101 protein-coding genes, 3 pseudogenes and 1 riboswitch (1 of these 105 cut by a window edge) are annotated in these 112,915 nt (G+C 54.7%); of the genes and pseudogenes, 50 read left to right on the top strand and 54 right to left on the bottom strand.

Going from position 1 to position 112,915, the window contains the following annotated elements; all coding sequences use genetic code 11:
* Together fumA and PAG01S_RS14455 are read right to left on the bottom strand one after the other, a co-directional pair.
* Positions 1-536, bottom strand: partial view of a class I fumarate hydratase FumA gene (gene fumA / locus PAG01S_RS14450; protein ID WP_062759229.1) — the 5' end (the start) only. Its footprint begins 1,111 nt before the window's first position; the window shows 536 of its 1,647 coding nt (coding positions 1-536); its start codon is at positions 534-536; the stop codon falls past the left edge of the window.
* A 156-nt stretch (positions 537-692) separates the two neighbouring features.
* On the bottom strand, positions 693-2,201 hold the full coding sequence (locus tag PAG01S_RS14455) for an anion permease (RefSeq protein ID WP_010247273.1): 1,509 nt from the start codon (positions 2,199-2,201) through the stop codon (positions 693-695).
* A gap of 588 nt (positions 2,202-2,789) precedes the next feature.
* Between PAG01S_RS14455 and PAG01S_RS14460 the strand changes: the two genes are divergently transcribed.
* The gene (locus PAG01S_RS14460; protein ID WP_062759327.1) at positions 2,790-5,570 is read left to right on the top strand and encodes a flavocytochrome c; all 2,781 of its coding nucleotides are present in this window, start codon (positions 2,790-2,792) and stop codon (positions 5,568-5,570) included.
* Between the two features lie 63 nt (positions 5,571-5,633).
* Positions 5,634-6,596, top strand: a complete 963-nt coding sequence (locus PAG01S_RS14465; protein WP_033786960.1) for an FAD:protein FMN transferase — start codon at positions 5,634-5,636, stop codon at positions 6,594-6,596.
* Here the strand turns inward: PAG01S_RS14465 and dcuR are convergent.
* Complete coding sequence (dcuR, locus tag PAG01S_RS14470; RefSeq protein ID WP_009093030.1) at positions 6,590-7,309, bottom strand: two-component system response regulator DcuR; 720 nt, start codon at positions 7,307-7,309, stop codon at positions 6,590-6,592. The two genes, PAG01S_RS14465 and dcuR, sit on opposite strands and share 7 nt — an antisense overlap.
* A complete protein-coding gene (locus PAG01S_RS14475; RefSeq protein WP_073970680.1) occupies positions 7,306-8,940 on the bottom strand; it encodes a sensor histidine kinase in 1,635 nt (544 codons plus the stop codon). Before PAG01S_RS14475 ends, dcuR begins: the two co-directional genes overlap by 4 nt.
* Positions 8,941-9,246: 306 nt before the next feature.
* On the opposite strand from PAG01S_RS14475, the gene mqo reads away from it, so the two are divergent.
* A complete protein-coding gene (gene mqo / locus PAG01S_RS14480; RefSeq protein WP_033760335.1) occupies positions 9,247-10,896 on the top strand; it encodes a malate dehydrogenase (quinone) in 1,650 nt (549 codons plus the stop codon).
* 73 nt (positions 10,897-10,969) lie between these two features.
* On the opposite strand, the gene PAG01S_RS14485 is transcribed toward mqo, so the two are convergent.
* Positions 10,970-11,281 (bottom strand): VF530 family protein, encoded by a 312-nt coding sequence (locus tag PAG01S_RS14485; protein ID WP_033761066.1) that lies wholly within the window; start codon positions 11,279-11,281, stop codon positions 10,970-10,972.
* Between the two features lie 207 nt (positions 11,282-11,488).
* Between PAG01S_RS14485 and PAG01S_RS14490 the strand changes: the two genes are divergently transcribed.
* On the top strand, positions 11,489-12,802 hold the full coding sequence (locus tag PAG01S_RS14490; protein WP_062759231.1) for an MFS transporter: 1,314 nt from the start codon (positions 11,489-11,491) through the stop codon (positions 12,800-12,802).
* A gap of 276 nt (positions 12,803-13,078) precedes the next feature.
* Here PAG01S_RS14490 and PAG01S_RS22660 read toward each other — a convergent pair whose 3' ends face one another.
* Together PAG01S_RS22660 and PAG01S_RS14495 are read right to left on the bottom strand one after the other, a co-directional pair.
* Positions 13,079-13,213, bottom strand: a complete 135-nt coding sequence (locus PAG01S_RS22660; RefSeq protein WP_254920067.1) for a hypothetical protein — start codon at positions 13,211-13,213, stop codon at positions 13,079-13,081.
* 386 nt (positions 13,214-13,599) lie between these two features.
* Positions 13,600-14,604: an NAD(P)H-dependent flavin oxidoreductase gene (locus tag PAG01S_RS14495; RefSeq protein ID WP_062759233.1), complete on the bottom strand. Its 1,005-nt coding sequence runs from the start codon at positions 14,602-14,604 to the stop codon at positions 13,600-13,602.
* Between the two features lie 168 nt (positions 14,605-14,772).
* Here PAG01S_RS14495 and PAG01S_RS14500 point away from each other — a divergent pair, with 168 nt between their 5' ends.
* Positions 14,773-15,648 carry a LysR family transcriptional regulator gene (locus PAG01S_RS14500; protein WP_062759235.1) on the top strand — a complete coding sequence of 292 codons (876 nt, stop codon included), beginning with the start codon at positions 14,773-14,775 and terminating at the stop codon, positions 15,646-15,648.
* A 143-nt stretch (positions 15,649-15,791) separates the two neighbouring features.
* Here the strand turns inward: PAG01S_RS14500 and PAG01S_RS14505 are convergent, their stop codons facing one another.
* The 3 genes from PAG01S_RS14505 to PAG01S_RS14515 all read right to left on the bottom strand — a co-directional run bounded on the left by PAG01S_RS14505 (position 15,792) and on the right by PAG01S_RS14515 (position 19,706).
* Positions 15,792-17,258: a pyridoxal phosphate-dependent decarboxylase family protein gene (locus PAG01S_RS14505; RefSeq protein WP_010247242.1), complete on the bottom strand. Its 1,467-nt coding sequence runs from the start codon at positions 17,256-17,258 to the stop codon at positions 15,792-15,794.
* Between the two features lie 14 nt (positions 17,259-17,272).
* Positions 17,273-18,658, bottom strand: a complete 1,386-nt coding sequence (locus PAG01S_RS14510) for a diaminobutyrate--2-oxoglutarate transaminase (protein WP_022624771.1) — start codon at positions 18,656-18,658, stop codon at positions 17,273-17,275.
* 472 nt (positions 18,659-19,130) lie between these two features.
* Entirely contained in the window at positions 19,131-19,706 is a 576-nt protein-coding gene (locus tag PAG01S_RS14515) for a TetR/AcrR family transcriptional regulator (protein WP_062759236.1), read from the bottom strand.
* A gap of 104 nt (positions 19,707-19,810) precedes the next feature.
* Between PAG01S_RS14515 and PAG01S_RS14520 the strand changes: the two genes are divergently transcribed.
* The gene (locus PAG01S_RS14520) at positions 19,811-20,704 is read left to right on the top strand and encodes an ABC transporter six-transmembrane domain-containing protein (RefSeq protein ID WP_062759238.1); all 894 of its coding nucleotides are present in this window, start codon (positions 19,811-19,813) and stop codon (positions 20,702-20,704) included.
* Between the two features lie 141 nt (positions 20,705-20,845).
* On the opposite strand, the gene PAG01S_RS14525 is transcribed toward PAG01S_RS14520, so the two are convergent.
* Positions 20,846-21,595, bottom strand: a complete 750-nt coding sequence (locus PAG01S_RS14525) for an NAD-dependent epimerase/dehydratase family protein (protein WP_062759240.1) — start codon at positions 21,593-21,595, stop codon at positions 20,846-20,848.
* A 294-nt stretch (positions 21,596-21,889) separates the two neighbouring features.
* Here PAG01S_RS14525 and PAG01S_RS14530 point away from each other — a divergent pair, with 294 nt between their 5' ends.
* Both PAG01S_RS14530 and cspE read left to right on the top strand, forming a co-directional pair.
* On the top strand, positions 21,890-23,086 hold the full coding sequence (locus tag PAG01S_RS14530) for an MFS transporter (protein WP_062759242.1): 1,197 nt from the start codon (positions 21,890-21,892) through the stop codon (positions 23,084-23,086).
* Between the two features lie 424 nt (positions 23,087-23,510).
* Entirely contained in the window at positions 23,511-23,723 is a 213-nt protein-coding gene (gene cspE, locus PAG01S_RS14535; protein WP_062759244.1) for a transcription antiterminator/RNA stability regulator CspE, read from the top strand.
* A 179-nt stretch (positions 23,724-23,902) separates the two neighbouring features.
* Here cspE and lplA read toward each other — a convergent pair whose 3' ends face one another.
* On the bottom strand, positions 23,903-24,919 hold the full coding sequence (gene lplA, locus PAG01S_RS14540) for a lipoate--protein ligase (RefSeq protein ID WP_010247208.1): 1,017 nt from the start codon (positions 24,917-24,919) through the stop codon (positions 23,903-23,905).
* Positions 24,920-25,150: 231 nt separating this feature from the next.
* On the opposite strand from lplA, the gene PAG01S_RS14545 reads away from it, so the two are divergent.
* From PAG01S_RS14545 to PAG01S_RS14565, 5 genes are all read left to right on the top strand, one after another.
* Complete coding sequence (locus PAG01S_RS14545; protein WP_050679372.1) at positions 25,151-26,062, top strand: DMT family transporter; 912 nt, start codon at positions 25,151-25,153, stop codon at positions 26,060-26,062.
* Positions 26,063-26,206: 144 nt separating this feature from the next.
* Complete coding sequence (locus PAG01S_RS14550; protein WP_062759246.1) at positions 26,207-27,436, top strand: MFS transporter; 1,230 nt, start codon at positions 26,207-26,209, stop codon at positions 27,434-27,436.
* Between the two features lie 26 nt (positions 27,437-27,462).
* On the top strand, positions 27,463-28,524 hold the full coding sequence (locus PAG01S_RS14555; protein ID WP_062759248.1) for a sugar phosphate isomerase/epimerase family protein: 1,062 nt from the start codon (positions 27,463-27,465) through the stop codon (positions 28,522-28,524).
* 55 nt (positions 28,525-28,579) lie between these two features.
* Entirely contained in the window at positions 28,580-29,560 is a 981-nt protein-coding gene (locus PAG01S_RS14560; RefSeq protein WP_010247197.1) for a LacI family DNA-binding transcriptional regulator, read from the top strand.
* Between the two features lie 164 nt (positions 29,561-29,724).
* A complete protein-coding gene (locus PAG01S_RS14565) occupies positions 29,725-30,450 on the top strand; it encodes a pirin family protein (protein ID WP_050679368.1) in 726 nt (241 codons plus the stop codon).
* Between the two features lie 40 nt (positions 30,451-30,490).
* Here the strand turns inward: PAG01S_RS14565 and PAG01S_RS14570 are convergent, their stop codons facing one another.
* The 4 genes from PAG01S_RS14570 to PAG01S_RS14585 are packed head-to-tail and all read right to left on the bottom strand — an operon-like array spanning position 30,491 to position 35,277.
* Positions 30,491-31,312, bottom strand: coding sequence for an alpha/beta fold hydrolase (locus tag PAG01S_RS14570; protein WP_010247190.1), 822 nt, complete (start codon positions 31,310-31,312; stop codon positions 30,491-30,493).
* 47 nt (positions 31,313-31,359) lie between these two features.
* A complete protein-coding gene (locus PAG01S_RS14575; RefSeq protein WP_033780208.1) occupies positions 31,360-32,988 on the bottom strand; it encodes an MFS transporter in 1,629 nt (542 codons plus the stop codon).
* Positions 32,975-33,397: a DoxX family protein gene (locus PAG01S_RS14580; protein ID WP_010247185.1), complete on the bottom strand. Its 423-nt coding sequence runs from the start codon at positions 33,395-33,397 to the stop codon at positions 32,975-32,977. The genes PAG01S_RS14575 and PAG01S_RS14580 overlap by 14 nt, the downstream gene beginning before the upstream one ends.
* 2 nt (positions 33,398-33,399) lie before the next feature.
* On the bottom strand, positions 33,400-35,277 hold the full coding sequence (locus tag PAG01S_RS14585) for an amidohydrolase (protein WP_062759250.1): 1,878 nt from the start codon (positions 35,275-35,277) through the stop codon (positions 33,400-33,402).
* 287 nt (positions 35,278-35,564) lie between these two features.
* Between PAG01S_RS14585 and PAG01S_RS14590 the strand changes: the two genes are divergently transcribed.
* Genes PAG01S_RS14590 through PAG01S_RS14610 form a run of 5 tightly spaced genes read left to right on the top strand, consistent with a single transcriptional unit; the run spans position 35,565 to position 42,762 of the window.
* Positions 35,565-36,257, top strand: coding sequence for a hydrolase (locus tag PAG01S_RS14590; RefSeq protein WP_010247179.1), 693 nt, complete (start codon positions 35,565-35,567; stop codon positions 36,255-36,257).
* 59 nt (positions 36,258-36,316) lie between these two features.
* Complete coding sequence (locus tag PAG01S_RS14595) at positions 36,317-36,538, top strand: XapX domain-containing protein (protein ID WP_010247175.1); 222 nt, start codon at positions 36,317-36,319, stop codon at positions 36,536-36,538.
* 2 nt (positions 36,539-36,540) lie between these two features.
* The gene (locus PAG01S_RS14600; RefSeq protein ID WP_010247172.1) at positions 36,541-36,795 is read left to right on the top strand and encodes a XapX domain-containing protein; all 255 of its coding nucleotides are present in this window, start codon (positions 36,541-36,543) and stop codon (positions 36,793-36,795) included.
* Positions 36,796-36,838: 43 nt separating this feature from the next.
* Positions 36,839-37,222, top strand: coding sequence for a response regulator transcription factor (locus PAG01S_RS14605; RefSeq protein WP_010670332.1), 384 nt, complete (start codon positions 36,839-36,841; stop codon positions 37,220-37,222).
* A complete protein-coding gene (locus tag PAG01S_RS14610; RefSeq protein WP_062759252.1) occupies positions 37,222-42,762 on the top strand; it encodes an AAA family ATPase in 5,541 nt (1,846 codons plus the stop codon). Before PAG01S_RS14605 ends, PAG01S_RS14610 begins: the two co-directional genes overlap by 1 nt.
* Before the next feature lie 29 nt (positions 42,763-42,791).
* Here the strand turns inward: PAG01S_RS14610 and PAG01S_RS14615 are convergent, their stop codons facing one another.
* Positions 42,792-43,412 carry a response regulator transcription factor gene (locus PAG01S_RS14615; protein ID WP_033760375.1) on the bottom strand — a complete coding sequence of 207 codons (621 nt, stop codon included), beginning with the start codon at positions 43,410-43,412 and terminating at the stop codon, positions 42,792-42,794.
* Between the two features lie 821 nt (positions 43,413-44,233).
* On the opposite strand from PAG01S_RS14615, the gene fdhF reads away from it, so the two are divergent.
* Together fdhF and PAG01S_RS14625 are read left to right on the top strand one after the other, a co-directional pair.
* Complete coding sequence (gene fdhF / locus PAG01S_RS14620; protein ID WP_062759253.1) at positions 44,234-47,206, top strand: formate dehydrogenase subunit alpha; 2,973 nt, start codon at positions 44,234-44,236, stop codon at positions 47,204-47,206.
* Positions 47,206-47,691 (top strand): helical membrane plugin domain-containing protein, encoded by a 486-nt coding sequence (locus tag PAG01S_RS14625; protein ID WP_022624305.1) that lies wholly within the window; start codon positions 47,206-47,208, stop codon positions 47,689-47,691. The genes fdhF and PAG01S_RS14625 overlap by 1 nt, the downstream gene beginning before the upstream one ends.
* Before the next feature lie 16 nt (positions 47,692-47,707).
* On the opposite strand, the gene PAG01S_RS14630 is transcribed toward PAG01S_RS14625, so the two are convergent.
* Both PAG01S_RS14630 and PAG01S_RS14635 read right to left on the bottom strand, forming a co-directional pair.
* Positions 47,708-48,118, bottom strand: a complete 411-nt coding sequence (locus PAG01S_RS14630; protein WP_033769017.1) for a GFA family protein — start codon at positions 48,116-48,118, stop codon at positions 47,708-47,710.
* A gap of 156 nt (positions 48,119-48,274) precedes the next feature.
* Entirely contained in the window at positions 48,275-49,045 is a 771-nt protein-coding gene (locus PAG01S_RS14635; protein ID WP_062759255.1) for a DeoR/GlpR family DNA-binding transcription regulator, read from the bottom strand.
* Positions 49,046-49,165: 120 nt separating this feature from the next.
* On the opposite strand from PAG01S_RS14635, the gene PAG01S_RS14640 reads away from it, so the two are divergent.
* Entirely contained in the window at positions 49,166-50,317 is a 1,152-nt protein-coding gene (locus PAG01S_RS14640) for an MFS transporter (protein ID WP_022624308.1), read from the top strand.
* An 82-nt stretch (positions 50,318-50,399) separates the two neighbouring features.
* On the opposite strand, the gene PAG01S_RS14645 is transcribed toward PAG01S_RS14640, so the two are convergent.
* The 4 genes from PAG01S_RS14645 to PAG01S_RS14660 all read right to left on the bottom strand — a co-directional run bounded on the left by PAG01S_RS14645 (position 50,400) and on the right by PAG01S_RS14660 (position 53,477).
* Positions 50,400-51,041, bottom strand: coding sequence for an NrsF family protein (locus PAG01S_RS14645; RefSeq protein WP_010247152.1), 642 nt, complete (start codon positions 51,039-51,041; stop codon positions 50,400-50,402).
* The gene (locus PAG01S_RS14650) at positions 51,028-51,582 is read right to left on the bottom strand and encodes a sigma-70 family RNA polymerase sigma factor (RefSeq protein WP_022624309.1); all 555 of its coding nucleotides are present in this window, start codon (positions 51,580-51,582) and stop codon (positions 51,028-51,030) included. The genes PAG01S_RS14645 and PAG01S_RS14650 overlap by 14 nt, the downstream gene beginning before the upstream one ends.
* 71 nt (positions 51,583-51,653) lie before the next feature.
* On the bottom strand, positions 51,654-52,895 hold the full coding sequence (locus PAG01S_RS14655) for a protein-disulfide reductase DsbD family protein (protein WP_010247150.1): 1,242 nt from the start codon (positions 52,893-52,895) through the stop codon (positions 51,654-51,656).
* Positions 52,896-52,919: 24 nt separating this feature from the next.
* A complete protein-coding gene (locus PAG01S_RS14660; RefSeq protein WP_010670341.1) occupies positions 52,920-53,477 on the bottom strand; it encodes a peroxiredoxin in 558 nt (185 codons plus the stop codon).
* Between the two features lie 366 nt (positions 53,478-53,843).
* Here PAG01S_RS14660 and PAG01S_RS14665 point away from each other — a divergent pair, with 366 nt between their 5' ends.
* The 3 genes and pseudogenes from PAG01S_RS14665 to PAG01S_RS21810 all read left to right on the top strand — a co-directional run.
* Entirely contained in the window at positions 53,844-55,052 is a 1,209-nt protein-coding gene (locus PAG01S_RS14665) for an aldose 1-epimerase family protein (RefSeq protein ID WP_062759257.1), read from the top strand.
* Positions 55,053-55,369: 317 nt separating this feature from the next.
* Complete coding sequence (locus PAG01S_RS14670) at positions 55,370-55,630, top strand: type II toxin-antitoxin system ParD family antitoxin (RefSeq protein WP_010670343.1); 261 nt, start codon at positions 55,370-55,372, stop codon at positions 55,628-55,630.
* A pseudogene (locus PAG01S_RS21810) lies at positions 55,630-55,824 on the top strand (type II toxin-antitoxin system RelE/ParE family toxin); the annotation flags it as partial. The gene PAG01S_RS14670 and the pseudogene PAG01S_RS21810, both read left to right, overlap by 1 nt.
* 29 nt (positions 55,825-55,853) lie before the next feature.
* Here PAG01S_RS21810 and PAG01S_RS21815 read toward each other — a convergent pair.
* Positions 55,854-55,991 (bottom strand): annotated as a pseudogene (locus PAG01S_RS21815) (DUF4158 domain-containing protein); the annotation flags it as partial.
* On the opposite strand from PAG01S_RS21815, the pseudogene PAG01S_RS14680 reads away from it, so the two are divergent.
* The 4 genes and pseudogenes from PAG01S_RS14680 to PAG01S_RS14690 all read left to right on the top strand — a co-directional run.
* Positions 55,984-56,191, top strand: a pseudogene (locus tag PAG01S_RS14680) (recombinase family protein); the annotation flags it as partial. The pseudogenes PAG01S_RS21815 and PAG01S_RS14680 overlap by 8 nt on opposite strands.
* A 197-nt stretch (positions 56,192-56,388) precedes the next feature.
* On the top strand, positions 56,389-56,877 hold the full coding sequence (tssD, locus tag PAG01S_RS14685; protein ID WP_062759261.1) for a type VI secretion system tube protein TssD: 489 nt from the start codon (positions 56,389-56,391) through the stop codon (positions 56,875-56,877).
* A gap of 16 nt (positions 56,878-56,893) precedes the next feature.
* Complete coding sequence (locus tag PAG01S_RS21820) at positions 56,894-57,253, top strand: tlde1 domain-containing protein (protein WP_072014617.1); 360 nt, start codon at positions 56,894-56,896, stop codon at positions 57,251-57,253.
* The gene (locus tag PAG01S_RS14690; RefSeq protein WP_062759263.1) at positions 57,250-57,759 is read left to right on the top strand and encodes a hypothetical protein; all 510 of its coding nucleotides are present in this window, start codon (positions 57,250-57,252) and stop codon (positions 57,757-57,759) included. The genes PAG01S_RS21820 and PAG01S_RS14690 overlap by 4 nt, the downstream gene beginning before the upstream one ends.
* Before the next feature lie 780 nt (positions 57,760-58,539).
* Here PAG01S_RS14690 and PAG01S_RS14695 read toward each other — a convergent pair.
* A complete protein-coding gene (locus tag PAG01S_RS14695) occupies positions 58,540-58,935 on the bottom strand; it encodes a hypothetical protein (RefSeq protein WP_062759265.1) in 396 nt (131 codons plus the stop codon).
* Positions 58,932-60,311, bottom strand: coding sequence for an MFS transporter (locus tag PAG01S_RS14700; RefSeq protein WP_062759267.1), 1,380 nt, complete (start codon positions 60,309-60,311; stop codon positions 58,932-58,934). The genes PAG01S_RS14695 and PAG01S_RS14700 overlap by 4 nt, the downstream gene beginning before the upstream one ends.
* 126 nt (positions 60,312-60,437) lie before the next feature.
* Between PAG01S_RS14700 and PAG01S_RS14705 the strand changes: the two genes are divergently transcribed.
* The 3 genes from PAG01S_RS14705 to PAG01S_RS14715 all read left to right on the top strand — a co-directional run bounded on the left by PAG01S_RS14705 (position 60,438) and on the right by PAG01S_RS14715 (position 63,683).
* Positions 60,438-61,349: a LysR family transcriptional regulator gene (locus PAG01S_RS14705; protein ID WP_062759269.1), complete on the top strand. Its 912-nt coding sequence runs from the start codon at positions 60,438-60,440 to the stop codon at positions 61,347-61,349.
* Positions 61,350-61,801: 452 nt separating this feature from the next.
* Positions 61,802-62,572: an ABC transporter substrate-binding protein gene (locus tag PAG01S_RS14710; protein ID WP_022624317.1), complete on the top strand. Its 771-nt coding sequence runs from the start codon at positions 61,802-61,804 to the stop codon at positions 62,570-62,572.
* Between the two features lie 37 nt (positions 62,573-62,609).
* The gene (locus PAG01S_RS14715) at positions 62,610-63,683 is read left to right on the top strand and encodes a DUF2817 domain-containing protein (protein WP_062759271.1); all 1,074 of its coding nucleotides are present in this window, start codon (positions 62,610-62,612) and stop codon (positions 63,681-63,683) included.
* Positions 63,684-63,685: 2 nt separating this feature from the next.
* On the opposite strand, the gene PAG01S_RS14720 is transcribed toward PAG01S_RS14715, so the two are convergent.
* On the bottom strand, positions 63,686-64,459 hold the full coding sequence (locus tag PAG01S_RS14720) for a HalD/BesD family halogenase (protein ID WP_052271561.1): 774 nt from the start codon (positions 64,457-64,459) through the stop codon (positions 63,686-63,688).
* 99 nt (positions 64,460-64,558) lie between these two features.
* Between PAG01S_RS14720 and PAG01S_RS14725 the strand changes: the two genes are divergently transcribed.
* Positions 64,559-65,467, top strand: coding sequence for a LysR substrate-binding domain-containing protein (locus PAG01S_RS14725; RefSeq protein WP_010670351.1), 909 nt, complete (start codon positions 64,559-64,561; stop codon positions 65,465-65,467).
* A 98-nt stretch (positions 65,468-65,565) separates the two neighbouring features.
* Here the strand turns inward: PAG01S_RS14725 and uca are convergent, their stop codons facing one another.
* The 6 genes from uca to PAG01S_RS14755 all read right to left on the bottom strand — a co-directional run bounded on the left by uca (position 65,566) and on the right by PAG01S_RS14755 (position 73,390).
* The gene (gene uca, locus PAG01S_RS14730) at positions 65,566-69,177 is read right to left on the bottom strand and encodes an urea carboxylase (protein WP_062759273.1); all 3,612 of its coding nucleotides are present in this window, start codon (positions 69,175-69,177) and stop codon (positions 65,566-65,568) included.
* Between the two features lie 164 nt (positions 69,178-69,341).
* On the bottom strand, positions 69,342-69,977 hold the full coding sequence (locus tag PAG01S_RS14735; protein ID WP_010670353.1) for an urea amidolyase associated protein UAAP2: 636 nt from the start codon (positions 69,975-69,977) through the stop codon (positions 69,342-69,344).
* A gap of 10 nt (positions 69,978-69,987) precedes the next feature.
* On the bottom strand, positions 69,988-70,716 hold the full coding sequence (locus tag PAG01S_RS14740; protein WP_062759275.1) for an urea amidolyase associated protein UAAP1: 729 nt from the start codon (positions 70,714-70,716) through the stop codon (positions 69,988-69,990).
* A complete protein-coding gene (locus PAG01S_RS14745) occupies positions 70,713-71,498 on the bottom strand; it encodes an ABC transporter ATP-binding protein (protein WP_062759278.1) in 786 nt (261 codons plus the stop codon). The genes PAG01S_RS14740 and PAG01S_RS14745 overlap by 4 nt, the downstream gene beginning before the upstream one ends.
* Positions 71,495-72,310 carry an ABC transporter permease gene (locus PAG01S_RS14750; protein WP_010247123.1) on the bottom strand — a complete coding sequence of 272 codons (816 nt, stop codon included), beginning with the start codon at positions 72,308-72,310 and terminating at the stop codon, positions 71,495-71,497. Before PAG01S_RS14750 ends, PAG01S_RS14745 begins: the two co-directional genes overlap by 4 nt.
* 24 nt (positions 72,311-72,334) lie before the next feature.
* The gene (locus tag PAG01S_RS14755) at positions 72,335-73,390 is read right to left on the bottom strand and encodes a putative urea ABC transporter substrate-binding protein (RefSeq protein ID WP_062759280.1); all 1,056 of its coding nucleotides are present in this window, start codon (positions 73,388-73,390) and stop codon (positions 72,335-72,337) included.
* A gap of 60 nt (positions 73,391-73,450) precedes the next feature.
* Positions 73,451-73,549: riboswitch (guanidine-I (ykkC/yxkD leader) on the bottom strand.
* Positions 73,550-73,837: 288 nt separating this feature from the next.
* Here PAG01S_RS14755 and PAG01S_RS14760 point away from each other — a divergent pair.
* Both PAG01S_RS14760 and PAG01S_RS14765 read left to right on the top strand, forming a co-directional pair.
* Positions 73,838-74,887: an ABC transporter substrate-binding protein gene (locus PAG01S_RS14760; RefSeq protein ID WP_062759282.1), complete on the top strand. Its 1,050-nt coding sequence runs from the start codon at positions 73,838-73,840 to the stop codon at positions 74,885-74,887.
* Positions 74,887-75,573, top strand: a complete 687-nt coding sequence (locus PAG01S_RS14765; protein ID WP_062759286.1) for a molybdate ABC transporter substrate-binding protein — start codon at positions 74,887-74,889, stop codon at positions 75,571-75,573. Before PAG01S_RS14760 ends, PAG01S_RS14765 begins: the two co-directional genes overlap by 1 nt.
* A gap of 70 nt (positions 75,574-75,643) precedes the next feature.
* Here PAG01S_RS14765 and PAG01S_RS14770 read toward each other — a convergent pair whose 3' ends face one another.
* Both PAG01S_RS14770 and PAG01S_RS14775 read right to left on the bottom strand, forming a co-directional pair.
* Positions 75,644-76,225 carry a DJ-1/PfpI family protein gene (locus PAG01S_RS14770; protein WP_062759288.1) on the bottom strand — a complete coding sequence of 194 codons (582 nt, stop codon included), beginning with the start codon at positions 76,223-76,225 and terminating at the stop codon, positions 75,644-75,646.
* A 151-nt stretch (positions 76,226-76,376) separates the two neighbouring features.
* Positions 76,377-76,760: a cupin domain-containing protein gene (locus PAG01S_RS14775; protein ID WP_010670360.1), complete on the bottom strand. Its 384-nt coding sequence runs from the start codon at positions 76,758-76,760 to the stop codon at positions 76,377-76,379.
* Between the two features lie 284 nt (positions 76,761-77,044).
* Between PAG01S_RS14775 and PAG01S_RS14780 the strand changes: the two genes are divergently transcribed.
* The gene (locus PAG01S_RS14780; RefSeq protein ID WP_062759290.1) at positions 77,045-77,842 is read left to right on the top strand and encodes a MetQ/NlpA family ABC transporter substrate-binding protein; all 798 of its coding nucleotides are present in this window, start codon (positions 77,045-77,047) and stop codon (positions 77,840-77,842) included.
* 133 nt (positions 77,843-77,975) lie between these two features.
* Here the strand turns inward: PAG01S_RS14780 and PAG01S_RS14785 are convergent, their stop codons facing one another.
* Complete coding sequence (locus tag PAG01S_RS14785; protein WP_010247108.1) at positions 77,976-78,683, bottom strand: phage antirepressor KilAC domain-containing protein; 708 nt, start codon at positions 78,681-78,683, stop codon at positions 77,976-77,978.
* Between the two features lie 389 nt (positions 78,684-79,072).
* Between PAG01S_RS14785 and PAG01S_RS14790 the strand changes: the two genes are divergently transcribed.
* Together PAG01S_RS14790 and PAG01S_RS14795 are read left to right on the top strand one after the other, a co-directional pair.
* Positions 79,073-79,507: a 6,7-dimethyl-8-ribityllumazine synthase gene (locus PAG01S_RS14790; protein ID WP_010247107.1), complete on the top strand. Its 435-nt coding sequence runs from the start codon at positions 79,073-79,075 to the stop codon at positions 79,505-79,507.
* 55 nt (positions 79,508-79,562) lie between these two features.
* Positions 79,563-80,036: a nuclear transport factor 2 family protein gene (locus PAG01S_RS14795; protein ID WP_010247104.1), complete on the top strand. Its 474-nt coding sequence runs from the start codon at positions 79,563-79,565 to the stop codon at positions 80,034-80,036.
* A 45-nt stretch (positions 80,037-80,081) separates the two neighbouring features.
* On the opposite strand, the gene PAG01S_RS14800 is transcribed toward PAG01S_RS14795, so the two are convergent.
* Positions 80,082-80,477, bottom strand: a complete 396-nt coding sequence (locus PAG01S_RS14800; protein WP_033760447.1) for a hypothetical protein — start codon at positions 80,475-80,477, stop codon at positions 80,082-80,084.
* A 361-nt stretch (positions 80,478-80,838) separates the two neighbouring features.
* On the opposite strand from PAG01S_RS14800, the gene PAG01S_RS14805 reads away from it, so the two are divergent.
* The 3 genes from PAG01S_RS14805 (at position 80,839) to PAG01S_RS14815 (ending at position 83,861) form a co-directional block, all read left to right on the top strand.
* Positions 80,839-81,609: a MerR family transcriptional regulator gene (locus PAG01S_RS14805; RefSeq protein ID WP_073970681.1), complete on the top strand. Its 771-nt coding sequence runs from the start codon at positions 80,839-80,841 to the stop codon at positions 81,607-81,609.
* 122 nt (positions 81,610-81,731) lie between these two features.
* The gene (locus PAG01S_RS14810) at positions 81,732-82,121 is read left to right on the top strand and encodes a DUF1090 domain-containing protein (protein ID WP_010247098.1); all 390 of its coding nucleotides are present in this window, start codon (positions 81,732-81,734) and stop codon (positions 82,119-82,121) included.
* A gap of 465 nt (positions 82,122-82,586) precedes the next feature.
* Entirely contained in the window at positions 82,587-83,861 is a 1,275-nt protein-coding gene (locus PAG01S_RS14815; protein ID WP_010247095.1) for a Glu/Leu/Phe/Val family dehydrogenase, read from the top strand.
* 42 nt (positions 83,862-83,903) lie between these two features.
* Here PAG01S_RS14815 and PAG01S_RS14820 read toward each other — a convergent pair whose 3' ends face one another.
* Positions 83,904-85,073 carry an ROK family transcriptional regulator gene (locus tag PAG01S_RS14820; protein WP_033787030.1) on the bottom strand — a complete coding sequence of 390 codons (1,170 nt, stop codon included), beginning with the start codon at positions 85,071-85,073 and terminating at the stop codon, positions 83,904-83,906.
* A gap of 297 nt (positions 85,074-85,370) precedes the next feature.
* Between PAG01S_RS14820 and PAG01S_RS14825 the strand changes: the two genes are divergently transcribed.
* From PAG01S_RS14825 to PAG01S_RS14845, 5 genes are read left to right on the top strand one after another with little or no spacing between them, the layout of a single operon-like run.
* Positions 85,371-86,618, top strand: a complete 1,248-nt coding sequence (locus PAG01S_RS14825) for an extracellular solute-binding protein (RefSeq protein WP_062759293.1) — start codon at positions 85,371-85,373, stop codon at positions 86,616-86,618.
* A 9-nt stretch (positions 86,619-86,627) separates the two neighbouring features.
* Positions 86,628-87,536 carry a carbohydrate ABC transporter permease gene (locus PAG01S_RS14830; protein WP_022624334.1) on the top strand — a complete coding sequence of 303 codons (909 nt, stop codon included), beginning with the start codon at positions 86,628-86,630 and terminating at the stop codon, positions 87,534-87,536.
* Entirely contained in the window at positions 87,526-88,365 is an 840-nt protein-coding gene (locus tag PAG01S_RS14835; protein ID WP_062759295.1) for a carbohydrate ABC transporter permease, read from the top strand. The genes PAG01S_RS14830 and PAG01S_RS14835 overlap by 11 nt, the downstream gene beginning before the upstream one ends.
* A gap of 2 nt (positions 88,366-88,367) precedes the next feature.
* Positions 88,368-89,315, top strand: a complete 948-nt coding sequence (locus PAG01S_RS14840) for a carbohydrate kinase family protein (RefSeq protein WP_033760463.1) — start codon at positions 88,368-88,370, stop codon at positions 89,313-89,315.
* 2 nt (positions 89,316-89,317) lie between these two features.
* Positions 89,318-90,400 (top strand): ABC transporter ATP-binding protein, encoded by a 1,083-nt coding sequence (locus PAG01S_RS14845; protein ID WP_062759296.1) that lies wholly within the window; start codon positions 89,318-89,320, stop codon positions 90,398-90,400.
* A 644-nt stretch (positions 90,401-91,044) separates the two neighbouring features.
* Here the strand turns inward: PAG01S_RS14845 and PAG01S_RS14850 are convergent.
* Positions 91,045-92,985 (bottom strand): methyl-accepting chemotaxis protein, encoded by a 1,941-nt coding sequence (locus tag PAG01S_RS14850; protein ID WP_062759301.1) that lies wholly within the window; start codon positions 92,983-92,985, stop codon positions 91,045-91,047.
* Positions 92,986-93,507: 522 nt separating this feature from the next.
* Here PAG01S_RS14850 and PAG01S_RS14855 point away from each other — a divergent pair.
* On the top strand, positions 93,508-94,635 hold the full coding sequence (locus PAG01S_RS14855) for a Fic family protein (protein WP_062759303.1): 1,128 nt from the start codon (positions 93,508-93,510) through the stop codon (positions 94,633-94,635).
* Between the two features lie 68 nt (positions 94,636-94,703).
* On the opposite strand, the gene PAG01S_RS14860 is transcribed toward PAG01S_RS14855, so the two are convergent.
* The 15 genes from PAG01S_RS14860 to PAG01S_RS14930 form a co-directional block, all read right to left on the bottom strand.
* Positions 94,704-96,098 carry a glycoside hydrolase family 1 protein gene (locus PAG01S_RS14860; RefSeq protein ID WP_033760481.1) on the bottom strand — a complete coding sequence of 465 codons (1,395 nt, stop codon included), beginning with the start codon at positions 96,096-96,098 and terminating at the stop codon, positions 94,704-94,706.
* Positions 96,099-96,110: 12 nt separating this feature from the next.
* Entirely contained in the window at positions 96,111-97,973 is a 1,863-nt protein-coding gene (gene bglF / locus PAG01S_RS14865) for a PTS beta-glucoside transporter subunit IIABC (protein WP_062759305.1), read from the bottom strand.
* Positions 97,974-98,111: 138 nt separating this feature from the next.
* Positions 98,112-98,945: a BglG family transcription antiterminator LicT gene (gene licT / locus PAG01S_RS14870; protein WP_062759307.1), complete on the bottom strand. Its 834-nt coding sequence runs from the start codon at positions 98,943-98,945 to the stop codon at positions 98,112-98,114.
* Positions 98,946-99,560: 615 nt separating this feature from the next.
* Complete coding sequence (locus PAG01S_RS14875) at positions 99,561-99,905, bottom strand: YebG family protein (protein ID WP_033768961.1); 345 nt, start codon at positions 99,903-99,905, stop codon at positions 99,561-99,563.
* Between the two features lie 158 nt (positions 99,906-100,063).
* Entirely contained in the window at positions 100,064-100,858 is a 795-nt protein-coding gene (locus tag PAG01S_RS14880) for an SIR2 family protein (RefSeq protein ID WP_010247078.1), read from the bottom strand.
* Positions 100,855-101,415, bottom strand: coding sequence for a non-canonical purine NTP pyrophosphatase (locus tag PAG01S_RS14885; RefSeq protein ID WP_010247077.1), 561 nt, complete (start codon positions 101,413-101,415; stop codon positions 100,855-100,857). The genes PAG01S_RS14880 and PAG01S_RS14885 overlap by 4 nt, the downstream gene beginning before the upstream one ends.
* A 156-nt stretch (positions 101,416-101,571) precedes the next feature.
* On the bottom strand, positions 101,572-102,471 hold the full coding sequence (locus tag PAG01S_RS14890) for an ABC transporter substrate-binding protein (RefSeq protein ID WP_050679335.1): 900 nt from the start codon (positions 102,469-102,471) through the stop codon (positions 101,572-101,574).
* A complete protein-coding gene (locus PAG01S_RS14895) occupies positions 102,468-103,262 on the bottom strand; it encodes an amino acid ABC transporter ATP-binding protein (protein ID WP_062759309.1) in 795 nt (264 codons plus the stop codon). Before PAG01S_RS14895 ends, PAG01S_RS14890 begins: the two co-directional genes overlap by 4 nt.
* Positions 103,246-104,172 (bottom strand): amino acid ABC transporter permease, encoded by a 927-nt coding sequence (locus PAG01S_RS14900; RefSeq protein ID WP_010247074.1) that lies wholly within the window; start codon positions 104,170-104,172, stop codon positions 103,246-103,248. Before PAG01S_RS14900 ends, PAG01S_RS14895 begins: the two co-directional genes overlap by 17 nt.
* Before the next feature lie 9 nt (positions 104,173-104,181).
* Entirely contained in the window at positions 104,182-104,700 is a 519-nt protein-coding gene (locus tag PAG01S_RS14905; RefSeq protein WP_010247073.1) for a GNAT family N-acetyltransferase, read from the bottom strand.
* A gap of 10 nt (positions 104,701-104,710) precedes the next feature.
* Positions 104,711-105,652, bottom strand: coding sequence for an ABC transporter substrate-binding protein (locus PAG01S_RS14910; RefSeq protein WP_062759311.1), 942 nt, complete (start codon positions 105,650-105,652; stop codon positions 104,711-104,713).
* An 11-nt stretch (positions 105,653-105,663) separates the two neighbouring features.
* Entirely contained in the window at positions 105,664-106,977 is a 1,314-nt protein-coding gene (locus PAG01S_RS14915; protein WP_062759313.1) for an LLM class flavin-dependent oxidoreductase, read from the bottom strand.
* Positions 106,978-107,057: 80 nt separating this feature from the next.
* Positions 107,058-108,209 carry an amidohydrolase gene (locus tag PAG01S_RS14920; protein WP_061902168.1) on the bottom strand — a complete coding sequence of 384 codons (1,152 nt, stop codon included), beginning with the start codon at positions 108,207-108,209 and terminating at the stop codon, positions 107,058-107,060.
* A 23-nt stretch (positions 108,210-108,232) separates the two neighbouring features.
* Complete coding sequence (locus PAG01S_RS14925) at positions 108,233-109,231, bottom strand: MsnO8 family LLM class oxidoreductase (protein ID WP_033780263.1); 999 nt, start codon at positions 109,229-109,231, stop codon at positions 108,233-108,235.
* A 549-nt stretch (positions 109,232-109,780) separates the two neighbouring features.
* Complete coding sequence (locus PAG01S_RS14930; RefSeq protein ID WP_010247068.1) at positions 109,781-110,515, bottom strand: GntR family transcriptional regulator; 735 nt, start codon at positions 110,513-110,515, stop codon at positions 109,781-109,783.
* Positions 110,516-110,815: 300 nt separating this feature from the next.
* Here PAG01S_RS14930 and PAG01S_RS22270 point away from each other — a divergent pair, with 300 nt between their 5' ends.
* The 4 genes from PAG01S_RS22270 to ulaA all read left to right on the top strand — a co-directional run.
* Positions 110,816-111,055, top strand: a complete 240-nt coding sequence (locus tag PAG01S_RS22270) for a hypothetical protein (protein WP_140417618.1) — start codon at positions 110,816-110,818, stop codon at positions 111,053-111,055.
* A 35-nt stretch (positions 111,056-111,090) separates the two neighbouring features.
* Positions 111,091-111,540, top strand: a complete 450-nt coding sequence (locus PAG01S_RS14935) for a PTS sugar transporter subunit IIA (protein WP_033760508.1) — start codon at positions 111,091-111,093, stop codon at positions 111,538-111,540.
* A 48-nt stretch (positions 111,541-111,588) separates the two neighbouring features.
* Positions 111,589-111,861, top strand: coding sequence for a PTS sugar transporter subunit IIB (locus PAG01S_RS14940; protein WP_010247066.1), 273 nt, complete (start codon positions 111,589-111,591; stop codon positions 111,859-111,861).
* A 39-nt stretch (positions 111,862-111,900) separates the two neighbouring features.
* Positions 111,901-112,915, top strand: a 1,015-nt coding sequence (gene ulaA, locus PAG01S_RS14945; RefSeq protein WP_062759314.1) for a PTS ascorbate transporter subunit IIC, incomplete at its 3' end; no start/stop codon positions are given.

Raw genomic sequence — 112,915 nt, forward strand, 5'->3', positions numbered from 1 at the left:
TTGTACTCATCGCCATCCACGCTGTAGAGGTCGATCTGCGCTGGCAGGTTAGTGCCGGTATTCACCTCTTTATACATATCCAGGGCGGCATTCTGCGAATAGCGCAGGTTATCTTCGATATAGGTGTTGTAGATACCCTGTGACAGCGCAGCTTCATCACCGCCGCCGGTCCAGACGCGCTGGCCCTTTTTGCCCATGATGATTGCGGTGCCGGTATCCTGACAGGTTGGCAGCACGCCTTTGGCGGCAATTTCAGAGTTCCTTAAAAACTGCAGGGCGACATATTTATCATTGTCGCTGGCTTCCGGGTCATCAAGGATGGAGGCGACCTGCTGCTGGTGGGCCGAACGCAGCATAAAAGAGGCGTCGTGGAACGCCTGCTGGCTCAGTAACGTCAGTGCCTGCGGATCGACCTTAAGGATCTCCTGACCCTCAAACTCGGAGACGGAGACATGCTCACGACTCAGCAGATAGTATTCGGTATCTTCGTGGGACAGCGGGAAAGGGTTCTGATAGACAAAAGGCTTGTTCGACATTTTTTCTCACTTAATGACCGGCTGAACCTCCGCGGACAGGCTGCGGGGCGCAACATCATAGGCGAATTAATTGTTTATTATGCTTCCCCACCGCGGGTGCGGTGGGGAAGTGCAGGAATGGTATCTTATAACGCGTTGATCTGCATGTTGTATCCGTCAGAACAACCACACCATCCACGGATAGGCAATCAGCATCATGGAGCCTAAGAAGATGGCACCGAAGATGGTTCCCAGACGCCAGTAGTCTTTGGTAGGCAGATAACCGCTGCCGTAGTAAATCGGGCTTGGACCAGTACCGTATGGCGTGATGATGCCCATCACACCCAGAGAGGTACATAACATCAGGCAGAAGACCGGCATATTGATGCCCGGAATGGAGGCTGCAATGGTCAGCATGGCCGGTAACAGCGCGGTGGTGTGTGCGGTTGTACTGGCAAACAGGTAATGCAGCAGGAAGAAGGCGATTAACAGCACCACGGCCGAAACCTGTGGGTCATAACCCTGCAGCAGCATGCCACCCTCTTTACCTAACCAGGTAATAAAGCCAACGCGGGCCAGACCATCGGCCAGTGCCACCAGGGTGGCGAACCAGGCAAAGGTGTTCCAGGCCGGTTTATTACTGGTGATGTCATTCCAGGTCAGTACGCCGGTCCACAACATCAGAACGACCACCAACAGCGCCGCCATGGCAGGTTCGATCCACGAGGTGGCGAAAATCCACATCAGCAGTGCACAGACTACAAACACCAGCAGCAGGATTTCATTGCGGGTCAGTCTGCCCAGTTTTTCCAGTTCAGCGATGGCCCATTTCGGCACTTCATCATTGATTTTAACTTCAGGTGGATAGAACCAATAAGCCAGCAGCGGCATGGTCAGAATCAGCAGCACACCCAGCGGCAGGAAGGCCAGGAACCACATGCCCCATGAGATATCAAAACCGACGATGCTTTTTACCAGTGCCAGTGCCAGCAGGTTGGGTGCCAGCGCAGAGAGGAACATGGAGCTGGTAATACAGGCCGCGGTAATCGCTACCCACATCAGATAGGAACCGATTTTACGGGCACTCGGGTCGTTAGGTTTAGAGCCGTAAAGCGGCGGCAGGTTGGCGATAATCGGGTAGATGGTACCGCCACTGCGCGCGGTGTTTGACGGCGTGAAGGGCGCAAGAAGCAGGTCAGCAAAGGTAATGGCATAACCCAGCGTCAGACTGCGGCGACCCAGATACTTCACCAGAATCAGGGCCAGGCGGCGACCAAACTGCGTTTTGTCATAACCTGCGGCGAACATAAAGGCACCGAAGATCAGCCAGACCGTGGAGTTGCCGAACCCACTTACCGCCCATTTGAACGACTCACTGGCGACTTTGAATTTCGGGTTAGCCAGTTCAGCCGGGCTGAAGAGCAGAAACTGGCTGAACAGCGCGATGACTACCACGCCGGTCAGGCCGATCACCGCGCCTGGCAGGGGTTCAAAGATCAATCCGACAATCACGCCGACGAAGATGGCGAAGAAGTGCCAGGCGTAGGGTTCGAGTCCGGCTGGTGTGGGCACCAGCAACAGCAACACGGCAACGAGCACCGGCAGAGCAAGCATGATAGCTTTCTTTTTACCCGGCGCCGCAGGTGCGACTTTTGGGGGTTCAGTTACAGCTGAGAGTGGTTTCATAGTATTTTATCTGCAAGTTAAGAAGAATGCGATTTGCGCCCCGGACCTTCACTGATGACTTTCTTTCTTATTCTTAATAGTGTGAATAAACCGCGATGCACTGATTTTTTAATCGACTGCTTAGCTATTGAGCTGCATTTTTAAATCCATGTAAATATGATGCGATTTTTGCAAATATAGATTTTGATCCAGATCAAAGAAATTAATTCATTATTCCCCATTTTTAACATTTATTTTTTATTTATATTTACGGCATCGACATTTTGACAGTTCTGTGAAGCTGGTCGACAAATCACCAGCTCACGCAAACTGAATGCCCTGCTTTAACTTCTTGATGATAAACGATTTATTTTTTAGGTAAACGAATGGTTGATTTTTGGTTACCCATGGTTAACAATTAATATAACTTCACTTTATGCATTCGGCAAATAAAAACTCTAAATCATTTAAAAGTTAAAAAAGTAAATTTATCGCTTATGAAAGCAAAGAAAAGGGTATATTAGTCTCATGACATCGGACCACTTAATTAAGCGATAATTTGCGTCCGCTAAAAAATTTCCAGACTTTTAAATCTTGGAGTTTATCGCAATGAAATCTCTCACCCCTATCCTTAATCCACTGACCCTGCCTAATGGCGCTGTGTTGAAAAACCGACTGGTAATGGCACCGATGACCACCTGTACCGGCTTTTATGACGGTACGGTCACCAGTGAGCTGGTCGAGTACTATCGCGCACGTGCAGGCAGCATCGGAACCGTGATCGTTGAATGCTGCTTCATTGACAACCGTGGCCCGGCATTTCCGGGTGCCATTGCTATCGACAGCGACAACAAAATCCCTGGTCTGAAACGCATTGCGGACGCGATTAAATCTGAAGGCTCTACGGCCATTTTGCAGATTTATCACGGCGGCCGTATGGTGGAACCGGAGCTGATTGGTGGCAAAACGCCGGTTGCGCCAAGCGCCATCGCGGCGCCGCGTGAAGGGGCAACCAAACCCCTGGCGCTGAGCGCCGAAGAAGTCGAAACCATGATCACCAAATTTGGTGATGCGGTGAACCGCGCTATCAAGGCCGGTTTCGATGGCGTCGAAATTCATGGTGCTAACACCTACCTGATTCAGCAGTTCTATTCGCCGAACTCTAACCAGCGCGATGACAAGTGGGGCGGCAGCCGCGATAACCGCGCACGCTTCCCGCTGGAAGTGCTGGAAATCACCCACAAGATGGCTGAGCGCTTCGCCCATAACTCTTTCATCATCGGCTATCGCTTCTCGCCGGAAGAGATCGAAGTGCCCGGCATTCGCTTTGACGACACGCTCTATCTGCTGGAAAAACTGGCCGCGCGCGGACTCGATTACGTCCACTTTTCGGTAGGTCAGCTGCTGCGTCCGTCAATTGTTGATACCCAGGATCCGACGCCGCTGATTGAGAAGTTCGTCGCGATGCGTTCGCCTGTGCTGGCAAAAGTGCCGGTGATTGGTGTTGGCGGCGTCGTCAATAAAGCCGATGCCGAACTGGCGCTGGAGAAAGGCTACGATCTGGTGGCGATTGGTAAAGCCTGTATCGCTTATCCGAACTGGGCTGACCGAATCATCAATAACGAACACCTCGAACTCTACATCGACAGCAACAAACGTGAAGAGCTGCAGATCCCGGAACCGCTGTGGCGCTTCTCCCTGGTCGATGCGATGATCCGCGACATGAGTGAATCGGGCCGTAAATACAAAGCGGGCGTCTATCAGGAAAAAGTCGAAGCCGAAGCGCTGAAACTGAAAATCAACGTTACGCTGGATACTGACCGTATCACTGACATCTCGCTGGTGCCGGATGACACCCTGGATGTGGACTTCACCACCACCTTTGAAAGCCTGCGTAGCCGCATCCTGGTGGCCAACAGCCCACACGTCGATGCGATTACCGGGGCGACTACCCAGAGTGAGGCGCTGAAAAAAGCGGTTTCACGCGCGCTGACCACCTCCAGCAAAGAGCATGTTATTGAAGAGGGCGGCAACCCTAACGCACCGCAGAATTACGATGTGGTGATTGTGGGCAGCGGCGGCGCCGGTCTTGCGGCGGCGATTCAGGCGCACGATGAAGGTGCGCGCGTGGTCATCATCGAGAAGATGCCGACCATTGGCGGTAACACTATTAAAGCCTCAGTGGGCATGAACGCCGCGGAAACCCGTTTCCAGAAATTTAAAGGCATCGAAGACAGCAAAGAGCTGTTCTACGAGGAGACGCTGAAAGGCGGTCAGTTTAAAAATAATCCGGTGCTGCTGCGTGAGTTTGTAGAGCTGGCGCCGGAGGCTATCGAGTGGCTGGCGAATCACGGCATTGAGCTTAACGACATCACCATTACCGGCGGGATGAGCATCGATCGTACCCACCGTCCGGCGGATCGTTCAGCGGTGGGTGGCTTCCTGATCAGCGGTCTGGTTAAAAACATCAACAGCCGCAACATCGAAGTCCTGCTGGAAACCTCAGTCTCAGAAATCCTTTATGAGAACGGCGCGGTAGCGGGTGTGAGAGTGGTCGATGAGTACAACGACAGCCGTATCCTGAACGCGAAAAGCGTGATTGTGGCGACCGGCGGATTCAGTGCGAACCGTGAACTGGTAGTGAAATATCGCCCTGAACTTGATGGCTTTGTCACCACCAACCACAAAGGTGCCACCGGCAGCGGTATTGCCATGCTGGAAAAAATTGGTGCCGGTACCGTGGATATGGGCGAAATCCAGATTCACCCAACGGTTGAACAGACCACCTCTTATCTGGTCTCCGAATCCATTCGTGGCGGCGGTGCTATCCTGGTCAGTCAGGCGGGTGAGCGCTTCTACAACGAAATGGAAACCCGCGATAAAGTCTCGGCGCAGATTATCGCCTTGCCAGAGAAGAGTGCCTGGATTGTGTTTGACGAGCAGGTGCGGATGAATAACAAAGCGGCTGACGAATATATTGCCAAAGGCTTTGTGGTCAGCGCGCCAACCGTGGCGGAACTGGCGGTGAAGCTCAACATGAGTGAGCATCATACGCTGGAAGCCACGCTGGCCCGTTACAACAACTTCGTTATCATGCAGAAAGATGAAGACTTCGGTCGCCAGACCGCGCTGCGTCATCCTCTGAGTGAAGCGCCGTTCTACGCGATTCGTGTTGCACCGGGCGTACACCACACCATGGGCGGCGTCACCATTGACACCACCACCGCGGTGCTGGACAGCCAGAAACAGGTGATTAACGGCGCCTGGGCCTGTGGCGAAGTGGTTGGCGGCATTCACGGCGCGAACCGCATCGGCGGTAACGCAGTCGCCGATATCATTATCTTCGGCATTCTGGCCGGTGGTAACGCCGCCGCTTACGCCCGACGTTAAGGGTCGTCTCCGGCATCCGCGCTCTGCGGATGCCGTTCTTTTCTCTTTAAAGCAGAGTCGCCTATGTTAACTGATGCGCGTGTCTATGCTTACTCCGCTGTCTTAATGGGTTCACCCATCCTGCTCAAACTCTTCGACGATAATCAGACCCTGGCCGGACAGGTCTTCCGCCTGATTAAACAGCAGGAGAATCTCTTCACGGTTAACCGCGCGGCGTCGGAAGTGATGGCGATTAATCACGCGGCAGGGCAGCATCCGGTGGTCGTGAGTCAGCCGGTGTTTGACCTGATCGCCTGCGCGCATGCGGTGAGCCTGCTGCCCGACAGCCTGTTTAATCTGGCTATCGGCCCGCTGGTGAAGTGCTGGAAAATCGGCTTTCAGGGCCACCGTGTTCCATCAGAGACAGAACTTCAGGCGCGTATGGCGCTGACGAATCCGCATGACGTTATTCTTGATGACGCAAGCCGCAGTGTCATGCTGGCCCGGCCGGGGATGGAGATCGACCTGGGCGCCATCGCCAAGGGCTATATCGCCGATGTTGTGCAGGCTTTTTTGCGCCAGCAGCAGGTCAGCAGTGCGCTGATTAATCTGGGCGGAAATGTGCAGACGGTGGGTGCGCCGCCAGAAGAGGCGGGCTGGGCAATCGGCCTGAAAAAACCATTTGGTGAGGCCGATGAGCTGATCGGGGTGATCGGGGTGAATAATCGCTCGGTGGTGACATCCGGTATCTATGAGCGTTATTTCGAGCTGGATGGCGTCTGTTATCACCACATCCTCGACCCGCGTAGCGGTTATCCGCTGGATAACGACCTGCTGAGCGTCACCGTGATCTCTGACCGTTCACTGGATGGCGACATCTACACCACACTGCTTTACGGCCTCGGCGTTGAACAGGGCATTGCCTGCCTGGCGGAGCAACCGGGCATTGAAGCGATATTTGTGACCCGTGACAGGCAGGTGATCTGCTCGTCACAACGTCACTTTTCTTTTCAGTTACTGGACACCGATTACCGGCTGGTTCACTGACAATATTGTTTGAGTAAAGTGTGATACTCCGGCTGCAGGCGATAGCGATAAACCGGACGGCCCGTGACCCCATAATGAATGCTGGTGAACAGAATATTAATCTGCGCCAGCCAGATCAGATACTTGCGGCAGGAGACGCGAGAGATATTCACCTCGGTTGCCAGTTCGTCGGTGGAGAATTCGGTACCCGGATGGGCGTCGATCCACAGACACAGCGTGCGCAGCGTCTGCGGTGTTAATCCTTTCGGCAGTCGCTTCTGCTCGCTGGCCCCCGGCGGATTGCCATGCAACAACTGATCAACGTCCGACTGCTGATAGAACTGATGATTATCCATCAGCGATTTTTTCTGTCGCCAGCCAGTCAGCGCCTCTTCAAAGCGGGCAAACTGGAAAGGCTTGATCAGATAATCCACCACACCGTAGTTGAGTGAGGTTTTGATGGTGGCGGCATCTGCTGCTGACGAGATAATAATCACGTCAACCGGACGTCCTGCGCTGCGCAGTTCCGGCAACAGGTCGAGACCGTTCTCCTGCTGCATATAGATATCCAGCAGGATCAGATCAACCTGAGGTTCGGCCTGCGCCAGCCGCTCTTTGGCCTGCTGTAAGGTTGAGGCGGTGCCGCAGCAGGTAAAGCCTGGGATCTGCCCGATATAACAGCGATTCAGCTCGGCTACCATGGCGTCATCATCGACAACTAACACATTGATCATTGGGTAATCATTCCTCTCTCCCACGGAAGTTGTACTAAGAATTGGGTGAATACACCCGGTTCCGACTCGACACTGACACTGCCGCCCAGGCTTTCGGTCTGCTGCTTAACCAGAAACAATCCGACACCGCGATCTTCGCCTTTTGACGAGACGCCACGCTCAAAAATGGCACTGAGCTGCGTACCGTCGATTCCGGGTCCGTCATCACTCACTTCACAGGCTAACCAGCCATTCTGATAATGCAGCATGAGGTGGATTTCCCCTTCGGTTTCCGGATCCAGCGCCTCAAGCGCATTTTCAATTAAATTGCCCAGCACCGTAATCAGTACCGCGCTCTGCTCCTCGCTGCCGCAGTCGGGCAGAAAACTCGCCTCATCGATAATCAGCTGATGGCCTTCATCGGTCACCCGGTTGATTTTGCTGAGCAGGAAACCCGCAATGATGGGCGATTTGATCTTTTGCAGCAGCGAACCAATCTCCGTCTGATAGGCGTTGGCGGTTTTCAGGATGTACTCTTCCATCTGCGCATAGTTTTTCATATGCAGCAGGCCCAGAATGACATGCAGCTTGTTCATGAACTCATGGGAACGTTCACGTAACGCATCTACATAGTTTACCATGCCGTCCAGACGCTGCATCAGCTGGCTGATCTCGGTCTTGTCCCTGAAGGTGGTTACCGCGCCGATAATGCGGTCACGACTGCGAACCGGCACGGTATTGCTGATCAGGATGCGATTACCCAGCGTCAGCTCCTGATCGTGCCAGGCTTTGCCCGCATGCAGCGCATCCTGCTGATGGCGGTGCATTACGCTCTCTTCAGCAATCAGATCGCCGCTTAATGGCATCTTGCGGGTGGTCTCATGCAGTAGCTGCTGTGCCGCGTGGTTAATCAGGCTGACGCGTGACTCATCATCTACCGCAATCACACCCTCTTTAATAGAATTGAGGATCGCCTGACGCTGCTCGAACAGGCTGGAAATTTCGTGCGGCTCCAGCCCGAGCAATATGCTCTTCAGGCGCCTGACCAGAATAAGAATCCCCAGCAGACCCACCAGGCCGCCAAATAAGACAGTCCAGACAATGTTCCAGCGGCTTTTGGCAATCTGCGCCGCCACATCATTCAGCGCAATGCCGATCGCCACCACACCAATCTGCTGATGATCTGCGTTATAAACCGGGGTAAATACCCGCAGTGCCTCTACCAGCACGCCGTGATTTACCGCCACATTTTCCCGCCCGCTGAGGGCCGGATAGATATCGTTGCCGACAAAATGTTTGCCAATCACCGCCGCGTTTGGGTGTGAAAAGCGAATGCCACGCATATCCGTCACCACCACAAACAGCAGGCCGTTGCGTTTGCGCGCGGCTTCAGCCAGTGGCTGAATCTGGCTGCTGCCGTCCGGTAACAGCAACCCACGCTGGACTTCAGGGCTGTCTGCCAGAGTGCGTGCCACCGCCATCGCCTTATCTTTAAGATGCGACTGAGCAAAGTTATCGATCTGCACAAAATAGAGCAGATGGACAGCAAGCAGCACGGTGACGATAACTGCAGTCATCATCAGGGTGGTCAGGGTACTGAGTTTCATGGGTCGTTTAGTCACGGCATATCGGTTCTGTGGTTGGCTTGTCATTGGCGTTCAGCACGGGTGGAAGATCGCCCGGAAACATACGCTAACTGACCGCATCAGTACAGTTTTAGCGGTCTGCGCGCGGGCAATCGCCGGAGAACAATATTTGTGTTAGGGGATTGTATAATTCAAAGGACACCCTTAATGTGTGGTTAAAATATGTGAGCAATTCGGTAAGCCTTTTGTAATTAAATTAAGGCTAAATTGCTATTTTTAATTTTATAACTATTTTCACATTAACTCACAAATAACATTATTTTAAACTTTAAGGACTTTTTTTAACCAATACCGTCTGAGCTGTAGATTAAAATGATGAATTCAAAGAAAGTTATCCCCACTCTTTCCCTCGCGGCCTTGTTAGTTTCTTCAGCACTGCATGCTGAAACTTCACCAGAAAAAACCGACGTCCTGTTAATTGGTGGCGGCATCATGAGCGCCTCAATGGGCACCATGCTGGAAGAGCTGCAGCCTGGCTGGAAACAGATCATGGTTGAGAAGCTGGATGGTGTGGCACTGGAATCCTCTAACGGCTGGAACAACGCCGGTACCGGTCACTCTGCCAATATGGAGCTGAACTATACGCCTGAGCGTAAAGACGGCTCGATCGACGTGACGAAAGCGCTGGAAATCAACGAAGCTTTCATGGTTTCACGTCAGTTCTGGAGTTCGCAGGTCAAAGAGGGCGTGATGCACGATCCGCGCTCTTTCATCAACTCAACGCCACACATGAGCTTCGTCTGGGGCGACAACGTCGACTTCCTTACTAAACGCTATGCGGCGTTACAGAAAACCGCGCTGTTCCAGGGCATGAAGTTCTCTACCGATCACAAGCAGATCGAGCAGTGGGCACCGCTGGTGATGGAAGGTCGTGATCCACAGCAGAAAGTGGCCGCAACCTGGACGCCAGTTGGCACCGACGTAAACTACGGTGAAATTACCCGTCAGCTAATCGGCAGCCTGAAGAAGAATGACAACTTCCGTCTGGAAACCTCGTCTGAAGTCACCGATTTCAAACGTAACGGTGATAACTCATGGCACGTCACCATTAAAGATGCCAAAAACGGCAACGAGCGTGCAGTTGACGCGAAATATGTCTTTATTGGTGCTGGCGGCGGCGCGCTGAAATTACTGCAGAAAACCGGCATTCCGGAAGCGGAAAACTATGCAGGCTTCCCGGTCGGCGGTTCATTCCTGGTAACCGAAAACAAGGCGATTGCCGATCGTCACCTGGCGAAAGTCTACGGTCAGGCGTCTACCGGTGCACCACCGATGTCCGTTCCGCATCTGGATACCCGTTATCTGGATGGCAAACGCGTCGTGCTGTTTGGACCGTTCGCGACCTTCTCAACCAAGTTCCTGAAAAATGGTTCACTGTTTGACCTGCTGAGCACCACCACTACTCATAACATCGTGCCAATGACCGACGTGGGTATGGATAACTTCGACCTGGTGAAATACCTGGTTGGCCAGGTGATGCTGACAGAAGAAGATCGCTTCGAAGCGCTGAAAGAGTACTACCCGGACGCGAAGAAAGAGGACTGGAAACTGATTCAGGCCGGTCAGCGCGTACAGATCATCAAGAAAGATGCTGACAAAGGTGGCGTGCTGAAACTGGGTACAGAAATTGTGACCGATCAGCAGAAAACCGTGGCGGCACTGCTGGGTGCTTCTCCTGGTGCATCGACCGCTGCGCCTATCGCGTTAAGCGTGATGCAGAAACTGTTCCCGGAAGAGTTTAAGTCAGCGGAATGGCAGGCAAAAATCCACAAGATGATCCCAGGCTACGGTCAGAAACTGAATGACAACGTGCCGATGCTCCAGCAGGTATGGAATGACACCGCTGCGACTCTGCAGCTGACCACACCGCCGGTTATCAACATGGATGGCAAAGCAGCCGAGGCGCCAGCAGCACAGCCTGAGCAGGCAGCGCCTTCAGCGAAGCACGACATGGCGCTGTAACAGCGACCTGACGTAAAAAAAGCCCGCACAGGTTATCCTGCGCGGGCTTTTTTATTGCCGCGTTGTCTGCCCGTTACTCCGGCTGGTTACCGCGCCAGTTGCCCCAGGGATCTTCTGCGGGTGCTTGATCCGCCTCTTCAGACGGTGCTTCGCGGGAGGCCGGTTTCTCTTTTAACGAGGCGAGATAAAGCGCTTCGACTTCAGCCCGCGCCCAGGGCGTGCGCCGCAAAAACTTCAGGCTTGATTTAACACTCGGATCGCTTTTAAAGCAGTTAATGTTGATCCGTTTTCCCAGCTCCGCCCAGCCATACTGCGCGACTAAACTGTTTATCTGCATCTCCAGCGTTACGCCATGCAGAGGATCTTTTGAGGTTTGTGCGTTCATCATCTATCCGCCTGATTCATTCAATGCCGCACATCCTGACAATCGTAAAGCCGTTGTGCAAGGCGTGAAGGTGAAAAAGGGCGTGCCGTGGCGCGTTAAGCGCAGATTTCTGTGTCTGAGTTAACGTGACAGGCAGAAGAGTGCGCAGGCGTGCGGCGATTGTGCTAATCATAAGCGACTGATGATGCTCAAAAAGGATCCCCTGCCATGTCTGTGCCCGTCGATAATCTGCTCAGCTCCGCCAGCCGTAAACGTGCTCTGATTGCCGGTTCGGTAGGTAATTTCATTGAATGGTATGAGTTTGCGGTCTATGGCTTTCTTGCCACCGTGATAGCGCAGAACTTTTTCCGGCTGGAAGGGGAGTCAGCGCTGACCGGTCTTCTGCTGACCTATGCGTCATTCGCCATCGCCTTTTTCTTTCGTCCACTCGGAGCAATCATTTTCGGCCGGATGGGTGATCGCATCGGGCGCAAACCCACGCTGATTTTTGTGTTAATCATGATGACGCTGGCGACGGCGGCTATCGGCCTGGTGCCCACCTATGCCCATCTGGGCATCCTGGCGCCGCTGATCGTGACCGGTCTGCGTATTCTGCAGGGCCTGTTCGCGGGGGGTGAGTATGGCGGGGCGGTATCGCTGATGACCGAGTTTGCACCGCGCGGTAAGCGGGGCCTTTATGGGGCGTGGCAATCTTTTACTGTGGCGCTGGGATTACTGGCTGGCGCGGGCATCGTAGCGCTGCTCTCACTGCTGCTGTCACCGGAGCAGATGCTGAGCTGGGGCTGGCGCATTCCGTTCTTCATTGCTCTGCCGCTGGGTGTCATCGCGCTCTGGCTGCGGGTTCAGATGGAGGAGACCCCGGCGTTTATTCAGCAGCAGGCAAAACCCGTTGCAAAAGTTGACGCCAGCCTTGGCGATACGCTGAAAACGATCCTGCTCGGTATCTGTCGGCTGATGGTCTGGTCGGCGGCCGGTTACACCTGGCTGGTGATTATGCCGACGTACCTGCAGGCATCGCTGCACACCGGTTTTAACCAGGCGTTGCTGATTGCGGTGATATCGAACCTGGGCTTTGCTGCCACCATCATCCCGGCCGGCATGCTGAGTGACAGGATTGGCCGCCGTGCGGTGATGGTGACGGCGGCGGTATTGCTGCTGGTGCTCTCTCTGCCGCTGCTTAACATACTTCAGGCAGAGAGCACCGGGCTGCTGCTGAAAGCGCTGGTGGTGTTTATCGCGGGCGGAGTGGTCGGGTTGCTGGCCGGACCGGGACCTGCGATGCTGTCAGAGATGTTCCCGACGCGGGTGCGTTATACCGGACTGGGTCTGGCCTATTCGCTTTCTAACGCGGTGTTTTCAGGCTGTGCCGGATTGATCATCACCGGGTTGATTAAACAGACCGGTAATCCCGATATCCCCGCCTGGTATGTGATGGCGACTGCGCTGGTCAGTATTGTTGCGCTGATGACCCTGAACAAAGATGACCATCTGCGTCTGCTGGATGAGCCACCGTCGCGCTAAGTGTCGGTAAGCGAGCTGAGCGGGAAATTCAGGCTGCTGAAGTGCCATGCAGCCTTCTTTGGCAGGTCTGCCGGCAAGGGCAACAAACAAGCCTGCTTATCAGAAATGCAGCTGTAATATCACCGGCGTAACGTGCCGCTCTGTGCAGGCCGATGTAACAGGGTTTTATCCCGTAAGCGATTCAGCCGGATCAAAGTTTCTGGTCTTCACGCTTCATCAACACCGTCAACAGGTCTGAAGTCAAAGAGGATGCTGGAGAGAAGGATTCGGACAAGGTCATTCACTTTGCGATGATGGCAAACTGAAAACCTGATCGCGGCAATTAACTTTATGAGCATGGTTGTCGGCAATAATGATGACAGCAGCCATAATCATACCGAGAAGAATGATAACTATTTTACGCAGGAGCATAAGCGTTAATTCCTGTGAAATTAAACTATTCTTATCTGTAATATGTTATTCACTGTTATCAGTGACTTAACGTAAGTGTTGATTGATTATGGCTGAAGTAAAATCTTTATTTATTGATCGCGATGCGGTTTTCCAGACTCTGCTGAAATAAAGCCGTCATGCAAATTATAAAATAAACGAAATCTAAATAAGGGAATAAAAGCTGTTAATTTATCTTGTGTCTGTTTGACTGAAAAGGGTTGAACCTGTATGGCTTCAGGCTGCGAAGATAAAAAGCTGAATAAAGGCCCACAGTTGAACACTGCGGGCAGCACGCTGGACCCGGTCGGGACTCATCCGACAACCGGATCCCGCTGGTGGCGGTCACATCACTAACTTTAAACAGATTACAGACTGAGAACGGTGTCGTCAGATTTCTGTTTCTCCGGCTGAGTGATGAAATCTTGTGCCAGATCGGCGACGATGGCTGCAACGGTTCGCACCGATTTGATCATCGAGATGCCGGTGCCTGTCGAAACGACGCCTTTGTCAAAATTGCCCAGTCGCATCGCCTGCCATAAAGAGTGGTAGCCATTCATTGCAGTGAACAGGGTTTCACGGTCAGCGCCGTGCGCATCAAGTTCTGCCAGCCTGGGGCTGAGCGGCGTGGGCAATGTACGGTAATAAGCGGGCAGGGTGCGAAAAAGTAGCAGATCTTCTGCGCTCGATGAAACAATCAGCTGCTTGACCTTCTCATCCGCCGGGTTCTCCTGCGCGGTTAAAAACAGGCTGCCTATCCAGACGCCTTCTGCACCTAACGCCATGGCTGCACGCACGCCCCGCACATCCCCAATGCCGCCTGCCGCCAGCACCGGAATTTTCACACTGTCAGCGATTATAGGCACGATGCTGAACGTTCCGATAATGCGTGATGGCACGGTGCCGCCTTCATCAAATCCCGTGGCGACAATGATATCGGCGCCAAGCTTTTCAGCCTGCTGAGAATTCGCTACGTCAGGCGTCAGCGCACGATAAAGGATTTTGATGCGATGTTGTTTCAGAAAATCGAATATTTCGGCATCAAGCACTTCATTAACTAAAACGACCTCTACCTTCTCTTCAACAAACATTTCAGCTGTTGGACGCCAGAAACTCATATCGGGCCCATTGATCAGGGTTGCCCCAAAAGGTTTATCCGTCAGCTGTTTGGTTTTTCTGATTTGCTCACGCATGCGCTCCAGCGCCATGAAACGAGAGTCCGGCAATGTATCCTGCCCGGCGTTGGGGCCAATTATGCCTAATCCGCCTGCGTTTGATACTGCGGCAACAAACGTTGCATTGGTCAGAAAGTACATGGGTGCCTGAATAATGGGATAGCGAATATTCAGAATTTCTGTCACACGGTTTTTCATGGTTTTTCCTTATCCGGATACTGTGTAGCCAGACTTATTCGTTAGAAATAAGAATTTTTTACGGGCCGTTTTATTTTTATTCTCTTAGCCAAAACAGGGAGTTTAATAGTTGAAAATAAGAAGTAAATGGTCAGAATTGGGTACATGTTTGCCAGATATGGAAAGATAATGGATCTCAACGCGACAAAACTCTTTATTGCAGTCGTTCAGGCAGGCAGCTTTTCAGCGGCAAGCGAGAGAACGGCTATCCCCATCTCTACGCTGGTGCGGAAAGTGAACGAGCTGGAGCAGGCACTGGGTGTGCAGTTACTTGAGCGATCAAAGAAAGGGGTCAGGCCGACCTACAAAGGACAACAGTTCTTTGAGCAATCGCGACCTGGCCTGGAATTGCTGGAAGAGGCCACCAAAACGGTCAGGTCTGCGCACAAACTGGCGGGCAAACTGCGAATATCGGTGCCGCCTGACTTCACTATCTGGTGGGAGTTACTGCATGCGTTTCAGCAACGCTATCCTGATATCAAAGTGTTTTGCCACTCAGGCGAAAGAGTGGTGGATCTGTTTGAAGATGGCATTGACGTGGCACTCAGGCTGGGCGAGTTGCATACCGAGGATGTAATTGCGAAACCGGTTATGAATGTCGAGGCATGGTTTGTTGCCACGCCTGAACTGGCTGAACGCTTTGGACATCCGCAGACGCTGGCGGCGCTGGCGACGTATCCGATAGCCAGCTGGGAAGGGCTTAACAGTGGTTCCTTTGAGTGGGTATCCGGAGACGAGAAGGTAAAGTTTGAGCCGTTTTTTTCCTCCAACAACACGCAGGGCCTGCGCCACTATGCACTGAGCAGTGCCGGGGTATCGCTGTTGTTTGATTTTTTAGTTAAACCTGATGTGGAGAGCGGAAAGCTGGTGCGACTGCTGCCTGATTATCCGACTCACTCGATGCCCTTACATCTGGTCTATGTCCGGCACAAACATCCTTCAGCCATCACACTCGCGTATCTGGAGTTTTGTGCTGAATGGGTGAGTCAATACAAGATCGGCTAGGGGCTACACAAAAGGGGCAGAGGCGGAGGTGTCCGGCAAACCAGCGGACAGGCGCTGTGGCCTCACCGATGAATGAAAGGGATAAACACAGAAAAAGAAAAGGCGCCCTGAGGCGCCTCTGATAGTGACCCTGACGCCACTATTTACACCAGCTGCTGTGCCGTGGTTTCCACCAATGTCAGCAACACTTTGATATCTTCCAGCGTCACTGTCGGATTCAGCAGGGTCATCTTCAGGCAGGTCACGCCATCGAACTCGGTCACACCAACGTTGGCGCGGCCCGATTCAAGCAGGGCATCACCGATACGCTGATTCAGCAGCGCAATATCCGCACTGCTAAAGTGCGCCAGATGCGCCGGACGATAGCGGAACAGCACGCTGGCCAATTGCGGTTTCATCACCAGCTCCAGCGCAGGCTGCTCATCAACGTACTGTGCAACCTGCTGCGCCAGTGTCACACCGTGATCGATGATTTCGGCATACTGTTTCTGACCCAGTGCTTCCAGACCCATCCACAGTTTCAGTGCATCAAAACGGCGGGTGGTCTGAAGCGATTTGGACACCAGATTCGGCACACCCTGCGCTTCATCAAACTCAGAGTTCAGATAGGCCGCCTGGTAGCGCATCAGCTCATAGTGGCGTGCTTCCTTCAGCAGGAAAGCACCACAGCTGATGGTCTGGAAGAACTGCTTGTGGAAGTCCAGGGTAATGGAATCGACCAGCTCAATGCCATCCAGATAGTCACGATACTTTTCTGAGAGCAACAGCGCGCCGCCCCAGGCCGCATCGACGTGCACCCAGATGTTCTCTTCGGCCGCCAGCGCCGCGATTTCACGCAGGGGATCGATCGCACCAGCATCGGTAGTACCCGCCGTGGCAACAATCGCCAGAATGTTTTCGCCGTTGGCTTTGGAGGCTGCCAGCTTGTGGCGCAGGTCATCCATATCCATGCGTGCAAAGCGATCGCATTTAACCTGCGTCACGGATTGATAGCCCAGACCCAGCAGCGCCATGTTCTTCTGAACCGAGAAGTGCGCATTCTCTGAACAGAAGACTTTAATCTTCTTCAGATCGCCGGTTAAACCATCCTGCTGAACAGAATGACCCTGGCGGGCAAACCAGGCATCACGCGCCAGCATCAGACCCATCAGGTTGCTCTGGGTGCCGCCGCTGGTGAAGACACCCGCGTCGCCGGACTGATAACCCACCTGGGAACGCAGCCACTCAATCAGCTTCATCTCAATCAGAGTGGCTGAAGGTGCCTGGTCCCACGAATCCATACTCTGGTTGGTGGCGTTAATCAGCACTTCCGCCGCCTGGCTGATAACCAGGCTCGGGCAGTGCAGATGCGCCACACACTGCGGGTGATGAACCGACAGGCTGTCTTTGAGGAAGTACTCAATGGCGCGTTCAATCGCGGCCTGGTTGCCCAGGCCCTGAGGATTGAAGTCCAGCTTAATGCGCTCGCGCAGCTCTGCGACGGTTTTTCCCTGATACATCTCAGGTTGTTCCAGCCACTTCACGACGGCCGCGCTACTCTGGGCAATCGCCTGCTGGTAGGCCTCGGTACTCTGTGCTGAGGCCGCCAGAATCGGGTTTAACCGGGACATTGCATTCACTCCACTCAAACTGGTTTCACGCCAGCTGACAGCAGGGCGTTTTCAAATTTATCCATAAACACGTCCAGTTCTGCATCTGTGATCAGCAGGGAAGGCAGCAGACGTAATACGCTGCCGTGACGTCCGCCACGCTCCAGAATCAGGCCGTTCTCAAAACATTTTTTCTGTACCAGCGCGGAGAGCTCGCCGTCTGCCGGGAAGCTGCCCATGTGATCAGCGGCTTCGTCAGGTTTCACCAGCTCAATGCCGATCATCAGACCCAGACCACGCACGTTGCCGATCACCGGGTAGCGCTGCTGCAGCTCGCCCAGTTTGCCTTTCAGCCATTCGCCCTGTGCAGCAACTTTGTCAGCGATGTTGTTATCTTTCAGCAGTTTCAGCGTAGTCAGGCCGGTCGCCATTGCGAGCTGGTTGCCACGGAAGGTGCCGGTGTGGTGGCCAGGAGACCAGGCGTCGAACTCTTTCTTAATGCCCAGTACCGCCAGTGGCAGACCGCCGCCGACCGCTTTTGACATCACGATGATGTCCGGCTCAATACCTGCGTGCTCAAAGGCGAAGAATTTACCGGTACGGGCAATGCCCGCCTGCACTTCGTCGATGATCAGCAGAATGCCATGCTCTTTGGTCACTTTACGGATGCGCTGCAGCCACTCAGCCGGAGCCGGGTTAACACCGCCTTCGCCCTGAACTGCTTCCAGAATGACGGCTGCCGGTTTACGAACGCCGCTCTCAACGTCGTTGATCAGGTTTTCGAAGTAGTAGGTCAGCGCTTTCACGCCCGCTTCACCGCCAATGCCCAGCGGGCAGCGGTAGAGGTGCGGATAAGGCATGAACTGCACTTCCGGCATCAAGCCGTCGACCGCTTCTTTCGGTGACAGGTTGCCGGTGACCGACAGCGCGCCGTGGGTCATGCCGTGATACGCACCAGAGAAGCTGATGATGCCGGAACGACCGGTGTGTTTTTTCGCCAGTTTCAGCGCCGCTTCAACGGCATCCGCGCCCGACGGGCCGGTAAACTGCAGGCAGTACTCTTTGCCCTGACCCGGTAATAACGAGAGCAGATACTCAGAGAACGCATCTTTTAACGGCGTGGTTAAATCAAGAGTATGTAACGGCAAGCCGCTGGTAATGACATTTTGAATGCTCTGCAGAACGTCTGGATGGTTATGACCCAATGCCAGCGTTCCGGCACCTGCAAGACAGTCGAGATACTGATTATTCTCGACGTCTGTGATCCAGACACCCTGTGCTTTCGCAATCGCGAACGGCAATTTGCGAGGATAACTTCGAACGTTTGATTCAAATTCAGCCTGACGGGCTAAATAGGTTTCATTGGTTGCGTTTAAGTTCTGTGCATTCAAACTATCAATACGGACTTTATCCGTCATCATATCTCTCCTACAACCGGGACGGGCGTAGCGTCGCAGTTGAATAAATGTATTTAAATGGGGGTATGTGTTTTAAGCGCGGCCAATATAGGTGTTTTTAAGGTCCGACTCAACGTTTAATTTTATCGGCAGATAACAGATTCTTTGCTATAGGAATCAATCATTTGGTGAGTTTGTGAACGTATACATTATTGCCGCTTCGCTAGTCCGTTGTTAATAAGTGGCGTAAAAACACCAGCTTACCCGGCGCGGGGCGTGCTAAGTCAATGATAATAATCTGTGTAAATAGCTGTTTCCGGGGCAAAACGCTATCAAAAAGGGGCCTTTTCAGATGGAAAAAGCATAAGTCAGTTTGACTGAAGAAGCTGCATTTATAGCGGGTTAAAAGCGCAGACCAATTAAAATAATAAACCTTTTATTAACATTTAATTAAAATCTGGCGTTGTTAAAGCCTTTATAACGCGTCAGATCCACGTTACGACAGGAGATGATCAATAAACTGCGTTAAGTCAGCCATCCCTTCGCTTGCCTTTTTCTCCGACGGATTGATGGTCAGCAAATCGGCATAGCCGTTAAGCATCGCACTGATTTGCCGGGCGGTGCGCGGTATATCGGCACAACGCAGCGTTCCATCTGTGACGCCGTCACGAATTATCTCCTCCACCAGCGCCTGCCACGCTGCCGTCATTTGTTCTGCCAGCGCGGCATAGGCTTCGTGATGCGCAGCCATCTGCCAGAATGAAGCATAAAGTTGCCAGGTTGCATCCGGTGCGCTCGGCAGATGACTTTCGAACAGCGTCAGCAACCTCTGGCGGGGTGTGAGTAGATTCAGGGAGTCAGCAAAATTTTCTAAATCCACGTGCATAAAGCGTTCAAGCGCTGCCAGGCAGAGCGTCTGCCAGTTGCTGAAATAGTGATAAATATGACTGCGTGAAATGCCCACCGACTCAGTGAGTTCCCGAGTGGTCACTTTTTCGATCCCTTTCTCGATAAATAACACTATCGCGGCATCCAGGATTTTGGTTCTCAGTGCTTCAGCTGACTCTTTCATCTTTCTCTCAATGAGTGTCACGTTGACTTTGAGCAACTGCTCAAATAGACTGCTTTTCGTTCTTGAGCAACCGCTCAAGACTCATGATATCAGAAACAGAAACTATGCATTCCTCAAAAACGATCCTGCCGGTAGCAAAACCCCGCAGCGCTATTCTGACATTAAAAATGCTCGGCCGTCGCCATAGCCGCAAGCTGTTCCTCACGCTGCTGCTGGTGGTGGCGGAAAATGTCATGTATCTCCTCTATCCGCTGCTGGCGGGCTTCGCTATTAATGCGATTCTCTCCGGCAGGACCTGGCATGCGGTGCTCTATGCGGTGATGGTGTTTACCATGTGGGCCATCGGAGCGGCACGACGCAGCGTCGATACCCGCACCTTTGCCCGTATTTACGCCGGGCTGGCCGTGCCGGTGATTGTGGCACAGCGTAACGAAAACCAGAGCGCTTCCACCATTGCCGCGCGGGTGGCCTTGTCACGCGAGTTTGTCGACTTTTTTGAGAAACATCTGCCGGTGCTGATTACCTCGCTGGCCTCTATGACCGGCGCCGCGGTGATGCTGCTGGCTATCGAGTTCTGGACCGGCGCGGGCTGTCTGGCGACCCTGCTGTTCTTCGCCTGTTTCCTGCCGGGATTTACCCGCAAAAACGATATGCTGTTTGGTCGTCTGAATAACCGGCTGGAGAAAGAGGTGAGCTTTGTCAGCAACGCTAACGCTGCGTCACTGGACCGTCATTATGGCGTGCTGGCCAGCCTGCGGATCCGTCTCTCCGATCGGGAAGCCTGGGGTTATCTGGCCATCGGTAGCGTGGCAGCGCTGCTATTTGCTGTCACCATTGCGGTAATGTCGAACCGTGGCGGGACCAATGCGGGTCATATCTATTCAGTGATGACCTATATGTGGATGTTTGCCATGAGCCTGGATGATGGCCCACAGCTGCTGGAAAAATATTCCCAGCTGAAAGACATAGGTCGCCGGGTAAATACCGGCACGCACTGATTTGGCCGATTCATGCGCTGCCTTCTTTTGGGCGTTGTCTCAGTTGAGGGCTCAAGCAGCCGCCGGAGGGACCGGCGGCAACGGAGGTGAAGAATAACGAGCCGACTCGGGACCGAAAGCGATCACGGCTCAGGGGAGGGGCTAATAATCCAGCTCACCTGGCGCAAATGCTCTGAATGCGTTATCAGATGGCGTATAGCCCAGCACTTCTCGCGTCTGTGTCAGATCAAAGCGCTTAAAGCGGTTATCGGAAATGCCGTAGCCAATAAAGAAGGTGATCTTCTCTGCCTCGACAGCGCCAGTCAGTAATCTGACGGCATCTTCCGGACTCAGCCATGCGCTGTAATCCCTCGCATTATGCAGGCTGTTATCCAGTGCAGGTTCAAACGCCCCGATTCTTAATGCCACACAGCTCAAGCCGTGCTGGCTGGCATAGAAGGCGCAAAGTGCTTCACCATAACATTTGGTGACGCCATACAGATTCGCGGGAGAGACAGCCATGCCAGGATGTATCTGCACATCCGCCGGGTAGCCCTCAATGGTCTGCGCACTGCTGGCAAAGACCAGACGACGACAGCGGTGCTCAGCTGCTGCCCTGAGTATCCAGGTCGTAGAGAGAATATTGGCGGGCAGCAGATCGTCGAAACTGGCCTGCGCATCCGGGATACCGGCGAGGTGGATGACGGTATCGACAGGCTCTTCAGCCAGTAATTTCTCCGCCGCACCAGGTTGTGACAGATCCGCCACAATAAAACGATGGGGTGCGGGTATCGTGTAATCCGGCTCACATAAATCGGTCAGGATAAAACGGTAGTTGTTCTGGCTGGCCGCAAAGAAAGTGCGCCCGATTCGCCCGCTGGCACCGGTAAGAAGGATAACTCTGGTCGTCATCTGCTGATTCCTGTTATGCAAAAGAAGCGCTGAGAGGTCAGTTAAACAGAGATTCCCGACTCGGGCCTGCGTAGCTTTCCGGATTGTGATCTTAAACAGGTCGCTATGCGCCAGAGTGGCACGGATAAAGACCTACGTTACCGCAGCCTTCACTGTGCGCCAGATCACATAAATGGGTTGCTAAGCGCAGCCTGACTTTTTATAGTCTGCCCGCTTCACCCGGACGGGAACACGCTCTGCTTTCTCTCTCCGGCTCACTTCAGTTTTTTCAGTTCTGGCCATTGGGAATCAATTTTGTTAAGAAAAAATCATAAAACCGACGATGCCGGTTTTGTCCGCTGGGCATTACTGGCCCTCGCGCTGGGCGGCTTTGGCATCGGTACCGGTGAGTTCATCATGATGGGCCTGCTGCCAGATGTTTCACGCTCCCTGGCAATTACCGAGCCGCAGGCGGGCAACGCCATCGCCAGTTACGCGCTGGGCGTGGTGGTCGGTGCGCCGTTTATTGCGGTGCTGGCGGCGCGAATGGCGCGTAAATCGCTGCTGCTGATCCTGATGGCGCTGTTCAGTATCGGTAATGTTGCCAGCGCGATGGCTGACAGCTATCACGGCCTGCTCGTGGCGCGTTTTCTGACCGGGCTGCCTCACGGCGCCTACTTTGGTGTGGCGTCGCTGGTAGCCGCCTCGCTGGTGCCGATTGAACGTCGTGGCCGCGCGCTGGCGTCACTGATGCTGGGACTGACGGTGGCGACCCTGATTGGTGTGCCGCTGGGCTCCTGGATAGGGCAGTTATTTAGCTGGCACGTGGTGTTCACCTTTGTGGGCGCAATTGGACTGCTGACCTGCCTGCTGATTGGCCGCTATGTTCCTTACACGCCTGGCGATGTGGATGCGCATCCGCTGCGGGAACTGGGCGCGCTGAAAAACGCGCAGGTGCTACTGACCCTGCTGGTAGGGGCGGTAGGATTTGGCGGGATGTTCGCTATCTTCAGTTATATCGCGCCGACGCTGATTAACATTGCTGGCATCGCCCCCTCGCTGATCCCCTGGGCGATGGTGGCGTTTGGGCTGGGAATGATCATCGGTAATCTGGTGGGTGGCCGTCTGGCTGATGGCCCGGTGCTGAATATTATTGGCTGGACGCTGTTATGGAACGTGCTGGTGATGCTGGCCTTCCCGATGCTGGTTCAGCATGTGGCAACCGGCCTGCTGGCCACGTTCCTGATCGGCACCTGCTCAGTGCTGCTGCCGTCATTGCAGATTCGCCTGATGGATGTCGCCAATGAGTCGCAAACCCTGGCGGCTGCGATGAATCACTCGGCGTTGAACATTGCCAATGCGATGGGCGCGTATCTTGGGGGCCTGACGGTGTCGCTGGGCTATGGCTGGATCTCCACCGCGTGGGTGGGTGTTGCGCTGGGCGTGGCCGGTCTGATGGTCTTTGTGCTCACGGCGCGTCATGCTGCCCGTCAGCAGACTCAACTGGCCTGATATGAGTAAAGCAGGGCGCAGCGATACTGTTTATCGCTGCGCTTTATTAGTACAGGGCCGCCGTATTATTTTTCAGCAATGATTAACCGCATCATTATTGACTCTCTGACCGTTCAGCGAAAATTATCATTCTGTCAGCCCTGATATTTCAAAATGCTCGGAAAATCAACAAGGGCGCTCCGGACGTCTGGATGTTAAAAGTAAATTAAAATAATGTTTGCTAATGTCGGTGAGGCGTGGCTTAATAGCGTCATCGGTTTGGAACACAGACCTTATCAAAGCAGTTTTAGTAAAGCAGTCCTCAGTGCAAGCGATATCACAAGATACCCTTATTCATGAGTCTCCTCCTAAAAGCCTGGTAAGTTACCTTCTGAAAGACAGGCCATCTTCGCCACTTTGTGGCTCATAAATTAAGGAATTATCGATGTCTAATAAAATGACTGGTTTAGTAAAATGGTTTGACGCTGGTAAAGGTTTCGGTTTTATCTCTCCTCAGGATGGCAGCAAAGATGTATTCGTACATTTCTCTGCAATTCAGAGCAGCGATTATAAAACTCTGGACGAAGGTCAGCAGGTCGAATTCACTATTGAAAACGGCGCTAAAGGTCCTTCAGCGGCAAACGTTGTCCCTATGTAAGCCTTAATTATCAATGGTGCTTATCAACGCGTGATGGCAATAGCCTGAGCAGATAAGCCTGATATTGATAATTAATTAAAACCCGCCTTGTGCGGGTTTTTTGCGTTTATGGTTTGCCAGATGCTTACGCGATGTTTTTTGCCCGCGCCAGATATCCGCGCGGGCCAGTAAAAAAATGTTCAGCGCACGCTGGCGACCAGCCACTGCTGCAATTCTGTCAGCTCCGCGCGTTGCTCAGGGAAATCCGCAATAAGCTGATTCAGCACCGGTTCAAGGGCATCGGGCCGATAGGTCACACCCTGCAACCGCTGCGCCAGCGCTTCCAGCGGCGCAGGGTTGAGGCTGTCGCTGAAAATCTGACAGCGGCTGATCACGCCGCGTTCTACATCGAAATGAATCTCCACACCACCCCAGACAAAACGCTGGTCCAGCAGATGCGAGAAATCGGGTGCCTGACCGAAATTCCACTCCCAGCTACTCTGCTTTGCGAACTGCTCTCTGAAACCCGGCAGATCGGGCAGGGCGTCGGGAGAGATCCTCTCTGGCTCACAGCGCTCACCGTAATAGTTGAAAAATGCGTCCGTCACCGCGGAGCAGATCGCCTGATAGCTGATACCCGGCGTTAACTCCGCCAGATTGGTCACTCTGGCGCGCACTGAGGTAATCCCCTTCGCCTGCAATTTCTTCACATCCGGATTAAGGTAATCCGCCAGGCGGGAGAGGTCGGCATCCATCAGAATAGTGCCGTGATGGAAACCGCGATCCGGCGTTTCACGGTAGGCTGAACCGGATATTTTGCGCAGCCCGTCAGCGGTGTTCACCACTAAGTCATTACGGCCAGAGGCCTCCGCGGGTACGCCAAGCGAAGTCAGTGCGCGCAGGATGATCTCAGTCGAGACGCTTTTATCATACTCCGGCTTGCCGGCCATAAAGGTAAAACAGCAATTGCCGAGATCGTGAAACACCGCGCCACCGCCGCTGCTGCGACGTGCCAGCCGGATGCCATCTTCCGCCATGCGTCGGGTATTGCACTCTTTCCACGGATTCTGTGCCCGCCCGATCACCACCGTTTCCGCATTACGCCACAAAAACAGCACCCGCTGGGTGGCCGGCATCTGGCGGAAAATGCACTCTTCTACCGCCAGGTTAAACCAGGGATCGTTGGATTCAGATAACAGTAAACGCAGCGTGGACATCGGTGACTCCCGTTCCTTAAGAGAAGAGGCCCATAAAGCAGGGCAGAAGGCAGAGTGTACCAGCAGGGAAACGGGACTACATGCCTCTTCATGCCGTGATGCTGCGGCAAAAAAAGATAAAATGCCGTCTGCAGAGTAATCGCGGCAGATTGGTGTACGACATTATGACAATATGGATAAGGAGTGTGCTGATTCCCCTGCTTATTTTCCCTTTGAGAGAACAAAAATCGTATGAACGCTTCCGCTGGCATAGCGATGAAGATCACCGCTGCATTAAGTAGCACGCTGATGCTGGCCTGTGTAAAAGAACTCGATGGGGCGATACCGGTCGGCGAAGTAATATTTTTTCGCTCGCTGCTGGCACTGGTGCCGCTGTTAATCTGGCTGCGCTTGCAGGGCAGCGTGCTGGACGGCATTCGCACCCGCAATATCCGGGGGCATTTTGTGCGTGGGCTGGCCGGAACCGGTGGACTCTATTTCAGTTATCTGTCGCTGCTCTACATTTCTCTGACCGACGCCACGGCTATCAACTATGCCGCGCCGCTGTTTACCGTGCTGCTGGCGGCGCTATTTCTGCGCGAAAAAGTGCGTCACTATCGCTGGGTCGCGGTCTTTACCGGTTTCAGTGGCATTCTGGTGATGTTCTCCGGGCATCTCACACTGACGCGCCAGGCAACATTTTCCCTTTCTGCATCGGCGGGTATTCTGCTGGCGTTGATGGCGGCCTTCTGTACCGCCTGTGCGCTGGTGCAGATCCGCTTTCTTAACGGCAAAGAGAAGCCGGGCGCCATCGCTTTCTGGTTCGCTATCACCACGGCCTTAACGTCGCTGGTCACGCTGCCAGGCGGCTGGAAAGTGCCGCATGGCAATCAGCTGGCATTACTGGTGGGATGTGGGCTGCTGGGCGGTATTACTCAGATTCTGATGACTCTGAGCCTGCGCTATGCTGAAGCGTCGTTACTGGCCCCGTTCGACTACACCACGTTAATCTGGTCAGTGGCGGTGGGTTATCTGCTGCTCGGCAATCTGCCAACCTCCACCACGGTGATGGGTGCGATTCTGGTGGTGGCAGGCGGCCTTTACTCGGTGCTGTATGAGCGTTACCGCTTCCGTAAAGCGCGGATAGTTAATGCCAGTCGCTGATCGGCCCGCCCGGCATCGCCTTGTTATTTACCGAGTGATAACGCAGAGTTAATAATTTGTGATCGCGGCGAAGGAACAGTCGGCTGCATTCGTTTACGTTGTGAGCAATCAGAATGTAATCGATTACTTTTTCGTGAGGTTCCCATGATTGCAACAGTGCAGGAGAGAGCAGGCCAGCAGGTGCAGCATAAGCTGCTGGTGCCGCGCCTCTCTCTGATGATGTTTATGCAGTTCTTTATCTGGGGCAGCTGGTCGGTGACGCTGGGGCTGGTAATGACTCGTCACAACATGCCGTTGCTGATTGGGGATGCGTTTTCGGCCGGGCCCATCGCCTCGATTCTCTCGCCGTTTGTGCTCGGCATGCTGGTGGATCGCTTTTTTCCCTCGCAGAAAGTCATGGCGGTGATGAACCTGGCGGGCGCAGCGATTCTCTGGTTCGTGCCCCAGGCGCTAATCGCGGAGAACGGGGCGCAGCTGATCGCACTGTTATTTGGCTATACGCTCTGCTTTATGCCGACGCTGGCGCTTTCAAATAACATCGCCTTTCACAGCCTCGCCAGCAGCGAGAAAAGCTTTCCCATTGTCAGAGTCTTCGGCACCATCGGCTGGATCGTGGCGGGGATCTTTATCGGCGTAACCGGCATTGCTGACAGCGTGGCAGTGTTCCAGCTGGCGGCGCTCTGTTCGGTACTGCTGGCGATCTACAGCCTGACGCTGCCACATACGCCGGCACCAGCCAAAGGATTGCCGTTAAAAGTCCGCGATCTCTTCTGCGCCGATGCCTTCGCACTGCTGCGATTGCGTCATTTCCTGGTCTTTGCTGTATGTGCCACCCTGATCTCTATTCCGCTCGGCACCTACTACGCCTTTACCGCCTCCTGGCTGGCGGATGCCGGCATTCGGGAAGTCAGCACCCTGATGTCACTGGGTCAGATGTCTGAAATTGTTTTCATGCTGATCATTCCACTGCTGTTCCGCCGTCTTGGCGTGAAAGTCATGCTGCTGATTGGCATGACAGCGTGGTTTGTCCGCTATGCACTGTTTGCGCTGGGCATGAGTGATGAGACGCGCACGCTGATTTATCTGGGCATTCTGCTGCATGGCGTCTGCTATGACTTCTTCTTTGTGGTGGGATTCATCTACACCGATCGGATCGCCGGTGAAAAGGTCAAGGGGCAGGCGCAGAGCATGGTGGTGATGTTCACCTACGGTATCGGCATGCTGCTGGGATCGCAAATCTCCGGTGCGCTCTACAATCAGCTGGTGGCGGGTAACGCCAGCCCAGAGAGCTGGGCGATATTCTGGTGGATCCCTGCCGTGGCGGCTGCGGTGATTGCGATTATTTTCTTCTTCTCATTCAAATACCGTGATTAAGCGGTAACTGAACTCAGGAGTCACAGATGAAAACAGTTAAGGGACCCGGCATCTTCCTGTCTCAGTTCATTGCCACCCAGCCGCCTTTTAACTCACTGGCGGGGCTGGCGGAGTGGGCCGCCGGGCTGGGATACCGGGCACTGCAGATCCCCTGCCACCAGCCCGCTATTTTCGACCTTGAGCAGGCAGCGGTCAGCCAGACTTACTGCGACGAGGTGCGGGGAACACTGGCCGGTTTCGGACTGGAGATCAGTGAGCTTTCAACGCATCTGGAAGGGCAACTGGTTGCCGTGAACCCCGCCTACGATCTCGCTTTTGATAATTTTTCGCCTGCCGCGCTGCGAGGCGATCCCGCCCGGCGTACCGACTGGGCCATCGCTACGTTAAAGCGTGCGGCTGCTGCTTCTGAAAAACTCGGCCTGCGCGCACATGCCACCTTTTCCGGCTCGCTCGCCTGGCCCTGGTTCTATCCCTGGCCGCCACACCACGAAGCCCTGTTTGATGAGGCGTTTGCTGAGCTGGCGCGCCGCTGGCTGCCGGTGCTGGATAGTTTTGACCATCACGGTGTGGACCTCTGCTATGAGATACATCCCGGCGAAGACCTGCATGACGGTGTCACGTTTGAGCGCTTTTTGTCAGAGGTGAATCACCACCCGCGCTGCAATATCCTGTTCGATCCCAGCCATCTTCTTCTGCAACACATCGACTATCTGCAGTTCATCGACCTCTATCATCCGCGTATCAAAGCCTTTCACGTTAAGGATGCGGAGTACCAGTTAAATGGACGCAGCGGAGTATATGGCGGTTATCAGCCGTGGCTGGCGCGCGCCGGACGCTTCCGCTCGCCGGGCGATGGCCAGATCGACTTCAGCCGCATTTTCAGCAAACTTGCCCAGTACGACTATGACGGCTGGGCGGTGCTGGAGTGGGAGTGCTGTCTGAAGGATGGCGAAACCGGGGCGCGTGAAGGGGCAGAATTCATCCGCCGGCATATCATCCCGGTGGCTGACCGCGCTTTTGATGATTTTGCTTTATCAGAGAACGCCCCTTCGGTGCGCCATCAGCTGGGTCTGGATCGCGACGTCTGAGGCGGCATGGATTCAAAGGTTTTCTGTGGGTGAGTTTTAAAACAGAGGGATCGCTATGTCTATTCAGAAAATCGCCCGGATGGCGGGTGTTTCGGTTGCCACCGTTTCCCGGGTGTTGAATAACAGCGACAGCGTAAAACCGGCTAACCGGCAGAAAGTCCTTGAGGCGATCGAAGAGAGCAACTATCAGCCTAACCTGCTGGCGCGCCAGCTGCGCACGGCGCGCAGCTCGATGATTCTGGTTCTGGTTTCCGATATCTCTAACCCGTTCTGCGCGGAGGTGGTCAAAGGCATTGAGGAGCAGGCGGAGAAAAATGGCTATCGCATCCTGTTGTGTAACTCGGGCGCGGATATTGCCCGTTCGCGATCCAGCCTGCAACTGCTCTCCGGCAAGATGGTGGATGGCATTATCACCATGGATGCTTTCAGCAAGCTGCCGGAGCTTAGCCAGCTGATAGGCAAGGCTCCCTGGGTTCAGTGCGCCGAACATGATGATAATGGCCAGATCTCCTGCGTCGGGATTGATGATGACGTCGCTGCGCAGTCAGTGGTGCACTATCTGGCCGGACAGGGACGTCAGCGCATTGCGCTGATCAATCACGACCTCCGCTACCGATATGCCCGCCTGCGTCAGCAGGGCTACGCATATCAACTCAAAGAGCAACAACTCGCATGGCAGGCCATCGCTTACGCCAGTGAGTTAAGCTTCAGCGCCGGTAAAGCCGCGATGAATCAGCTGCTGGCGGGCGAGACACGACCGGACGCCGTGTTTGCGGTTTCCGATACGCTGGCAGCGGGTGCCATGGCGGCGATACAGCAGGCGGGTCTGCGGATACCTCAGGACATTGCCGTGGTGGGTTTTGACGGCAGTGAACTGGCCGACATGGTATCGCCGCCGCTGACGACTCTGGCTCAGCCCTCCAGGGAGATTGGCCGTCGTGCCTGTGAGCTGGTGCTGCAAAAAATCATCCGGCCCGACTCTCCGCCACAATGTGTGATCATGCAGGGTGAGCTGGTGGTACGAGCCAGTAGCTGAAGGATTAATCCGCAAAACCTGGCCCCGCCATAACCTCGTCTTTATTGTCTACTAAAACGCGACAGTCATTGCCAGTTCACGCCATTGTGTGACTACCTGGTTTACTTATATGCTGTTTCCATCGAAGGGCATTCGCACTTCCCGAATCAACGAAGGGGCAGAATATGATTGAGCAAAGATTGTCAGAGCAACGCGGCGTGGGCGATCACGGCTGGCTGAATTCACGTCACACCTTCTCTTTTGCAAACTACTGGGATCCAAAGCAGGCGGGCTTTTCAGATCTGCTGGTGATCAATGATGATCGGGTAGCCAAAGGTCGCGGTTTTGGCGCCCATCCTCACAGCAACATGGAGATTATCTCCTATGTCCTGGAGGGCGCGCTGGAGCATAAAGACTCCATGGGCACCGGCTCTGTGATTGTTCCCGGGGATGTGCAGCTGATGAGTGCCGGTAGCGGTGTAACTCACAGTGAGTTCAACCACTCGGGCACCGAGGGTGTTCACTTTCTGCAAATCTGGGTGGTGCCGGCAGAGAAAAATAGTCCGCCAGGCTACCAGCAGGTCTCCGTCAGCGAAGCGGATAAACGCGGTAATCTGCGACTGATTATTTCGCCTGAAGGTGAAAACGGGGCATTGCGGGTGCGCCAGGATATTCGCATCTATGCGGGACTGTTCCAGGGGGATGAGCAGCAGACAATCACTCTGCCGGACGACCGCTATGCGTATATTCATGTGGCGCGCGGCAGTGTCAGGGTAAATGGCCTGCAATTTAATGCCGGAGACGGTGCGCGGGTTCGCGATGAGAAAACGCTGTCGTTCAGTCACGGTGAAGGAGCGGAGGTGTTGTTATTCGATCTGCGTCCCAACGAAGTGAATCATCCAACCCGTTAAAGTGAAAACTGCGCGGCTGTCACCGCGCAGTTTTTTTGCATCACTGCGCGTTAAGAAACGCCAGCAGATCCTGATTCAGTTGATCCTGATGCGTCACCGCAAAACCGTGCGGCGCATTGTCATAAACCTTGAGTTCAGCACCTTCAATCATCTCCGCCGCCACTTTGCCGGTGGATTCAAACGGAACGATCTGGTCGTTGCTGCCATGAATCACCAGCGTCGGCACATTCACTTTCGCTACGTCAGCACGGAAATCGGTCTCAGCAAAAGCGGTGACGCAATCAACGGTGCTCTTCAGCGAAGCGAGCAGCGCGATGTTCAGCGTCTGCGTCATGACGCCATCAGAAACGGTCTGTCCGGCATTGGTACCATAAAACGGCGTAGCGAACTCTTTGATAAACTGCGCGCGATCCTTAAGCAGGCCATCACGAATTCCTTCAAACACCGACATATCGACACCCTGCGGGTAGTCTGCCGTTTTGCCAAAGATTGGCGTGACGGCACCCAGCAGCACCAGTGCCGCGACGCGATCGCTGCCATAGCTGCCGATATAGCGCGTGACGTCGCCGCCACCCATTGAGAAACCCACCAGCGTCACATTCTGCAGGTCAAGATGGGTGATCAAATCGTTGATGTCAGAAGCAAAGGTATCGTAGTTATTACCGGTCCAGGGCTGATCAGAACGACCAAATCCACGACGGTCAAAGGCGATAACCCGATAACCGTGCTCCGCCAGGAAGTTCATCTGGCTGTCCCACATATCGGCATCCAGCGGCCAGCCGTGGCTGAACAGAACCGGCTTACCGGTGCCCCAGTCTTTAAAGTAGATCTGTGTGCCGTCGGTCGTTTTAAAGGTGCTCATGGTATTGCCCTCTGTATGACGTGATGTATGAAAAGATGGTGTGCCAGTCACGCTGGCGCCACCAGATAGCGAACCTCGGGTGAATGTTCACCCTGATGAAAAGCGAAAACCCGTCGCTCTATCTTTTTGTCGTTGATGGTGTAGCGCTCTTTCTGACGCAGATGCTCGACCCAGGAGCCGACGACAAACGTCTCAACGAAAATGCCGGGCTGCAGAATATCTTCATACAGTGACCAGTTGATGGCGCCACCGCGACGCCTGACCCGCCGCATATCCTGCATGCAGACGGTAAAGGCATGTGCATCATCAATAGTAATCCGGTATTCGTAATTCACCATCACCGGGCCGCGTTCGTGACGAATATCCAGTGCGGGCGCGTTGACGCCATCACCAATCATATCGAGATTGAGGTCGGGATCCTGGTCGAGCCGCCAGCGCCAGACGGTGCTGCTGGCCAGCACCATGCCCAGTGCGGCGATGCAGAGCGACAGCGGAATGCTGAAGTGCGAGGCGAGCTGTCCCCAGAGTGCGCTGCCAGCGGTCATGGAGCCGAAGAACACCGTCAGATAGACCGCCAGCGCGCGAGCTTTTACCCATTTCGCGGCGCTGCGCTGTGCGCCGAGATTCAGCGTCGAGAGCACGGCAATCCAGGCAAATCCGGTAAAAAATTCAAACGCATTCAGTAGCCAGAAGTGGCGTACAAAAGCCAGAGCCAGCATGGTCAGGGCGAAAACAAGACTGGCGAGTACCATCAGGCGATCGGAGCTCAGGTGACGACGCAGGCGCGGCAGCAGCACCGCGCCGGTAATCGCGCCAACACCGATACAGGCCAGCATGATGCCGTAGCCGCCAGGGCCAAGGCCGAGTTCACGACGCGCCACCAGCGGCAGTAATGCCCAGCCCGCGCTGCCAAACAGGAAGAAGGCAAAGGTTCGCACCAGCACATTACGCAACACCGGTGCCGCGTGAACGTAGCGCAGTCCGGCACGCACCGCCGGAAAGAAGTGCTCAGGCGGGAGGCGCTGCACGCTCGGCTCCGCCTTCCAGCGCCAGAGCACCCAGGTGACGCCCAGCACTGATAGCGCATTCAGCAGGAAGACCATCCAGGGACCGGTGAACGAGAGGATCAGGCCACCCAGCGCCGGGCCGATGGCACGACTGATATTAATACCGAGTGAGTTAAGGGCAATGGCCGCGCCCAGCTCCGGTTTCGACACCAGATCCGGCACTACCGCCTGAAAGGGCGGTGAACTCATGGCGGCACCGGCGCTCAGCAAGAAGGCTGCCACCAGCAGCACCTCGGGAGTGACATGGCCGGTCCAGGCGAGCACCGTCAGTCCACAGGCGGCGATAAAGGTCCATAGCTGGGAAAACAGCAGATATTTGCGGCGGTCAACGATATCCGCCATCACGCCTGATGGCAGCGCGAACAGGAACATCGGCAGGCTGCTGGCCGCCTGCACCAGCGCCACGGCCAGCGGATCGGCACTCAGCGTCAGCATGCTCCAGTTCACACCCACATCGTTCATCCATGAACCGATGTTGGAGACGACGGTGGCGATCCACAGCATGCGGAACACCGGCCTGCGTAGCGGCTGTAACGGCGAAATCTCGCCAGCGGCCTGGACCTCAGGCTGCTCCTGCTCCAGCTGGTGGATATCATTAACCTGTGCCATGACGAACCCCCTGATGTTTCACCGCGCCGATTCGCCAGCCGCCAGGCCCGGTCAGCGCCAGCGTGGTAAAGATAATCAGCAGCAGCCAGCCGAACTGGCCTTCCGCCAGTGACCAGCCAGGGTGTACCACCAGCATCGCGACCAGCAGCACCGCGATGATCGGCAGGCAGGCAATCCGGCTACCCCAGCCGAGAATAATAAAGATCGGGCAGATGACTTCTGCCACTATCGCTGGCAGCAGGCTCATCATCGGTCCCAGACCAAACGGGTCTTCTATACGCGTCAGTTCTTCGCTGAAATGCAGAATTTTCGGCAGTCCATGCACCTGTAACAGCAGCAGGCTGCCGGTCAGGCGCAGGAAGAACAGCCCCGCGTTGATGCGGGGCGATTGAGTGATAGCGTTATTCATGATTAAAACGCGAAGCAGCTGCAGCCGAGCGCGCCCCAGAAGGCGTTATCTTCGGCAACCGGAACGCTGGAACCACGGGCGATCTCATGGGAGTGGCGATGAACACCGCAGGGGCCGCTGCAGTGGTGCACAGCGGGCATCATACCCGCACGGCTCTGCGCAACCGGCGGAGCGCTGCGATAGTGACCTGGCACATTCACCACCGGTGACCACTCAGGCAGAACCGGAATAGCGGGCGGCGCATCCGCGCTGAACGATCCGGCGGCATAGACAATATTGCCATCCACCACTGTCAGCACTGACTCAATGCCTTTAATTTCCTCTTCCGGCACGCTGAAGAAATCTTTGCTCAGCACGGCCAGATCCGCCAGAAGACCTACCTGAATCCGACCTTTTTTATTTTGTTCGCTGGAGAACCAGGCGCTGCCCTGTGTCCAGAGCATCAGCGCCGTTTCACGGTCAAGGCGGGCATTGACGTCATACATCTGCATGCCGCCTACGGTGCGACCGGAAACCAGCCAGTAGAGCGCGGTCCAGGGGTTATAACTGGCGACGCGGGTTGCATCGGTGCCGAGTCCGACCGGGACGCCGGTTTCCAGCATTTTCTGAACCGGTGGGGTATGGCGGGTGGCTTCAATGCCGTAGCGTTCAGCAAAGTATTCGCCCTGGAATGCCATGCGATGCTGCACCGCAATGCCACCGCCCAGCTCTTTGATACGATCGATATTGCGCTGAGTGACGGTTTCCGCGTGGTCAAAGAACCAGTGCAGACCATTAAACGGGATATCGCGGTTGACCTTCTCAAAGACATCCAGCATCCGGCTGATCGACTCGTCATAGGTTGCATGCAGACGGAAAGGCCAGCGATGTTCCACCAGATGACGCACCACGCGCTCCAGCTCATCCTCCATGCCAGGCGCTAAGTCCGGACGTGGCTCCAGAAAATCTTCGAAGTCGGCGGCCGAGAACACCAGCATTTCGCCTGCGCCGTTGTGACGGAAATAGTCGCTGCCCTGGCCTGGCGTCAGCATATCCGTCCACTTCTCAAAATCTTCCAGTTCATGCCCCGGACGCTGAGTGAAGAGGTTGTAGGCGATACGCAGCGTCATCTGCTTTTTCTGATGCAGTTCAGCGATCACTTCGTAATCTCCGGGATAGTTCTGGAAGCCACCGCCCGCATCAATGGCGCTGGTCAGACCCAGTCGATTCAGCTCGCGCATAAACTGACGGGTCGAGTTGATCTGCTGTTCCAGCGGCAGTTTCGGTCCTTTGGCCAGGGTGGCGTAGAGGATCATCGCATTGGGACGGGCGATCAGCAGACCGGTGGGATTGCCGTTGCTGTCGCGCTGGATTTCGCCACCCGGCGGGTTCGGTGTCTCTTTGGTGTAGCCGACGACTTTCAGCGCTGCGCGGTTGAGCAGGGCGCGGTCATAAAGATGCAGCACGAAGACCGGCGTGTCGGGGGCCGCCTCGTTGATCTCATCCAGCGTCGGCATCCGGCGCTCGGCAAACTGGAACTCGGTCCAGCCGCCTACCACACGCACCCACTGCGGTGACGGCGTGCGCAGCGCCTGCTCTTTCAGCATTCGTAGCGCATCGGCAACCGACGGCACCCCTTCCCAGCGCAGCTCAAGGTTGTAGTTCAGACCACCACGTATCAGGTGCAGGTGGGAATCGTTCAGGCCCGGTACGGCGGTGTGACCTTTAAGATCGATCACTTTGGTGCCGTCGCAGTGATACTCCATCGCCTCTGCCAGTGTGCCTACCGCAACGAATTTGCCATCACGAATCGCAACGGCTTCTGCCACCGGATTGCTGCGGTCAACAGTATGAAATTTGCCATGGGTCAGTATCAGTTCTGCTTTACCCAGCGTAACCATAGATCCTCCTCAACGGGGTTGTCCGACGTAGTGCGGGACAGGAAGTGCCGCAGATAACAGGGCACGAATAAGCCGGATTATGGTGAGCGGGTTAATGCGTCGTCTAGTTATACAGAGGGATACCTATACCTTCGTATAGTTATACGCAGAGATAATAGTTTGCCTTCGCCCGTCGCCCTACACTGCGACCAGACAGCCAGCAGCAGGACGTTAAACCTGCACTGATCGTCCTTTTGCTCCGCGCCAATTGGCGAAAATTCCGTTACATAACCTCTATGGGTGAACGCATGTCCAACGCTAAGCTTGAAGTCCTCACGCCACATAACAGCCAGATTATTTTCATCGACCAGCAGCCGCAGATGGCCTTTGGCGTGCAGTCGATTGACCGCCAGGTGCTGAAAAACAACACCGTTGCGCTGGCGAAGGCGGCGAAAGTCTTCAATATCCCTGCCATCATTACCACCGTCGAAACCGAAAGCTTCTCGGGCCACACCTATCCTGAACTGCTGGATGTGTTTCCGGGTCAGGACATTCTGGAACGCAGCTCAATGAACTCCTGGGATGACCAGAAAGTGCGTGATGCGCTGGCCGCGAACGGCAAGAAAAAAGTGGTGGTGTCCGGTCTCTGGACGGAAGTGTGTAACAACAGCTTTGCGCTGTGCGCAATGCTGGAAGGGGATTACGAGATCTATATGGTGGCGGATGCGTCAGGCGGCACCACCAAAGAAGCCCACGACTACGCGATGCAGCGCATGATTCAGGCGGGTGTGGTGCCGGTCACCTGGCAGCAGGTCATGCTGGAGTGGCAGCGTGACTGGGCCAACCGTGACACTTACGATGCGGTGATGAACATCGCCAAAGAGCATTCAGGTGCCTATGGCATTGGTGTGGATTATGCCTACACCATGGTACACAAAGCGCCGTCACGTCAGAAAAGTGAACACCGTACCCTGGCACCGGTTCACGCACCGGTCCGCTAAGGGACGTCCTGCTGATCGGCTTTCGTCTGCCGGTCAGCAGGCATAACAGGAGTCCGGTTATGAATCCTTTACTGCTTTCTCTGGCTGCAGGGGTATTGATTGGCCTGCTTTACGGCCTGCTAAAGGTGCGTTCACCGGCTCCGCCCGCGATTGCGCTGGTGGGGCTGCTGGGGATGTTGCTGGGTGGGGCGCTGGTTCATGCAGTTTTGCCCGCAGAGCATGCGACCACCCTGCAGCGATCCGATGCGCCGTTTGTTACACCTGTTTCGCGGGTAAGCTGAACATGTTGAAATCCTACATTATTTCTCTCACGGTGGGGCTGCTTGCCGGGGTAATCTATGCCCTGATCAACGTGAACTCTCCGGCACCGCCGGTTATTGCTTTAGTGGGGCTGTTTGGCATGCTGGTGGGCGAGCAGTTGATTCCGCTGGGTACGCGTCTGTTCCGCCGGCAGCCGGTGACGCTGAAGTGGTTTCGCCATGAGTGTGTGCCAAAAATCAGTGGGACACCGCCACCCGATGGCGATGACCACCCTTAAGTCCTCGCGTGCCGTACGATGAGGCGTTTCAGAGGATAACTGCATGGCGCTGTCACAGCGTATTGTCATTGTGGACGATGAACGCGCGGTCCGCAGTGGACTCAGCAATCTGTTGCATTCAGACGGCTATTCGACCCGACTATTTGAGTCAGGTGAGGCGCTGCTGAGCGATGACGATGCGCTTTCAGAGGTAGGCATGCTGATCATTGATGTCGGACTCAAGGGCATGTCCGGCTTTGAGCTATTCACTATTTTGAAACAGCGGGCAGGTCTGCCACCGGTGATTTTTATCTCGGCAGATCTGGAAGAGACCACCCTGTGGTATGCCATTGCCTTGGGTGCCGTGACTTTTTTGCGAAAGCCGATTGATGTTGATACGCTGCTGACACTGATCCGTTGCGAGTTATCTCAGGGAAAGGTGCGCTGATGAGCATGCTTTCGGTTAATTTTCAGGAGAGTGATGACGCAGGGATCGCGATTGAAGATTTCGACACGCTGACGCCGCTTGCGCAGGATGGCTGCCTGCTCTGGATGCTGGCGCGCCGTCACTCAGGTGAGTCGCTGATAATCGCCACCGGACAGAGTGACGACGTCACGTTTCAGGCGACGCAGCGGCTGAAAAATGAACGAGCGCTGGCTGCTTATCTTTCGCCCCGCTGGGCCATCACCGCGACGGGCACCACCCGTTACCTCAACCGCTATGCGCTGATCTACCCCACGTTTCCGTTTCGCAGCCTGGCGAATAACCTCGCGACCCCTCCCGATGAAATCGCTGACTTCCTGCAGGTTGCATTGCAGCTTTGCTACACGCTCGGTCAGGCGCATCATCAGGGCATCGTGCATGGGGATATCAAGCCGGGCCATTTTTTTATCAGTGACGAGGGCCGGTTCCGGCTGGGCGGGTTTGGTCTCGCCTCGCTGGCAGCGCAATCGGCGGAAAAAAACAGCCTGCGCGTCTCTGGCGGTACGCTGGCCTATATGTCACCTGAACATACCGGCCGCACGCCGCATCCGGTCAGTAGCCTCAGCGATCTCTACAGTCTGGGTGTCGTGCTGTATGAATATCTCACCGGTAAGTTGCCGTTTGGCTCACCGGATGCGGGGGAGGCGGAGTGGATTCATCATCACATCGCCAGTGCACCCCGGCCAGCCGGACAGGTCAGAGAGGATGTGCCGCCGATGCTCTCTGTGATTCTGCTGCGTCTGCTGGCAAAGTCACCTGCTGACGGGTATCAGACCGTGCAGGGGCTGATGGCTGATTTACGCCGCTGTCAGGCGACGCTGACCGCAGAAAACACCATTGCGCCGTTCACGCCCGGTCTGCAGGAGCGGTTCAGCACCAGTTTCCGGCCCGAGACACTCTTCACGCAACATCCGCAGGCTCGCGTGCTGCTGACGACGCTGGATGCGGTCAACCGTACCGGCACGCAGAGCCTGGTGATGCTGAGCGGTTCCCCCGGCTCGGGTAAGTCCGCCATTATCGCTTCCGCACTGAAAACCCTGCAGCACCGACAGATTCTGCTGGCCGCCAGCAAGGCCGATCAACATTCGCCTGCAGCACCTTATGCCGCAGTCGCCTCAGCGTTTCGCACGGTCACGCTTTATCTGCTGGGATTGTCAGCCCTGGAGCTAAGCAAATGGCGGGTTCGCCTGTTGCGCTTGCTGGGTGGCTATACCGATTTAGCCATTGAGCTGGTGCCTGAACTAAAACAGCTGCTGAATATCCGGACGGTGCAGCCGGTGGTGCGCCATGCCCCGGACGCCCGCGAGCAGTTTAATCAGATGGCGTCTGCACTTATCCAGGCCTTTGCCACGCCGGGCCGTCCGCTGGTGATGCTGATTGATGATGTTCACTGGGCAGACAATGCCACGCTGCAACTGCTGGAAAATCTGATTACCCGTAATGAGCATCTGCCTTTTATGCTGGTGCTCGCCTTCCGGGAGGGTGAGTCGATGCCCTGTCCGATGATTGCAGGGTTTCTGCTGCGCCTCAGAGCATCAGCGGCACGTGTCGTGGCGCTGACGCCGCAGCCGCTCAGCGTTAAAAGCATCACCCGCTGGCTGGCGGGAATGCTGCACACCCGTCCCGGCGGCAATCGTGAGCTGGCACAGATTATCTTTGAGAAAACCGGCGGTAATCCGCTCTCGATGCAGGAGTTCTTCCGTCAGGCGGTGGATGATGGGGTGATTGTCTATCGTCAGAACCCGCTGAAGTGGCATTACGACAGCCAGGCGCTGATTGCGCGTCAGTACACCGACAATGTGGCGACGCTGGTATTAAATCAGCTGGCGCGGATGCCGGAGACAACACGTCAGCTGCTGGGTTCGCTGGCCTGCCTGGGGGCCAGCGGCGAGCTGTCTTTATTAAGTCATATCAACGCGACGTCCGTATCGCGGATTCAGCAGCAGCTTGAGCCTGCCGTCAGCGGCCGTTTTATAACCCTGACTGGCGGGAACTACGCCTTTACCCACGACCGCGTGCATAACGCGGCGTTTTTACTGCTCGAACTTCGGCAGCAACACTCTCTTCATCATCAGGCGGCGGCATGGCTGTCGGCCGCGGTGGCGAATGCCGATCACAGTGAGACGCTGTTCCGCGCGGCTTATCACATCGGCATGATTGCTGAACTGCCGCTTAGTGTCGCAGATCGTGAACGCTATTATCCCCTCTGTTTACATGCTGCGCAGGGAGCAAAACGTGCCGGGGATTATCTCTCGGCGCTGCGCTATCTGCGCAGCGCCCAGCAACTCAGCCAGCGGATGGTGACCGGCAATGACTTTATGCTGGGCATCGATGAGGCGGAGTGCGAATTTCTGCACGGTAATCTCACGACCGCCCAAAAGCTTTGTACCCGACTGCTGAGTGAGCCAGGCACGCTCAGTGAAAAATCGATGGCAGCCTGTCTCTCTGCTGAAATTCATATGCGTCAGTCCGACAACCATCTGGCGCTGGAAACTGCGCTCGCCTGGCTGGCTGTCTTTGGTGTGCATCTCAGGCGTGATCCGGACGACGCGGAGATTGACGCCGCCTGGCAGGCGATCAGGGCGCGGATCGGCGATTCCCCGCAAGCGGCTTTTTCCCGACTGCCACGCAACACCGATCAGGAAACTGAGTCGGTGCTGAACCTGATGGCCAGCACCATTTTTGTCTCCGCCTACGACTGCCCGCAGCTGCATCTGTTGCTGGTCTGCCGGATGCTGGAGATGACGCTGGATCACGGCGTGACCGGTGCTTCTGCGTTTGGTCTCGCCTGGTTCAGCGTGCTGATCAGCGAACGCTATCAGGCCTGGCATTTTGGCTATGCCTGCGGTCGGGTGGCCCGTGAGCTGGTGGAGCAGCATGACTTTACCCGCTACAAAGCCCGCACGCTGCTGCCTCTGGATCAGCTGGGGATCTGGACGCAGCCGCTGGATGTGGCCGTAGAGAGTGCCCGTGATAGTTTTCGCGTCGCGGTGATGCACGGTGACCGTTCCTTTGCCTGCCTCTCGTTGCGTCATCAGATCATGAACACGCTGACACGCGGCGATCACCTGGAGTCGGTCATGACCTCCATTGAGCGCGGACTCGCTTTTACCCGCAAAACCTTTTATCCCGATGTTGAGAACGTGCTGGTCATGCAGAAGCAGCTGGTGATGCAACTGCGGAACAGCAACGGGTTCAGGGCAGGCGATCGCGATGGGGCTTTGCCGATGGTGGCGGGCAGCGAGCCGGGCGTGATCTCTGGCCCAAAAGCGATGGTGCTGTTCTGGGCGGGGTTGTATCGGGGAATGGCACATTTCTTTGCGGCAGAATACCGGGAGGCGCTGCGCTGTTTTGCAGAAATTCGTCCGCTGACCAGCGCAGTGCCCGCTTACATCTACCTGATGGATATGCATTTTTACAGCGCACTATCGCTAAGCCTGCAGCCCGGTGCGGCTGACAGCAACACGCTGCGCTGCGATCTGGACAAATTTGCGGGCTGGGCCGACCTCAATCCCGGACTCTTTGCTGATAAATATGCCCTGCTCAGGGCAGAATGTGCCCGTCTTGCGGGCAACACGGGTGAGGCGCTGAAGCAGTATGAAAATGCGATCTGTCTCTCCCGCCAGGGGGGATATCTGCACATTCATGCGCTGGCGAATCAGCTGGCTGGCCGCTACTGCAAAGCATTACAGCTAGATACCGCCGCCGATGCCTACGTTAAAGCGTCGATGAGAAGCTGGGAGAGCTGGGGCGCGCTGGCGATGGTACGCCAGCTTGAGCAGCACTATCCGCATCTGACCACGCCGATGCAAAACAGTGCGGTGGCGACCATTCCCTTTACGCAGGATGCCTCGTTCTACGACCTTGAGAGTGTGCTGACCGCCGTGCGCGCCCTGACGGAGGAGATCAACCTTGATCGGTTGATTCATACCCTGATGCGCATCCTGCTGGAGCGGGCCGGTGCCCAGCGCTGTCGGCTTATCCGGATTCTGGATGGTACGCTTCCGGAAACGCAGGCCTGGGCAGAAAGCACGGCTGATGGCGTGCGGGTGCAGATTGTCAAAGAGCGCCCCGTCGCAACTGACCTGCCGCTATCGGTACTGGCCGCGGTGATCCGTACCGGTCAGGAGATACGTACTGGCAAGCCGGAAGAGTTCAGTCCGTTCAGTCAGGATCCTTACCTGGTGGCCTCGGGCGCTGCGGTGTTATGTGTTCCGATGTTCAGGCAGGCCAATATGGTTGGGGTGCTCTATCTGGAGAATCGCCTGATGCCCGATGCGTTCACGGCTGAGCACTCCCACATCGTGAAAACGTTGAGCGCTCAGGCGGCGGTTTCGCTGGAGACGGCGCGGCTCTACGCTGAGCTGCTGGAGGAGAACAACCATCGGCGACGGGTTGAGAAGCAGTTACGCGCCAGCAAAACCTCGCTGATGCTCGGCGAGAAGATCAGTCATACCGGCACCTGGCGCTGGGAAGTGGCAGAGGACATGATGATGGTGTCTGAAGAGTATGGCCGTATTCTGGGCCTGCCAGCCCATCAAAAAGGGTTGTCGATGGCAGATTTTCTGACCCGCGTTCATCCCGATGATTATGAATGCATCAGCGAACTGGTGACGCACAGCGTCAGTCAGGGACGTAGTATGCAGGCTGAGTTCCGTGTGCTCAGGCCGGATGGTGAATGCCGTTACATCAAAGGTATCGGAGAGCCGGTAGAAAACTTCCCCGAGGTGAAAGAGTACTTCGGCACCATTTCCGATATCACCTCGCAGCGCCAGGCAGAAGATGCCGCGCGCATGGCACAGGCGGATCTGGCCCGTGTAACCCGCGCCACCACAGTCGGGCAGTTGACTGCTTCAATCGCGCACGAAATTAACCAGCCACTGATGTCGATCGTGGCCAATGCCGGTGCCAGCCTGCGCTGGTTAAAGCGTGAACCGGTGATGCTGGAGAATGCCAGCAGTAGTCTGGATGAAATTATCAAAGAGGGAAAACGTGCCGGAGAGATAATTCGTGGCCTGCAAGCGCTGACCCGCAATCATGAATCGAGCTTTGCCTCGGAAAACCTCCATCTGATCGCCCGCGATATCCTGGCGCTCTCCAGAGTGGAGCTGGAGCGACGCGGAATTTCGCTGGAGCTGAAACTGAGGGCCGGAAAGGCGGATATCTATTGCGACCGCGTTCAGATTCAGCAGGTGCTGCTGAATCTGGTAATCAATGGCATCGATGCCATGTCCGACGATTTACCGCGCGCGGCGCTTTTGCGGCTGACGTCAGAGAACCCGACGCCGGACACGCTGCGTTTTGAGGTGCTGGACAGCGGTTGCGGCTTACCTGATGGCGTGCGTGAACGGATTTTTGAGTCGTTCTACACCACGAAGAAAAGTGGCATGGGCATGGGATTAACCATCAGCAAAGGGATTATCAAAAAGCATTGTGGTGAGTTAGGCGCAGAGAACAGGGCGGAAGGCGGCAGCCGTTTCTGGTTCACTCTGCCACTGGGATAATCCTATTGAGGCCAGGTGTCTGCCTGGCCTTAGCGGCGTCGGGTATGATCAATATTGAGCCGCTCTGCCGCCCGCACCAGATCGGTGAGCGACCGTGCCTTCATCTTCTCCATCACCCGCCGCTTGTGGACTTTTGCCGTGATCTCACTGACGCCCATTTCGGCGGCAATCTGCTTATTCAGCAGGCCGCTAATCGCCAGCAGCATGACCTCGCTTTCACGCGGTGTCAGGGTCTGATGTCGCTCCAGTATCTCCCTTCGCTCCTCGGAAGAGGCCATATTCTGCCCGGCGATCTGTAAGGCTTCTGCAACCGCCTGCAAAATACGATCGGGATCGACAGGTTTAGTCAGAAACTCATAAGCACCGGTTTTCATCGCCCGCACTGTGACCGGAATAGTCCCGAAGCCGGTTAAGAAGATAGTGGGAATGGCGTAGCCACGATCGATCAATGCCTGTGCGACATCAAATCCATCTGCACCAGGCAGATTAATATCCAGAATCAGGCAACAGGGAAGGGGAGTAAAAGCGTGAGCCAGGAAATCATCAGCCGAAGAAAAAGAGATAACCGTGTAATCGTCGGCAGTGAGCAGATTACGCAGTGCAGCAGTCACAGCAGCGTCGTCGTCAACGATATAAACGATGGGATTCATAGGGACCTCATTTCAGCCAGGTATTTACTGATAATTTAATTAAGCATGACGCGTAAAGAGGCCCTGATGAGAAAGTGTCGGGCAGGGTTAACAGGATATTACCATAACAGTTATCATTATCATCTTATAATTATCAGCTTGTTAAAATTAAGATAAATGGCTGATAGATATGACTAAAATTCGAGCGTCAACTCTGGGGTGGAGCGCCACTGTTCTGGGCGTAAATGCTGATAACTGTCATTTGATCGACATAGCTATGCCATAAATTGTTCGCTCACTCACGGGCAGGAGAATAGTCCCGTTTAATAGCTAAAATAATCCATAAACCCGTTATCCAGATTAAATCGTTTCAGCCTGATATGTACTGGAATAAGTTAGTGGCGGTACGTAATTAATTCACAAGTAGTCTGTTAACTCGCGGCGGTCCTGATAATTAATTTGCCTGAGGGCAAAACGACGGATTGATAAGCGTACCGATCTTTACCCTGCGTCTTATAGCGAAATAAGCTAGTTGATTATATAGTTACAACATACATTATGTTTGATTATTAACCCTAAACTTCACCATTGTGCGGCAAATGCTTATCAACGCGAAGCCTCTGTGCCAGTTTCTCACTATCAGCCGGGTAAAAGCTGACCCGTTTTTATCCGGTAAAAAGTCATTACATTTAAAAAAGCCTTGTCTGTCAGCAAGTAACCTTGATAAGCGTAGCGGTATTCATGGCGTGGCTGCTAATCCTCACTAAGCTTGTGAAGCAACCCTTTAAATAGAGGGAGATTTTACATTCGGTAGCTCGTCGCAATGTCGTCATGAGGCTTATATGAGTCAAAATTACTGCACCATTATCTACAATGGTGAACGGTTAAAAGGGTTAGCTGATCAACCTCTAATCGATTTTCTGGATGCTCAAGGGAAAAAACTACCTCATGTCTGTTACCACCCGGCGTTGCCGCCACTGCAAAGTTGTGATGTCTGCTGGGTAGATGCCAACGGCGAGCGGGTTCGCGGCTGCACGCTCCGCACTGAAGAGGGGCTGGAGGTGCAGAGTGAAGGCAGTGCGCTTAAGGCCGCGCAGCAGGAGGGAATGGATCGGCTGCTCAACCGTCATGAGCTTTACTGTACCGTCTGTGAACACAATACCGGTGACTGCACGCTGCATAATGCCGTGGCTGATATGCACATTCCGATTCAGTACTATCCTCATGAGCCCAAGCCCTACGCAAAAGATCATTCCAATCCGTTTTACACCTACGATCCTGACCAGTGCATCTTATGCGGTCGCTGTGTCGAGGCGTGTCAGAATGTCGAGGTCAATGAGACGCTGTCGATTGACTACACCCAGGCGCATCCTCGCGTGCTCTGGGATGGCGGAACGGAAATCGCCGGTTCCAGCTGCGTCAGTTGCGGACATTGCGTCACAGTTTGCCCGTGCAATGCGCTGCTCGAAAAAACCATGCAGCCCGATGCGGGTCCGTTCACTGCGATGGATGAAGGGCTGAAGCGTCCGCTGATCGACTTTGTTAAAACGCTTGAAAACAGCATCGGCATGGAGCCGATTACCGGCGTTTCGAAAATCGATGTGGCGCTGCGCCAGTCTGAGATCAAACGCACCAAAACCGTCTGCACCTATTGCGGTGTAGGCTGCAGCTTTGAGATCTGGACCCGCGACCGCCATATCCTGAAAGTTCAGCCGGTCGCCGAAGCCCCAGCCAACGGCATCTCGACCTGCGTTAAAGGTAAGTTCGGCTGGGACTTCGTCAACAGCCCGGAGCGCCTGACTACGCCGTTGATCCGCGAGAATGGTCGTTTCCGGCCCGCCAGCTGGGATGAAGCTTTGCAGCGGGTAGCCGAAGGTTTACAGGGTATCGCTCAGAATTATGGAGGCGATGCGATTGGCTTTATCGGCTCCAGCAAGGCCAGCAATGAAGAAGCCTATCTGACCCAAAAAATCGCCCGTTTAATTTTTGGCACCAACAACGTTGATAACTCCTCGCGCTATTGTCAGAACCCGGCCACAGAAGGGCTGTTCCGCACGGTGGGCTACGGCGGAGATGCCGGGACGATTGAGGATCTGCAACAGACCGATTTGATCGTGCTGGTCGGCAGCAACCTGGCCGAGAACCATCCGGTCATTGCTTCTCACATCAAACAGAGCCACAAACATCGCGGTCAGAAACTGCTGGTCGTTGATCCGCGCCGTCATGAAATGGCGGAACGTGCTGACTGCTATCTGCGTATCCGACCGGGTACTGACCTGGTCTGGGCCTCGGCGATGGCAAAATATATGTTCGATCACGGTTATGCGGATGAGGCTTTTCTGGCCCAGCGGGTCAACCAGGTTGATGAGTACCGCGCCTCACTCGCTCCCTTTACGCTGGCCTTTGCCAGTGAGACATGTGGACTGAGTGAATCAGAACTGATTGAAGCAGCGGAAATGATCGGCCAGGCGGGCAGCGCCTGTGTGTTGTGGGCGATGGGAATTACCCAGCACAGCCACGGGGCAGACACCAGTACGGCGCTGTCGAACCTGCTGCTGGTCACCGGCAACTATGGCCGACCTGGCACCGGCGGTTATCCGATGCGCGGACACAACAACGTACAGGGCGCCAGCGACTTTGGCTGCCTCAGTAATCTCTATCCAGGCTATGAAAAAGTCACTGACCCAGCGGTGCGCGAAAAATGGGCGCGCGCCTGGGGCGTCTCACCTGAAGCGCTTTCCGATCAGCCTGGTGCTGATAATTTCAAAATGGTGCAGCAGGCCGGTGAAGGCAAAATTCGCGCGATGTATATCACCGGTGAAGAGACGGCGTTTGCGGATGCCGATGCCACTTCGGTGCATGCCGCCTTCAGCAAGCTGGAATTTATGGTGGTACAGGACATTTTCATGTCACGCACTGCCGAATTTGCCGATGTGGTGCTGCCCGGTGCGCCCAGCGTGGAGAAGGAGGGCACCTTTGTGAACACCGAGCGGCGGATCCAGCACTTTTCACCCGCCATGAAGCCGCTGGGTGATTGTCGGCCCGACTGGGAGATCTTTACCGATCTCGCCGCCCGTCTCGGTCATCCGTGGCATTACCCGAACCCAGGCGCGATTATGGCGGAAGCGGCAGGCATCGCAGAGATTTTCGCGGGTGTCAGCTATGAGCAACTGGTCGGCTGGCAGTCCCAGCTCTGGCCCGTCAGCGCTGCAGGCGAAAGCACGCCGCGACTCTACACGGAACGGTTTAATTTCCCGGATGGCAAAGCTCGACTCTATCCGCTGAGCTGGCAGCCGCCCGCGGAGCAGGAGGATTCACAGTATAATCTGCTGCTGAATAATGGCCGGATGCTGGAGCATTTCCAGTCGATGAATCAGACCGGGCAGGGTGGCCGCATGATGTCGCTGTCGCCAAATGCCTTTGTTGAGATCTCACGGGAGCTGGCCGCCGAGCGCGCGCTGAACGAAGGAGAGTGGGTACGCATTACCTCGCGGCGCGGATCGCTGGATGTGCCTGTTGTGATCACTGAGCGTGTGGCAGGCAACGTGCTGTTTATGCCAATTCATCATGGCAAAGATGGCGTCAACGCCCTGACCGGCGAACATCACGATCCCGACGTCAACACACCGGCTTATAAAGAGATTGCCGTAAATATGAAGCGCGTTGATCGCCGGTCGCAGCCTAATCCGGTGCCACTACACAACTTCCGTCACGGCAGTCGTACGCCGCTGGATCACCTGCCGATAGAGCAAAAATGGCAGCAGGCTGGCTATCGGGAACCGCCTGAACATGTCGAAAAACCGGAGAAATTCTAATGGCAGAACGGATGAAATATCAGGTCCCGCCAACACCTACCGAGCCGACCGCCCGGGAGGCGATGGATGAGCTAATCGAAAATCTTCACCAGCACGGTTTTCTGCGGCTGGCGAACGACCTGGTTAAATCAAATAGCGAGGTGGGGAAAATCCTGGTTTCGGGCCTTAATCAGCCGGGTACGCAGAACGCGCTGCAGAATCTCTCGCTACTGATGATGACGCTGGGCAGCGTGCCGCCAGAACGGTTTAATCATCTGCTGTTGGCCGTTCGCGATGCCGCGATGGCCGTTAAACCAGCGCGCGATGAGGCCCGTCAGGATAAAGCCGCGCCGGGCATCCGCGGCATTATCCGGTTACTCAATGATGAGGATCTGTGGCGCGGACTGCGCCCCATCTTCGCGGCGCTTGAAGTCTTCTCACAACAGATCGACCGTGAAGAGCAGAAGCCGATTACCCGCTTCAGTGGCAAGCCCACACGGGAGTAGTTCAGCCTGCGATCGTTCAGGATTGCGTGGGGGTGTAGATCAGATGACCGGCTACACCGCCCGCGCCGCCATCTTTTGGATGATTGATACCATCGGAGACCGGGACATCGGTGAAATCAAACGGCGAAACCCCCTCAAGGCAGGCGACATTCACCCCGAACTGATCGGGCTGTGAGCGGCTCTGATGAAAGGTGTAAATGCCGCAAACGGAACAGAAGTAGTGGCCCACCTCTTTGCTGTTGAAACGATACTCTGTGAGCTGCGCTTCACCGCGGGTCAGCTCCACTTTTGTCGCAAATACCACCACCGCGCCGCGCATCCGGCAAAACGAGCAGTTGCAGCGGCGCACCGTATTAAATCCATCCTTCAGCGTCACCCGGTACGCCACCGCGCCACAGTGGCATTGTGCTGTCATTTCATTTTGCATCGTGATCTCCTGTGTAGTGAAACCAGCCAGCTTTCAGCCTACGCCAAAGCCTGGGATTTGGCAGCATCGGGTGCGGATTTGTCGACCATTAGCACAGCCAGGGCAGGGTGCGTTCATCGGGTTCGTCTGCGACACGATTTATTTAATCACCCCGTATCAGACAGTAATAAGCGTCATCTCTTCCGCTTCAAACGCCTCAAGCAGTTCTTTATCGAGCTTCTCTTCCACGACGAGCGTTGAAATTTCATGGCATTTCGCCACGCTGAATCGCGCTACGGCAGGGATTTTATCCGCTGTCAGCCCGACAATGACCTGATTGCTTTGCGCCATGGCAACTTTCTTGAATTCGCAATCCGCATAGTTAAAACCGGTCAGACCGGCCTCCGGACTCATGGCACAGCCGCCAATAAACGCCTGATCAAACAGAATCCCCTGGATCTGGTTGATCGCGGTTTGCCCGACCGCGCCGCCGGTGCTCTTCTGTATCTGCCCGCCCAGCATAATCACCTCCGCAGCAGGATGGTTGATCAGTAGCACAGCAATATCGGGTGCATTGGTGACGACGGTGATATTCAAATCTGGTGATAGCGCCTGTGCCAGCGCCAGATTGGTTGTACCGGCATCAATAAAGATGCAGCTATTGGCTTTCACCAGGCTGGCACAGCGCTGCGCGATCAGGGCTTTTGCTGCGTGATCGTGAGCTTTCCGGCTGACAAAGCTGCCCGCCTCCTGAAGCTGTAACACCGCACCGCCATAGACCTTTTTACATAAACCCTCTTTACTGAGTTCATGGAGATCGCGGCGGATAGTGTGCTCTGATACAGCCAATTGCCGTGCCAGGTCAGCGCAGACCACCCGTCCTTTGTCCTGCAATATCTCACGAATCAGCGCTTGTCGCTGCTGCGGGAAAGCTGCATAATCGAGCATATAAACCTCAAAATATTCACAATCGAGCTATAGTGAGCATAATCGTTCACTGCCGGGCAGGGAGTCAATAGCGATCTCTCGGTCCTGTCAGCTCTCCCCGACATCCCACAAAGGAATGCAATGGCTAATAACGTCTCTTCCACGCTGGCAACACGCATCATCTTTTTTATAGCCGGATTTATAACCGCGACCTGGGCGGTGATTGTGCCTTTCGCCCGCGGCAATACCGGCGTTAATGAGGCGCAACTCGGCACCTTGCTGCTTTGTCTTGGCGTCGGCGCGCTGATTGCGATGCCGGTGACGGGCTGGCTGACCAGCCGCTTTGGCTGCCGCCGGGTGATTCTGGTCGCTGTCGCGCTGGTCATCATCAGTACGCCATGGCTGTCGGTGCTCAGCGACCCGCTGTTGCTGGCGCTGGCGTTGCTGGTTTTTGGCGTCGGCATCGGTGTGACCGACTGCGCCATGAACATCCAGGCGATTCTGGTGGAGAAGCAGGCGGAAAAGCCAGTCATGTCAGGCTTTCACGGCATGTACAGCGTGGGCGGCATTGCCGGGGCGGGCTTTATGACGCTGCTGCTGGCGATGGGTTTTAGCGTGCTGACCGGCTGTTTGCTGGCGGTCGCGGCGGTGATTATCATGACGCTGGTCAGCGCACCGGGCTTACTGACCTACGCGAACCCCGCTGAAGGCCCGGTATTTGCTGTTCCGCGCGGCAGCGTACTGATTATCGGCATCATCTGCTTTGCCGTCTTCCTGACCGAAGGCACCGTGCTGGACTGGAGTGCTGTCTATCTGACCGACGTCCGGGCCATTCCGGCATCACTGGGCGGACTGGGCTATACCTGCTTTGCCATTGCGATGACCGTGGCGCGTCTGACCGGGGATCGGATTATCTCATCGCTGGGACGTTTACCGGTTGTGCTGGGCGGCGCACTGATTGCCGCCGCTGGCATGGCGATGGTGACCTTTATCGCCTCCTGGCCGATGGCGTTGCTGGGCTACACCCTGGTCGGCGCAGGCTGCGCCAATATCGTGCCGGTAATGTTCTCCGCCGCCGGACGTCAGACGGTGATGCCGCAGGCGGTCGCCGTGCCTGCCATTACTACTCTGGGCTATCTGGGGGTCCTGAGCGGGCCAGCCGTGATTGGCTACGTGGCGCATTACACACATCTCGCTTTCTCGTTTTCACTGATTATGGCGCTGATGCTGGTTGTCGGTGCGGTCTCTCTGACCCTGGATCTGGGCCGTAGCCGCGCGGGGGAGAATGCATAAAATTACCCAATCCGCGCTCCTGACAGAATTTCATTGAACGGGGCGCGGAGTCATCTTCAGGAGGAACGGAAGCGGCGTGCCATTACTCTCCCAGCCTGACCCAGCGGCGGCCTGCCAGCACCGTCAGCGCCACGATGGTGATGCCCGCAGCCAGATGCATAGAAAAATCGATGGCGTGCAGATGGGTATCGTGGCACAACGACAGCAGCATCGATGAGGTAAACGCACTGCCGCAGCCGCTCAGCGCCAGACTGCGCGCCGGATAGAGGGATCGGGTGCGCTGCAGGGCGAACACGGACATCAGCATCATCGGGACACTGGCCGACAGCATAAACAGATAGCAGTGCATCCCTTCACCCAACCGGTTCGCGCCCGATGGCGGTGCTGAAGATGACATATTGATCAGATTCAGAACCAGCCACATCATCGCCATCAGCAGCGGCCAGCGCAGGCTGATCGGTTTTCTGCCTGCAATACTCAGCGTAAAGGCTGCCGCCAGCGTGCTGCCCGCGATGATGAGTGACAGCAGCAGGGCAACCAGCGCGAAAAACGCGCCAGGCTGCGACCAGTCAGTGAAACGGCTGTGAAATGCCCAGCTGGTCAGCGCGCCACAGGGCAGGGCAAGGGCAATCCAGCCCGCAACGCGCCAGGCGGTGGGCCAGACGCGCTGCACCGGCTGGGCAGACGCGCTGAGCTGATTAATTAACTGGTCATGATTTCTCATGATGACCCCGTCCATATTTACGAAGGTTGACCATTGCGCGATGCAACAGAGATTTAACCGCAGAGAGCGACTGATTGGTTTCAGCTGCTGCCTGCGCCAGGCTCTGCTCGCGCAGATGCACGGATTCGACGATCTCCCGCTGGCGCTGCGGAAGGTTATCCAGATACCCGGAGAGGATATCTGTATCGGCTGAGGACTCTGCACTTGCAGCGGGTTGCCGTTGCAGCTCTTCCTCATCCTGTACTTCCTGGCGACGGCCGCGATGGCGCAGCGCATCTATGGCCCGGGCAGAGGCGATGGCAGCAACCCAGGGGAGTATCGGACGCTGCGGATCGTAAGTATGCCGCACCCGATGAATCGCCAGCAGCGTCTCCTGAATGACATCCTCAACCAGTCCCTCATCACGGATTTTTTTGCATACCAGTGCCCGGATGGCCGGAACCATCGCTTTCAGTAACTGGTTATAGGCAGCTCTGTCACCCGCCTGCGCCCGGGCCATTAATGCTGGCCACTGCTGTGCGCGTTGATCAGTTTCTGGCATCGATCATCAGCAGTTCAGCACGCTGTCGCCGCGCCCTGGCCACGCGCCAGGCAATCGTTTCATCAGTAATCTCAGGATTTATTTCCTTTTTCTGTTGCCTGATTCAGCGCTGAAATCACAATGCCAGGCGTCAGCACCTGGGGCAGCACCTCAGGTTTACCGCCGTCAGCCGGATAGACCACGTAGAGCGGTAATCCACCGCGTCCGAAATCGCTCAGCGCCTGTTCAACATCGGGATTGTATTTGGTGGAATCCGCGACCATATAAATGGTGTTGGTTCGCGCCATCGCCGCTTTTACCGCCTGCGTCGAAAGCGAAGTACGATCGTTAACCTGGCAGGTAATACACCATGATGCGGTAAAGTTCACCAGTATTGGTTTGCCCTGACCTTTGATGGCATCAACGTTCTGGGGCGACCAGGCCACAGCGGCGGCAGCCTGTGAGGCGGTTGCCGTTTCAGCCGGAGCTTCGGCAAACCTGTTCAGGTTCAGTAACGGCACTACGACCAGCGCCAGGAAGAATGCGGTCGCCACATGCAGCACCCAATGACGCTGTCCCATCATACGGCGTTTCTGCGCCATGCCATACAGCCAGGCGGCGAAACTAAACAGTAAACAGCAGGCCAGAATGGCAGCCAGCGCCGCCGATCCCGCCTGACGTTCAAGTACCCAGATCAGCCAGCCCACCGCGCCCAGCATGGGAAACGCCAGCCCCTGCTTTAAGGTGATCATCCAGGCACCCGGTTTTGGCAAAATTCGCGCCAGCACCGGGAAGAATGAGATGAGGGTGAAGGGCGCAGCAAAGCCCAGCGCCAGTGAAATAAAGATCACCAAGCTGATCAGTGGAGGCTGGGTAAGCGCATAGCCTACTGCGCTGGCCATAAAGGGCGCGCTGCAGGGAGTCGCGACAATGATGGCCAGCGCACCAGTCAGAGCTGAACCGACTAAACCACCGCGATCGCCTCCCACTTCGCCAACCCGCTGTACCGATAATCCTACTTCAAACAGACCGAGCAGGTTCAGTGCCGACCCAAGCATCACCAGAATCAGCGCGGCGATGACCAGCGGCGATTGCAGCTGGAATCCCCAGCCCACCGATGCACCGCCCGCCCTGGCCAGCAACAGAACCGCGGTCAGAGCGACCATCGTCACGACTACGCCCAGCAGAAAGGCCAGCCCTTCGGCTCTGGCGTGGGAAGGTGATTCGTGATGGCGGATCAGGCTCAGTGCTTTCAGCGAGATCACCGGAAACACGCAGGGCATGAGGTTCAGAATAATGCCGCCCAGGAAGGCGGCTGCAATCGCAGTCAGCATGATGTACCTGCTCTGAAGATGAAGTTATGCCGGATTGGCCTGACGGTATTTTTTAACGGCATCCATCGCTTTCTGGATGTGCGTATCAGGATTTTTATCGGTGAAGCTCAGCAGGATTTTGCCATCGGGCGCAATCACGTATGAGGTACGGTCTGAAAGCTTCTGACCTTTCATCTCCATGGTGCTCTTATACTCTGCCGCCACTTTGGCACCGGGATCGGCTGCGACGGTGAATTTGTCACGGCATTCAAGCTGCGAGAATTTCGCAATCTGATCGGTATTGCCCGCCGTCACGCCAATGACGGTCGCACCCTGCTTTTTAAATTCATCAGTCGCTTCAGCAAAATCGTGTGCTTCCAGCGTACAGCCTGCACTGAAAGCAGCAGGGAAGAAGTAGAGGACAACCGGGCCTTTCTGTAGCGCCTGTTGCAATGAGAAGGTGGTCGATTTACCGGCCAGTGCGGCTTCCAGTTTAAAGTCCGGTGCTTTTTCACCGACCTGTAGCGCTGCAAAAGCAGATGTTGCCGGAACACTCAGTGCCAGCAGCGTAGCGACGGCCAGGGTTTTCAGGGTGTTTTTCATTGGCTTTACTCTCTCCATTGACGAACAGACGGAGTTGTCTGACGTCCCTGATAAGAGGTTCGTTTAGAAATGGGAAAAGTTGCGCAGTTGAGGAATTTTTTTTATGTTTTTTTTATGGTGCTTCACCAGCCATCCTTTATCAGATCCTTCATTTTGAGCTGAATCGAATAAAGCTAATGTCAGCAAATTTCACCCGATTCGATGTAGTTATTCCTCTCTGGCCGTAATCACTGTGATTTGGCCCACAATAATAGGTCTGAGTCACTGCCTTTTCCCAACAGGTGAGCATCATCACGTTTATCTTCAGTCCCATTAAGTAAATTTCCCTTACGGAATGAAAAAACGATTCAGCTAATGGGGTGAAGGATGAAGATTAAACTGGCGTTAACGGTACTGGCAGTGCTGGTTTCAGGCTCTGCAGCGGCAAAAACCTGGGTGCTGACGAGTGCTGAACAGGGCACTGAGCAAGGAAACTGGAAGATTTCGAGTAGTGAGCTGAAGTCTCAGAGCAAACCGTTCAGCATCGAGCAGAAAGTCCTGCATGGCGGCAAGCAGGAAGGCAGTAAAATTCTGACGATCCACAGTGAGGATGGCCTGACGATTACGCTAAGCCCGACACGTGGCATGAACTTACTGCGTGTTGAAGGCTTTGGCACCCGCATGGGCTGGGATTCACCGGTTAAAGAGGTCGTCAATCCTGCCTACATCAATCTTGAGAGCCGCAACGGTCTGGGCTGGCTGGATGGTTTCAACGAGATGATGGTGCGTTGCGGCTACGAATGGACCGGCCATCCGGTCACCGATGAAGGCCGAATCTATACGCTGCACGGTAAAGCAGGGAATACGCCGGTTTCTCAGCTGGAAGTTGAAGTGGCAGATGCGGCACCACACGAAATTCGTATTCGCGGACTGATTAAAGAGAGCACCTTTAAGAAAGCTGATTTGCAGACCATGACCGAGCTGCGTTACGTGCCAGGCAGCAACAGTTTCAGCCTGCATGATGTGTTAACCAACCATGCCGACTATCCGCACGATTACCAGATCATCTATCACAGCAACTTCGGCAAACCGATTCTGGAAGAGGGCGCACGCTTCCTGGCGCCGATGTCCGGCATCAGCCCGTTCAATGACTACGCGAAAGCCGGGTTAAAAGAGTGGCAGACCTATAAAGGTCCGACCAAAGACTTCGATGAGATGGTGTTCAACATCAAGCCGCTTTCAGACAGCAATCATCAGACCGTCGCTGCGGTAATAAATAAAGCGGGCAACAGCGGCGCATCCATTCAGTTCGATACGCGTCAGCTCCCAATGCTGACCTTATGGAAAAATACCGACACCCTGAAACAGGGCTACGTGACCGGCATCGAACCTGGTACCAGTTACGCCTATCCGGTCACCATTGAACGTGAACAAAAACGCGTGAAGCAGCTGCAACCGGGTGCCAGTACGGCATTTGATCTGACTTACACCTTGCTGCACAGCAGCGAGCAGGTTAATGACGTTGAGAAACGCATTAAGGACATTCAGGGTGAAACGAAGATTGATGTGAGCGAGACGCCGATAGCGAAAGAGTAACGACCCATCATAACCCCAGCTAAATTGTTGGGGTTTTTAGTTTATAGGTCAGCCAGTTATGTTGTGCCACAACTGATAACGGCAGTAATCGACATTAGGCATTGTTAATTGTACCGTCAAGAGATGACAATACCGATGCGGGAGAATAGCGCAGTCCTGCGATGGATAATGGCAATGCGATAACATCGTAGTGTTGGACATCACGGGTAAATATTCGGCATAGCTGTGGGAGGGTTTTAAGCCGAAAGTTGATGGAAAAGAGTAACTCTGAAATACTAACAGTTAATAACTGATAGTAACTCAGCGGGAGAGGAATCATGCCAACCAGCGTAGCACTTAGTCCTTATTTCGAAGCGTTCATTCGCGAACAGATTGAAAGCGGGCGATATAACAACACCAGTGAAGTGATCCGTGCGGGCCTCAGGGCACTGGAAGAACGGGAGCAGCAGATGAAACTTGATGCTCTGCAAACAGCTGTCAGCGCAGGTATAAACAGCGGCGAAAGCAAAAACGCGGAAGAGGTATTTGGTCGCCTGTCGCAAAAATATCGGCGGCAGGCCGAAGGTGGTAAAGCGTAATGAAACTGGGTATTTCGCCTCTGGCAGAACAGGATATGGAGGCCATCGGTGATTATATCGCGCAGGATAACCCGGTGCGCGCGGTGAGCTTTACGGAAGAACTATACCAGCAATGCTTGCTGATAGCCGAGTCGCCGGTTATCTACAAAGAAAGACCGGAACTGGGACAGAGCGTCAGAAGTTGTACTTACGGGTGCTGGGCGATGTCCAGGATCAGCATATCAGTGAGCTTAAGGGCAATTCCAAGGCGGTTATGTCTGCCCCGGCGCTGATTAACAAAATCCAGATCGCGCTCATCAAGATGAAAATACCTCGCCAGCTGAACCTCATTTGGCTCGGCGGCATAACAACCCATCATCATTTGTACCAAAATGGATAGACTCGGGCGCAATACCGCTGACATGATCCATATCGTTGACGCCTGCCATAAAAAAGGGATCGCCATCCGGTTTCTGGAGAATGGCCTCAGTACGGAAGGAACGATGAGGAAAATGGTCATTCAGATTCTGGCCGCCGTGGCAGAGGCCGAGCGGGAACGTATTCTGGAACGAACACGACGGTTTACAACTGAAAATATTGAAAATGGCTACTGGCATCAACGGAAAGAGTAAACAAAACCCTCGTTTTCTTTACTCGCCTGATCTGCTCAAAAAACACACTTAGCGTACAGTTTCATACCGTTGGGCACCAAATTCCTTTACCATATCCTCTTATCCCATATAATAACTAATGGGATTTAAATTAAGAGGAGTTTTTATATGGCTATACCCGTTTATCTTTGGCTCTATGATGATGCCGGAAATCTGATAAAAGGTTCTGTTGATGTTTCTGGTCGTGAGCATAGCATTGAAACTGTTGCTTTGCGTCATATGATAGAACTACCAACTGATAATAACACTGGGAAAATTACTGGAACAAGAGTTCATGAGCCAATTAGTTTTGATAAAGAAATAGACTCTTCTTCAACTTATTTATATAAAGCATTAACTACTGGTAAAAATCTAAAGTTAGCAGAGTTTAAATATTACCGCATTAATAATTCTGGTCAAGAAGAACACTATTTCTCTATTATTTTAGAAAAGGTTAAAGTCGAATCCATTACATCTCTAATGTATGATATTAAAGATAATTACGGTGAAAACAAAAATTATCTTGAATGCGTTGATTTAGGGTATGAAAAAATCACATGGCATTACACCGATGGTAATATTATTCACTCTGATAGCTGGAAAGAAAGAGCAGCGTAAATAAAAGGAGTTAGCTATGACATGGACTTATAAACAAAGTACAGGTGAACTTTTTCATAATGGTTCTTTTATTGAAAAGGGTTATTCTGGTCGCATGACTAATAAAAATAATCCAGATCGTCAACAAGTGAAAGGATTGGGACCATTACCTCAAGGAACTTATCGTATTTCAGGACAATCGAGATCCAAAGGCCCAATGACTATTATACTTGTTCAAACATTCGGTAACACTTTTGGTAGAAGCGCTTTCCGTATACACGGTGAAAGAGTTCATGGTGTTCCGGGGTGGGCTTCTGAAGGTTGTATCATCATGGGGCCGGGAACACGTAGACGCATCCTTGACTCAAATGATACTCGTCTGGAAGTGGTAAGATGAGGCGCTTTAATACTGCTACATTAGCATTATTATTTTCATTTGCCAGCCATGCTATGGCGACGAACCCTTTGAATTTAGATATTGTTATTAATAGTGTTAGTAGAGGTGATCATAAAGCGTTAAATGATGTCCCATCATTAACTGAAAAAATTAGCATCGAAAAAAGCAATGATTTAAGAAATGCGCTTTCTCATTCACTTATCATATCCACACCTGAAACACTTGATGCTTTGAATGTAATTGATAAAAATATTTCTGAAAAAGGTCATTCTTTTTTAAGGGATAAGTTCGGAACTGACTCTATTTGTTCTTATGTTATTGATAGTAACAAATATGATAGAGAGTCATTTTTTAAATATTATTCAAAAGCTAGGTTAAATCTTGAAAAAATTGGTGGTAAAGGTAAGTCCTGTCTTGATTTAATGAATTCGTCAGTAGAGGAAATAACCAACGAAGAAAAACAGGGTAAAATGAAATGGGGTGTTGATAAATACGTTTTTGATTGAATAAAAGCCCCAAAAGGGGCTTTCGTATTACGCTTCACGTAGTTTATGAACAAACTCAGGTTTACGCGTCGATGACGCGCAACAGCTTCAACGCCGCACCTGCCGGAGTTCTTAACCCCTATTCCCACGACTGAACGAGAGAAGAGCTAACCCCGATCAGAGGGGGGCGAGAGCCAACCGTACATATTTATATATATCAGTCAGTTACTTCACTAACTTGGTTTTTACATCATTGACCGTTAAACCCCAAGTCCGTATAGAGAGGCTGCTACATGGTTCGCGGGATATTATCACGCTGTGCTCTGAACAGGAGGCGTCGGGAAGCTCTCGCTGAGCAGGGTGCTCCCGTACACGTCAGAGCGTGCCGTCCGTAGTAATCATCCAATAAATAATCTTGCAGATTAGTTGCGATACATCCTCCTGTGTCTGAAGTGAAAATCCGAAGGAGGGTGAATTGAGATTACTTAGGCTACCTGAGTACATGTGTGATACGTTATTTAACATAAGATAGATTATGCGCACTTAAGGCGAGGCGGTAACATAGAGGCTAAAGCTCTAAGCTAACCTTATCCGGGCGCTTCAGACAACCTGCTGAAGCCCCTTGTATGAGTATGACGGCCTCTGGTGAGGAATTTTCACGATCAATAAAGCCGTCGCCTCACCACCACTGTATCTCTCACGGCGATCGGTTCAGGATAGACCGCGGCGATGATCGCTGGTTTAAGAGCACGCTGTTGCTCTCAACCCGTCGCGCCCTGACACACTGCGAATCGACAGCATCTATGGCTTAGGCAATGAAGTCTCGTGCAGATGTCGCCACAAAACCTTGCCAGCATCATTTACCTCGAACACAACCGTAGAAAACCGCAGCGTGACCTCCTGACCCGGAAGCTGCTGCAACTCCTTATATACCACAGTGGCGTTTCCTTCACTCTCAGCAACCATCTGCATGTCGCAGATATCAATCGCTAAACCCGGACGTGCACCGCGCTGAGTGCGGAAAAACCCATTTAGTGTCGTGAAATCCAGTAAGGCACCGCCCGGTGTCACCATGGAATATGCAGGACTAAAACGCGCTAAAAGTTCCTCACAAACCTCATCATGTGCTTCTATGTTACACAGCCAGTTGCGAATCAATTCGTGGGCGTCCAGTACTTCCTTAAAATAACGGTTCATTTTTGGTCCCTTTTAAGCATAGAAATAACCTTCTGATTTGAAATGCGTAAACAGCACAGAAGCGGAATCACAGCGCTGAATGCCGCTATAACAAAACAGAGGTGATAAGCGTGTTCTTCAGGCATGCCGCTATTCGCAATCAGATTGAACAGCAGGCTGACCAGCGTAACGCCGAGACAAAAACTGAGCTGGCGATTGATATTCCAGAGTGCGCTGGCATCAGCAAGTTCGCTGTCGGTGATGTGAATAAAAGCAGAACTCTGAGCCGTGCTGCTGCACAGGCTGCCGCCAAATCCCATCAAGGCGAAAGCAAGTACAAAGACTAAGATGTCCGATGTCTGGCCAGTCAGCGCCAGCAGGCCAATATCCAGCGCCTGAAACAGACAGCCGGTGATAAATAGCGGGCGTGGTCCCCAGAGGTTGAACGTCTTACCTGTCAGACTAATTGCCGCAAAGGAAGCCAGAGACCATGGCAGCATGAGCGCGCCGACAATGCTGGCATGCATACCTAATTGATTTTGCAGGTATAGCATAGTGATCATACTGACGCCGGTGAACACGCCTGGTATAAACTGATAGATCAGCATTGCGGTGTGTAAGAGCGGATCCTTTATCAGATGCAGGTTAATGAGTGGATGGCTTTTTCGAAGTGCGTCCCACACATAGCCCGCCAGAGTAAGGACGCCAGCAAGCAGCATCATCGCCCCCTGATAAAGCCTGTCAGCATCGCCCAGGTAAGTCAGTCCGAGAAGGATCAGCGTGAGCGCGGTACAACCACTGACTAAACCCACCAGGTCCAGCGGGTCAGATGAGTTCGCCGGTTTGTCTGCTTTGAGCCAGCATCCCGCCAGCAGCAATGCCGCAACCGCGAGCGGCAGGCTCACAAGAAAAACCCAGCGCCAGCTAAGGCTCTCAACCACTATTCCACCAATAGCTGGCGACAAGGCGGGTGCCAGCAATGCAATCAACATCACTACTGACGATAACTTCGCACGTTCATTGCTTCTGTATAACGCATAGGTCATCGTCTGACCGATGGGGATCAACAGTCCGCCGCCGATGCCCTGTATCCATCGGAAGGCGATGAGCTGAGAAACTGACGTTGATGCCCCCACACCACAGGTGCCCGCAATGAAAATAAGAAGTGAGAGCATAAACAGACGTTTTGCGCCCATGCGCCGTACCAGCCAGCTACTGAGCGGTATGACCAGCGTCAGGCCTAAGATGTAGCCATTACTGATCCATGCCAGCTGGCTAACGGGAGCATCAAAATGTCTGCCAATCTCTGGATAAGCAACATTGGCGATAAACATGTTGACCAGATCAATAAAAAATCCCAGCAAATAGACACTTGCTACGCGCACACGATAGCTCATTTTTTTCCCAGACAGGTCAGCGTAAGGCGCGCAGTATAGGTGCTTAAATTATCGGGATAAATTCACTTTCTGTTGTTACACTGTCAAAGATATTTTGACAATGAGATGTCGTTAACGGAGTTTACGATGATCAATATGCAACGGCTGGGGATCTTTGTCGCAGTTGTCGAGGCAGGCAGTTTTACAGGTGCAGCTCAGACACTCGGGTTAACTAAAGCCGTTGTGAGTTTCAATATTAAACATCTCGAAGAGGAGCTGGGTGTCTCGCTCCTTATCAGGAGCACCAGACGCGTTTCAGCCACGGATACGGGTGAAAGATTTTATCATCGTTGCCTTCAGCTTCTTCAGGATGCGGAAAGCGTATTAGAGGATGTGAGAAGTGATCACGCTGGATTAAGCGGGACACTCCGGATCACAACCACTCTGGAATATGGCGCTCGTGTGATCGTCCCTGCCCTGGCTGACTTTGCAGCCCAACACCCGCAGTTATGCATACATCACGTCTCTTCATCAAAAAATGACGACCTGATTGCCGGCCGCTTCGATGTGGCGATACGACTTGGGCATCTTGCCGATTCCAGTCATCACGCCCGCCTTATCGATCAGTTTGATATCCTGGCGGTCGCTGCACCTTGTTATCTCAACAGCCTGAATGAAGCGTCTATCCGGGATCTTTCACATCTCGCGTCAGCAAAATGGATTGCGCATAGCCGTTTATCGACGCCACTCAGCTGGCAGGTGATCACGCCCGAAGGCGAGTCTGTGCTGATGAGCGCATTTCAGCCTGCCATGATCACGGCTGATAGTGCCTCTTCTTTACTCACTTTTGCTTTAGCCGGTGCTGGCGTGGCGATTCTGCCCGCCTGGCTGGTACAGGATGAGATTGAAAAAGGTGGATTAGTACGGCTACTGCCCGATCATCAATTCCCCCGTCAGGGAATTTACGCGCTCTACCCTAATACTCGTCATGTGCCAGAAAAAGTACGCGCGTTTATAGATTTCCTGCATGAACGTTTGGCGCACTCCAGCAGAAAATAGGCGTATCCATCACATTATTCTGATGGGCTAAGCGTTAATTTATCTCAACTGATTTAAATCCCATAAACTTTATTTTATGCAGGGCGGGAAGGTAAATATTTACTGTCTGGCTAATGACAATTCAGTTTAACGCAGGCGCATTACTTAATTCCCTGTCATGATAAATCACTGCTGCGCGATAATCTAAAAACTGGCGCTGGGGCTTGTCTTGTTATCCCATCCCCAGCGCCTGCGGCTTCAGGTCCGGACCTGCGCCACACCCTGGTATGGCTCAGTCATTTGATGCACACTATTAAGTAAAAATTAACGCCGTATAAATAATTCGCACAGTATCTTAATAAAATAAGATTTTAATCTGGATGATTGCGGTTTATTCGCTGGCAGGAAAACAGGTCGCATGTTATTAAATTTGAATGTCGCGCTTAAATTCATTTGCATCCGGGAATTAAAACATGAAAAAGAGCTTATCCCTCGCATTACTGTTTTCGCTCACAACAGTTAGTCACGCGGCACTGGCGCAGCAGACCCTGCGCTTTGGCGTTGACCCTACGTTCCCGCCGTTTGAATTCAAGGCGGCTGATGGATCATTGCAGGGCTTTGATGTTGATCTGGGCAATGCCATCTGCGCTCAGGCAAAGGTGAAGTGCCAGTGGGTGCAAATGGGTTTTGATAGCAGCATCCCTGCCCTTCAGGCGAAGAAATTTGATGCCATCCTGTCAGCGATGTCGATGACCGATAAGCGTCGTCAGCAGGTGGCTTTCAGCGATATGTTGTACAACACGCCCAGTGCTTTACTGGCACCGGCTGCCAGCACGCTGACGACCGATGTTGCCTCATTGCGCGGTAAGACGATCGGTGTGGCACAGGGCACCATCCAGGAAACCTATGCCAAAACCAAATGGGAGCCGGAGGGCGTTAAAGTCATCTCCTATCCTAACCAGATGGAAGTTTATCCGGATCTGGTCGCCGGGCGTCTTGATGGCAGCCTGGCCAATGCGGTCTCTGCTGAACAGGGATTCCTGACCTCAGCCGAAGGCAAGCCATACGCCATCAAAGGGACCCTGGTGGATAAAGTGATTTTTGGTGATGGCGTGGGTATCGCGCTACGCAAAGGAGATGAGGCAAACCTGAAGATGATTAACGCGGCACTGGCGGAGATGCATAAAAACGGGACTTATGACCAGCTCACCAAAAAATATTTTAAATTCAGTGTTTATCCCTGATCCGCACAACGTGAAGAATCGCAGGAATATGAAGACTATGGCATTGCCCGAATACCACGTTCAGCGCGCGCGGTTTATGGCAGCGGCGCAGAGCAAAGGTGCTGAGACGACCTCGTATCCGCATCCTCTGCCTGGTCCTCTGGGAGAAGCCCTGTATACAGACGTGGCACGGATAGGACCGGCCAGCGCATCACGTCTGATGCTGGTCGTTTCCGGCACTCACGGCGTTGAAGGCTATTATGGTTCCGATTGTCAGATAGCCTTGCTCGAGACGCTGGATGAAAAAGCATTGCCCGCTGATACCGCCCTGTTGCTGATTCATCTGCTCAATCCATGGGGCGCGGCGCATTTACGGCGCGTGAACGAAGACAATATCGACCTGAATCGTAACTTTATCGATTTCAGTCAGCCACCTCCTGCTAACCCGGATTATGCACAGTGGCACGGTATTTATCATGGCGACCGTGCAAGCGCCGATCGGCAACTGGCCGACGCACTCGAGGGCGCAGGCTGGCAGGCGGTTAAACGTGTCACAGAAGCCGGACAGTATAGTTTTGCTGACGGCTTTTTTTTCGGCGGTGAGAAGCCCTGCTGGTCACACCTTACGATGGCGGCGATCGTTGACCAGCATCTCTCTGTAGCGAAAACCATCATCAGCTTTGACCTTCATACCGGGGCTGGCGCATGGGGGCATCCGATGCTGCTCTCTATTGCGGAGCAGCGTTATCCGGCGCATGACTGGGGCAAAGTCATTTACGGTGAGTGGCTGACCTTATTGTTTACTGGTGCCGGACGTGACAGTGTAACTGGAATTACAGCAACGGCAACCGGCTATCTGTCGCACTATCTGCTGACGTCGCTGGCTGACACCCGGATTTTGCCTCTGGTGGTGGAATGCGGGACTTACGAGGGTCAGGATATGCATCAGCGGGTGCGTGAAGATCACTGGCTGCACCTCTATGGCGATCCTGCCAGTGCGGGCGGCCATGTGATAAAGCAGCAACTGGTCGAGGGGTTCTGGCCAGAAGATGCGGACTGGCGTGCATTGGTGGCTTTCCGCACGCAGCAAATCTTTCTGCGCGGCTGGCGTGCCCTTGCAGACACGCCATGATGTCATAGTCTGCCGTAAAAGGTCATACGCGCGGTTTCGGACAACGCAATATCCGGCTGCGTATTATAAGCCAGCACGGCCAGCATCCGGGTGACCTCGCCTTCAGTTGGGGTCACGCGGTGCAGGGAATTACGGCCACGAAACAGCACCAGATCCCCGGCATCTATCTCCAGCGCGTCAACGGTCTGGCGTTCTTCCAGCACTGTGTCGACACCGGCAAAGTTCATCTCACCGGCATCGGCATCCCGCAGATCTTTCACATACTGAAACACGCCGCCCGCCAGCGGTTTCTGTACCAGTAAGGTGATCGCAAATGAGGAGTTGTCGAAGTGCCAGCCCAGCTCCTGGCCGTGTGATGCATAGTGCAGGTTGATCGAGGAAAGTGGGTCAGCATAGGGATAGAGCGCTTTTTCACCCAGCACATCGCACAGGAAATGTTTGAACAGCTCATCATTATAAAGCTGACGCAGCGGCGAGTCGGCAGCGATAACATCATCAGTGATGCAGCCTTTGGTGCTGATCACATCCCGATTACGCGGATGCTCAGCACTGAAAGCGTCATCAGGTTTCATCAGATAGACATTGTGCTTGCTGCGGGTGTGATAAGCCTGGTGACGTTGTGCATTGCCCTCTTCGATGATCGCCTCTAAAGCGTGTGGTTTTAAAAACTGACGCAGTACCAGCGCGCCGGACTGGTTTAACTGCTCACGACAACGTTGACGCCAGCCATGATCGGCCAGTGGATGAAGATCGAGACGGACAAGGGAACCAGACATAGCAACAATTCTCATGATGAGCAGGTGTGATGTTACTCTACCGGTCGCCTGCAACGCTGCGTAACGATAAAAACTTAATGCCCTGATAAGGAAGTGTTAATGCCTGCCCAATTGCCAAGGTTGCCAAAGATCAGCGTCATACAGTCATTTAAAGTGGCTGCCGAACTGGGCAGCCTGGCAAAAGCGGCCGCTCAACTGGCCTTAACCCCGGCGGCAGTCAGTCAGCAGATTCGCCAGCTGGAGGAGCAACTCGGCAGCGCCCTGTTTTTACGTACGCAGAGCGGCGTGATGCTGACCGAAACCGGAAAAGAGTATCTGCGCTATGTTACTGAGGCGTTTGATATTCTGCATCTCGGTCAGCAAAACATCCGCCATGCGGCCAGCGCGCCAAAACTCACGGTTTACACATTGCCGGCGCTGGCGTCCAAATGGCTGTTGCCCCAGCTGGCGAGCTGGCGCGACCATTGCCCGAATATCGATCTCTCGTTACACGGTACGCATTCTCAGGTCGATTTCACCGCGATGCCCGCCGATTTTGTGATCTGCTTTGGTGAGGATCGTTACCCGCAGTCAGATAAGCTGAAGTTGTTTCATGATGACGTGCTGCCGGTGGCCAGTCCTGCTCTGTTACATCGCTTTACGCCGGAAACGATCTTAAGCCAGGCGCCGCTGATCCACCTCGACTGGGGTAATGAAGGCCGTTTTCTGCCGGACTGGCGAAGCTGGTTTCAGGCTAAAGGCATGGACGAACCTCTGCCGCAGCCCGCGTTCAGCTTTAATCTGACCTCGCTGGCGATTGATGCGGCTGTCGCGGGAGCTGGTGTGCTGCTGGGGCAGCGACGCCTTATCGCGGCGGAACTGGCACGGGGCGATCTGGTGGTAGTGGATGATCTTTGCCTGCCGCTGAGCAAACCCTATTACCTTGTCTGGCCGCAACGCACCCTGAGCCAGCCAGGCAGTGAGGCGATGATCAGCTGGTTAAGCCAACTGGGCGCGAGCTGCGAATAGCCCTTCGCCGCGATCGGACTCGCCTGCGTCCGCCAGTCTGGAACCATCAGCGGGCACAGGGTCAGATTATCACTGCGCCACCAGGCGATCAGGTGTCATCATCCCTCCGCATTATCCTCAACAATCACCGCCACGCGTTGCCCTGCACGTACAGCGCTGCCTGGCTGCACGCTGACCTGCTGAACAATGCCGTCGCACGGCGCCAGAAGCGGGATCTCCATCTTCATCGACTCCAGCACCACCAGTGTATCCCCTTCCTTCACCCGGCTGCCCGCCGTCGCCTGCACCTGCCATAAATTGCCGGAAACCGGGCTTTCAACCCCCTGCTCGCCTGGCTGCAGCGGCGCGTCGCCGCCTTCATCGGCCACACTTTCCTGACTGTCAAAATGGGCCTGTCCGCTGGCGATCCAGCGGTCACGTTCCGCATGGAACGCGGCTTGCTGGTGATGGCGAAACAGACCGATGCTCTGCGCTTCACGGGCGAGGAAATCCTGATATTCCGCCAGCCGCAGCGTGCTGTGCTCAATGCGCAGCGGATAGCGACCGAGGGGAAAATCGCGGCGAATCTGCAACAGCTCACTGGCTGAAACCGGATAAAAACGGATCTGATCGAAAAAGCGCAGCAGCCAGGGTTTACCGCCAAAATCAGCGACTTCATGATACCGGTTCCACATCTGCAGCGTGCGGCCGACAAACTGATAGCCGCCTGGCCCCTCCATGCCATACACACACAGATAGGCACCGCCGATGCCAACCGAGTTTTCCGCCGTCCAGGTGCGGGCCGGATTATATTTTGTCGTCACCAGCCGATGACGGGGATCCAGCGGCGTGGCGACCGGCGCGCCGAGGTAGACATCGCCCAGCCCCATCACCAGATAGCTGGCTTCAAAGACCGTGTTCCAGACAGCCTGCTCATCCGGCAGATCGTTTATACGGCGGATAAATTCCAGATTACTCGGGCACCACGGCGCATCCTGCCGCACGGTGGTCATATATTTTTCGATGGCCTTCTGACAGGCCGGATCGTCCCAGGAGAGCGGCAGATGCACCACGCGTGTGGGAACCTGAAGGTCATCACTCATGCAGACCCTCTCCCACTCACCGCGCACCCACATCAGCAGCACGTCGGGCGTCAGCGTCTCCGGCTGAAAGTGGATTTGCAGCGAGCGGATCCCCGGCGTGATATCAATAATACCGTTGCGGGATTGCGCTTCCAGCGCCTGCATCAACGCATGAATGCGAAAACGTAACACCAGATCCAGTTCCGGCTCGCCAGCCTCCAGCAGCAGATGCGTATCACCAGAGAGGCGCGCCACCAGGCGTTTATCCGCTGCGCCGCAGGTCATCACGATGGGCGAAATCAGCGGTGCAGGCTGCCAGTCTGTTTCCTGTGGCTGGAGCGTGGTCAGCTCGGCGCGTCGGCCCTCTGCCAGTCGGCGGGCGGTAGGAATATCCACCGCGACAAACTGCACTTTGTCACCGGCTTTGAGCTGTCCCAGTTGCCAGAGATCCGCCTCGATTACCGTCACCGGGCAGACGAACCCGCCAAGGCTCGGGCCATCCGGCCCCAGAATCACCGGCATATCACCGGTAAAATCGACCGCGCCGATCGCGTAAGGGTTGTCATGAATGTTCGAGGGGTGCAGCCCTGCTTCACCGCCGCTGTCGCGGGTCCAGATTGGCTTTGGCCCGATCAGACGAACGCCGGTGCGGCTGGAGTTAAAATGCACTTCCCATGCTGTGGTAAAAAACGTCTCGATATACTCCGGCGCAAAAAACTCAGGCGCACCGTGCGGACCATAAATGACGCGCAGCGTGCGCACCGTAGCAAGCTCTGTGTGCAGTCCGACGGGCAGTTCCGTTCCGGTTGCGCTCGCAGAACGCGGAGCGAGATGCAGCACGTCACCGCTACGCAGTGCCCGTCCGGCATGTCCGCCAAACTGACCAAGGGTGAACGTGCTTTTGCTGCCTAAATAGTCCGGCACCTGAATACCGCCGCTCAGACAGAGATAACTTCTGACGCCCGCGCCACTTATCGCGCCCAGCTTCAGCGTTGTCCCGGCCGGAATGGTAAATACAGAATTCATTGACTGTCCGACGCCATCCAGTGTGACAGTGAGCGGCGCGCCAGAGATCACCGCCTGAATCTCAGTGTTGAATTTCAGGGTGGGTCCATTCAGGGTGATTTCCAGCGCGGCGTCACCCTCCTCATTGCCCAGCAGACGGTTGCCCAGACGCAGTGCGCGATCGTCCATCGGCCCCGATGGCGGCACGCCTACCGCCCAGTATCCCAGACGTCCGGGATAGTCCTGAACGCTGGTCTGGGTTCCGGCACTCACCACTTCAACCGTTGCCGCCTGATAGGCGAGCTGCTCCAGGCAGCGGGTCCAGGGTTCGCCAGCCGTAAAGGGCGAGAAGGCCAGAATCTGCAACAGATAGAGGCGATTGGTTTCTACGCCATATAAACGTGTCTCCGCCAGCGCCTGTGCCAGGGTGGCGATGGCTTCCTCGCGAGTGGGGCGCCAGGTGATAACTTTTGCCAGCATCGGGTCGAAGAATGGCGGGACTTCGCACCCCGCTTCCACCCAGCGGTCAATACGCAGGGTTTTACCGTCGGCTGCCGGAAAGAGGACCTGGGTTAACAGCCCTGGCGAAGGCTGGAACTGACGCCCCGGATCTTCCGCATAAATTCGCGCCTGCACGGCATGGCCCTGAGGATTCAGCGCGGCGGCTAACGAGGGAAGCGGAGGAAGATCGCCTGCTGCCAGCTCAATCATCCACTGCACCAGGTCAACGCCCCACACCTGCTCCGTGACGCCATGTTCAACCTGCAGCCGGGTATTCACTTCAAGAAAATAGAACTGCTGCGCCCCGCTGTCATAGACAAACTCAACCGTTCCGGCGCTGCGATAGTTCACCGCTTTTCCCAGCGCGATAGCCGCCGCGCATAAAGCCTCCGCCATACCTGCTGGCAGATTCGGCGCTGGCGTCTCTTCGATCACTTTCTGGTTACGCCGCTGTACCGAGCAGTCGCGTACGCCCAGCGCGATTACCTCGCCCTTGCCGTCACCGAAAATCTGCACTTCAAGATGACGGGCGCGTTCGATATATTTTTCGAGAAATACCCCGGCATCGCTGAAGTTGTTCTGGCCGAGGCGCTGGACCGTTTCAAACGCCTCTGACAGCGCATTCGCATCACGACAGACGCGCATACCGATGCCACCACCGCCCGCGGTGCTTTTGAGCATTACCGGATAGCCGACCCTCTCTGCGGCGCGGCGGGCTTCACTGATATCTGCCAGCAGTTCACTGCCTTCCAGCAACGGCACCCCTTCGGCTTCCGCCAGCGCGCGGGCCGTGTGTTTCAGGCCAAAAGTCCGCAACTGCTGCGGTGTGGGGCCGACAAAAATCAGACCGGCAGCCTCGCACGCCTCAGCAAAGGCGGCGTTTTCCGAAAGGAAACCGTAGCCAGGATGAATCGCTTTCGCCCCGCTCTGCTGCGCGGCGGCGATGATCTTTTCCGTCACCAGATAGGTTTGTGCAGCCGGGCCTTCGCCAAGGCTTAGCGCCACATCCGCCTCGCGGATATGTAAACTGCTCAGATCGGCTTCGGAGTAAACGGCGACCCCTTTCACCTGCATGGCACGCAGCGTGCGCAGGATGCGACAGGCGATAGCACCGCGATTAGCAATCAGTAAGGTATCAAACATAAGCGAACTCTCAGGGATGCGGGTCGTCCCGCAAAATTCGATATTCCCTGGGGCCGTCCCCGGGGCTGACCGGCACGTAACAGGCGTACGCCGGTGGTGTGTTGAGAGGTCTGACGCAAAAGGCTGAGAAACTCAGTCCCGCTTGTCGCCATGGCAACGCTGACTCAGTTCCACACCAGCACTTCGGCGGGCGTCGGGTTCCAGCCGTTACAGGGGTTATTCAGCTGCGGGCAGTTGGAGATCAGCACCATCACATTGCATTCGGCTACCAGCTCAACGTATTTGCCGGGTGCCGATAACCCATCTTCAAAGGTCAGACCGCCTTCTGGCGTGACCGGAACGTTCATGAAAAAATTGATGTTGGCACCGATATCACGTTTGTGAAGGCGGCCATCGTGCAGGCAGGCACAGAGAAAGTTATCCCGACAGCTGTGCATGTAGCGCTTATCCTGGGCATAGCGCACGGTGTTGCTCTCCTGCGAGCAGGCTCCGCCCAGGGTATCGTGACGACCGCAGGTGTCGGCAACGATAGTCAGCAGCGGATTGCCCAGATTCGAATAGAGCACGCTGCCGGTGGTCAGATAGACGTTTCCCTGACGACGCAGCGTGCGCTGAGGATCGTAGCGTTCCCGCGGGTTATCGCTGTTATAGAACAGGGTATCAATTGCCTGATTCCCTTCGAGGTCGAGCAGGCGCAGCGTCTGCCCTTTTTTCACTTCGAACAGCCACGGCTCGCCTGCCGGTATCACGTGGCGATAGACGGCATCTTCAGGACGACGATCAGAGTTGATAAGGGTCATCGCAGCCTCCTTACAGGGCAAAAAGTTGGGTGTTATGAAGCGCGCGCTGGTTTTCACCACGCGTGACCATCGCTTCGCTGACGGCCTGCATATCGTCGGCCTGATACCAGCTCAGCTGGACCGGACGCGGGAGATAGTCAGCGGCGGGATCCTGCGGATGTGGCAGCGCGGTCAGCACCATCAGCACGTCCATGGGTGCGTACAGTTCAGTGAAATCGCCGGCGCAGCTGTTGCCCGCGCTGAACCGGAAGCGGCCCTTCTCATCAACCGTGACCTTGCTGAAAAAGTTGACGACCATCAGCAGATCTTCCAGACCCAGATCCCATTTGCCCATCTCAACCAGCAGGTTATCGGTGCCGTTGCGGTAGAAGCCGTTGCGCAGCTCCTGATAGCGTCCGGCTCCATACTTATCGTGCGTTTCCGCCGCGTTGAGTACGCCGCCAAACGGGTCGTGCCAGCCGCAGCTATCCGCCACAATCGCGGCCAGTACGCGTCCCATGTCGGAATAGAAACAGTGCCCGGTAGTCAGGTGAGCCGTATGCTGGCCTTTCAGGGTATCCGGCAGATTCAGGCGTTCACTTTTCTCGTGGGGATTGAGCATCATCATGCTGACGTTCGCGCCGCCCTCGATGTCGGTCAGGCGCAGGATTTGCCCTTTGCGCAGAATCAGCGAGGTGTGCCCTCCGCCAGGCAGCTGCTCTTCGCGCAGGCTCGGAGCTGAATGAAAAAGTGCGGTCATTGAGCGGTCTCCTTGAGGGGATAAATGTTGTTTTTACTGCCGGTTGCCAGCTGCGACAGCCGGGTTTCATTAAGCGGGATGTCGTAAGTGATACGCGCGCCCCAGGCATTGGGGGCCTGAGGATCGATGCGCACTTTGTCGAAAACCAGCAGCCGGGTGCCAAGATTGAAGCCTTCGGCAAGGTCGTGAGTGACCATAAACACCGTCATGCGGGTTTCGCTCCAGAGCTGGAGCAGCAGCGCATGCATATCTTTGCGGATGCCGGGGTCCAGCGCGCCGAAGGGCTCATCCAGCAGCAGTACGCGCGGCTGCAGCACAAAAGCCTGCGCAATGGCCAGCCGCTGCTGCATCCCGCCCGAAAGCTGCGCCGGATATTTATCGAGCGAATGGCCCAGCCCGACTTTCTCCAGCATCTGTTTTGCCTGCTCACGGGCATGGCGTTTTCGGGTGCCAAACAGCCGGCCAGTAAACGGTGAAGCCGGAAGTTCGAGGCCAATGGCGACGTTATCCAGCACGTTGAGATGAGGGAAAACGGAGTAACGCTGAAACACCACGCCACGGCTGCGATCGGGTTCCGCGCGCAGCTGTTCACCATCCAGCGTGATTGTTCCCCGTGTCGGCCTTTCCTGCCCCAGCAGCAGGCGTAAAAACGTCGACTTACCACAGCCGGACGCGCCCACCAGCGAACAGAATTCACCTTCTTTGACCTGCAGATTGATGCGTTCCAGCACCACGTGGTCGCCATACTCCTGCCAGATATTTTTGATATCGATAAAACTCATTCCCGGCCTCCTTCCGCCCAGGGGAAACAGGCTTTGTGCAATTGACGCAGCGCGAGATCCATCAGCCACGCCAGCAGCGTGATCCAGATGACATAGGGAATGATCACATCCATCGCCATATAGCGACGAACCAGGAAAATGCGATAGCCCAGTCCGGCGGTTGCGGAAATCGCCTCGGCGGAGATCAGAAAGAGCCATGCGGATCCCAGCAACAGGCGCAGCGAGGTGATCAGCCGCGACAAGAGCTGCGGCAGCACAACCCGCAGCACCACCGTCCAGCTGTTCGCCCCCAGAGTTTGTGCTTTGATAAACAGCTCTGCGGGGATTTCCCGCGCCCGATGTTCAAGGTCGCGCGCCAGCATCGGCGTAATCCCGATAACAATCAGCATCACTTTTGACAGCTCATCCAGCCCGAAGACGATAAACAGCATCGGCAGGAGCGCCAGCGGTGGGATCATCGACACCACGGTCATAAAGGGTGACAGCGCCGCGCGACTCATCGGGAAGACGCCCGCAGCAACACCGATGCAGAGACCAATCAGTGAAGAGATCGCCAGGCCGGTCAGCAGACGGCTTAAGCTAATCCACGTATCCGCCCACAGCAGATATTCGCCGCTGCGCTTGTCCGGCGTGAAGGCCATCCGATCAATGGCGGCGATCATCTGTGACAGGCCGGGCAGCAGTTTGTCGTGTGGGTTGGCTTCAAGACGCACCGCCGAACTGATAAACCAGACGGCGATCAGCAGCACAAAAGGTAATAGCATCAGCGTCAGGCGCATTCCCTGCCGGGGATAGCGGTTGATGTGGCGCATGGCAAATACTCCTGAGATCGGTGATTACAGCTTGCCCGCAGCGGCCATCTTCAGATAGCTGTCGTCAAAGCGCAGTTTGATGTTCGCTGTATCACCGACGGTGATGTTGCCAGGGAAGCTCATACCGATGAAGTCAGCGCTTTGTGCACCCTCGCCCAGTAATCCCTTATCAAAGGAGAACGCGGCGACGCGCTGCATGGTTTTCGCCAGATCGGGGGAAGAAACAAATGTCTGGGTTTCGGCTGGGGTCCAGAACAGGTGGGTGGTTTTCAGCTGCGCCTTGTATCCGGCGAGGTCAGTACCGGAATCGGCAGCCATCGCGCTCAGCGCCTGCGCATCACCGGCCTGCATTTTCGCCATCATCTCAAACCAGGCCCCGGTCAGTGCCTTACCCAGCGCGGGGTTATCTTTCAGGGTCTCGGTGTTCACCACCATCATGTCAATCAGTTCGCCCGGCACGGCCGAAGAGCTGAATACTTCTGTGGTTTGCGGGGTTTTCTTGATCACTGAAAGCTGCGGATTCCAGGCAACCGCCGCCTGCACGCCCTTGGTACCAAAGGCGGAGACGATATCGGCATCGGAGGTGTTCACGACCTTAACGTCTTTTTCCTGTAAACCGGCCTTCTCCAGACCGCGAACCAGCAGGTAGTGCGAAACCGACAGCGCAGGAAGATAGACAGACATCCCTTTCAGGTCGCTGAGTTTTTTGTTTACGCCTTTCAGCACCACACCGTCATTGCCATCAGAGAAGCTGCCGGTGATCAGCGCCGTGGAATCAATGCCGCCCGCCGCAGGTATGGTCAGGGCATCCATGTTGGTCATGGTGCAGCCGTCGAACTGACCCGCGGTGTACTGGTTGATCGACTCGATATAGTCATTGAGCTGGGTGATATGAATTTTGATGCCGTATTTGCTGGCCCATTTATCGATGATTTTCTCGTTGCTGATGGTGCCCCAGGGCATCCAGCCCGCATAGATGGTCCAGCAGATATTGAACTCTTTTTTGACCGCGGCGAAAGATGGCGCGCTGACCAGCAGCGTCAGCGACAGAATAAGCGTCAGGAGGGGTGAATTCTTCATGGTTGACCTCTGGTTGGCACAAAAAAACGGGAGCAGCGCAAGACACCATTTGGTGCCGCTGTCTCCCGGGCTTTTGTCCCGCCGTGTAACCTCACAGAGGTCGCCAGCTCTCGGACCAGACATTCACCTGCGTGAACCGGAACCCTAGCCAGCTATTTGCTATCAATTGTGTCGAACGCTGCTTACTGTTCAGACTTCAGCAAATGGCGTGCCAGAAATTAAATCATGATAAATCAGATAAATAGAAGGAGAAAAATCAAGAAGGCACCGTGATGGTGAGTCAGTAACGGGCGTTGCACATAATCAGTGCCGGGCAGGCAAGAGATATCAGAACCCTCAGTCAGTCTCTTTTTGTACTCACATCTATGCCGGAATGCAGACCCGGACCGTGACGCTCGTCACTTATCGCTATATAATCCACTGCATAACGTATTTTGAGGATAGTTAATGAAGCGCTTCTGGCAGGCATGCACACTCGGTTTACTGATACTCCTTCCGCTCTCTTCCCAGGCATCGCGCCAGATAACCGATCAGACAGGCCGCCAGGTCACGATTCCTGATCGTGTTGATCGTATTGTGGTGCTTCAGCATCAGACGCTTAACCTGCTGGTGCAGATGAACGCGACCGATAAAATCGTCGGTGTGATGGCGAACTGGAAGCAGCAACTTGGTGACAGCTATGCCCGCCTGGCTCCTGAGCTGAACCAGAAAGCGACACTGGGGGATCTGACGCATGTTGATCCCGAAAAACTGGTGGCGCTGCATCCGCAGGTGGTGTTTGCAACCAACTATGCGCCGCATGAGATGATCGACAGCATTACCGCGCTGGGCATTCCGGTGGTGGCTATCTCACTGCGTCATGACGAGCCGGGTGAAAAGGCAAAAATGAACCCCTCTATCCGCGACGAGGAAATGGCCTATGACAAAGGACTGCGTGAAGGGATTACGCTTATCGGCGAGATCATCAATAAACCGGCAGAAGCAAAAGCGCTGATTACGGCCACCGATGAGGGCCGCAAAATCGTCAGCGACCGCCTGAAGGATGTTCCGGCGGAAAAACGCATTCGCGCCTATATGGCGAACCCGGAACTGACCACCTACGGCTCAGGAAAATATACCGGCCTGATGATGCTGCATGCGGGCGCGGTCAATGTCGCCGCAGCGACCGTAAAGGGATTTAAAACCGTGTCGATGGAGCAGGTCATCGCCTGGGATCCACAGGTGATTTTTGTGCAGGACCGTTATCCCTCCGTCGTGAATGAAATCAACAGTTCACCACAGTGGCAGGCTATCGACGCGGTAAAAAATCATCGCGTCTGGCTGATGCCGGACTACGCCAAAGCATGGGGTTATCCAATGCCGGAAGCGATGGGGATTGGCGAATTGTGGATGGCGAAAAAACTCTATCCGCAGAAATTTCAGGATGTGGACATGAATAAGCTGGCCAATAAGTGGTATCAGCGCTTCTATCGCACCGCTTATCAGGGAACAGAGTGATGCGCGTACTGGCTGCGGGCAGCCTGAAAGCGGTCTGGCCCGCGCTGATGGCGTACTTTCCTGAGCCAGTTGAAACCCGGTTTGGCCCCGCCGGTTTGCTTCGCGAACGGATTGAAGCCGGTGAGCCCTGCGATCTCTTCGCTTCAGCCAGTGAGGAGCATCCGCAAAAATTGCTGAACGCTGGGCGAGCGCTGGCAGTCATACCGCTCACAACTAATAAACTCTGCATCACGGTTCGCAGCGATCGGCTACAGGCGGGAGACGACTGGTATCAGCTAGTGACCCGCGACACACTGCGGATCGCAACCTCTACGCCCACAGCCGATCCCTCTGGCGACTACGCGCAGGCCCTTTTCACCCGGATGGGCAAAGCCGGTGAAGCGGTGCGCCAGCGCGCAAAGGCACTGGTGGGTGGGCGCGACTCTGCACCCATTCCCGCAGGCAGGCTGGCGGCAGAATGGATTATCCTGGAGGATCAGGCGGATCTGTTTATCGGTTATGCCAGCCATCGGGCTGCCCTGAGCCAGATTGCCGGGCTGACAGTCGTTGATATCCCTGCGGCTTTCAATTCTGTTGCGCGCTACGCCTGTGCAGTCATTACCCCAGAGGCGCGTCGGCTGGTGGATTTTTTAGAATCGGAGCAGGCAAAAAAGGTACTGCGGGAAGCGGGGTTTGGCGGGGAGTAAATGCCTTTTCTGTCGCGGATGACTTTGCGCCCTGCCAGCATCTCGCTTTAAGGGCGCGAAACACCGCTCATTAAAGCTTAGCGAAATCCACCTTAAGCTTGTGACTGATATGTTCAGCCTGCTTGGTAGCACTATCAGCCTCGCCAGTCAGGATAAAAGCGATCGCGAAGGCGAAATCAAACGCCGCGCCCAGATCCTGTCCACTCAGCAAATTGCCATCTTTCACTACCGAGGCATTAACGTAAACGCCATCGGTAACACCTTCTGATGACGTACCAGAACTGACATAGCGACGCCCCCTTAAAAGACCCTGTGGCGCCAGCACTCTGGCCGCCGCGGAGCAGATTGGGCAGACCAGGCGGCCCGCCTCATCATGGCGGCGAATAAAATCTATCACTGCCGCATTTGCCGCCAGATTTTTGCTTCCGTCAGGACCACCCGGCACAATCACCGCATCAAACAGCCTGTCCCGATTCGCCTCCAGCAGCTCATCGGCGACAACCTTCACATGATGATAACTGTTCACTTCGCGATAGGGCTGACAGGCCAGGGTTGTAACCTGAACGCCCAGGCGTGAGAGGATGTCGAGAGTGATAATAGCCTCAGCTTCTTCAAAGCCAGGGGCAAGCAGCAGAGCAACATTCTTATCCATGAAAATTCCTTTTTAATTGGTGTGGATGAAGCAGAGAGCGTTTAATCCTGGTCTGTGCAGGCGCACCCTTTACTGATCCGAATCAAGTCTGAGCAGGGTTTTTAAACGGCAGCGGGCGACACTACCGTGGTGCGTCATGAAGTAAGTGCGTTTAAAACTCTTCCGGCTCGCCCGGCAGTGGCTCGGTCAGTTCCTGCCCCTTTACACCGGCATAGGTAATCACCAGTTCGGCTGGCTCATCCAGTGTGTAACCGCGATGCGCACTGTTGACCGTCTCATTGAGGGCTTCACCCGCATGGAAGGTGCGCTGTTCGCCGCTCTCTTTATCCTCAACAATCAGGGTGCCGGAAAGAATAAACGCCGCATTCGGCATTGGATGGGTATGCCAGGGCAATGACGTATGGGCAGGTAGCGAGAGCCGCATAACGGTCAGCTCAGGTTCGCCGGTGGGATAGGCTTCAAGAACGTCACCGTTCCAGGCCTGGCTGCTGCGCATCACTTCAACCGCGTTAATTTCGTTATCTTGCTTCGACATGGTTAATCCCTGTTAATAATCAATAGAATGCCAGTAGTGACCGATAAGTAAGCTTAGAAGAAAACTGTGTTGATGCCCGCCTGCGTTTTAATAAGCCTGTTAACAGGAATTTTCCGCCAGCGAACAGAGGGATGAAAACCGGCCATTAGCGGACTGGCTGAATGACTGATTAATTAATGTTCAATATTTGCGTTGTGGTTATAAGATATATTCCTCAGTCAGTACGCAACCTGTGAGTTCTGTATTATCTTTGAAGCCATCAACCACCTGAGGGATTTCTGATAATGAAAGGTCTGTTTACGGCATTACTCGCCAGTTCTGTTCTACTATTATCCGCCTGCTCAAAAGATGACGATAACAAAGTTAAAGTTGCGATTAATACCGGGCCTGATGAAGCAATCTGGCAGGTGGTAAAGCAGGTGGCGAAAGATAAATACAAGCTGGATGTCGAAGTGCTTAACTTCAATGACTATGTGCTGCCAAATGAAGCGCTGAATAATAAAGAAGTTGATGCTAACGCCTTCCAGAGCCTGCCTTATCTGGAATCACAGTCTAAAGAGCGCGGTTATAAGTTTGCGGTAGTGGGTAAAACGTTCGTCTTCCCGATTGCTGCCTATTCGCACAAAATCAAGAACATCAGTGAGCTGCAGAATGCTGCCACTATCACCATCTCTAACGAAGCCACCACGCTGGGACGCAGCCTGCTGCTGCTGCAGGCGCAGGGTCTGATTAAACTTAAACCGGATGTGGGTTATTTACCGACCTCACTGGATATCATCGAAAATCCAAAAAATCTGAAGCTGGTTGAAGTGGACACCCCACAGCTGACCCGCACCTTAGACGATCCCAACGTGACCCTGTCGATCATTAATACTAATTTCTCGGCTCAGGCTGGATTATCAGCGCACCGCGATGGCTTATTTATGGAAAGTGCCTCATCGCCTTACGTCAATGCGCTGGTATCACGTGAAGATAATAAAGACAGCGATAAAATTCAGAAGCTGAAGTCAGCGCTGCAGTCACCGGAGGTGGCGGCCAAAGCCGAAGAAGTTTACAAGGGTGATGCGATTAAAGGCTGGTAATTCGCCCGATAATCGATCATTAACGATCCAAAAAGGCCGCACTCTGTTGCGGCCTTTTTTTATATCTGCACTTTTACAGGCACATCTGCCAGCACTTATACATCCGCGCCAGCCCGCAAGATCACAGGAACGGTTACGCGGCTGCGCCTTTTGGCTGAGCAGAGAGGTGCCCTGCCCACAGACTGGCGACCCATTTCACCCCTTTAGACGTAAAACGTGCCTGAGAGAAAGCGTGCTGATTTTCGCCCGTGCCGGTATGCAGCGTAAAGTAGCCGGCCTGCATATGGTAGTGCTGCGGCGTCAGGGTGCCTTTTGCGCGATACATGATGTTGCGCTCCAGCAGAAACTGGCGAAACTCCGGTTCTTTCACTTTCAGCATTTTGCAGAGCTGCCGAAAGCCCAGCGAGTCATCAACCTCAACGAAGTTATCAAAGAACGCCGCCTTGGGTGCCGAGAGAGCCAGCTGCTGCTCCGCCGCCTGACGCTGTTCAAACTGCTCAGCCCAGGCGCGAGCGGCTTCAGCCGGATTGGTAAAGTCAGGCAGATGGGTCGTCTTCTCGCGATCCTGCCAGCGATCCAGCACTTCTGCAGTGAAGCCTGGCGACAGGCGTGCCACGGCCAGCAGCGAGTCACGCTTGCACAGACGGTACTCCTGACGCACTTCCCCTTCCCGCTCATACTCATTCACGCTGAGCGGCTGGGAGAGACGCTGAGCCGTCTCCAGACTTTTGATTAACCGCTTCACTTCTCCGTGTGTAATACCGGTCATCTGAGCCAGTTCACGACTGCTCATTGTGACCGATTGTTCCAGAGATTTGAGGCTTTCAGTTGAAATCATCATGGGTTCACCCCTCGCTAACGCTACCAATACCCGGCGGGCAGTCGATTAATTATACAAACACCTGTTCAAATATCCAGTATTTTATTTAAGCAATAACGTAACTGGAAACTGTTACGCAAACAACAGGGTGTGAGGCGGTTTGGCGGGCTGAAGAGTGCGTGCTGAATGCCTTGCAGGAGGCGTTGCGGGCTTTTGCGGCAGCATAAGCGGGTAATCCATCGCTAAGTTATTTACATATAATCACAATGATGGACACAGACTCTTTACATTACAGTATAGTGAAGGCTGTCAGCAGGTTACTGGCCTGCCGGGCTCACTATTTTGATTCGGGGTGCAGGGGCGAAATCTGGCCCGTTACCACTGGATGTCACCTTTTACTGGAGTAAGTCATGCAGCCGTTGAAAGTCGCCTTTATTAAAGCTAACTGGCACAGCGAAATCGTTTCTCAGGTTCTGACAGGATTCGAACAGGAACTGGAAAGCCGCGGTACCTCATATGAGATTAAAACATGGGATGTTCCGGGCGCTTTTGAAATGCCGCTGCTGGCGCAACGCCTGGCGCAGACCGGCAACTACGATGCGATTGTCTGTGCAGCACTGGTGGTGGATGGCGGCATCTATCGCCATGATTTCGTCGCGCAGGCTGTGGTAAGTGGTCTGATGCAGGCACAGCTGGCAACCAATGTGCCCGTCTTCTCGGTGTCACTCACGCCGCATAATTTCCAGCCATCGGCCGAGTTTATCGACTTCTATACTCAGCATTTCGTGAAAAAAGGTCAGGAAGCGGCGCGTGCCGTCTGCCAGATTCACGCCCTGGAACTCTGATACGACTGTAACGAATGCTGACAATGCGTTTGCCTGCGCTGTTAAGGAGAGAAAGTTGGAAAATACACGTCCGCCTCTACCGCCATTTACCCTGGCTGCACAGGCGATTGAAAAAGTCCGGCTGGCTGAGGATGGCTGGAACAGCCGGGATGCGGAGCGAGTCGCTCTGGCCTATTCAGCGGACAGTAAATGGCGCAATCGCGATACCTTTCTGACCGGCCGGGCAGAAATTATCGCCTTCCTGCAGCAAAAATGGCAGCGGGAGCAGCAGTATCGGCTGATTAAAGAGTTGTGGAGTTTTGACCAGAACCGGATTGCGGTGCGGTTCGCCTATGAATGGCATGACGAGCAACGGCAGTGGTATCGCTCATATGGCAACGAGAACTGGGCCTTTGATGAGCAGGGTTTAATGCAGCAGCGTTATGCCAGCATCAACGATCTGAAAATCAGTGAAGAACAGCGGCTGTTTCACTGGCCGCAGGGCCGACGCCCTGACGACCATCCTTCACTGAGCGAACTGGGCTTATAGTGCCAGCCCTTCCAGCGGAGAGCGCAGCTCTCCGCCGTCATCCACTCAGCCCTGCTCGTCCTTGTTCTCAACAAAGGTCGCTTTGTTGCGTGTGACCGTATAAGCCACCTTTTTGACATCGTCCGGTGACGTGGTCACTTCTACCGGCGCAATGGTCACCCGACCCATACCAAACAGAGTGGGTACATAGCCACCGACCTGGTGTTTTCCGGCCGGAACATGCAGCAGCATGCTTTCGCCGTTAGGCAATCTGCCGGCGTCTTTACCATCTACAGTCAGGAATACACTGGAGCCATCATCTGCGCGGGTCTTGATGTGTGAGACATCAATCTGCGTCGGGCCAGCAGCAAATTCATCTGGCGCATCGCTGGCGGCATGTTTTGCACAGCCAGTCAGTACAGCAGCAACCGTTACAACGGCGAGACTAAAACGATAACGCATTGGGCACTCTTTCTCCTGATCATCAGAACCCGCTATTTTAGCGATTTAGCGGGAGGATGTAAGGGGGATAAGAGTCGGCATGCTCTTAAAAGAGGCTTAAAAGTACCGATTTCCCGGTATATTTGCGTAAAGAATATTTACTGAATAAATACACAGTATTTTTATTGCCTGATCGCAGCGCTTTTAACCTGCTGATCAGCATAAATTTAATCGGAGAATAACAACGAATAAGCGTAGCGTCACAGGCACATAGCGCCGGTTTGCCTTAACTCTGCCTCTGTTAATTGGCTGTTATAAGGTTCATAGTGGTGGTTCATCCCCGGTTAATCCCGGCGGCCTTCCCCTCTACAGAGGGCACGATATGCATTCTTATACCACCGATACTGTTTGCGCCATAACCGGCACCCATCCCGCTAACCTGAAGAGCTGGATGAAGCAGGGATTACTGACGCCGCAGCAGTATCAGGAACGCTGGAGTGAGCATCACCTCAGTGAAATCCAGACCCTGGTTGGCTTAACAGCCACTGGCGCGACGCTCGACGAAATCTGGCAAGGTCAGCAGGCTGCTTCGACGGTCACCACCTTTGGCTGGGCGGCGCGCAAAGGTGACCTGCTCTGGCAGCTGGAATTTGGCACACCGCTGTCGCTTTCACGTCAGATGCACACGATGTCCAGCCATTATAGCGGTGATGATTTCGTCATTAATCTGCTGCGGCCGCTGAGCGCCTGGCTTTACGCCGATCTCCGTCGGGGAGCGTCACGTCGCCTCAACCGTTTTGAGCAAACCGTGCAGCAGCAGGCGGATAAAGTCATGCGCGCCTCATCGCGCAACGAATCTTCTATTCCTCTGTTTCTGGAAGCGGTGAGCGTACTTGATAAAACCGAAATCTGGCTTGAAGCCATTCGTCTTACTGCGATGGGCTTTAATGTCGAGGTTGACTCGCGTGCAACCGGGCTGCCAGCCGTTAAAACCGACCTTCATCAGCATCATGTGATGTGGTGTGGTGCCGGCATCAGCCAGCAGATGCAGGACTATTTTGAACAGCAGAGTCTGGATGGCCATCCGGTAATGCTCAGTGGACCTGATTGTAACCTGCAATTTGCCCAATCCAACGCCTCCAGCGCTGCCTGACAGCAGGCAGCGCCTTCTTTACCCCTGTTTTTCCGCGCCAGTAAATAATTTTTTTCGTTAAGAATCTCTTAAGGTGGTTCCGTATACTGGTGCCACAACCCTGACTCATTGACGAGACTAAGATGAAAAAGACCTTACTGACCTTCAGCCTTCTCCTGTTACCACTCACTTTTACTGCTGCTCACGCGGCCTCTGGCCTGACCGGTTGTGCAGCCAAAAAGCAGGAGATTGAGACCCAGCTCTCTTTTGCCCGCCAGCACAATAATACCCATCAGGTTGCCGGCCTTGAAAAAGCGCTGAGCGAAGTAAATCAGAACTGTACCGAAAGCAGTCTGCTAAAGCAGCGTCAGGAAAAAGTGGCAGAGAAAAAGTTGAAGGTACAGGAACGCGAACAGGAACTGGCTAAAGCGAAAGCAGAAGGCCGCAGCGCCAGCAAGATCCAGAAGCGCGAAGATAAACTGGCTGACGCTCGCCAGGAACTGAAAGAAGCCGAGCAGGCTCTGCATCAGTAAAACTCATTCTGGCCAGCCACTGCGCTGGCCCGTTATTCTCCCTTCCCCAGCCCTGACCCTCTCTCCTTTCTAAATACCTGATTAGCCTGCGCTATTAACGTCCAATCCATTACTTTATGTAATCCTTTGATTACTTATTCTCATGCACTTAATTGGTGCAGCAAAGTCAACATGGTTACGATCAATTATTTAACTTTTTGAACGCCCTCAAAGATTTGAAAGATAGCGATATTTCCTGTCCTATGCAGAAAATACGCACTCCACGCGCATCTTTATTCGTCTGTAAGGGGCCAGCAATACTAATCTATTCACTTACCCTGCCCCAAAACAGGGCATTACAGCGATGTGGCATGGCTGATGCCACATCTTATTTGTTTCAGTAGTGTTAGATTATGTCGGCGCAATGCAATGCGCTCTCCATCCACGGCTCCACACAATAAATAACTTCATTAAGAAAGGTTTTTTATGGATAAGTTATCTTATGCGTCTGAAAGCAGCACATCTGCCTGGTCCACCTATTTACAGCAAATCGACCGGGTTGCGCCCTATCTGGGCGATCTTTCACGTTGGATAGATACTTTGCGTCATCCAAAACGTGCGTTGATTGTTGATATTCCTCTCCAGATGGATGATGGCTCAATTCGCCATTTCGAAGGCTATCGCGTTCAGCACAACCTTTCGCGCGGCCCAGGAAAAGGCGGTATTCGCTACCATCCGGATGTCGACCTTAATGAAGTGATGGCGCTCTCCGCATGGATGACCATCAAATGTGCGGCGGTTAACCTGCCTTATGGCGGCGCTAAGGGCGGTATCCGCGTTGATCCGTTCAAACTGTCCGACGGTGAACTTGAGCGACTGACCCGCCGTTACACCAGCGAGATCGGCATCATCATCGGGCCGCAAAAAGATATTCCTGCGCCAGACGTCGGGACCAACAGCAAAGTGATGGCGTGGATGATGGATACCTACTCCATGAACCACGGCACAACGATTACCGGCGTTGTCACGGGCAAACCGATTCATCTGGGCGGTTCACTGGGGCGTGAAAAAGCCACCGGTCGCGGCGTGTTTATTACCGGACGCGAAGTGGCACGCCGTGCAGGTATTGAAATTGAAGGCGCACGCGTTGCGGTCCAGGGCTTCGGTAACGTCGGCAGCGAAGCGGCACGCCTGTTTGATGAGGCGGGTGCTCGTGTGGTAGTGATTCAGGATCACACCGCGACGCTGTTTAATGCCGATGGCATCAACATGGCTGCCCTGACCGAATGGCAGATCGCCAATAAGCAGATTGCCGGTTTCCCTGGTGCGCAGAGCATTGATAAAGAGGCGTTCTGGACCACAGGGATGGATATTCTGATCCCGGCGGCGCTGGAAGGTCAGATTACCCGCGAGCGTGCTGAAGTCCTGAGCTGCAAAATCGTGCTGGAAGGCGCAAACGGCCCGACCTATCCGGATGCCGATGACATGCTGGCCACCCGCGGCATTATCGTGGTGCCGGACGTGGTCTGTAATGCCGGTGGCGTGACCGTCAGCTACTTCGAGTGGGTTCAGGACATGGCCAGCTTCTTCTGGAGCGAAGATGAGATCAATCGTCGCTCAGACAAGATCATGACGGAAGCGATGGTACACGTCTGGGAAAAGTCGAAGGAGAAAGATTGCTCGCTGCGCACCGCGGCCTATATCGTGGCCTGTGAGCGTATTCTGATGGCGCGTAAAGATCGCGGTATCTACCCGGGTTAATGCCTGTGGCGCTGTTGCCTGCAGCAGCGCCCTTTTCCCTGACTACTTCATCAGCACCTGAAACTTCGGATTAAATTCATCGAAAATCGGTAAAGCGGCGGCGCCGAGAGCGGCTGTATCGCTGCCGGTCATGCCAATTTTTAGTCGCATATCGTTAAGATAACGTCCGCGCACCGACTGATAAAGCGGCGGCAATCGCTGCACCATCTGCTCCAGCAACGGCGCAGGCATCATCCCGCCAATAATCACCGCCTCAGCATCAAACACCGACTCCAGAATATTGATCGCCTGACGCAACGGCGTCGTCACATTCTCAATCCATGCGGTAAAACGCGCGGGTTCAATCTGCAACAGATCTTCGGGCAGCGCCCGCATTGGATCGAGACCGCAGAATTCATAAGCGGCCTGCAGCGAGACGTAACGCTCGAGGCAGCCCTGATTTCCGCAGTAGCAGTCGCGACCGCCCGGCTCGACCACAATGTGTCCGATTTCGCCCGCATTATGAGCGTGGCCGGTATAGATATGACCATCGGTAAAGATCCCCGCGCCCAGGCCGGTGCCGATATAGAGATAGATAAAGGAGTTCAGGTGGCGCGCTGTGCCGTGAAAGCGTTCGCCTATGGCGGCGACCGTAGCATCATTTTCCAGCGTCACCGGCAGACCACTGATGGTGGCGAGTTCAGCCTCGATATCGACCTGCTCCCAGCCGTTCAGCGTAGTCGGCCCCACTGATGAAATGCCCTCCACACCAAAAGGCCCTGGCATCACCACGCCAATCCCCAGCACTTTTTGCCACTGAGTACCCAGGAAGGCGCGCATCTCCTCCAGCACGCTGGCAATGCACGCCAGGGTGGCAGCAGGCTGGGGCTTTTGCACCATAACGAGGCGGCGGAAACGCACTTCGCCGCTGAGATCGACCAGAACCAGCAGCAGCGTCTGGTGATCAAGATGGATGCCGATCGACCAGGCACTGGTGGGATTGAGCGTAACCGGAATTGAGGGCTGACCACGCCCGCTGCGGCGCGGCTGGCGGCTGGTCAGCAGTTCGGCCTGCTCCAGTTCCGCCACGATATTCGAGACGGTCTGCGGCGTCAGCGCCGTCATGCGGGCCAGTTCGGCACGGGTCAGTTCACCGTGCAGGCGAATGGCTTCAATCACCACACGTCGGTTATGCGCCCGCGCATGTTCAAGGTTGGTACCCGAGGTTTTCATGTTGTTTTCCATTTCAGCGGGACCCGACAGTATTGGTCTCCGAATGCATTCGGGCAAACAATATCTTTGATGCTGCACGCAATTCTCGCGCATCAGGATAGGCAATTTTGCCATAAAAGCGCAGTCTGAGTTTCAGCGTTGTTACGGCTTTGTTGCAATGTCCTCCGGCACTGTGGCACGCCGTTTGCTTAGATTCAGACAGGTCAGTTCACCCACTGACCAAAATTACGTCCCCGATTAAATCAATCAAATTGATTTAATTAACCGACAGCCTGTTGCTGCACAGTGGAGAAGACCATGTTACAGCGTTACACACCCCAACTAAAAGCCGGTTTTGCCGCCTTACTGATGTTAAGCGCAGGCAGCGCGGCGGCGGCCAGCCAGATCAATGCCCTGTTTATGACCCAGGCGGCTTACAGCGAAAATGATATCCGCGCGATGACGCAAAATTTTCAGAAGCAGCACCCGGATGTCAGCGTCAATCTGGAGTTTGTTCCTTATGAGGCGCTGCACGACAAGATTGTGGCGGCGCGTGGCGCGGGCGGCAATGGCTATGATGTGGTGCTGTTCGATGCCATCTGGCCAGCGGAATTCGCCCGTTTCGATCTGCTGCAGGATGTCAGCGCACGCATTACGCCAGAGGATAAAGAGAAGGTCTTCCCGGGCGCGATGAACACCGTGGTTTACAAAGGTAAAACGCTGGGTATGCCGTGGATCCTCGACACCAAATACCTTTACTACAACAAAGCGATGCTGGCTAAAGCGGGCATCACCACGCCGCCACAGACCTGGCAGCAGGTGCTGGATGACGCGAAGATCATCAAGGATAAAAAGATTGTCACCTGGCCGCTGGTCTGGAGCTGGTCCCAGGCTGAGGCGCTGGTGTGTGACTACACCACGCTTGTTTCAGGCTTTGGTGGTCAGTTCTATCAGAACGGCAAACTTAACTTCTCCAGCCCGGCTTCACTCAAGGCGCTTAACCTGATGAAAAGCTCGCTTGATGAGGGCCTGAGTAACCCGGCGTCGCGTGAATATCTGGAAGAGGATGTGCGTAAATCGTTTTCTAATGGCGATGCGGCTTTCGCGCTGAACTGGACCTACATGTACAACATGGCCAACGATCCGAAGCAGAGCAAAGTGGCGGGCGACGTTGGGATCATGCCTGCGCCTGGCGATGCACCTGGTAAAGTCGGTGCGGTGAACGGCTCAATGGGGCTGGGGATCACCAAAGGCAGCACCCATGCCAACGAGGCGTGGCAGTACATTCAGTACATGACCTCACAGCCGGTACAGAATCAGTATGCGAAGCTCAGCCTGCCGATCTGGAAATCCTCTTATCAGGATGAAGCAGTGAAAAAGGATCAGGAGAGCCTGATTGCTGCGGCGGACAAATCGCTAAACGTGATGCTGTCACGTCCGGAGACCGCTGACTATTCCCGTCTGTCGAACCAGCTGCAGCAGCAGTTACAGCAGGTGTTGCTGGGTAAAGCCCCGGTGCAGGACGCGATGGCGACGGTTGATAAAAGCGCCGCCCGGCTGCGTTAAGGAGTCACGATGCTGAGTTTGCGTCAACGCGAACAGCGTCAGGCATGGGTGCTGCTGGCACCCATGTTGCTGGTGATGCTGCTGTTAACCGCCTGGCCTCTGCTGCGTACCATCTGGCTCAGCTTTACCGATGCTGCGCTGATTGGCAGTGGTGAAACGCCTGCCTGGATTGGGCTGGAAAACTATCTCTATGCGCTTAGCGATCCCGACTTTCGGGCGTCGATCTGGCGCACACTCTATTTCACCCTTGTGTCTGTCACCGTTGAAGGGATTATCGGCGTGCTGGTGGCGCTGCTGCTGAATCAGAAATTCATCGGGCGCAACGTTTTGCGTGTACTGGTGATTCTGCCGTGGGCGCTGCCGACCATCGTCAATGCCATGATGTGGCGGCTCAACTTCAACCCTGACTACGGCAGCATCAATGCCCTGCTCAGCCAGCTCGGTATCATTGACGGTTATCGCAGCTGGCTGGGATCGCCGGAGGCGGCGCTCAATGCGGTGATGTTTGCGGATATCTGGAAAAACTATCCGCTGGTCACCCTGCTGGTGCTGGCGGCGCTGCAGTCGATCCCCGAGGATCTGTTTGAAGCGGCACGACTGGACGGTGCCTCCGCCTGGCGGCGTTTCCGGGCGATTACCTTCCCGGCGATTGTTGCACCGCTCGGCGTCGCGCTGGTGTTACGCACCATCGATGCTTTCAAAATCTTCGACATCATCTACGTGATGACGCGCGGCGGCCCAGTGGACAGCACCAAAACCCTGAGCTTTTTCGTTTATCAGGAGTCGTTCAGCTATCTGCGTGCCGGCAGCGGTGCCGCCTACGCGATACTGATGACCCTGATGTGCGCCCTGCTGATCACGCTCTATCTGCTGATGTTATGGCATCAGCGCCGCCGGAGTACCGCTTATGAAAACTAAACTGCGACGGGTCCTGCGTTACGGGGCTGCACTGCTGGTCGCCGTCAGCATCCTGGCCCCGATGGGCTGGCTGTTTCTGATGAGCGTCAGTTCCGCCAGCGATCTCTCCCGCGTGCCGCTGGAGTGGCTGCCGCGTCAGTGGGATTTCAGCCGCTATCAGGGGCTGGTTTCGCTGGCACCGAATCAGCCCGGCAACGTTTTTCTGCACGCGCTGGGCAACAGTTTGCTGGTGGCGACGGTGGCCACAGCGATCTCGCTGCTGCTGGCGATACCTGCGGCGTTCAGCTTCTCACGCTACAGTGGTCGTGATGCCTGGCTTTCCGGCGCTCTGGCAATCTATATGGTGCCGCCCGTGGCGTTTGTGCTGCCGCTCTACTTTCTGCTGCAACAACTGGGGCTGCTCAACACCCGTCCCGGCCTGGTGATTGTCTACTGCTCACTGATCCTGCCGTTTCTGACCTGGATGCTGAAGAACCAGTTCGACTCACTGCCACGTGATATCGAACAGGCAGCACGGCTTGATGGCCTGCGCTTCTGGCAGGTTCTGCTGCGCATTACGCTGCCGCTGGCAAAGCCGGTGCTGGGCGCTGCCGCGCTGTTCGGCTGGCTGCTCGCCTGGGATGAGTTTTTCTACGCGCTGCTGTTCACCAGCAATATTTCGGCACAGACCCTGCCGGTCGCCATTGCCGGTTTTACCGCCGGACGCGCGACCGATGACGGGCTGATCGCGGCAATCGGCATTCTGGCTTCGGTGCCGCCACTGTTTATTGCCATCTGGTTGCAGAAGACGCTGGTCAGCGGTCTCACCAGCGGCGGAAGTAAGGGATAATTATGGTCACTACCCTCACGCCCACCCTCTATGTGGTGGGCAATATAAATGTTGATTTAATCATGAGTACGCTCAGCGACTGGCCGCAGCGCGGCACGGAAGTGATGCTGCAGCACAGTGAGTTACGTCCCGGCGGGTCCGCAGGTAACTGTGCGCTGGCGCTGGAGGCGATGCAGGTGCCGCATCGGGCCATTGCCAATCAGGGCGACGATGGCTTCAGTCACTGGCTCGCCAGTCACTTTCCTCATAGCGCTGCATACTGGCCGCGCTATGCCTGTGAAACCTCGCTGACGGTAGGCGTGACCCATCCCGATAACGAACGCTCGTTTCTCAGCAATCACGGCCATATTACCGTGCTGACCGCGGACGATGTGCTGGCCCAGTTGCCGTCGCAGGCGACGTCGGGCGACATCGTACTGCTGTGCGGCACCTTTCTCTGTCTGGAACTCTATGATCACTACCCGGCGCTGCTGGCCGCGCTGCAACAGCGTGGCTTCTGTGTCGCCGTGGATACCGGCTGGCCGCCTGCGGGCTGGAGCGATGGGCTTCGCTTACAGATTGGCAACTGGTTAGCGGACTGTGACTGGCTGCTGCTGAATGAGGTGGAAGCGCTGGGCTTATCGGGCGCAGAACTGCTGGATGAAAGCGGTAAACAGCTGGCGGCCCGGCTCAGTGGTCGCGGCGGCTGTGTGATTAAGTGTGGCGCAGAGGGCGCACGTCTCTGGTCTGCCGCCTCTGTGCAGTATGCTGCTGCCCAGCCGGTGACGGTGGTAGATACCATTGGAGCCGGTGACAGTTTTAATGCCGGTTTTCTTACTGCACTGCTCTATCACCAGCCATCGCACACGGCGCTGCGCTGGGGCATTGAAGTGGCATCACAGGCGATAAGCAGCTCTCCGCGCCGCTATCCCAGCTGGCAACAACTCCAACTATCAAATGAGGTGCGCTGAACATGGCCAGTGTTGAACTTGTACAGGTGGCGAAGCGCTACGGTAAACAGAGCGTGCTGCACCCGCTGGATTTAACCATTCCTGATGGCAGTTTCACTGTGCTGGTCGGCCCCTCCGGCTGCGGCAAATCAACCTTGCTGCGGCTGCTTGCCGGTCTGGATACCGTCTCTGACGGGGCGATCATGCTGGATAAAAAACAGATTAACGATCTCGATCCTGCTGACCGGGATATCGCCATGGTGTTTCAGAGCTATGCGCTCTATCCGCATCTCACCGTCGCGGAGAATCTGGCGTTTCACATGCAGGTGAAAAAGGTGAAGCGCGAGGAGCAAAAAAGCAAAATCGCCCGCATTGCCGGCATTCTCGGCATCGATCAGCTGCTGCAGCGTTATCCAAGAGCGTTGTCGGGTGGACAGCGGCAGCGCGTGGCGATGGGCCGCGCCATGGTGCGCAATCCGCAGGTGTTTCTGTTTGATGAGCCGCTCTCTAATCTTGATGCGCAGTTACGCATGGAGCTGCGGGCCGAGATCAAGTCGCTGCATCAGCGTTTCAAAACCACCATGGTCTATGTTACCCACGATCAGGTCGAGGCGATGACGCTGGCAGATCAGATTGTGGTGATGAAAGAAGGGGTCATTGTGCAGCAGGGTGCACCGCTGGCGATTTATGACCGCCCGGTTAACACCTTCGTGGCGCGGTTTATCGGGTCACCGCCGATGAATCTGCTGGATGCCCGTTTCCAGACACGCGATGGGCTGCCTGGCGTCTGCTGTTGCGAGCAGTGGCTGCCGTTACCGCGTCGCTGGCACAGTGCGGCACAGCAGCAGGCCGATCAGCCGGTCACGCTTGGCGTACGACCCCACGATCTGATTTTTGATGCCAGCGGGCAACCGGCGGCGGTCAATATTGTTGAGATCACCGGCGAATCGACCCTGCTACATCTGAACTGGCAGGGTTTCCCGCTGCATATGCAACTGACAGGCCGCAGCGATGCCGTGCCTGGCGGCACGCTGCCGGTGACCGTTAACCCGGATAAAATGCACTTGTTTGATGCCAGCAGCGGTGTGCGGCTGACGGAACAGTGATAAAAATAAACCCGCCAGCGGCTAATGCCAGTCAGTTAAGCGACAGATGATAACGCAGTCTGGTGCCGGGCAGGGGCTGGCGGTCCTCGCGCCGCTGCGCGTTCCTTCACTTCATTCCTCTGCCTGACGGACCGCCGGGGATGGCACATCCTGTGCCGCCCCGCCTTTCGCCCGCGTCCTGCGGGCTCTCCTGGCAGACTCATTCTGTTCAGCGCTGCGGATTGCCTGCCCCTGCCCGGACCAGCCTGCTCTGAAACTTCAGTGTGTATTGTTAAAAAGGGCACGAGAGTGGAGGCCTGAGCGCCTCTGCTGCTGAAAGGGCTATCCGCAGCGCTGAGGCGTGACGTTGGGCCAGAAGTCCACGCAGGGAAGCGTGGACAGTTCGGGGCCGGCCAGGGAGGGCCGATCCCGAACGGTTCGTCGGCACGACGTCAAAGCCGAAGGTACCGCGTGAGCGGCGCGAGGACGGCCCGGCAGCAGCAGAGGTGCGCTGGCCCGCACTGCGGCTCGCTCGCCCGGAAAAAAAGGCTGTCACGTTTAACCGTGACAGCCTTTACAAATCTAATCTTAACTGATCAGCATTGCGCCAGCGGCGGGTTTTTTATTTTGTGAAGCAGAGTCTGGATCAGGAAACATACGCCTGCTTACGCCAGATGAAACTGCTCTACCGTCTGTGACAGCTGCTGCGCCTGATCCTCCAGCGAACTGGCGGCAGCCGACATCTGCTGCACCAGCGCGGCATTCTGCTGGGTGACGCCATCCATTTCATTGACGGCAATCGTTACCTGGCTGATGCCACGCGCCTGTTCGCTTGATGCTGTAACAATCTCACCGATAATCCCCTGCACCGAATTCACCGCCTGCATCATCTCCTGCATGGTTTTACCGGCATCGTTTACCAGCCGGACGCCGCTCTCGACCCGCACGCTCGACTCTTCAATCAGTGCGCCGATCTCTTTCACCGCGTTCGCGCTGCGCTGGGCCAGATTACGCACTTCAGAAGCCACCACGGCAAAACCGCGTCCCTGCTCACCGGCACGTGCAGCCTCCACCGCCGCATTCAGCGCCAGAATATTGGTCTGGAAGGCGATGCTGTTGATCATGGTGGTAATGTCGCCGATCTTTTTCGAACTGTCGTCGATCTGCGCCATGGTCTGCACCACCTCACCCACCAGCGAGGCACCCCGACTGGCGATGTGGGTAGCGTTTTCAGTCAGGCTGGTCGCCTGCTGCGCGTTATCGGCATTCAGGCGAATCGTGGCGCTGATCTGCTCCATGCTGGCTGCGGTCTGCTCCAGCGCGGCGGCCTGTTGTTCGGTGCGTGACGCCAGATTGAGGTTTCCGCTGGCAATTTCACCCGCCCCCTGGCGTACTGATTCACTGGAATCTTTAATCTGCCCGACAATCTGCCGGAGCTGGCTTTGCATGGTATCCAGGGCGAAAAAGAGGCTGCTGCGATCGCCGTTTTTCACCACAATCGCGTTATCCAGTTTGCCATCGGCGACAGCCAGCGCAATATGCGCCGCTTCAGCCGGCTCGCCACCAATCGGACGCAGCACTTTACGGCTGAACAGCATGCCCAGCACCGTCCCGACCAGCAGAACGCTCACGACCATCAGGATCACCGCCCACATCAACTGCCGGTTTGAGGCGGCCATCACCTCACTGACTGGTGCCACCACGCCCAGATACCAGGGTTTGTCGCTGTTACCAATCACCACCGGCTGCCAGGTGACCAAAGCGTCTTCACCCAGCACGGCATCAAATCGCTGGACGACTTTTGACGTAAAACCCTCTTTTTCGCCTTTCCAGGGCTTCCCGGCTTCATCTTTCACCGGCGAAGAGACCACATTCCCGCCGTGAGAAAGCAGCAGCGCATAGCCGCTTCCCTGCCAGGGTTTAATCTGATTCACTTTCTGTTGCAGTGATGCCAGTGAAATGTCAGAGGTAACAATCGCCTTTAAGGTGCCCTGATCGATAATCGCGGCGGCGACGGAGGTGAGCAACGTCGGTACGCCGTTGTAGGCATAGCTATAGGGTTCGGTTAGCGTATCTTTTTGTGTTTTTTGCGGGATCAGATAGTAATCGCCCTGACCCGGTGTCAGATAGGAGAGCAGCGGATGCATCGCGTATTTTCCTGACGCGTCACGATCCACAAAAAAGGCATAACGACCCTGTGGGGCCTGACCTGGCTGTGAAGCAAAATCAGCATCCCGGCCATCAAACGCATTCTGTTCAAATATCACTGACATCGACAGATAGTCAGGGTTAGCACGCAGCGCATACTCCATCACCTTATCGGCCGCTTTGCGATCGGTAATGCCTACGTGGGGCAAGGCAATCAGACTTTGTCCAAGGTGACTCGCGACATCACGTGCATGGCTCAATTCCTGCTGCACCTGTAAGGCACGGCTCTGCGCAATCTGCTGCAGATATTGTTCGGCCAGCGCCTTCTGCTCTTTACCGGATTGCCAGCTGAGAACCCCAATCGTCACGGTAAATCCCAGCACTATCGTTAAACCACCCATGATCAGCATCTGGGCACGGGTACTCATTCTTTTCTTATGTGTTAACTGACTGACCATAGTGCTTCCCCTGAAATTTACCTGGCTCAATACCTCCTTGTAGTTATGGTGCTCCTGAGATCATCTATCGGCGGCGTTTTTTTGAACTTTAATGGCCATTTCCCCGCCGTGATGGGGGTCTCACAGCGCGTGATTACGGGAAGTTGATCGCAAAGGGATTATGGCGCTGCGAATGAACGGCCTTTTTTTGATCTGCAACAATACTGGTGCCCGCCATTACTGTCAGTTTATGTCAACAGTTGCTGTAGCCCCCTTATCGCAGTGGAGATAGAACAATGATCGGTAAATCAGGATTAGCTGTTGGGATGGTTGTCTGGCTGGCATATGTCGCCTGGATCGTTCACTACTATTCAGACACCTTTATGCAGTTCTCCCGCTAAGCAAACAGGACCTTCGGGTCCTTTTTTTTGCCCTCACTTCAGCCGGGTTGGCCTGTGAGCCAAATATTCGCTATTATCGACTCATTCTGTGAGCCGAATAACCTCCTTTATTCGGCTCATCCACCCTTAGCGTGAGCCGATTATGAGCGTTACCTGGATCTGGCAACAGCCGGACTGGCCCCATTTTCAGTGGCAGGACGCCGTGCTGTTACCGCGCCTGCGCCATCTGCAGCAGCAGCGCGGATTGCTGCTGGGCCGTGCCAGCCTGCATTCAGACAGTGAAACCCAGACGCTGGATACACTGCTCAGCAATATCCTCTCCTCTTCCGCGATTGAAGAGGAGCGGGTCAACGTGCAATCGGTCCGCTCATCGCTGGCGCGTCGGTTAGGCGTGACGGAAGAGCAGCCCTATCCGGTCTCCGATCGTTCAGAAGGCCTGGCTGCCATGATGCTCGATGCCATCAATAACCGCAGCCAGCCGCTGACGCCTGAGCGTCTCTGTCAGTGGCATCGCTGGCTTTTCCCGGCCGATGAGTGGACGGTGCAGCGCCTGAGCGTCGGCACGCTGCGCGGCAGTGAGCCGATGCAGGTCATCTCAGGTCGCATCGATCGTCCCACGGTGCATTTTGAAGCGCCGCCGCGACAGGGACTGGAGCCACAGCTGGCGCAGTTTATTGAGTGGTTCAACAGCAGTCAGCAAGATGTGATGCTGGACCCGTTGCTGCGCGCCGCCATCTGCCACCTCTGGTTTGTCACCCTGCACCCTTTTGATGATGGTAATGGTCGTATCACGCGTGCCTTAACCGATCTGGCGCTGGCGCAGGCCGACAGTCAGAGCATCCGGCTGTATGCCATGTCACCCGCCATTCTGACGCAGCGTGCCGGTTATTACCGCATCCTTGAGCAGACGCAGAAAGGCGGCCTGGATATCACCCACTGGCTGGTTTGGTTTCTTGATATCCTGGATGAGAGTCTGCAACAGGCGATGAACGTCATCGATCGCACTCAGATGAAAGCGCGTTTCTGGCTGCGGCATCAGGGGATGGGATTGAGTCCGGAACAGGTGAAAGTGTTGAACCGGCTGCTGGATGGCGGCGAGCAGGGTTTCGAACTGGGGATCAGCGCCAGTCAGTACCAGAAGGTCGCCAAAGTGAGTAAAGCCACCGCGACCCGTCATCTGGCCGATCTGGTTGAAAAAGGCTGCCTTTACCGGCTCGAAGGCGGAGGCAGGAGTACCCGCTATCAGGTTAACTCCCGCGAGAAGCCCTGAACCGGGCTGTTTTAACTGCTAACCGGGAGTACATCGCGATCGTTGTGATGTACTCCTGAGTGCGGGAATTACTCTTTAAGTGAAGCCCCGTTGGTCGCAATGACCTCTTTATACCAGTAAAAGCTTTTCTTCCGGCTGCGGGCCAGCGAACCTTCACCAGTATCATCGCGGTCAACATAAATAAAACCGTAACGCTTAGACAATTCGGCTTTTGATGCGCTGACAAGATCGATAGGTCCCCAGCTGGTATAACCCATGACCTCCACGCCATCGTCAATGGCCTCACGCACCTGAACCAGATGATCGTTGAGGTAGCTAATGCGATAATTATCCTGCACGACGCCCGTTGCATCCGGTATGTCTTTGGCGCCCAGTCCGTTCTCAACAATAAAAAGCGGCTTCTGATAACGATCCCACAGCAGATTCAGTAAGGTCCGCAAGCCCACCGGGTCAATCTGCCAGCCCCATTCAGAACTCTGCAGGTGAGGATTGGGCACCATGCTCAGAATGTTACCCCGCATCTGCTGATTCAGTGCTTCATCGGCGGTCACGCAGCCGGACATGTAATAGCTGAAGGAGATAAAATCGACGGTCGACTGGAGTATCTGGCGATCGGCATCCGTGATATCAAGCTGAATATTATTCTCGCGAAAGAACCGCAACATATAGCCCGGATAAACACCACGGCACTGAACATCGCCAAAAAATTGCCATTTCCGGTTCTCCTGCAGCGCTTCCAGCACATCATCAGGCTTACAACTGAGTGGATAGACCAGCCCTCCCAGCAGCATATTGCCAATGCTGGCGTCCGGGTTAATCTCGCGGCAGGCTTTCACCGCCAGCGCACTGGCGACCAGTTGATGATGAATTGCCTGATACACCTCAGCTTTGCTGCTGGTTTCCGGCAGACCCACACCGGTCATCGGCGCGTGAAGCGACATGTTAATTTCGTTAAAGGTCAGCCAGAGTCTGACTTTCTGCCGGTAGCGGGCAAACACCGTACGGGCATAATGCTCAAAGAAGCCAATCACCTGGCGGTTACCCCAGCCACCATACTGCTTCACCAGGTGCCAGGGCATCTCATAATGTGACAACGTAACAAGTGGAGTAATGTGATGTGCGGCAAGCTCATCGAATAACCGGTCATAAAAGGCCAGACCGGCCTCGTTAGGTTGTTGCTCGTCACCGTTCGGAAAGATGCGCGTCCATGCGATTGAAACCCGCAGACAGCTGAACCCCATCTCTGCAAACAGCCTGATATCGTCCGGATAGCGGTGGTAAAAGTCGATCGCGATGTCTTTGAGGCTTTGGCTGCCCTCAACGCGCTCCGATACCGGGCCAAAAATTCCCTGTGGCTGAACGTCAGAGGTCGAGAGGCCTTTGCCCTCTTCCCGCCATGCGCCTTCAACCTGATTAGCGGCAACAGCACCGCCCCATAAAAATGAATCCGGGAAAGTTTTCATCCTGTTCTCCTTTTATTGACGAGTGACGCTGAGTAAAGGCGTACCTGCAGTGACCGCAGTCCCTGCCACGGTCATCACCTCAGGATACTCATCGCTGTTAGTGATAATGATCGGTGTTGCCAGGTCATATCCGGCATCGAGAATGGCCTGACGATCGAACTCCAGCAGCAGATCGCCGGCACTGAACGTGTCGCCCACTTTTACATGTGCCGTGAAAGGTTTGCCGTCGAGCCTGACGGTATCGATACCCACATGGATCAACAGCTCAATCCCGCTGTGACTCAGCAGCCCTATGGCGTGACGGGTCTGAAACAGGGAGGCCACCTCTCCCGCAAAAGGCGCAATGACTTTATTATCAGAAGGGATGATGGCCACACCCTGTCCCAGCAGGCCACTGGCGAAGGTTGGATCGGGAATCTGACCAAGCCCCAGAACGGTGCCCGTCATCGGTGACAGAATGTCATCTTCGCCAGTGGTAATCGGGAGCGCTGCGTCTGGCGCCGTGTTTCGGGGCATGCCCGCTACCAGCGTCATGCCGCAACCCAGTGTCAGCGCGAGTAGCGTCCCGGCAATACCGCCCCATAACGTGGAATCCACACCGCCAGGTGGGATCATCTGTGCGATGGTAAAAATGTTGGCAAAACCAAATGAATAAACGTGGGTGCTGCTGAAGCCGACAATGGCACCGCCAATAGCCCCCGCCACACAGCCAAAGATAAAGGGACGGCGCAGCGGCAGATTAACGCCATAGACAGCCGGTTCAGTGATACCAAAGATCCCTGCGGTCACGGATGAACCCGCCAGCATCTTCTGTCGTGCATCCCGACTGCGCAGAAACACCCCCAGCGCCGCGCCAACCTGGCCCATGACAGCAGGCAACAGCATGGGCAGCATTGAGTCATGCCCCAGTACGGCAAGATTGTTGATCATCAGTGGCACCAGTCCCCAGTGCAAACCAAAAATCACACAGACCTGCCACAACGCGCCCAGGGCGGCACCAGCCAGCCAGGGTGCCAGCGCATAAATCCACTGGTAACCGTTTGCCAGTATCTGACTTAAGCCTGTGGCCAGTGGGCCAATCACCAGGAAGGTCAGCGGCACGGTGACGCTCAGACAGATCAGTGGCGCAAAGAAGTTTTTCATGGAGGCGGGAAGTCGCCGGCTGCTCTGTCTTTCCAGCCAGCAACTTACCCAGGCAGCGAGAATAATCGGGATAACCGACGCACTGTAATTAAACCAGGTTACAGGGATGCCGAGAAACGCGTCCGTCATTTCACCGGACTGCTGGCTGGCATTAAAAGCTGCAATCATCGTCGGGTGGGTCAGCGCCCCGCCAATCACCATGGTAATAAAGGGATTGCCGCCAAATTTCTTCCCGGCGGTGTAGCCCAGCACCAGAGGAAAGAAGAAAAACAGGGCATCACTGGCTGCAAACCAGATTTTATACGTTCCACTTTCAACAGAAAGCCAGCCACAGACCACGGCCAGCGCCAGTAAACCTTTTAGGATCCCTGAGGCGGCGAGAATGCCGATAAACGGGGTAAAAATGCCTGACACAATGTCGATCAGATGGTTGAAAACATTACCCCCGGTCTTTTCCCCTTCTGTTGCTGCAGAAAGCTCATCAGCCAGGCCCGCTTCACTACGCACAGCCTGCCAGACATCATGAACGTGGTTGCCAATCACCACCTGAAACTGCCCGCCGCTTTCAACGACCATAATAACGCCCGGATTTTTCTTCAGTCCTTCAGCATCGGCTTTATGGTTGTCTTTCAGTTTGAAGCGTAACCGGGTGGCACAATGAACCAGACTAACGATGTTCTCCCGGCCACCAATATGGCTGAGGATATCCTGCGCCAGCGTGTGATATTCCATCTCGATTTCCTTACAACCGATGCCTGCGGACATCAGTTAACTGAGCCAAAAATGAAAAAAAACCTGAGAACGGCCTCCTTTCAGAGTTCGCGCTCAGGTTTTGCCTGCGTTAAGCAGTAACAATCCGGTTTATAGAGCTTATTGCCCCTCTTTTCTCACCCGTTCGATGTTAATGGCGAGAAACATGATCTCTTCTGCAGTCAGATCACGCTGATAGCTTTGTTGCAGATGCTGCGCGATTTTCACCGCACATTTCCAGGCTTTGGGATAGTTATCTTTTACTGCTGTATGCAGCGATAAATCGTCATCGTCCACCACGGTACGCGTCAGCATCCGCTGAGCAAAAAACTTCAGATGAGTGACAAAACGCTGGTAACTCAGCGACGATTCGATGTACTCCAGCTGCAGTTGATACTTCACCAGTTGCAGAATCTCCTGCATAACCCGGGTGACATGCATCACTTCCGGCATTTCATTATTGAGCTGCGCCGTCACCAGATGTAGCGCGATAAATCCGGCTTCATCCTCCGCCAGTTCGACATTCAGACGACGTGAAATGATAGCCCTGGCCTCCTGACCCAGTTCGAATTCTTTGGGGTAGAGGCGTTTGATATCCCACAGCAACACATTTTTAATTGCCAGACCTTTTTTCTGCCTTTCAATGGCAAAGTAGCAGTGGTCGGTCAACGTGATATACAGGCTCTCCTGCAATGTCCCCAGACGTTGTGTTGCCAGATCAATAATGCGGTCGCAGGTGGTCATCACTTCAGGAGGGATCTGGTATAACAACTCCTCCAGACGACGTACCAGCAGATCACTTTGCAGCGCAAATACCTTCTCAATGTGCGCAGCGTTGAGACTGTCACCGATGCGCTTCTGGAAAGCCAGTCCACGCCCCATCACGACCTGTTCGCGTCCCTGCTCATCCTGAACCATCACCACGTTGTTATTAAGAATTTTGGCGATTTTCATCGGAACCCCAGAAACAAAAAAACCTGACATCCGACAGAGGCCAGAAGTCAGGTTTTGCCTGCCTAAGCAGTAACAATCCAGTTCGGGAACTCTATCAGTTTTAGTCGTGACCTCAATCTGTCAGGGCAAAAAGCGTGACAGCGATCGAAATCCTCTTATTAACTTAAAAAGTGACTACCTTGTTGAGTTCAGTCACCCATGCATCCTGCGTGTGGCGATACCCGCCGGACGAGACCAGTATTAAAGCCGGGGGTGCGGTTCCGGGCAGCAAAAGGGGTATGACGCTCAGTGGAATGAAAACTCACGTTATTGAAAGAAGATGGTCATGCGAGGAAGGTCGTCTGAAAAAGCGACTAATGGACTGCAGTGTTCATTAACTGCCATTTAGCGACTAAAAACACACCGCTTTGAACGCTTTTGTCACTGATCACAATGTTTTGATTTATCGGACGAAAAGCCCTTAATGTGTGAAATCGTTCTGTTGAGCGTCAGAGCCCGTTATGCAGGGTAAAAGAGTGGAAGGAAGACTATCTGTAAAAAAGTTAGCAGGAGAACAGCTCAAACCGCTATTCAGAAACAGCAACGCCGGAAGGTTCGCTTCCGGCGCTGTTGAGATTACGCAGCTTTAACGGCGCGTACTTTCTTTGCAGCAGGCTCTTCCTGCGACTCATCCGCGCTATCGTCTGAGACAGCTTCTGGCTGAGAGACGGGTGCTGCTGCCGCTTCCGGCAGTTTGCTGGTGCGCAGAATATGCTGAACCGCATCTTTTTGCTCTGCAATCAGCAGGCCCAGCGTTTCTGCCTGAGATTCATCCAGTGCAGGTTGATGCTGTAACAGCCAGTCGGTGAAGGCTTCGGCCATATCGAGCATTTTGTCGTAGGCATCGGCCTCTTTCTTATTGGCAAACGTCATCTTCTCTTCACCCTTTCTGACTACTACAAATTTTGTTTCAACAGCCATCTTCTCGCCCTCAGGTACTGTGTATGCATACAGTATATCATGCCGATCCTGCTTTGCCAGCAGAGAATAGAGTTTATCGGTTGTGCACGGGCTAACCTTAACCTGGCACAGGCTTTTTCCATTTTTCCTGACACATTCTCCGCCGCGAGGGCCGGCGGCTACACCAGCAGCTCTTCAAGAAACATCGCCAATGCCTTACGGGGATCGTCCTCTTCCGAGACGATCACCTCGATCCCCCACTGCCCCAGCACCTCTTTGGCCACAGGGTTGTTACGGTTAGTGAACAGGTACGATTTTGGCCGGGCGGTTGCCAGCCCGGTGCGGCCCCACATCTTGGTCAGACGGTAAAACAGCAGGCGAATATTGAAATCACTGATGCTGTAGCCGACAAACAGTACTGAGTTGCCCATCACATCGTGAGTCAGTTTGATGTCGAGCGGCGAATCAAAATAGAGGCGTTCAAAATAGCTGCTCTCATCGAGCACGATTGAGGTGTCATCATCAAAATCACCGTGCAGCTTGATGATGTGACGCTTATCTTCAGTGAGAGAAACCAGGTCCGCGGCGTTTGCCACTTTATAATAGGGTACGCCGTGCGCTTCATGCGCCGCTTCCAGCCAGCGATCGTAATTGGTGGTGTAGATACGCGAAAAGTTACCCTGGGTAATCATGGTATGAATTTCAGAAGAGCGGACATCAATATCGGGGCGATGCCATTCGCGATCCATCCAGCTGCGCAGCGGGCCAAGCGAACCTTTTTTCTGTTTGTAATACTCCGCCAGCGACAGGTGCGTGCCATAGGTATTAAAGATTTTTGGATCGTAACCCAGCTCATTAGCAAGATGCGCAATCAGTTCATGCCACTCGGGCAGGCCAAAATTGCGCGAAATACCGGCACCGGCAAACAGAATCAGTTTGCCGGAATCATAGGCGCGTTTGAGTTCAGGTTTCATGCCATGCCCCGCGAGGTTTTTAAAAAGGTGGCGAAGCGATCCAGCGCGATGCGCCGCATCGAGATCTCATTCTTGAGTTCGCCCATTTCAGCAAACGTCTGCTCATAGCCTTCGGGAATAAAGACGCAGTCCCACTGAAAGCCGCGCGTTCCGGCAGGTTTCGCGGCGATAGTGCCGCGCAGTTCACCCGAAAACTGGTACATTTTGCGGCCATCGCAGTAGCCCAGCACCGTTTTGGCCGTCACGGCCTGGCTGTCGAGCCCCTGCACCAGCGCGGTAAAGCGCTCAGCGTCCAGGCGGTTCCAGAAGATGCGGGTCAGACCGGCGGGCAGGCCATTGAGGCCATCCAGATAGAGGCCGGTATGCTCCACAAACAGCGGTCGCCCAATCAGCGAAAAGGCTTTGGTCAGTTTGTCACGCACCAGGTCGAGTTCGTTTTCAGTCTGAATTTCTTCGATGCGACGGGCGATGGGCAGAACTTCGACCCCGACAGGTTCGAGTATTTTGCGCACCTCCGCCAGCTTTTGCTCATTGGCAGAAAGGAATCTGATTTTCATGGGGCTTCCAGGTCAATTACTCCGCCACGCAGTGAGGATTTTACGGAAACAGGCGGGCAGGATAAATCACTAACGCTGGAGAGTGTAGTTCAATTCTGTGCTCATCAGGTTGAAGTGCGCAGAACCGGCCGCAGCAGGCGAGCCGGTTCTGCAGACTCAGTAAACAATGCCGGGTGGATTCACCGTGGACTGAGTGATGGCCTCATCCTGTTCGCCCCAGCGTGCCAGCACCTGCTGATACTGCCCGCCTGCGATGGTGCCATCCAGCGCAGCCTGCAGCGCGGGTGCCAGGCCATTGCCCTTTTTGGTGGTCACGGCTACCCAGGCGCGAAACGGTCCGCTGCCAACCAGCTTTGTCTGTCCGCGTGACGCCACTTTCCAGGCCGCCATCGAGTGAGGGCCAAACATCGCATCTGCCCGTCCCGACAGTAGCGTCAGCGTCGCGGAGGCATCATCAGTCAGGTAAATCGGCGTTACCGCAGGCAAACCTTTAGCCCGGTTCTGCTCATCCCAGCTCAGTAAAATACGCTCCTGATTGGTGCCCGAGGCGACGATAATCCGCTTACCGGCAATATCCGCCGGACTATTAATCTTGCTGATATGACTGTCGCTTTTCACCGCAAAAGCGTGGTTGTCGGCGCGATACGTCGCAAAATCGAACTTCTTCTTGCGCTCTTCGGTCACGGCAATATTGAACATCGCAACATCATAGCGTCCGGCGCTGATGCCCAGCGGCCAGTCCTCCCAGGAAGCCGGAACCAGCCTGAGCTTCAGCCCCAGGCTATCAGCAAGGAGTCGGGCGATATCGGGATCGCTGCCGATCCGCGTGACGTTATCAGACGCCAGCAGCGACAGCGGCGGCGAGTTGGTCGCCGAGGTAGCGACCGTCAGGGTGCCCGGTTCGATAAAACGGTAATTGGCCGGAATTTTACCAATAGCCTGCGGATTGGCCGGGGCATGAATCGGCGTCTCGTTTTGCAGGACATCGAGCTTCTCAGCCGCAGAACAGGCCAGCGCCGGAAGCAGCGTCAGAACCGTTAACGTTAATGCCCTCATAACACGCGCGCCAGAAAGCGTCGGGTGCGCTCATGACGCGGATTATTGAGCACCTGGGTGGTGCTGCCCTGCTCCACAATCCGGCCATCCACCATAAAGACCACGTTGTCCGCCACTTCCCGGGCAAAGCCGATCTCATGCGTCACAATCACCAGCGTAGTGCCGGAACGCGCCAGCTTTTTAATTACATCCAGCACTTCGCCCACCAGTTCAGGATCCAGCGCCGAGGTCGGTTCATCGAACAACATGACCCGTGGATTGAGCATCAGCGCACGCGCAATCGCGATGCGCTGTTGCTGCCCGCCCGACAGGTGACGCGGCCACGCATCGGCTTTATGCCGCAGGCCCACAATATCCAGCAGTTCGCCTGCACGCTTTATCGCTTCCAGTTTCGTTAACTGACGATGGGCAATCGGCGCTTCAATCAGGTTATCCAGCACGCTGAGGTGTGGGAACAGGTTGAAGTTCTGGAACACGTAGCCGACGTTGATGCGCTGGCGCAGAATCGCCTTCTCTTTCAGTTCATACAGCTTATTGCCGCGCTGCTGATAGCCGATGTAGTCGCCATCAATCTGAATAAATCCTTCGTCGACCCGTTCCAGATGATTGATGGTGCGCAGCAGCGTGGATTTACCGGAGCCGGACGGCCCGAGGATCACCGTGACGGACCCCGGTGCCAGTGACAGCGATACATCATCCAGCGCTTTATGTTTACCAAATCGTTTACTGACGCCGGTGATGCTGATGGCACCGGTAGTGTGTGAGGTGCGGTAATCAATGGCTTCGGACATGGCTGATCTCCTCGGTCGGATGAAGTGGCGTGACGCGGTTGCGCCATTGTCGCCAGCGCGACGGTTGCGGTTCACGGGTGACGCTGCGGGCCATCCAGCGTTCGGCGTTGTACTGAATCACGGACAACACGGTGGTGATAATCAGATACCAGGCGGCACCAACCATCAGCAGTGGAATTACTTCCTGATTGCGGTTGTAGATCATCTGGATGGTGTAGAACAGCTCCGGCATCGCCAGCACATAAACCACGGATGTGCCTTTCGCCAGACTGATGATCTCGTTGAACGCGGTGGGAATAATGGCGCGCAGCGCCTGCGGCAGAATGATGCGGAAGGTGCGGCGTGTGGCGGAGAGACCCAGCGCGGACGCGGCTTCCACCTGACCGTGATCGACGCCAAGGATCCCGCCGCGAATAATTTCCGCACTGTAGGCCGCCTGCACCAGCGTCAGACCGATAACGGCTGCCTGAAACTGCCCCAGCACGTTAATCGTCTGATACGCCCCCCAGGAGAGGCCGGTAAACGGAATGCCGACAGACAGGGTGTCGTAGAGATAGGAGAAGTTATAAAGAATGATCAGTACCACAATCAGCGGCAGTGACCTGAACAGCCAGATATAACCCCACGCCAGTGTACTCAGCAGCCACGATGAGGAGAGACGTGCCAGCGCCAGCAGACCGCCCAGAAACAGACTGAATATCGTACCCAGCAGCGTCAGCAGCAGCGTCTGGCCCAGACCGTGCAGGATCACCGGGTCAAAGAACCAGCGGGCAAACACGCTCCATTCCCAGCGCGGATTAAAGGCCACTGACTGCACCACGCCTGCCAGGATAAACAGCGCAACGATAGCCCCTGCGGTGCGTGCCGGGTAGCGTGCCGGCACCACCTGCAGATGTTGATGTTTGCTCATGGTCACCTCTTAACTTGCCGCGGCGACGTTATAGACGCCGATCACTTTGATAAAACGCAGTCGTCCGTCGTGCGGCGGCTGGCCATAACGCTCCAGATCCCCGCTGAGATCGAACTGTGGCTGATAACCGTGACCGGTATAGAGCCGCACCGCCTCCGGCTGACGGAAGCCGGTGGTGAGAAACAGCCGCTGATAACCCGCCTGTAAGGCGCGACGCTCCAGCTCCTGTAACACCACCAGCGCCAGCCCCTGACGACGCAGATCGCTGCGGGTCCAGATGCGCTTCAGCTCGGCGGTCTGCGGGTCATAGGGTTTATAAGCGCCCATCGCGATGATCTCGCCGTCACGCTCCAGCACGATAAACAGCCCCTGCGGCGGCAGATACCATTCGGTCAGCTCCTGTTCCAGCTCGTTACGACGGGAAAAATAGTCGCCATAGCGTGCGGAATATTCGCCAAACAGGCCGCCCAGGATCGGTTGCAACTCCGGCGCGTCGGGTGAAACTTCGCGAAAAGTGGATTCACTCATGGTCAGCTCCTTAGTCGCCCAGCCCGGCGGGATTGATTTCAGAACGATCGATCTTCTCAACACCTTCACCCCAGCGGTTCAGCACCTTCTGATAGTCACCGTTGCCGATCACGCCGTTCAGCGCGGTGCTGATCGGTTCCGCCAGGCCGCTGCCTTTCTTCACGGTAACGGCAATGTGCGCCGCTTTGGGCCAGCCGCCATCGACGCTGCCGACCAGACGGGTTTTACCGGTCAGTGCCGCTTTCCAGGCACCAATCACATTGGGACCAAAGAAGGCATCGGCCCGGCCTGCCTGCAGCGCCAGCGTCTGTGCGGCATCATCTTTGGTATAAACTGGCGTAAAGGCTTTCAGGCCTTTAGCCTGATTCTCTTTATCCCACGCCAGCAGAATCGCCTCCTGATTGGTGCCGGATCCCACAATGATCCTCAGCCCGGCAATATCTTCTGCTTTGGTCAGTGACTTTATCGGGCTGCTGGTTTTGACATAAAAACCCAGTGAATCTTTGCGGTAGGTGGCGAAGTCGAACTTCTCTTTACGATCTTTGGTCACGGTAATGTTGGAGATCGCCGCGTCATACTTGCCCGAGGCCACACCCAGCGGCCAGTCTTCCCAGGACGCTGGTACCACGTTGAGTTTTAATCCCAGGCTGTCAGCCACCAGCCGGGCAATATCCACTTCGCTGCCAAGCAGGGTTTTGTTGTCATCGGAAAACACCGTTAACGGCGGGGAGTTCAGCGCGGCGACCGCCACGGTAAAGGAACCCGGCACCACAAAACGATGACCCGCAGGCAGTTGCGCGATCGCCTCCGGATTCTTCACGGTATTGATCGGCGCTTTGTTAGCTTCAAGGCTGACGCGCTGGCCGTTAAAGGAGACGCTGGTATCTTCAGCCAGCGCATGGCTACTGGCCGCCAGAATAAGCAGGGCGATAAGACGCGATGTTTTGTTCATGGCTTGTGCTCTTATTGTGAGGTGAACTGATTAACAGGTTGTTTCAGGGCGAAGCTGTCACGAAGCGTGCTGCCCGGATAGTCGCGGCGCGTCAGGCCGCGAGCCTGCAAAATCGGCACCACGCGGTCGACAAAACGTTCAAAGGTATCGGGCGTGCCGCCGTTAATGATGAAGCCGTCAGTGGCGTGGGTTTCAAACCAGAGCTGCAGGCCATCCGCCACCTCTTCCGGCGTGCCGTGAAACAGCGGGCGTGGCGTTGCCGCTTCCAGTGCGGCCTGGCGCAGGGTATGCCCATGCTGCTGTGCTTTGCGTTTGATCTCGTCGGTGGTGCTGCGGAAGCTGTTCTGACCGATGTCACCGATATCCGGGAACGGCTGATCCAGCGGATACTGTGAGAAGTCGTGATGGTCGAAGAAACGCCCGAGGTAGTTAAGCGCATCGGTAATCGACACCAGCGCCGCCGTGGTCTGATACTGGCGTTCCACGTCCTCGGCATCATCGCCAACAATCACGCTGACACCCTGGAAGATGTGCAAATCGTCTGGCTGACGGCCATTCGCCACCAGTTGCTGTTTCACATCCTGGTAAAATGCCTGCGCCTCTTCACGCGACGGCTGATGGGTGAAGATGGCGTCAGCATGACGCGCCGCCAGTTTTTTACCGTCGTCGGATGCGCCCGCCTGGAAGATAATCGGACGACCCTGCGGCGTGCGGGCGATGTTCAGCGGCCCCTGTACCTGGAAGAAATCACCGTGATGATCGAGCGTGTGCAGCTTCGCCGGATCGAAAAATTGTCCGCTGGCCTTATCACGCACAAAAGCATCCTGCTCCCACGAATCCCACAATCCTTTCACCACCTGCAGATACTCATCGGCAATGCGGTAACGCAATGCGTGCTCCGGGTGCTGCTGACGCGAGAAGTTTTTGGCCGAGCCTTCCAGCGGTGACGTCACCACGTTCCAGCCCGCACGCCCGCCGCTGAGATGATCAAGGCTGGCAAACTGACGCGCCACGGTGAAGGGCTCGCTGTAAGAGGTCGATACCGTGCCAACCAGCCCCAGATGTTCAGTGACGCCCGCCAGCGCCGAGAGCAGCGTCAGCGGCTCAAAGCGATTCAGAAAGTGCGGGATCGACTTTTCGTTAATAAACAACCCGTCGGCGACAAACAGAAAATCGAGTTTGCCCTGCTCCGCCTTGCGGGCGATTTTTTTGGCGTAATCCAGATTAATACTGGCATCGGCCTGCGCCGCCGGATGGCGCCAGGCAGACATGTTTCCCGATGCGCCATGCAGAATGGTACCCAGCCGAAGTTGTCTTGTGGTCATGATGCTCTCTCTTTTTTAGTCGTAGCGATGCCCGACGACGGTGGTCAGAACCGTCGTGCTTTAGCGGGTTGCAGATGAATTCAGTTCAGAATGGCTTCCCGACATCGCGCGTTAAGATGTTGCAGCGCCTGGCGGGCCAGTCGGGCGAAGTAGTCGGCGGCGGGCGCAATCAGCGCCTCATCCGGGGTAAAGCTGGCATGGTGCAGACCAAAGTCACTGGCGCTGCCGATGCTGACAAACGCCCCCGGCACCTGTTGCAGATAAAAGGCAAAATCCTCCCCCAGCAGATGGAGATCGGCGGTCTGCACCCGATAGCCCGCCTGCTGCGCCACTTCGCTGCTGAAGGTCGCCCAGTGCGCATCGTTGATCAGCACTGGCGGGCCAGGATGCCAGCTCAGGGTTGCCTGCGCGCCATTGGCTTCGGCGAAGTGCTCAACCAGCGTGCGCACCCGCTGTTCCAGTTCGGCGCGCACCTGTAAATCGTGGGTTCGGGCCGTGCCGCCAAACTCAACGCCGCCGGGTAATACATTCCAGCTTTTGCCGCCGTCGATGCGGGTAATGCTCAGTACCAGACTGTCCAGGGCACTGAAACTGCGGCTGGTGAGTCCCTGTAACGCCTGGATAATCTGGCTGGCCGTCACAATGCTGTCGACACCCTGCTCCGGATACGCGGCATGTGCGCCTTTGCCGGTGACGCGAATAATAAATTTGTCAGCATTCGCGTAGAACGCCCCGCTGCGGGTGGCAAAGGTGCCGACGGGCAGCGAAGGCTCGTTGTGCATTCCGAAGATAGCCTGCACCTTATCCAGTACGCCTGCCTCAATGAACTGACGCGCCCCGCGCGCTATCTCTTCAGCGGGCTGGAACAGGATGCGCACCCGGCCAGCTAACCGATCGGCCTGTGCGTTGAGCTGTAACGCCGCACCCAGCATCACCGCGCTGTGCAGGTCATGGCCGCAGGCGTGCATCACGCCAGGATGGCGGGAGTGAAAACGCACCCCGCTCGCCTCATGGATCGGCAGCGCATCGATGTCGGCGCGCAGCGCGATCACCGTCTCTCCGCTGCCAATTTCTGCCACCACGCCGGTTTCCAGTGGATAGTCCAGCAGCCGGATGCCCGCCGCCTGCAGCCAGCCCCGCAGTCGCGCGGTGGTGGCGAACTCCTGACCCGACAGCTCCGGCCAGGTGTGCAGTTCGCGTCGCCATTCAATCAGTTGTGACTCAGGGTTCATGATGACTCTCCACTGACGGGGATTCAGGCTGCGACCAGATGATGCGTGGCCAGCAGTTCAAGTGACTGCAGACGTGCAACCGGCTCAGTAATCGGCGTGTCGATAACAAACTCATCAATGTCAAAATTATGATGCAGCGCGTCCAGCTGGGCATGAACCTGCGCCGCCGTGCCTTTCAGAAGTGACGGCGTGCGCGGCTCAATCTGATAATCGCGGTATCCACCCTGACGCACATAGCGCTCCGCCTGTTCCAGACTGGCAACGTTGACGCTCGGGCCATCTTTCACCGCTACATGATAGTGACGAAGATTGGCTACCAGCAGGTCAGCCCCGGCGGGTGAGTCGGCTACCACCACCTGCACGGCCACCAGGGCGCGCTGACCCTGGCTCAGGCGGGAGTAGGTACTCAGCGCATGCTCCAGCAACTGGCGGTCGCCATTAAGGTGAGCGGCAAAGACAAACTGCCAGCCCAGACTGGCGGCCAGCCGGGCGCTCTCTTCACTGGCACCCAGCAGAAAACGGTTCGCCGGACGTGACGGCAGTGGCGTGGCGGCTAAACCCTCATCGTCAGGATCAGCCTGACCGGGCTTCAGCCAGCTATCCAGCAGCTGAAGCTGTTCGGCAAAGCTCCCTTTTTTAGCGGCATCAACACCCTGTTGCAGCGCATGGGTGGAGAGTGGAAGTCCGCCCGGCGCTTTGCCCACGCCGAGGTCAATGCGGCCCGGCGCCAGCGAAGCGAGCAGATTAAAGTTCTCTGCCACTTTATAAGGGCTGTAGTGCTGCAACATCACCCCGCCCGATCCGACGCGAATATGTCGGGTCTGGGCAATGATCCAGGCAATCAATACCTCAGGTGATGGACTGGCCAGCTGCGCGGTGTTGTGATGTTCCGCCAGCCAGAAGCGGTGATAACCCCACTCCTCTGCCCGCTGCGCCATCTGCAGCGTGCGCTGCAGCGCCGCGGTGGGTGATTCACCCTGCAGCACGGGCGCTTTATCTAACAGACTTAATCGATATGCCATTCACCTGGTCCTTGTTTATTCCGGTTGCAGACCAGTGTGCTGCGCAGTCGATCATTGGTAAAACATCATATTGTTTTATGCATTATTGATTTCGTCATAATGGAGAACAGTGAGAAGTGAAAGAGGGAAAACGGGCTCTGAAACGGGAAATCAGGCCGATATTTTGCGTATAACGCTATTCGATGCCTGATATTCATGTGAGTAAAATCGGTTAGATGGCAAAGGTTTGCAGAAAATCGTCTTACGTATGGAGAGATGACAGTTGTTAGCCGCGATTGCAGGAATTTCAACAGCCTGAATTCAGAGCATTGAAATACATTCTTCACAGGATGGTGAAGCACAGGTCGCCAGATAGATAAATAAGCATATGAAGAATGTAATTGAGTCAGAGATACTCATTGCAACTGCCAGATGAATTACAGGCCCTTATACATTATCCGGAATTAAGATCCTCTACTGTAATAAGAGGTGTAAACCGGGCATCAATCTGTCTGATAGGGTCATATCCGGGCACAGCAAAGCATTGAGCCCAGAAACAAGATTATTTTTCTAAGGCCGTTGCGAATTTTGTTTCAACGGGAAAAATCGGGTGTTGATAAGCGCCACATTCACTTCACAGGGAACGCCGTCGTCGAGATAAACGGTTTCATTAAGCTGAATGACAGCATCCCCTTCAGCTAAATTAAGCAGAGTAAGCGACTGTGTATCCGTAAGATTGACGGCCGTTAAATGCTGGTCCCTTAGCTGCACTTTCTTACCGGTAACTTCTTCAATGTAGGCATATTTTGACAGTTCCAGCTTGCTGAACTCCATGCTGCTAAACATATTAACCGGCAGGTGAATATGTTCCAGAGCTACCGGGATGTCATCGAAACACATCAGGCGTAAAATTTTATAGATCTGATCGCTGTTTTTAATACGCAGCGCCTGAGCGATATCAGCAGAAGGAACCTTGATTATGCTGACCGATATGATTTTCCTTACACCTTTATGACCATTTCTTTGCGCCTGATAATCAAAAGGTGAAAGCACATGATATCGGTTCGCCTGGCTACTCATCTCCGTAGAACCGACAAAAATACCCGACCCTTTAACCCGGTAAATTCTCTGCTGCTCCACCAGAATGCGTGTGGCTTCACGCACCGTTGCGCGAGTAATGCCGATGCTTTTGGCAATTGATATTTCGGTATCCAGTTTCTCTCCGGGTCGAAGGCCATCATCCTTAATTTTATTGAGGATGTAATCAACAACCTCTTTTTGTTTTTCAGTAATGCCATCAACCATTGGCTTTCTTCCCGTTTTAGTGAAGGACAGACTCCCTCTAATCCGTGTCAGTACAGTTCTGCCTGACATTGCCGGATGAGTACCACTTCCGCTAGCTGAATATGTGATCAACTTATCAAATTGGCACTGATGTTAAGCCTGATAAGCAATATTTTAACTTTACATGTTGTGTCCGTACACGTCGAAGGACATCATCAGGATGACTAGACACCTTTAACATGTACAGATGTGATGACCGTTGTGAAATATAACCCCATCTGAACAATGAGAAAATATTTTTTTAATAACTACATGAAAATCATGACTTTTAAGGATGTTACCTCCTTTTCTACATTCGATTTTTGTATCGCTCTGCTGACAAAAAGTTTATCTAAAAAAGTGATAACGGGGTTTTTGAGGGAAACTGACTGTACATACTCAGGAATTTATGAAAAATCGGAATGCATAACAGGCCCTGTTCCGGTTGAGAAAATTTTATATGAGATGGGTTATGCGCAACCGGGAGCAGGCAAACGCCACACGGTTTATGCGTTTAGTTAAATTTTATTGCGCATTTAAACAGGAGGAGTAAGACGATGTCACACCTGGCTAAGTGGTTAAATAACGAGAAAATCCAGTACGTCGAAAGCGTGACTGACTGGCAGGAAGCGTTAGTTATTGCGGGACGTCCTCTGCTCAGTGAGGGCGCAATATCGCAGGATTATATTGATGCGATTATTCAGCAAAAAGAGGAGATCGGCCCCTTTTTTGTCATCGCGCCGCAGATTGCCATGCCCCACGCACGCCCGGAACAGGGCGCACACAAACTGGGGTTGTCGATTGTGCTGCTGGGTACAGCAGTGAAATTTGACTCCGAAGAAAACGACCCGGTGAAGGCTATTTTCATGTTTGCCGCACCGGACAGTAATAGCCATATCGAAATGATCTCCCATCTGGCGGAAGTGCTGTCCGATGAAGAGATCATGGCGCAGATATTCAATGCGAGCAGCAAAGAAGCGCTCATGACGATTTTATCAGGCGTTTAGTCTGCCCGTTGAAACGCGACTTTTAATCATTAGTTAATGTGGTTTGATATGAAAATTATGGCGGTGTGTGGTTCAGGTTTAGGCAGCAGCTTCATGATGGAAATGAACATCAAGAAAGTGCTTAAAACGATCGGTGTTGAAGCTGAAGTGGAACATTCGGATCTCGGCTCTGTCACCCCCGATGTGGCGGATGTTTTTGTTATGGCCAAAGACATTGCTTATAGCGCAAACCTTCCTGAACAGAAGGTCATCATCATTAATAACATCATTGACCTGAAAGAAGTGGAGCAGAAAATACGTGAGTATTTTGAGAAAAAGTGACGCTAATAATTAGATAAACACCTTACCCTCGAGGTTAATATGTTTACTCAAAATCTTTTGCAGTTCGTCGTCGACGTGCTGAAAGTGCCCTCTATATTAGTCGGACTGGTGGCATTTTTCGGACTGATTGCGCAGAAGAAGCCGTTTCCTGATGTTATCAAGGGCACGGTAAAAACTATTCTGGGCTTCCTGGTGCTGGCAGGCGGTGCGACCGTTCTGGTCGGTTCACTGACGCCACTGGGCGACATTTTCAAACATGCGTTTGATGTTCAGGGCATCATTCCTAATAACGAAGCGATGGTCTCTATCGCTCTGGCAAAATATGGTGCGCCTACCACGATGATCATGGCCTTCGGCATGGTCGCCAACATCGTTGTCGCTCGCTTCACCCGACTGAAATATATCTACCTCTCAGGGCATGTGACGTTCTATATGGCCTGTATGATCGCGATTATTTTATCGGTTGCCGGTTTTGAAGGTATTCAGCTTATTTACACCGGGTCACTGCTGTTGGGCATTCTGATGGCCACCTTCCCGGCGATCGCCCAGCCCTATATGCGTAAGATCATTGGTGGCGACCATGTCGCGCTGGCGCATACCGGGACAATTGGCTATGTCTTATCAGGCTGGATCGGCTCTTTGGTAGGCAAAGGATCTAAATCCACCGAAGAGATGAACATGCCAAAAAACCTCAGTTTTTTGCGTGACAGTACCATCTCGATCTCTCTGACGATGATGATTATCTACTTAATCCTGTCGGTGTCTGCCGGTAAAGAATATGTAGAGGCTAATTTCAGCAATGGTCAGAACTACCTTGTTTACTCCTTTATCCAGGCCATTACCTTCGCGGCGGGTGTCTTTATCATTCTGCAGGGTGTGCGCTTAATCCTGGCTGAAATTGTCCCTGCCTTTACCGGCTTTTCAGAAAAACTGGTTCCGGAAGCCAGACCGGCGCTGGATTGCCCGATTGTTTTCCCCTACGCCCCGAATGCGGTGCTGGTTGGCTTTATCTCCAGCTTTGTCGGTGGCCTGGTGGGGCTGTTTGTTCTCGGTC

This window comes from Pantoea agglomerans NBRC 102470, assembly GCF_001598475.1.
Classification (GTDB): domain Bacteria; phylum Pseudomonadota; class Gammaproteobacteria; order Enterobacterales; family Enterobacteriaceae; genus Pantoea; species Pantoea agglomerans.

Coding starts and splice junctions, on each gene's coding strand:
- PAG01S_RS14455 (WP_010247273.1), bottom strand. CDS start 2,201: ATGAAACCACTCTCAGCTGTAACTGAACCCCCAAAAGTCGCACCTGCG.
- PAG01S_RS14460 (WP_062759327.1), top strand. CDS start 2,790: ATGAAATCTCTCACCCCTATCCTTAATCCACTGACCCTGCCTAATGGC.
- PAG01S_RS14465 (WP_033786960.1), top strand. CDS start 5,634: ATGTTAACTGATGCGCGTGTCTATGCTTACTCCGCTGTCTTAATGGGT.
- dcuR (WP_009093030.1), bottom strand. CDS start 7,309: ATGATCAATGTGTTAGTTGTCGATGATGACGCCATGGTAGCCGAGCTG.
- PAG01S_RS14475 (WP_073970680.1), bottom strand. CDS start 8,940: ATGACAAGCCAACCACAGAACCGATATGCCGTGACTAAACGACCCATG.
- mqo (WP_033760335.1), top strand. CDS start 9,247: ATGATGAATTCAAAGAAAGTTATCCCCACTCTTTCCCTCGCGGCCTTG.
- PAG01S_RS14485 (WP_033761066.1), bottom strand. CDS start 11,281: ATGAACGCACAAACCTCAAAAGATCCTCTGCATGGCGTAACGCTGGAG.
- PAG01S_RS14490 (WP_062759231.1), top strand. CDS start 11,489: ATGTCTGTGCCCGTCGATAATCTGCTCAGCTCCGCCAGCCGTAAACGT.
- PAG01S_RS22660 (WP_254920067.1), bottom strand. CDS start 13,213: ATGCTCCTGCGTAAAATAGTTATCATTCTTCTCGGTATGATTATGGCT.
- PAG01S_RS14495 (WP_062759233.1), bottom strand. CDS start 14,604: ATGAAAAACCGTGTGACAGAAATTCTGAATATTCGCTATCCCATTATT.
- PAG01S_RS14500 (WP_062759235.1), top strand. CDS start 14,773: ATGGATCTCAACGCGACAAAACTCTTTATTGCAGTCGTTCAGGCAGGC.
- PAG01S_RS14505 (WP_010247242.1), bottom strand. CDS start 17,258: ATGTCCCGGTTAAACCCGATTCTGGCGGCCTCAGCACAGAGTACCGAG.
- PAG01S_RS14510 (WP_022624771.1), bottom strand. CDS start 18,658: ATGATGACGGATAAAGTCCGTATTGATAGTTTGAATGCACAGAACTTA.
- PAG01S_RS14515 (WP_062759236.1), bottom strand. CDS start 19,706: ATGAAAGAGTCAGCTGAAGCACTGAGAACCAAAATCCTGGATGCCGCG.
- PAG01S_RS14520 (WP_062759238.1), top strand. CDS start 19,811: ATGCATTCCTCAAAAACGATCCTGCCGGTAGCAAAACCCCGCAGCGCT.
- PAG01S_RS14525 (WP_062759240.1), bottom strand. CDS start 21,595: ATGACGACCAGAGTTATCCTTCTTACCGGTGCCAGCGGGCGAATCGGG.
- cspE (WP_062759244.1), top strand. CDS start 23,511: ATGTCTAATAAAATGACTGGTTTAGTAAAATGGTTTGACGCTGGTAAA.
- lplA (WP_010247208.1), bottom strand. CDS start 24,919: ATGTCCACGCTGCGTTTACTGTTATCTGAATCCAACGATCCCTGGTTT.
- PAG01S_RS14545 (WP_050679372.1), top strand. CDS start 25,151: ATGAACGCTTCCGCTGGCATAGCGATGAAGATCACCGCTGCATTAAGT.
- PAG01S_RS14550 (WP_062759246.1), top strand. CDS start 26,207: ATGATTGCAACAGTGCAGGAGAGAGCAGGCCAGCAGGTGCAGCATAAG.
- PAG01S_RS14555 (WP_062759248.1), top strand. CDS start 27,463: ATGAAAACAGTTAAGGGACCCGGCATCTTCCTGTCTCAGTTCATTGCC.
- PAG01S_RS14560 (WP_010247197.1), top strand. CDS start 28,580: ATGTCTATTCAGAAAATCGCCCGGATGGCGGGTGTTTCGGTTGCCACC.
- PAG01S_RS14565 (WP_050679368.1), top strand. CDS start 29,725: ATGATTGAGCAAAGATTGTCAGAGCAACGCGGCGTGGGCGATCACGGC.
- PAG01S_RS14570 (WP_010247190.1), bottom strand. CDS start 31,312: ATGAGCACCTTTAAAACGACCGACGGCACACAGATCTACTTTAAAGAC.
- PAG01S_RS14575 (WP_033780208.1), bottom strand. CDS start 32,988: ATGGCACAGGTTAATGATATCCACCAGCTGGAGCAGGAGCAGCCTGAG.
- PAG01S_RS14580 (WP_010247185.1), bottom strand. CDS start 33,397: ATGAATAACGCTATCACTCAATCGCCCCGCATCAACGCGGGGCTGTTC.
- PAG01S_RS14585 (WP_062759250.1), bottom strand. CDS start 35,277: ATGGTTACGCTGGGTAAAGCAGAACTGATACTGACCCATGGCAAATTT.
- PAG01S_RS14590 (WP_010247179.1), top strand. CDS start 35,565: ATGTCCAACGCTAAGCTTGAAGTCCTCACGCCACATAACAGCCAGATT.
- PAG01S_RS14595 (WP_010247175.1), top strand. CDS start 36,317: ATGAATCCTTTACTGCTTTCTCTGGCTGCAGGGGTATTGATTGGCCTG.
- PAG01S_RS14600 (WP_010247172.1), top strand. CDS start 36,541: ATGTTGAAATCCTACATTATTTCTCTCACGGTGGGGCTGCTTGCCGGG.
- PAG01S_RS14605 (WP_010670332.1), top strand. CDS start 36,839: ATGGCGCTGTCACAGCGTATTGTCATTGTGGACGATGAACGCGCGGTC.
- PAG01S_RS14610 (WP_062759252.1), top strand. CDS start 37,222: ATGAGCATGCTTTCGGTTAATTTTCAGGAGAGTGATGACGCAGGGATC.
- PAG01S_RS14615 (WP_033760375.1), bottom strand. CDS start 43,412: ATGAATCCCATCGTTTATATCGTTGACGACGACGCTGCTGTGACTGCT.
- fdhF (WP_062759253.1), top strand. CDS start 44,234: ATGAGTCAAAATTACTGCACCATTATCTACAATGGTGAACGGTTAAAA.
- PAG01S_RS14625 (WP_022624305.1), top strand. CDS start 47,206: ATGGCAGAACGGATGAAATATCAGGTCCCGCCAACACCTACCGAGCCG.
- PAG01S_RS14630 (WP_033769017.1), bottom strand. CDS start 48,118: ATGCAAAATGAAATGACAGCACAATGCCACTGTGGCGCGGTGGCGTAC.
- PAG01S_RS14635 (WP_062759255.1), bottom strand. CDS start 49,045: ATGCTCGATTATGCAGCTTTCCCGCAGCAGCGACAAGCGCTGATTCGT.
- PAG01S_RS14640 (WP_022624308.1), top strand. CDS start 49,166: ATGGCTAATAACGTCTCTTCCACGCTGGCAACACGCATCATCTTTTTT.
- PAG01S_RS14645 (WP_010247152.1), bottom strand. CDS start 51,041: ATGAGAAATCATGACCAGTTAATTAATCAGCTCAGCGCGTCTGCCCAG.
- PAG01S_RS14650 (WP_022624309.1), bottom strand. CDS start 51,582: ATGCCAGAAACTGATCAACGCGCACAGCAGTGGCCAGCATTAATGGCC.
- PAG01S_RS14655 (WP_010247150.1), bottom strand. CDS start 52,895: ATGCTGACTGCGATTGCAGCCGCCTTCCTGGGCGGCATTATTCTGAAC.
- PAG01S_RS14660 (WP_010670341.1), bottom strand. CDS start 53,477: ATGAAAAACACCCTGAAAACCCTGGCCGTCGCTACGCTGCTGGCACTG.
- PAG01S_RS14665 (WP_062759257.1), top strand. CDS start 53,844: ATGAAGATTAAACTGGCGTTAACGGTACTGGCAGTGCTGGTTTCAGGC.
- PAG01S_RS14670 (WP_010670343.1), top strand. CDS start 55,370: ATGCCAACCAGCGTAGCACTTAGTCCTTATTTCGAAGCGTTCATTCGC.
- tssD (WP_062759261.1), top strand. CDS start 56,389: ATGGCTATACCCGTTTATCTTTGGCTCTATGATGATGCCGGAAATCTG.
- PAG01S_RS21820 (WP_072014617.1), top strand. CDS start 56,894: ATGACATGGACTTATAAACAAAGTACAGGTGAACTTTTTCATAATGGT.
- PAG01S_RS14690 (WP_062759263.1), top strand. CDS start 57,250: ATGAGGCGCTTTAATACTGCTACATTAGCATTATTATTTTCATTTGCC.
- PAG01S_RS14695 (WP_062759265.1), bottom strand. CDS start 58,935: ATGAACCGTTATTTTAAGGAAGTACTGGACGCCCACGAATTGATTCGC.
- PAG01S_RS14700 (WP_062759267.1), bottom strand. CDS start 60,311: ATGAGCTATCGTGTGCGCGTAGCAAGTGTCTATTTGCTGGGATTTTTT.
- PAG01S_RS14705 (WP_062759269.1), top strand. CDS start 60,438: ATGATCAATATGCAACGGCTGGGGATCTTTGTCGCAGTTGTCGAGGCA.
- PAG01S_RS14710 (WP_022624317.1), top strand. CDS start 61,802: ATGAAAAAGAGCTTATCCCTCGCATTACTGTTTTCGCTCACAACAGTT.
- PAG01S_RS14715 (WP_062759271.1), top strand. CDS start 62,610: ATGGCATTGCCCGAATACCACGTTCAGCGCGCGCGGTTTATGGCAGCG.
- PAG01S_RS14720 (WP_052271561.1), bottom strand. CDS start 64,459: ATGTCTGGTTCCCTTGTCCGTCTCGATCTTCATCCACTGGCCGATCAT.
- PAG01S_RS14725 (WP_010670351.1), top strand. CDS start 64,559: ATGCCTGCCCAATTGCCAAGGTTGCCAAAGATCAGCGTCATACAGTCA.
- uca (WP_062759273.1), bottom strand. CDS start 69,177: ATGTTTGATACCTTACTGATTGCTAATCGCGGTGCTATCGCCTGTCGC.
- PAG01S_RS14735 (WP_010670353.1), bottom strand. CDS start 69,977: ATGACCCTTATCAACTCTGATCGTCGTCCTGAAGATGCCGTCTATCGC.
- PAG01S_RS14740 (WP_062759275.1), bottom strand. CDS start 70,716: ATGACCGCACTTTTTCATTCAGCTCCGAGCCTGCGCGAAGAGCAGCTG.
- PAG01S_RS14745 (WP_062759278.1), bottom strand. CDS start 71,498: ATGAGTTTTATCGATATCAAAAATATCTGGCAGGAGTATGGCGACCAC.
- PAG01S_RS14750 (WP_010247123.1), bottom strand. CDS start 72,310: ATGCGCCACATCAACCGCTATCCCCGGCAGGGAATGCGCCTGACGCTG.
- PAG01S_RS14755 (WP_062759280.1), bottom strand. CDS start 73,390: ATGAAGAATTCACCCCTCCTGACGCTTATTCTGTCGCTGACGCTGCTG.
- PAG01S_RS14760 (WP_062759282.1), top strand. CDS start 73,838: ATGAAGCGCTTCTGGCAGGCATGCACACTCGGTTTACTGATACTCCTT.
- PAG01S_RS14765 (WP_062759286.1), top strand. CDS start 74,887: ATGCGCGTACTGGCTGCGGGCAGCCTGAAAGCGGTCTGGCCCGCGCTG.
- PAG01S_RS14770 (WP_062759288.1), bottom strand. CDS start 76,225: ATGGATAAGAATGTTGCTCTGCTGCTTGCCCCTGGCTTTGAAGAAGCT.
- PAG01S_RS14775 (WP_010670360.1), bottom strand. CDS start 76,760: ATGTCGAAGCAAGATAACGAAATTAACGCGGTTGAAGTGATGCGCAGC.
- PAG01S_RS14780 (WP_062759290.1), top strand. CDS start 77,045: ATGAAAGGTCTGTTTACGGCATTACTCGCCAGTTCTGTTCTACTATTA.
- PAG01S_RS14785 (WP_010247108.1), bottom strand. CDS start 78,683: ATGATGATTTCAACTGAAAGCCTCAAATCTCTGGAACAATCGGTCACA.
- PAG01S_RS14790 (WP_010247107.1), top strand. CDS start 79,073: ATGCAGCCGTTGAAAGTCGCCTTTATTAAAGCTAACTGGCACAGCGAA.
- PAG01S_RS14800 (WP_033760447.1), bottom strand. CDS start 80,477: ATGCGTTATCGTTTTAGTCTCGCCGTTGTAACGGTTGCTGCTGTACTG.
- PAG01S_RS14805 (WP_073970681.1), top strand. CDS start 80,839: ATGCATTCTTATACCACCGATACTGTTTGCGCCATAACCGGCACCCAT.
- PAG01S_RS14810 (WP_010247098.1), top strand. CDS start 81,732: ATGAAAAAGACCTTACTGACCTTCAGCCTTCTCCTGTTACCACTCACT.
- PAG01S_RS14815 (WP_010247095.1), top strand. CDS start 82,587: ATGGATAAGTTATCTTATGCGTCTGAAAGCAGCACATCTGCCTGGTCC.
- PAG01S_RS14820 (WP_033787030.1), bottom strand. CDS start 85,073: ATGAAAACCTCGGGTACCAACCTTGAACATGCGCGGGCGCATAACCGA.
- PAG01S_RS14825 (WP_062759293.1), top strand. CDS start 85,371: ATGTTACAGCGTTACACACCCCAACTAAAAGCCGGTTTTGCCGCCTTA.
- PAG01S_RS14830 (WP_022624334.1), top strand. CDS start 86,628: ATGCTGAGTTTGCGTCAACGCGAACAGCGTCAGGCATGGGTGCTGCTG.
- PAG01S_RS14835 (WP_062759295.1), top strand. CDS start 87,526: ATGAAAACTAAACTGCGACGGGTCCTGCGTTACGGGGCTGCACTGCTG.
- PAG01S_RS14840 (WP_033760463.1), top strand. CDS start 88,368: ATGGTCACTACCCTCACGCCCACCCTCTATGTGGTGGGCAATATAAAT.
- PAG01S_RS14845 (WP_062759296.1), top strand. CDS start 89,318: ATGGCCAGTGTTGAACTTGTACAGGTGGCGAAGCGCTACGGTAAACAG.
- PAG01S_RS14850 (WP_062759301.1), bottom strand. CDS start 92,985: ATGGTCAGTCAGTTAACACATAAGAAAAGAATGAGTACCCGTGCCCAG.
- PAG01S_RS14855 (WP_062759303.1), top strand. CDS start 93,508: ATGAGCGTTACCTGGATCTGGCAACAGCCGGACTGGCCCCATTTTCAG.
- PAG01S_RS14860 (WP_033760481.1), bottom strand. CDS start 96,098: ATGAAAACTTTCCCGGATTCATTTTTATGGGGCGGTGCTGTTGCCGCT.
- bglF (WP_062759305.1), bottom strand. CDS start 97,973: ATGGAATATCACACGCTGGCGCAGGATATCCTCAGCCATATTGGTGGC.
- licT (WP_062759307.1), bottom strand. CDS start 98,945: ATGAAAATCGCCAAAATTCTTAATAACAACGTGGTGATGGTTCAGGAT.
- PAG01S_RS14875 (WP_033768961.1), bottom strand. CDS start 99,905: ATGGCTGTTGAAACAAAATTTGTAGTAGTCAGAAAGGGTGAAGAGAAG.
- PAG01S_RS14880 (WP_010247078.1), bottom strand. CDS start 100,858: ATGAAACCTGAACTCAAACGCGCCTATGATTCCGGCAAACTGATTCTG.
- PAG01S_RS14885 (WP_010247077.1), bottom strand. CDS start 101,415: ATGAAAATCAGATTCCTTTCTGCCAATGAGCAAAAGCTGGCGGAGGTG.
- PAG01S_RS14890 (WP_050679335.1), bottom strand. CDS start 102,471: ATGAGGGCATTAACGTTAACGGTTCTGACGCTGCTTCCGGCGCTGGCC.
- PAG01S_RS14895 (WP_062759309.1), bottom strand. CDS start 103,262: ATGTCCGAAGCCATTGATTACCGCACCTCACACACTACCGGTGCCATC.
- PAG01S_RS14900 (WP_010247074.1), bottom strand. CDS start 104,172: ATGAGCAAACATCAACATCTGCAGGTGGTGCCGGCACGCTACCCGGCA.
- PAG01S_RS14905 (WP_010247073.1), bottom strand. CDS start 104,700: ATGAGTGAATCCACTTTTCGCGAAGTTTCACCCGACGCGCCGGAGTTG.
- PAG01S_RS14910 (WP_062759311.1), bottom strand. CDS start 105,652: ATGAACAAAACATCGCGTCTTATCGCCCTGCTTATTCTGGCGGCCAGT.
- PAG01S_RS14915 (WP_062759313.1), bottom strand. CDS start 106,977: ATGACCACAAGACAACTTCGGCTGGGTACCATTCTGCATGGCGCATCG.
- PAG01S_RS14920 (WP_061902168.1), bottom strand. CDS start 108,209: ATGAACCCTGAGTCACAACTGATTGAATGGCGACGCGAACTGCACACC.
- PAG01S_RS14925 (WP_033780263.1), bottom strand. CDS start 109,231: ATGGCATATCGATTAAGTCTGTTAGATAAAGCGCCCGTGCTGCAGGGT.
- PAG01S_RS14930 (WP_010247068.1), bottom strand. CDS start 110,515: ATGGTTGATGGCATTACTGAAAAACAAAAAGAGGTTGTTGATTACATC.
- PAG01S_RS22270 (WP_140417618.1), top strand. CDS start 110,816: ATGACTTTTAAGGATGTTACCTCCTTTTCTACATTCGATTTTTGTATC.
- PAG01S_RS14935 (WP_033760508.1), top strand. CDS start 111,091: ATGTCACACCTGGCTAAGTGGTTAAATAACGAGAAAATCCAGTACGTC.
- PAG01S_RS14940 (WP_010247066.1), top strand. CDS start 111,589: ATGAAAATTATGGCGGTGTGTGGTTCAGGTTTAGGCAGCAGCTTCATG.